Raw genomic sequence first — 99645 nt, forward strand, 5'->3', positions numbered from 1 at the left:
AGCTCTACGGCGAGTTCAGGAACTTCTTCCCGGACAACGCGGTCGAGTACTTCGTCTCGTACTACGACTATTACCAGCCGGAGGCCTACGTCCCCCGCACCGACACCTATATCGAGAAGGATTCCTCGATCAACGAGCAGATCGACCGCATGCGCCACTCGGCGACGCGCGCGCTGCTCGAGCGCGACGACGTCATCATCGTCGCCTCGGTGTCCTGCATCTACGGTATCGGTTCGGTCGAGACCTACACCGCGATGACGTTCGCGCTGAAGAAGGGCGAGCGCATCGACCAGCGCCAGCTCATCGCCGACCTCGTCGCGCTGCAATACAAGCGCACCCAGGCCGATTTCACCCGCGGCACCTTCCGTGTCCGCGGCGACGTCATCGACATCTTCCCGGCGCACTATGAAGACCGCGCCTGGCGCGTGAACCTGTTCGGCGACACCATCGAGACCATCGAGGAGTTCGACCCGCTCACCGGCCACAAGCAGGACGAGCTCGAATTCATCAAGATGTACGCCAATTCGCACTATGTGACGCCGCGCCCGACGCTGGTGCAGGCGATCAAGTCGATCAAGTTCGAGCTGAAGCAGCGGCTCGACCAGCTGCACGACCAGGGGCGCCTGCTCGAGGCGCAGCGGCTGGAGCAGCGTACCACCTTCGACCTCGAGATGATGGAAGCGACCGGAAGCTGCGCCGGCATCGAGAACTATTCGCGCTATCTCACGGGACGCCGTCCCGGCGAGCCGCCGCCGACGCTGTTCGAATACGTCCCCGACAATGCGCTGATCTTCGCTGACGAGAGCCACGTCACCATCCCGCAGATCGGCGCCATGTTCCGCGGCGACTTCCGCCGCAAGGCGACGCTCGCGGAATACGGCTTCCGCCTGCCCTCCTGCATGGACAACCGCCCGCTTCGCTTCGAGGAGTGGGACATGATGCGGCCGCAGACCGTCGCAGTGTCGGCGACGCCCGGCAGCTGGGAGCTGAACGAGAGCGGCGGCGTGTTCGTCGAGCAGGTCATTCGCCCGACGGGCCTGATCGATCCGCCCGTCGACATCCGCCCGGCGCGTACGCAGGTGGACGATCTCGTCGGCGAGGTGCGCGCCACCGCGCAGGCCGGCTATCGCTCGCTGATCACGGTGCTAACGAAGCGCATGGCGGAGGACCTCACCGAATATCTGCACGAGCAGGGCATCCGCGTCCGCTACATGCACTCTGATATCGACACCATCGAGCGCATCGAGATCATCAGGGATCTGCGGCTCGGCGCGTTCGACGCGCTGGTCGGCATCAACCTGCTGCGCGAAGGTCTCGATATTCCCGAGTGCGCCCTGGTCGCGATTCTCGACGCCGACAAGGAAGGCTTTTTGCGCAGCGAGACCTCGCTGATCCAGACCATCGGCCGCGCCGCGCGCAACGTCGACGGCAAGGTGATCCTCTATGCCGACCAGATGACCGGCTCGATGGAGCGCGCCATCGCCGAGACCAACCGCCGCCGCGAGAAGCAGGTCGAGTACAACACCGCCAACGGCATCACGCCGGAGAGCGTGAAGAAGCAGATCGGCGACATCCTCAACTCGGTCTACGAGCGCGACCACGTGCTGGTCGAGGTCGGCGGCCACGACATGACCGACGACGTCATCTCGATCGGCCACAATTTCGAAGCCGTACTCGCCGATCTCGAAACCCGCATGCGCGAGGCCGCCGCCGACCTGAACTTCGAGGAGGCCGCGCGCCTGCGCGACGAAGTCAAGCGCCTGCGCGCGACAGAGCTCGCGGTGGTCGACGACCCCACCGCGAAGCAGCGCACCGTGCAGGGCAAGGCCGGCGCCTATGCCGGAGCGAAGAAGTACGGCGACGCCGCGAACTTGCCGGTGAGCGCCATGAAGAAGAAAACCGTCAGCTCGGCACTGAAGGCGAGCGGCGGCGGCAGCGGCTCGAAGGTGCACAAGCCGCATCTCGACGAAATGCACGGCCCGGAGTCCCTGCCTTACCGCGAAAACCGCGCGCTGCCGTCGAAGCCGTTCGGCAGCACCAGCCGGATCATCCAGCCGACGGACTCAAGGCAGTCCGGGCCGGAGTTCGGACCGGCCCCGAAATCGACGGGCGGAATGCCGGGGCGACGGGGTGGGTGGAAGAAGAGGTAGGCGCAACCGCGCTGGTTGTGGCTATGGATTCTGGGCTCGCTGCTTCGCAGCGCCCCGGAATGACGAGGAGAGATTTGCTCTCCTCCCCCCACGCTCGCCGTCATCACCGACAGCAGCAGCAAGATCGTCAGGAGCTGGAGCGAGGTGACGGCTGGGTGCGCCAGGCCGTGATCTTGTCGGAGAGCGACAGATGGGCCTCGAAGAATTCTGGCTCATAGACGGTCCTGAACAAGGCCGGAAGTCTCCCTGTTGAGACGGGGATGACGTTAGGCGGAATATCCGGGGGGTGATGTGAGATGGGTCAGGCGGTGCGGCCGCGGACTTCGCCTCGCCCCACCTGCGGCAGCGCCATCTCACATGACTCTGGCGGCGCCTGAGCGCGCACCACGTCCTTCGAGACGGCGCTTATGCGCCTCCTGCTCCGCGCGCATTGCGCCATGCGCGCCATGCAACCGGATGGGCGGGAATCCCGCATACCGCAATTCAACCCCCAATTGCACGCCATGAACCAGGCATGGCGCTCGCGCGTCATAATGTCTGCAACGTCCCTGTGACTTTGCGGATTGTCGGTGCGCGACACCATGCGTTGGCGCTGCACGACGCCACGGGCCAGAGGAGGACGGGCAGGATGACGGTCGAGAAGCTGAATCGCCAACGCATCGTGCATCTGCTCGAGGCCTTCGCGCGCGGCGATATCGAGACGGCGCTGTCCTGCTGCACCGACGACGTCGACTTCCTCACCCACGCGCCGGTCGACGTGCTGCCGCACATGGCGCCGCGCCACGGCAAGGCCGAGCTGCGCGAGCTCTGGCAGACGGTCTGGGCGCGCTATTCGGAAATCCGCTACAAGGCGCCGCACATCCTCGCCGAAGGCGAGGCGGTCGCGACCTACATGCACGCCTATTACAGGAAGCGCAGCAACGACCGCATCGTGCAGTTCGACATGGCGGTGTTCTACACCTTCCGCGGCGGGCTGGTGGCGGAGATCCGCGAAATCATCGATTCCTACGACCTGGTGCAGCAGGTGCTGGAGCGGGAGATCGGGCCGCTGATCACGGGGGCGCGGGGGGATTGACGCTTCTCCCCTCGCCTGGAACCCGCATCGGGCTTGCGTACAGACCCGGAAGATTACGGGGTTCTGTTGTAAATCTTACAAATTCCGTTCAATGGTGCATTGCAAAAATGTGAATTGCGTTTTGGCCGAAACGGATTATTTTATTTGTATACAAACGAGTTGAGCCCCGGCACCAGACCGTGCATGGGGTTGTTTTCCGTTTCTTTCGCAAGCCAGCTTCAGGACTGCCCAAAATGACAGAGCACAGCCTCTGGCGTTTCTCGCGCGCGTTGCACCGCGCGATCAACGACCGGCATTTCGAGGACATCGAAGCGCTCATCGACGAGGACGTCGAGTGGGCGCTCTACGGCCCGATCGACATGTTTCCGTTCCTCGGCGCGCGCCAGGGCAAGGAGGCCGTGCTCGACGTCATCCGCCAGCTCGCCGACAATTTCCACGTTCGCCGCTTCGACCGCGAGAGCATCATGCTCGGCGTCGATTCCGCCGCCTCGATGCTGCGCTATTCACTGACCGCACTGGATTCCAACAAGCCGATCAGCTTGCGCGTGGCGCAGTTCGCCCAGTTCAGGGCGGGCAAGCTCGTCAGCATGCGCGTGCTGATCGACACCTTCGATCTGGTCGAGCAGGCACTCGGCCGCGCCATTCACCTGCCGAAGATGACCAGCGTCGGCTAACGCATGATCCGGACCCGAAGGGCCGCGTTAGCGCAAAGTGCGAAGCGGTTTTCCGAAAAGATCATGCGCAAACAACAACCTAAAGCGCGATGATGATCATCGCGCTTTAGGGGGGACGCCAACGGGCCCCGCTTGTCGGGACCGACGACAAGGCTACCGCGACGTCCTGGCCTCCAGCCCCGCCGGATGCCGTCGCATCAAAAGCTCGTCGTCGGGCGCGCGCGGTTCGCGCGGCCCGTTGGTTCGCGTCCCCCGTTGGTTCGCGTCCCCTGGAGAACCGCAACAATTCCGCAACGATGGATCAGCATCCCGTGAGCGGAATGGCGCATGGCTGAACGCCGATGTATATTATCGGCAGGCATGCGCTGGGGTTCGCGGGCAGGACGATGGAATTCTCGACAGGGTTTGGCTGGACCAGGCTGCCGGTGCTGGCGGCCGCATTCATTCTGGGCTCGGTGCTGACGTTACAGGCGCAGATCATTCCACCGGTCGCAGCAGTGCCCGACGAGGAGGCCGAGACCGAGGCCGCCGAGACCCCCGACGTCAACGACCCCGATGTGCTCAAGGGCATCGACGTCGACAAGCTCGACTGGAGCCAGCTCGCGGTCGATGCCGGGACCGGTATCGACCCCATGGCTGCCAAGAAGCGCGCCCAGGCCGCAGCCAGGGACGGCCTGGACTGGTCCTCGAACCCCAACGCAAACGGCTCCTCGGCAGTGACCGTGAAGCAGTCCGTGTTCTCGTTCTGGGATACGCGGATCGGCGCCGACATGACGGTGACGAGCGAGCCGCGGACGATGTCCGAGCTGCTGGCGCAGAAGGCCACCAATGGCGGCAGCCTGCCGCAATCCTCCGGCAGCGCCTGGGCGGCGGCGACCGCGCCGGGCGCGGGCTCGCTCTGGGACAAGACCGCCGTGGAAGCCCGGGTCGATCCCGGCGCCGAGCACAGCAAGATCGGGGCATCGCTGACCAAGTCGGTGCCGCTGTCGGGCGACACGTCGCTGACGCTGCAGAACGGCTACAGCGTCAACCAGCAGGGCACCACCGCAGTCCCCGGCATCGGCGGACACGTCACGCGCAATTACGAGACCGACCAGACCGCCAAGGTCACCCTCACCGACACCGGCACCAGCATCACCGCCGGCCAGACGCTGTCGACCACCGACGACAAATGGCTGCGCAGAATCGGCGCCGAGCAGAAGCTGTTCGACAACGTCACCGTCTCCGGCTCGGTCGGCGAGACCTCGCAAGGCGCGATCAACAAGAGCGTGACGGCAGGGTTCAAGAAGAGCTGGTGACTCTATCGCCTCTCCCCGCAAGCGGGGCGCGGGAGCAGACCGCCGACCTGGCTAGAGCTTCGCGTCGCCGCAACGGCGTTCATACTCTCCTAACCATGCGCCACGGCAAAACCCCTGAATCGTCCCCCCTTGCCGCATCTCGGCCCATTTGCGGCCAAATTCGGACGCCTTGATGGGGCAGCCTCACAGACGTCGTCGTGCGGGGGACACTCGCGCTGCGCTCAACGCGAACAGGGGAACAACGATGAACGCCACCCGTCCCGAAAAGATCGAAGCCACCGAGACCGAAACGGTCGACACCAACCTCGCCGCCGTGACCGAGGTCGAAGCCGGCATCCGCGATTTCGTCCGCAACGACATCGCCTATCTGCGCCGTCCGGCCGCGACCACGACCGACGCGCCGCCGCTCGACCCGAGCGCGGAAGCCACCGTCAACAACGTCAACTCGCTGATCCAGCGCGTCGCCGGCACGTCGCTCGCCGAGATCGAGAACCTGATCTCCGAACTCGAGAGCCTGCGCGACCTGCTCCACGCCGAAGGCCAGCGCGTCCAGCGCGAGATCTCGGGCTACGCCCAGCTCAGCCAGGCCGCGATGAAGTCGACCCGCATGATCGCCGACAACGTCGCGCAGTGGAAGCGCGCCGCCGACGGCCTGCGCAACAGCTGATCGCAAAGCACCGCATCACCGGCCGCCGCGTTCCGGAAGGGGCGCGGCGGTTTTGATTCTGGATGTGACCGGGGCACGCACGCCCTGCACCAGGGGTGTCATCGCCCACCGAGGCGGGCGATCGGTACGCCGAGACAGTGCGAGGATACGAAGAGGCCTCGGCGTAGTGGATGCCGCGCCTTCGCGGGGGGGCATGACAACCGAGGCTTTGAACCCTCCGCCCCGTCCCCGCGACAAACGCCAAGCGCTCGTGGCCGTTTTGGCCGAGCCCTGGGGACACGTCATGGAAAGCATTCGGCCCGACAACACGGACCCTATATCGCTGCAGCCCGCGCCGAATCAGCTCGGCACGATCATGCTGCGCTTTGTCGGATTGCTGGCGGTTGCGATCGCGGTGCTGGCGTTCGTCTACAGCCGCTGACAGAGGGCCGGACGTCGCCCCCTAAAGCGCGATGCGATTCGGATGAAGCGTCATCGCGGTCCGGATTGTCGTTTAGGCAGATCGTTCCTGAAACCGCTGCGCGCTTTTCCGGATCATGCTTCAGAAATCAGCGACCCCTTATTGGGCGGCCTCCACGGTCGAGGCGTCGAGGGTGTAGCCGCCATCGGCATAGCCCTTCACCACCATGCCGGCGACCAGCATCACGGCGAGCGTCGCGGTCGCGAAGATGAATCCAACGAATTTGAGTGCGCCGCGGTCTGCCATGGTCCTCGTCCCCTGTCCTCTGCCAATTCGTTTCAAATAGACAGCGACAGGTTCATAATTAGTTAGCAACTCACTGGTTCCGCCAAACTGCTCGCGGTAACCATGTTGCGCAGGCTTATGGCAGCCGCCCGGAATCGCGTCCATAGCGCGCGGGCAACACTCGCGCACTCATTTGCACGTTCATTCTGGAACGAGTCTAAGCGCTGTACGCACGCGTCGGCACGAACGCGCTGGCGGTGATGGAATAGACTTCCTCGCCGCGCTGGTTGGTGCCGGTGGTCCGGGCCGTCAGAATGCCCCAGCCGGGGCGCGAGGCGGAGGTGCGCTTGTCGACGACGACGTTGACGAAAGCGACGGTGTCGCCGGCGAGCACGGGCCTGATCCAGCGCAGGTCGCGAAAGCCCGGCGACGGGCCCCACACCGCGACCTCCTCGCCGCGCGCTGCGGCTTCCCGCGCCAGACGCCGGCCGTCGGCGACAAGCAGGCTCATGCAGGCCGAGCCGACATGCCAGCCGGAGGCGGCGAGCCCGCCGAACAGCGAGTTCTTGCCTTCCTCCTCGTCGAGGTGAAAACGCTGCGGATCGAACTTTGCGGCGAATGTCTTGATGGCCTCGGCCGTGAACGTATAGTTGCCGATCTCGCGGCGCTGACCGATCGCGATGTCGTCGAAGAACCGCATCAGACCGCTCCCTCGCGCCGCTTGATCAGGATCGGCGAGGTCATCTCGGCGAGGGCCTGCCCTGCCGCGTTGCGCACGGTGCATTTGAACTTGACGATGCCGAGCTCCGGTCGGCTCTTCGAGGTGCGCGCCTCCACGACGTCGACGTCGAGCATGAGATCGTCGCCGGGTCGAAGTGGCGACAGCCAGCGCACCTCATCCACGCCGGGCGAGCCGAGCGATGCGGCGCGGGTGATGAAGCCGTCGGCCATCATCCGCATCATCAGCGAGCACAGGTGCCAGCCCGAGCCGGACAGGCCGCGCAGCATGCTTTTCGCCGCCGCCTCCTCGTCGAGGTGCATCGGCTGCGGATCGAACTCGGCGGCAAAGGCCAATATCTCGTCGCGGGTGACATGGCGCGGGCCGAACGTTCCGAACCGGCCGGGCGGGAAATCTTCGAAGGTCAGGGTCATCTTGGGATTGGTTGGCGGAAATGACAGATTGTGGCCGCACTTTGCGGCAATCTCAACCCGCCGGCCCGCATGGCTCGTGCTACATATGGGGTGTCGGCGTTGGTCCTGAGTCGGATCTACCGACGGCCGAGGCCTGATTTGCCCCTGGGGAGAGCGATGTTTTCATTCAGCGACCTGTTTCAATGGGACCGCTTCATCACGCCGACGATCATCAAGACCTTCTACTGGCTGGTGATCGCGCTGATCTGCCTGTTCGGCCTCTCCGGCATCTTCTCTGGCCTGGCTGCGATGGCGATCAGCCCGTTCGGCGGCTTCCTGGTGCTGCTGTCCTCGATCGCCAGCGTCGTGGTCGGCATCGTGTTCTCGCGCATCGTCGCGGAGCTGATCCTGATCGTCTTCCGCATCAACGAGCATCTCGGCGCGATCCGCGACCAGGGCGGCGGGATACGGTGAGCTTCTCGTGTCCCGGACGCGGCGCGGCATGAAATGACGCGACGCAGAGCCGGGACCCATGCCTCCGCATTTGGGACTCCTGGGCCCCGGCTCTGCAGCGCACCGCAAGCGCGCTGCGCTGCGTCCGGGGCACGAGATCCAAGCTTACGTATTGAACCTGAAATGCATCACGTCGCCGTCGGCGACGACGTATTCCTTGCCTTCGAGGCGGAGCTTGCCGGCATCGCGCGCGCCGGCTTCGCCGCCGAACGCGACGTAGTCCTCATACGCGATGGTCTCGGCACGGATGAAACCCTTCTCGAAGTCGGTATGGATCACGCCGGCCGCGGCCGGCGCCTTGGTGCCGCGATGGATGGTCCAGGCGCGCGCTTCCTTCGGGCCGATGGTGAAGTAGGTGATGAGGTCGAGCAGCGTGTAGCCGGCGCGGATCAGGCGGTCGAGGCCGGCTTCCTCCAGCCCCAGCGTCTCCAGGAACTCCGCCCGCTCCTCGCGGGAAATGGTGGCGATCTCGGATTCGATTTTCGCCGAGATGACGACGGCAACCGCGCCTTCCTTGGCGGCCTGCTCCTGCACGGCCTTCGAGAACGAATTGCCGGTCGCGGCCGAGCCTTCCTCGACGTTGCAGACATAGAGCACGGGCTTGGACGACAGCAGGCCGAGCATGGAGAAGGCGCGCTCCTCCTCGGGCTTGCGCTCGACGAGGCGCGCGGGCTTGCCCTCGCGCAGCAGCACCAGGGTGCGGTTGACGAGATCGAGCTGCTCCTTGGCGTCCTTGTCGTTGCCCTTGGCCTTCTTGGTGAGATTGTCGACGCGCTTCTCGAGGCTGTCGAGATCGGCGAGCATCAGCTCGGTCTCGATGGTCTCGATGTCGGCGAGCGGGGCGATCTTGCCCTCGACATGGGTGATGTCGGAATCTTCAAAGCAGCGCACCACATGCGCGATGGCATCGACCTCGCGGATATTGGCGAGGAACTGGTTGCCGAGGCCTTCGCCCTTGGAGGCGCCGCGCACGAGGCCCGCGATGTCGACGAAGGTCAGCCGCGTCGGAATGATCTGGCCGGACTTGGCGATGACGGCGAGCTTCTCCAGCCGCGGATCGGGCACGGCGACCTCGCCCACATTCGGCTCGATGGTGCAGAACGGATAGTTCGCGGCCTGCGCCGCGGCCGTCTCGGTCAGCGCATTGAACAAGGTCGACTTGCCGACATTGGGCAATCCGACGATCCCGCATTTGAATCCCATGGTATCCTCTATCCGTATTCGTCATGGCCGGGCTTCGTCCCGGCCATCCACGCCTTGACGCGCGGAACGAAGAACGTGGATGCCCGGAACATCTAGCGCGAAGACGCGCTTCTGTCCGGGCATGACGGAGAAAACGGCGACCCTATTCCTTGCCGTTGTCGTCCTTGGTCAAAAATCCCTTCGCCTGCATGGCGAGATGCACCCTGTTGGCGAAGGTCGCATCCGTGCCCTTGGCAAGCAGCGCGGCGTGCTCGGCGACGGCGTCGCAGAGCGTCGCCACCCATTCGTTGTCGGCCTTGGCGAAGTCCGACAGCACGTGGCCGTGCACCAGTTCCTTGACGCCGGGATGACCGATGCCGAGCCGCACCCGGCGATAGTCGTTGCCGATATGCGCCGAGATCGAGCGCAGGCCGTTGTGGCCGGCGATGCCGCCGCCGATCTTCACCCGAACCTTGCCCGGCGGCAGCTCGAGCTCGTCATGGAACACGGTGACGTCGCCTTCGGCGATCTTGAAGAAGCCTGCCGCCTCCTGAACGCTGCGGCCGGACTCGTTCATGTAGGTCGTGGGCTTGAGCAGGATCACGCGCTCAGACCCGAGCGTGCCTTCCGAGGTCTCGCCCTGAAAGCGGCGGCGCCATGGTGCGAAACCATGACGCCGCGCGATCTCGTCGACGGCCATGAAGCCGATATTGTGCCGGTTACGTGCGTATTTCGCGCCGGGATTGCCGAGCCCAACAAAGAGTCGCATGACGCGGCGCGCCCCTCGCTCGGCGCGCGATCAAGGACCGCGCGCCAGCTTTGAGAGATTACTTCTTCTTGTCGCCGCCGGCGGGAGCCTTGGCAGCCGCCGCCGGAGCAGCAGCAGCCGGAGCAGCCGCACCAGCCGCCGGAGCCGCCGCAGCGCCCGGAGCCGCGCCACCGGCAGCCGCCGCAGCCGCGGCCTTCTGCTCTTCGGCGTAGCCGGACGGCGGCACGATGGTGACGAGAGTCGCGTCCTCGCGGGTCAGCGCCTTCACGCCGGCCGGCAGCTTGACGTCCGACAGATGCAGCGAGTGACCGATTTCGAGCGAGCCGACATCGGCCTCGATGTATTGCGGAATGCTCTCGACGCCGCATTCGAGTTCGATCGCGTGGGCGACGATGTTGACGGTGCCGCCGCGCTTCACGCCCGGGGAGGTTTCAGCCTTCACCACGTGCAGGGGAACGCTGATGCGGATGGTGGCGCCTTCGCCGAGCCGCATGAAATCGACATGGATCGGGAAGTCCTTGACCGGATCGAGGTGGTAGTCGCGCGGAATCACGCGGTGCTTCTTGCCCTCGAGGTCGATGTCCACCAGCGTGGTCAGGAACCGGCCGGCGAGGATGCGCTGGCGCAGTTCACGATCTTCGATCGAGATCGTCAGCGGGGGCTGGTTGTTGCCGTAGATCACTCCGGGCACTCTGCCGGCGCGACGCTCAGCCCGGGCGGCCCCCTTGCCGCTCTTCGGACGTGCGGTCGCCTTCAATTCCTTGACGGTCGTCGCCATATCGTTAAGTCCTTGTTTTTGCAAAAGTTAATGGGCCGCAACGCGGCCCATGGCATCATCCGCAGCAAGCCTCCAGGGGTGCGGGGGCCGCGAACGTGGCGGGCTTTTACCCGGAAGATGCGGAAATGACAAGGAGAATGGGCTGGCGGGAAGAGGTACCGGCTGCCGTCATTCCGGGGCGGTCGCACCAGCGACCGAACTAGGGTGGCCAATTGCGCACCTGAGAATCTCGGGATTCCGGGCTCGATGCTGCCGCATCGCCTCGGAATGACGCCGAGGGAAACCTACCCGCCGAGCTTGGCCTCCAGCGCTGCGATGCGGGCCTTCAGCGCCTCGTTCTCCTCGCGCGCGAGGCGCGCCATGTCCTTGACCGCCTCGAACTCCTCGCGCTTGACGAGGTCCATGTCGCGCAGGAATTTTTCCGCCTGGGTGCGCATCACGGTGTCGAACTCGCGCTTGACGCCCTGGGCGGCACCGGCGGCGTCGTTCATCAGGCGGCCGATCTCGTCGAACAACCGGTTGCTGGTCTGGGTCATCTCGGCCTCCGATAAACTTTGCGCGAACTCTCGAAAAGACAATGGCAATCCGCATCGAACGGTTCAAGGGCCGATCGCGGGTATCCTTGTCATGAACCGGTTTCCTTGCAATCGTATTCAACGTGCCTGCATAAGAAGAATCACGCGGCGTCCGCTGCTGGTGCTCCGTCGCCGCAATCTCGTCCAGACATAGAAGGCGCGATGCCCTTTCTGCTGATCGACTTTCCCGCCTTCAAGCCGATCGCGATCGAGATCGGTCCGTTCGCGATCCGCTGGTATGCGCTGGCCTATATCTGCGGCATCGTGTTCGGCTGGCTCTATGCGCGCTCGCTCCTGAAGAACCAGCGCCTGTGGGGCGGACCGGCGCCGATCTCGCTGGTTCAGATCGACGACTTCATCCTGTGGGTCACGCTCGGCATCATCCTCGGCGGCCGCACCGGCTACGTCCTGTTCTACAATCTGCCCTTCTTCATCGATCATCCCGCCGCGATCTTCAAATTGTGGGAAGGCGGCATGTCGTTCCATGGCGGCTTCCTCGGCTGCGTCGTCGCGGTGATGTGGTTCGCCTATCGCAACCGCATCTCGATCCTGTCGCTCGGCGACATCACCACCGCCGTCGCCCCGGTCGGGCTGCTGCTCGGACGAATCGCCAACTTCATCAACGGCGAATTGTGGGGCCGCGCCACGGACGCGAGCCTGCCCTGGGCGATGGTCTTCCCCAACGATCCGACGCAGCTGCCGCGCCATCCGAGCCAGCTTTACGAAGCGGGCATGGAAGGCATCCTGCTGTTCACGGTGCTCGCGATCATGATCCGCTTCGGCGCGCTGAAGCGCCCCGGCATGATCCTCGGCGCCTTCATCCTGATCTACGGCCTGACCCGGATCGCCGGCGAGCATTTCCGCGAGCCGGACGCGCAGCTCGGTTTCCTCTGGGGTGGGTTAACCATGGGCATGCTGTTGTCGATCCCGATGCTTATCGTCGGCGCGTTACTTATTGTATGGGCTGTCAGGCGGGGGGCGCCAAAGCCCCTCCAGGCCATTCGTTAGTTCATTTCGAGAAGACAGCCGTGACCGACTCGCCGCTCCTCAACGAGATCAAGGCGCTGATCAAATCCTCAGGCCCGATGCCGGTCTGGCGGTACATGGAATTGTGCCTGATGCATCCGCGCTACGGCTATTACGTCTCGCGCGATCCGCTCGGGCGCGAGGGCGACTTCACCACCGCCCCCGAGATCAGCCAGATGTTCGGCGAGCTCCTGGGACTGTGGACCGCCTCGGTCTGGAAGCACATGGGCTCGCCGCAATTCTTGCGACTGATCGAGCTCGGCCCCGGCCGCGGCACCATGATGGCGGATGCGCTACGCGCATTGCGCGTGCTGCCGCCGCTCTACCAGGCGCTCAACATCCACCTGGTCGAGGTCAATCCCGTCCTGCGCGAACGGCAGAGTGCGACGCTGGCGAACGTGCGCAACATCGCCTGGCACGACAGCATCGACGACGTACCGGACGGCCCCAGCATCATCCTCGCCAATGAATATTTCGACGTGCTGCCGATCCGCCAGATGGTCAGGCTCGAGAACGGCTGGCACGAGCGTGTGATCGAGATCGACCCCAACGGCAAGCTTCAGTTCGGCGCGGCGCCGGAGCCGACACCGCGCTTCGAGGTGCTGCTGCCGCCTCTGGTGCGCGCGGCGCCCATCGGGGCGGTCTTCGAGTGGCGGCCCGACGGCGAGATCATGAAGCTCGCCACGCGCGTGCGCGACCAGGACGGCGCGGCGCTGATCATCGACTACGGCCATCTGCGCAGCGATGCCGGCGACACCTTCCAGGCCATCGTGCGCCACAGCTTCGCCGATCCCTTGAAAGCCCCGGGCCAGGCCGACGTCACCGCACATGTCGACTTCCAGGCGCTGGCGCGCGCGGCCGAGGATGTCGGCGCCCGCGTGCACGGCCCGGTGACGCAAGGCGACTTCCTCAAGCGCATCGGCATCGACACCCGCGCCGCCGCCTTGATGCAGAAGGCGACACCCGAAGTCGCCACCGACATTTCGGTCGCGCTCAAGCGCCTGACCGATACCGGGCGCGGCGGCATGGGCTCGATGTTCAAGGTGCTCGGCATCTCCGAGCCGCGGCTGACGGGCCTTGCCGGCCTCAGCGATTTCGAACAGGCCGGAGAGACCTCATGACGCTTGCTTCGTCGCTGCTGTCCGCCGTGCCCGGCCTGCGTCATGCCTTCTTCACCCGCGAAGGCGGCGTCTCCGGCGGCATCTATTCCGCGCTGAACGGCGGGCTCGGCTCCCATGACGACCAGGCCCTCGTCGCCGAGAACCGCCGCCGCATGGCCGAGCATGTCGGCGTCGCGCCCGAGCGCTTCCTCAGCCTGCACCAGATCCATTCGCCCGACGTGCTCGTGGCTGATGCGCCGTGGCCGAACGGGCCGCGGCCCAGGGGCGACGCGCTGGTGACCAGGACGCCAGGCATCGCGCTCGGCGTCTCCACTGCCGATTGCGGCCCGGTGCTGTTCGTCGATCCCAATGCGCGCGTGATCGGCGGCGCGCATGCCGGCTGGAAGGGCGCACTCACCGGCGTGCTGGAAGCGACGATCTCGGCAATGGAGGAACTCGGCGCAACGCGCGGCGGCATCATCGCCGCGATCGGCCCCCTGATCCGGCAGGAGAGCTACGAGGTCGGCAACGAGTTCGTGACGCGCTTCATCGAGGCTGACGCCGAGAACGCGATGTTCTTCATCCCGTCCGTGCGCGAGGGCCACGCGATGTTCGATCTCGCCGGCTTCATCCGCAAGCGGCTGGACATGGCGGGCATCCTGATGATCGACGATCTCGGCCTCGACACCTATGCCGACGAACGCTTCTTCAGCTATCGCCGCTCGGTGCATCGCAAGGAGCCCGACTACGGCCGGCACGTTCACGCCATCGCGCTGGAAGGGTGAGATCTCGTGCCCCGGGCGCGGCGCAGCACGCAAGTGATGCGCCGCTGAGCCGGGGCCCATGCCTCTGCGATCTCGATCTCGGCGGCGATCTGGGTCCCGGCTCAGCGCAGCGGCACCATAGCGCGGCGAAGACGCGCGTGAACGCGCTTATGGTGCCCCAGCGCGTCCGGGACACGCACCGTTTTCCCGACCATCGCTTTGAAGGCTGAACGCTGGACGCGTGAACACAACGGCAACCCCGTGTCATTCCGGGGCGATACCCGGAACGTAACACAGCAGCTTGTGGCGCTGCCGCCCTAGACGTTAATCGATTTTAACGATATCGCTGCCCTCCAGAATGAGGGAAGCGTCATCTTTTCTGCGCCGCGCGGGGTCGCGCGTGCTGGCGATCATGCTGCTGGCGGCTGCGACTGCGCTTGGCGGCTGTGCCGGCGGCAACGCGCCGGGCAATTCCTATGCGATGGCGCCGAGCGGTGGCAGCGGCGCCACGGTGGCGTTCGAATCCATCGACGGACCGCCGCCGCAGGTGTTCGACCGCATGGTCGGGGTGCTCGACAGCGAGTCCAAGCTGCGCAGCCTGTCCGTGGTCTCCCGCGAGGGCACGGCCGCCTACCGCGTGCGCAGCTACCTCTCCGCCCAGGTGGTGCGCGGCAAGACGGTGATCGCCTGGGTCTGGGACGTCTACGACGCCAACCAGCAGCGGGCGCTGCGCCTCTCCGGCGAGGAACCGACCTCGGCCAAGGGCGGCCGCGACGCGACACGTGATGCTTGGGCGGCCGCCGACGACCTCGTGTTGCGGAAGATCGCCCAGGCCGGATTCAGCGGACTTTCCAACATGATCAACGGAGCGCCGGATGCACCGGGCGCGGCTCCGGCTTTGCGCGGACCGGCGGTGGCGAGCGTCATCAGGGACGCTCCGCGGTCGGACATGCCAGCCTCGGCCCTCGGCTATACCGAGCAATAACCTCCGCTAAACCACGGCCTCAAGTCGCGGCCAAGCCGTTGACCCGACTCTGGATTTTCAAAGGGAAAACGTAGCATCCCGGGTTGCCATTGCGGCCTCCGGCCTGATATTTCCTCGCCCGTCGTAACCGTGCTTCCAGTGGGTATTTTCTGATGTTGAACGTCGTATCCAGCAAAGCGCGGGAGGAAGCGTCCATGTCGGGCAAGAACGGCTCCATCAAGCTCGTCGCCGGCAACTCCAATCCGGCTCTCGCACAGGCCATCGCGCAAGGGCTCCACATGCCGCTGACCAAGGCGGTGGTGCGGCGCTTCGCCGACATGGAGATCTTCGTCGAGGTCCAGGAGAACATCCGCGGTTCGGATGCCTTCATCATTCAGTCGACCTCGTTTCCGGCGAACGACAATCTGATGGAGCTGCTGATCATCACCGACGCGTTGCGCCGCTCCTCGGCGCGCCGCATCACCGCAGTGATCCCCTATTTCGGCTATGCCAGGCAGGACCGCCGCTCCGGCTCGCGCACGCCGATCTCGGCCAAGCTCGTCGCCAATCTGATCACCCATGCCGGCGTCGACCGCGTCATGACGCTCGACCTGCATGCCGGCCAGATCCAGGGCTTCTTCGACATCCCGACCGACAATCTGTTCGCTGCCCCCCTGATGGTGCGCGACATCCGCGAACGTTTCGACCTCGGCAAGGTGATGGTGGTCTCGCCCGACGTCGGCGGCGTGGCCCGCGCCCGCGGCCTCGCCAAGCGCATCAACACCCCGCTCGCGATCGTCGACAAGCGCCGCGAGCGTCCCGGCGAGTCCGAGGTCATGAACGTGATCGGCGACGTCTCCGGCTACAGCTGCATCCTGGTCGACGACATCGTCGACTCCGGCGGCACGCTGGTGAACGCGGCCGACGCGCTGATCGCCAAGGGCGCCAAAGACGTCTACGCCTACATCACCCATGGCGTGCTCTCCGGAGGCGCGGCCGCCCGCATCACGAACTCCAGGCTGAAGGAGCTCGTGATTACCGACTCGATCCTGCCAACCGAGGCGGTGAGCAAGGCGCCGAACATCCGCACGCTGCCGATCGCCAGCCTGATCTCGGACGCGATCGCACGCACCGCCGCGGAAGAGTCGGTGTCGAGCCTGTTCGACTGACACCGTCATTCCGCGCCGGCGCTTCAGAAGGTCTCTTAGGGTGGGCAAAGGCGCAAAGCGCCGTGCCCACCTTTTCTTTTTGTCGTGAAGGTGGTGGGCACGCTTGCGCTTTGCCCACCCTACGGCAGCGCGCCTATCCCACGATCCCCGCCGCGACCTGGCCGCGCAGACGCTCCAGGCCGTGCAACGTCTCCGCACAGGCTGCCGCGACCTCCACGCCCTTGATGGCAAAATGCTTGCGGAAGAAGTCGTAGTGCACTTCGGTCTCGTGGAATTGCTGCGGCGTCAACACGGCCGAGAACACCGGCACCTCGGTGCGGAGCTGCACGTCCATCAGCGCCTTGATCACGGTGTCGGCGACGAATTCGTGCCGGTAGATGCCGCCGTCGACGACGAGGCCGGCGGCGACGATCGCGGTGTAGCGCCGCGTCTTGGCGAGGACCTGCGCGTGCAGCGGGATCTCGAACGAACCCGGCACCTCGAACACGTCGACATGGGTGAGGTGACGCGCCTCGGCCTCCTTGATGAACGCGATGCGGGCCTCCTCGACCACGTCGCGGTGCCAGCAGGCCTGCACGAAGGCCACCCGCTGCGGCTTGGCAAAACGCGGATGCTCGATTGCCGGCGGGTCCACAGGAACCGGCGGCTGGGTCGTCTGGGACGTTTCGTTTTGGGGATCTTGCAACATCTGATTCATGGCTTTCCTCAGTTAAGGACCAGAATCAGGGCACACGGAACGACAAGCAGCCGCACCTTGCGATGCGTCTGCCACCGACCGTTCTCTTTCATCCGGACTTTAACCGTCGGCTTCGGAGTTGCACCGAATCTGCTGACCCTTCCCTTCGGCAAGATCCTTTTCAGGAAACCTGGGGGAAGGCGCTCGCGGGCTTAGGCCTGTCGGCCCTTACCGCCGGTGGGGACTTTCACCCCGCCCTGAGAACATCGGCCGTCCGGGATGAACGGCCTGACCGGAAATATGCCGCCCTCGCGCAGTCGCGGCAAGCGCGTTCGGCATGGGCAAAGCGCATGGTCCCATGCCGGGGTCGAGGTCCTCCTGGCGCCGGCCCGCGCCGGAACTCACGATTGACGGCGCTCCCAGGGAATCTGATTCCGGTTTGTTCTCCTCGATCCGGAATTGGGACCTCCAACGTTAAGAATTGTGGCGGAGATGAGCTGTGGACGAACGAGTCCTGGCTTGTGGACGGACTCGCGACCCCGTTGCGCAGATTCCGCAAATCACATCACTTGATCCGCGACAGGCCCGCGCTGATCCGAGGGGCTCGCGAGAGCGACCCCAGGGATCGCCGCAGCGACGTTTAGGGAGCGCGCGCCGGGCCCAACCGCGTGCGTATCAAAGACAACAAGAAGGCAAGAGGTCGAGACGGCATGTCCCTGCTCGAAGGCACCATCGATTCCAGAAGCCATCCGCTCGCGGTGGTCGAGGACATCGCTGCCAGCAACAACTGGCCGTTCGAACGCTCCGGCGAAGACGAACTCACGATTGTCTCCAAGGGACAATGGACCGACTACCAGCTCTCCTTCACCTGGATGGGCGAGATCGAGGCGCTGCATCTGGCCTGCGCCTTCGACATGAAGATTCCATTGCCGCGGCGGAGCGAGGTGCAGCGGCTCGTCGCAGCGGTGAACGAGCAGCTGTGGGTCGGCCATTTCGACCTGTGGACCAACACCGGCATGGTGATGCACCGCCAGGCCCTGGTGCTGCCGGGCGGCCTCATCGCCTCGACCGCGCAGTGCGAAGCCATGCTCGCCGGCGCCATCCACGCCTGCGAGCGCTACTTCCCGGCGTTCCAGTTCGTGGTGTGGGCGGGCAAGACCACAGCGCAAGCCATGGACGCGGCAATGTTCGACACGGTGGGCGAGGCGTAGGGGATCGCCTCTCTCCAGCGTCGTCCCGGACGAGCGAAGCGAAGATCCGGGACCCATACCGCGTGATGCCCGTTGTGGCACAACGCTTGTTGCCACCATCTTCATCCACTAGAACCGCTTGTGGTTATGCGACGAGCGCAAGCGCTCGCGCGGGGGTCCCTGCGTTCCCAGGGACGACAGCGAGTTTGTGGCAGCAGCGATGGCGAACAGCACCCTCCAAGACATCACCGGCACCATCCTCCTCGCCGGCGCCGGCAAGATGGGTGGCGCGATGCTGGCGGGATGGCTGGCAGGCGGGCTCGATCCGCGCCGCGTCGCAGTGATCGATCCGCACATTGCGCCCGAGATCTCCGCACTTGCCGCCAAGGGCGTCGTGCTCAATCCCGATGTGAAGACCGCCGGCCCTGTCGAGACGCTGGTCGTCGCGGTGAAGCCGCAGATGTTCCGCGAGGCCGGCGCCAAGCTGAAGGCGTTCGTCTCGGACAGGACCTCGGTGGTCTCGATCATGGCGGGCACCACGATCGCCTCGCTTGCCGAAGTCTGCGGCGGCGCCGTGGTGCGCGCGATGCCGAACACGCCGGCTGCGATCGGCCGCGGCATCACCGTTGCGGTCGCAGCCCAGGACGTCAGCGCCGCCCAGCGTGCCGTGGCCGATGCGCTGCTGCGCGCCACCGGCGCGGTGGAATGGGTCGAGGACGAAGGCCTGATGGACGCGGTCACCGCGGTGTCCGGCTCGGGGCCGGCCTATGTGTTCCTGCTCGCCGAGGAGCTCGCGCGCGCCGGTGTGGAAGCGGGCCTGCCCGAAGCGCTGGCGACGAAGCTCGCCCGCGAGACCGTCGCCGGCTCCGGCGAACTGCTGCACCGGTCGGAGCTTCCCTCGGCCACGCTGCGCCAGAACGTCACCTCGCCCGGCGGCACCACGGCCGCGGCCCTCGGCGTGCTGATGGGCGAGCCCGGCCTGCGCGATCTCATGATCCGCGCGATCGCCGCGGCGACGCAGCGATCGAAGGAGCTGGCGAAGTAACAGGTGCCGTAGAGCGGGCAAAGGCGCAAAGCGCCGTGCCCACCATCTTTACCGAACCGCGAAAGTCGGTGGGCACGCTTCCGCCTTCGCTCCTTGAGCTTCGGCGGACAGGTCGCTTTGTCCACCCTACGGCACCGTGCCAGCACCTAGCCGCTTGTTGAACATCTCGACATTCACAAGCCCGCGCGCATGGCGGCCCTCCCCGAGCTTGCGCGTGCCCTCGAAGGCCTCGACCTCGAAGCGGATGACGCGGCGCTCGACCGCAACCACCTTCGCCGTGGTCCGCACCGTCGCGCCGACCAGCGCCGCGGCCAGATGGCGGATGTCGACCTCGGTCCCTACCGTGACCCAGCCCGGCCGGAGCGCAGCGCGGATCGCATCGCCCGCCGTCATCTCCATCTCCAGGATCATCATCGGGGTCGCATAAACAAACGGCATGCCGGGCACGAAATGCCCGACCGTGCGCTCCGCCGGGACCACCAGCGTGCGCTCGGCGCTCATGCCGATCGTGATGAAATCGCGTGCGTCCATGGTGCTTTCTCGTTATTCCGGGGCGGCGCGTAGCGCCGAACCCGGAATCCAGAAGTTTGCGGCACGAGATCCGGGTTCGCGTTTCGCGCGCCCCGGAATGACGCTAACGCGTCACTTCTTCGCCGCCGCCGCGCGCTCCACGAAGGTCTTGCCACCCTTCATCTTGTGGCGGAGCGGGGCTTCGTTGATCTGGATGACGACGGCATCGGCATCGACGCCGAGATTCTTCACCAGCGCCTGGGTGATGTCGCGCATCATGCCGGCCTTCTGCTCGTCGGTGCGGCCTTCGGCCATGCTGACGGTGATCTCAGGCATCGTTGTCTCCCTGCTGCTCTGCTGCTGTCGTCATGGCCGGGCTTGTCCCGGCCATCCACGTTCTTTTCCATCAAACAAGACGTGGATGCCCGGGACAAGCCCGGGCATGACGACCTGCCGGAATGGCTAACCCCAGCTCACGTCATGGCGGGCCAGGACCTCGCGCACCTTGGCGACGAGATCGGCTTCGCTGCACGAGAACTGCGCCGGCCGGGTCTCGCGCCATTCCTGGTTGGAGGCGATCGCGGCGGCTGCCTTCGCGCCCTCGATCAGGTCCTTGACCTGCACCTCGCCGCGCGCCTTCTCATCCGAGCCCTGGATGATCACGCAAGGTGAATTGCGGCGATCAGCGTACTTCAGCTGGTTGCCCATGTTCTTGGGATTGCCGAGATAGAGCTCGGCGCGGATGCCGGCGGTGCGCAAGCTTGCCACCATCTTCTGGTAGTCGGCGACACGGTCACGGTCGAACACGGTGACGACGACGGGGCCAAATTCGGGCCGCGTGTCGAGCTTGCCGAGCAGCGTCAGCGCGGCCTGGAGCCTGGACACGCCGATCGAGAAACCGGTCGCCGGCACCGGCTCGCCGCGGAAGCGCGAGACGAGGCCGTCGTAGCGCCCGCCGCCGCCAACCGAGCCGAACCGCACCGGGCGGCCCTTCTCGTCCTTGGTGTCGAGCAGGAGCTCCACCTCGTAGACGGGCCCGGTGTAATATTCGAGGCCGCGCACGACGGAGGGATCGATCTTGATGCGATCCGCGCCATAACCCGACGCCGTCACCAGCCTGGCAATCTCTTCCAGTTCGCTGACGCCGGCCTGACCGACTTGGCTCTTGGCAAGGTAAGTTTCCGCCGCAGCAATGGCCTCTTTCCAATCGTCGCGCGGCTTGGTGATGGCGAGAACAACGTCAGCTTCCGCCGCGCTCAGGTTGGCGCCTTTGGTGAAGTCGCCCTTGCCTTCTTCACCGCCGTCCCATCGTCCGGGTCCGAGCAGCTTGCGCACTTCGTCGGCGGAGAACTTGTCGAGCTTGTCAATCGCGCGCAGCACGGTCAGCCTGCGGCCTGCGTTCTCGTCACCGGCGAGCCCGATGGCTTCCAGGACACCGTCGAGCACCTTGCGGTTGTTGACCTTCACGACGTACTGGCCGCGCGCAATGCCGAGCGCCTCCATCGTGTCGGCCGCCATCATGCAGATCTCGGCATCCGCTGCCGGCGTCGCCGAGCCGACCGTATCGGCGTCGAACTGCATGAACTGGCGGAAGCGGCCGGGGCCGGGCTTCTCGTTGCGGAAGACATAGCCGACGCGGTAGCTGCGGTACGGCAAGACCAGGCCGTCGGTACCGTAGCGCTCGCCGACGTAGCGCGCGAGCGGCGCGGTCAGATCGTAGCGCAGGCTGATCCACTGCTCGTCGTCGTCCTGGAACGAGAACACACCCTCATTCGGACGATCCTGGTCGGGCAGGAACTTGCCGAGCGCATCAGTGTATTCCATCGCCGGCGTCTCCACCGGCTCGAAGCCGTAGAGCTCGTAGACGGCACGGATCTTCTCGACCATCTCGCGCGTCGCCCGGATCGCTGAGGGATCGCGATCCTCGAGCCCGCGCGGCAGGCGCGCCTTCAGTTTCTGGGGTTTTTTGGGTTTCTCGGCCATGCGCGGCGTTTACCAGCCGGGGCGCGAGGCGGCAACCGGGTGTTAGAGGGCGACGTCATTCCGGGGCTCGCGAAGCGAGAACCCGGAATCTCGAGATTCTCAGGTGCGCAATTGCGCACCATAGTTCGCCCTCGGGGCGCCCCGGAATGACGGCCAGCCTTACGGAGTCTCCATCCGTGCCCTCAGCGCGTCGGCATCCGCCTTCGGCAGCGATTTCAGCGTCGGCCTGATGGTTTCGCCGCCGACGATCTTGCCGTTGCGCATGAACATCCAGTCCGAGACGTCGGCTTCGCCAAACGAGACTTTGTCGCCGGCGTGCTTGCCCGGTAGATCGCGCGGCTCGTTTGCCAAGAGCCCGGTAAAGGTCCCGTCAGGCTGCTTCTTCACCTCGCCAACCCAGATGTGCTCGCCGCCCTTGCGGGTCGAGAAGCGCACCTTCAAGGCGTGCCCGGTCTCCGACGGCTTCGGCGATGCGTAGGAGGCCCAGAAGGCCGGGAGCGTAGCGCGACCCCGCTCGATAGCCGCATTCATCTCGGGATCGGCGGTCTGCACGGTCACGATGGGCGAGCGGTCTTGCGCGACCACTTCGTGCGTCGGGCCGATGGTCAGGATGCCGAAGACGGAGACGCCGGTGATTGCGGCGAGAACGACCCACTTGATGGGCTGCGAGAGCTTGGTTGCCATGACTACAAGGTCCTGATGTCGCGATGTGTCCTTTGTCGCATGTCGGCAACGGCACGTTCAGTGCGCAATAAACCACGAACATTGCGTGTTTCCCCTCTCCTTGTGAGAGAGGGAAAACTTTCTCACCGCCGGTCAAAACACCTTGCGGATCCAGTTATGTGGATCGTTGGTGCGGCCGTACTGGATGTCGACGAGCTGCTTGCGCAGGCCCATGGCGACAGGGCCGGCGCCGCCGCCCGAGATCTCGAAATCGCCGCTCACCGAGCGCACCTTGCCGATCGGCGAGATCACGGCGGCGGTGCCGCAGGCGAAGGCTTCCTTCAGGCGGCCCGAGGCCGCATCCTTGCGCCACTGGTCGAGCGAGTACGGCTCCTCGCGCACGGTCTTGCCGGCATCGCGGGCGAGCGTGATGATGGAGTCGCGGGTGATGCCGGGCAGAATGGTGCCGAGCGGCGGCGTCGAGAGCGAGCCGTCGTCGAACACGAAGAACACGTTCATGCCGCCGAGCTCCTCGATGTAGCGGCGCTCGACCGAGTCGAGGAAGACGACCTGATCGCAGCCGTGCTGGATCGCTTCGGCCTGGGCGCGCAGGCTCGCGGCATAGTTGCCGCCGCATTTGACGGCGCCGGTGCCGCCGACCGCGGCGCGGGTGTAATTCTCGGACACCCAGATCGAGACCGGCGCAGGCCCGCCCTTGAAGTAGGAGCCGACCGGCGAAGCGATCACCGCAAAAATGTAGTCGGACGACGGCTTGACGCCGAGGAAGTTCTCGCTCGCGATCATGAAGGGGCGCAGGTAAAGGCTGCCCTCGCCGCCCGGAATCCAGGCCCGGTCGATCCGCACGACCTGCTCGACCGCCTCGATGAAGACGTCTTCCGGCAGCTGGGCCATTGCCATGCGGTCGGCCGAGTCCCTGAAGCGCCGCGCATTGGCGTCGGGGCGGAACAGGTTCACCCCGCCGTCGTCGCGCTTGTAGGCCTTGAGCCCCTCGAAGATTTCCTGGGCGTAGTGCAGGACCGCGCCGGCCGGATCGAGCTGGAAGTTGGAGCGCGCCTCGATCCGCGCCTCGTACCAGCCGCCCTTGGCCTGGCTGTAGCGGACGATCGCCATGTGATCGGTGAAGACCCGTCCGAAGCCGGGGTCCACCAGCTTGGCGACGCGGTCCTTCTCAGGGGTTGGATTGGATGCGGGCTGGATGTCGAATTTCATGCTCATGTCCTTGCCTCCCGCTGCCGGTGGCGGCGCTGTTCTGGCGCCCGCCTGCCCGCTTCCGGGGCCCGGCTGGCTTTGATTGGTTTCAGCCGGACCACCGCCAGCCTTTTTACGGCCGGTTTCCGTGGACAGCATGTCGCCGAGGACATGCTTTTGCGGAAGGCGGAAGTCCAGTATGTTTTGCCGAAATGCCGCTCGACAATCGCACGGTAGATCTGATCCGGCCGTCGTCGCCTGTCCGGCTCTCTCCGGCGCCTTGCTCCGATGCTACCCGACGCGAAGCGATCTAAAATTTCGTGCGGGTCGATCGTTTTGTAACATTGAACCCAAGATACGTCAATATGCCTGACATAAATTTCGTGACTTCCTCTCACGACGCCGCCGAGCCCAGGCCGGCCGCAGACGGTGGAGGCAATTTGCGCTGGGATATCATCGAGCTGCTGTTCTTCGCCTACCGCGACTTCGTCGGCGATCCCGACCAGGAGCTGGAGGCGTTCGGCTTCGGCCGGGCCCACCACCGCGTCCTGCATTTCGTCTATCGCTATCCCGGCCTCAAGGTCGCCGACCTCCTCGACGTCCTGCGCATCACCAAGCAGTCGCTTGGCCGCGTGCTCAAGCAGCTGCTGGACGAGGGCTACATCGTGCAGAAGACCGGCGACAATGATCGCCGCCAGCGCCTGCTCTACGCGACGCCGAAGGGCGAGGCGCTGGTGCAGAAGCTCGCCGGACTGCAGACCACGCGGATCAACAGGGCGCTCGCGGAGATGGCTCCGCAGGATGCCGAGACCGTGAAGCGCTTCCTGCGCGCGATGATCGACCGAGACGACCCGGACAAGGTGCTCGAGACGATCTTCGCTTCCGTCAACCACGACAAGGAGTGACCGTGCCGCTCGCTGCCACGCTCGCCCGCCCGCCGGTGCAACCCGCCGACGATGCCCCGCATCTGCTGCTGGTCGACGACGACCGCCGCATCCGCGATCTGCTCTCGCGCTTTCTCGCCAGTGAAGGCTACCGCGTCACCACCGCGGCGAGCGCCGGCGATGCACGCTCGAAACTGCTGGGCCTGCATTTCGACCTCCTGATCCTCGACGTCATGATGCCCGGCGAAACCGGCTTCGATCTCGCCCGCTTCATCCGGACCTCCTCCTCGGTGCCGATCGTGATGCTGACGGCACGCCACGAACCGGAATCCCGCATCGAGGGCTTGCAGATCGGCGCCGACGATTACGTGGCAAAGCCGTTCGAGCCGCGCGAGCTCGCGCTACGCATCAACAACATCCTCAAGCGCGCCGCCCCGCCGCCACAGGTCGCGATCGTGGAGAAAATTGCCTTCGGTCCCTACGTCTACCATCTCGAGCGCGGCGAATTGCGCCAGGGCGAGGAGGTCATCCATCTCACCGACCGCGAGCGCGAGATGCTGCGGATTCTCTCGGAAACACCGGGAGAGACCGTGCCGCGCAGCGCGCTGACCGGCAACGGCAGCGTCAACGAGCGCGCCGTCGACGTGCAGATCAACCGCCTCAGGCGCAAGATCGAGACCGACCCCGCCAATCCGCTATTTCTGCAGGCGGTGCGCGGCATCGGCTACCGGCTGGTGGCCTCGCCTTGAGACCCAAGCAGTGAAGCGCGACCGATGAGCACGATCGATACCGGCCTGACGCTGCTGCGAAGCGCTGCCGGCCGCGTCTCCGCCGCCAATGGCTGGATGGGCAACGCGTTCAAGGGCTGGATGCCGACCGGCCTCTACGCCCGCGCGCTCCTCATCATGATCGTGCCGATGGTGGTGCTGCAATCGGTCGTCGCCTTCGTGTTCATGGAGCGGCACTGGAACACGGTGACGCGCCGTCTGTCGGCTGCGGTGGTGCAGGACATCGCCGCGCTGATCGACGTTTACAAGGGTTATCCGCAGGACAAGGACCGCGACCAGATCCGCCGCATCGCGCAGCAGCGCCTCGGCCTCGTGGTCGATTTCCTGCCCGCCGGCGACATGCCGCCGCCGGGACCAAAACCGTTCTTCTCGCTGCTCGACCAGACGCTGTCGGTGCAGCTCGGCCGCCAGATCGGGCGCTCGTTCTGGATCGACACGGTCGGCCGCTCCAACCTCGTCGAGATCCGCATCCAGCTCGACGACGCCGTGATGCGCGTGTTCGCGCAGCGCAGCGCCGCCTATGCCTCGAACTCGGAGATCTTCCTGTTCTGGATGGTCGGGACGTCCTCGATCCTCTTGATCGTCGCGGTGCTGTTCCTGCGCAACCAGATCAAGCCGATCCTGCGCCTTGCCGATGCCGCCGAGAGCTTCGGCAAGGGCCGCGAGGCGCCGAACTTCCGCCCGAGGGGCGCGCGCGAGGTGCGGCGGGCGGCAGTCGCCTTCCTCGAAATGAAGTCGCGCATCGAGCGCACGATGGAGCAGCGCACCGCGATGCTCGCCGGCGTCAGCCACGATCTGCGCACCATCCTGACCCGCTTCAAGCTCGAGCTGGCGCTGATCGGCGACAGTCCGGAGCTCGAGGGCATGCGCAAGGATGTCGACGAGATGTCGATGATGCTGGAGGATTACCTCGCCTTCGCCCGCGGCGATTCCGGCGAGCAGTCGCAGCCGACCGACATGGCCCAGGCGCTCGAAGAGCTGCGCAGCGATGCCGAACGCCACGGCCACAACGCGACCGTCGCGTTCCACGGCCTGCCCGTGGTGACGGTGAAGCCGGCCTCGTTCAAGCGCTGCCTCGCCAACCTCATCACCAACGCGGCACGCTACGGCAGGAACATCGCGATCACCGGCCAGCGCGATCACCGTTATTTGACCGTCACGGTCGACGACGACGGCCCGGGCATTCCCGCTCACTTGCGCGAAGAAGTGTTCAAGCCATTCCTGCGGCTCGACAACGCCCGCAACCAGGACGAAGGCGGCACCGGCCTCGGCCTTGCCATCGCCCGCGACATCGCCCGTTCGCATGGCGGCGACATCACGCTCGGCGACAGCCCGATGGGGGGATTAAGGGCGAGCGTGCGGATTCCGGTGTAGCTGCTCTTCACCTTCTCCCCTTGTGGGAGAAGGTGGCGCGAAGCGCCGGATGAGGGGTATCTCTCCGCGCGTGCAAGTCTCATTTGAATTCGCGGAGAGAAACCCCTCACCCGTCTCGCCGCTAACGCGGCGAGCCACCCTCTCCCACAAGGGGAGAGGGGAGGAAGACAAACCTACTTCGGCAGCAGCGCCTTCAGCTTGTCCATGTCGCGCACGTTCATCTTGAAGCCGCCGGGCATCACGATGTCGCCGGGCTTCTGGTCCGGCTTGCAGGCGCCCAGCCACTTGGCTTGCAGTGTCATGGTACTATCGCGGCCGGCCGCGCCGGCGACGCCGCCTTGCGCGTGCGAGGTGGTCTTCACCGTGTAGGCCGAGTTGAAATCGCCCGTGATCTCGGCATGCGACGTCGTGCTGACACCCGCGACGTTGCACTCGGAATCGCTGACATAGCCGGTCGCAGTCTTCTTGATCTCCTGCTTGGCGCAGATCTGCTTGGCCATCGGGGAGACGTTGTTGCTCATCTCCTTGTCGACGGTCTCGTCGGTGCAGTGCTGCATGGTCATCTCGGGCATGGGCGAGCCGGTCGTGACCAGCTTCATTTCCCAAAGACCAGCCTTTCGTACCGGCAAATCGTCGGCGCTCGCGGTACCTGCCGACAACACGAGACAAATGGCCGCGCCGAGCAAAGCGAGTTTGCGCGTCATGTGGGAGACTCCCGGCTGAGAGTGCCGACCTTCGACAGCGCCTCAGTACAGCGTGCGGATCGGCTGCTCGGCGGCACCATAGGGCACCCAGCGGCAGGCGAAAGAGATGTAACCGCCGTCATAGCCCTGCACCGCCAGGAATTTGGCGACCTTGCCGTAGCGTGCGCAGTGATCGACCGCGACTTGACGCGCGTCGACCTGGGTCGCCATCGAATAGGCGATGATCCCGCCGGTGTCGTTACCCTTGAACGGCGGCACCGGAAGGATGTCGGCCCGCGCCGACTGGCTCGCCATCAGACCCAGGGCAAGAAGGCCAGCGGCCGCAATGATTCGCATTCCCGTCACTCCAATTGGCTGGCGCCAGTCTACGGTGCCGGGATGGAAGTGAAAAGAACAGAAGCCCGGTTGGCCGCGACGTCCCGGTCAACTCCTGGCCAAGTGTTGCCGCGCTGCACTTGACCTCCCCCGGCCTTCGCGGCACCGTCTGAACTTCGCAAGACTTGAGCTGTCTGGATTGACCATGCGCGCCCCCTCCCCGAAATCGCTTCGCTTTGCCGCCCTGCTCGGCCTCATTTTCGGGGCGCTGTCGCTCGGCGAGGCCAGGGCCGCCAATCCACTCGAGCTGAATTTCTGGCTGAGCGGACCGCGCTACGACGGCGCCGTCGTCGATTGCGACAAGGCCCTGCCGACGATCGCCACCCAGTTCTGGGAAAAAGAGAGCTCGTTCTGGAATTCCTCGTTGAAGATCACCAGCTTCTCCGCCGTTCGCGAGGTCGCCTTCAGGCCCTGGCAGTCCGACAACATTCCGCGCCGCTTTTGCACCGGCGAGGCCATGCTCAATGACGGCAAGGTGCGTAAAGTGCACTTCTCGATCGCCGAGGATGCCGGCTTCGCCGGCTATGGCGATGGCGTCGAATGGTGCGTGGTCGGGCTCGACCGCAACTGGGCCTACAATCCGGCCTGCCGCGCCGCCAAGCCCTGATCCGAAGAGCGTCTGATTCGGGCTGATCAACCCGCAGACGACAGCATCTTCGAATTTTGTTCTTGAAATGTTCTCTTTGCCTGCTAGGCTGCGCGCACAGTTTAGTTGAGGGGCGTTGCCATGTTTCATCCCAGATTGCGTTCGTTGTCCCGTCTGATGATCTCGCTGACCCTCGCCGCCGGGCTGGCAACGCTCGCCGGCGGCGCGAAAGCCCAGGACAAGCGGCAGAACGCGCCGGGCGAGTTCGACTTCTATGTGCTCGCGCTGTCGTGGTCGCCCTCGTTCTGCGAAGAGGCGGCCGAGCGCGGCGGCCGCTCCCAGATCCAGTGCGGCGGACGGCCCTACGCTTTCGTCGTGCATGGGCTGTGGCCGCAATATGAGAACGGCTTCCCGGAATATTGCCAGCGCCCGGCGCCGCGGCTGAACCGCAACATCGTGTCATCGATGCTCGATTTGATGCCGGCGCCGGGCCTGATCTTCAACGAATGGGACAAGCATGGCACCTGCTCCGGGCTTGAGGGCCGCAGCTATTTCGAGACGATCCGGAAAGCGCGCGCCGCGATCAAGATCCCGGCCGACTATCTCGATCTCTCGCAGGCCAAGACCGTGGCGCCGGCGGAAGTCGAGGAGGCCTTCATCAGGGCCAATCCGGGCCTCAGCACTGCCAGCATCTCGGTCACCTGCAACCGGACACGGCTGTCCGAGGTCCGCATCTGCCTCAGCAAGGACCTGCAATTCCGCGCCTGCGACGAGATCGAGCGCCGCGCCTGCCGCCGCGACCAGGTGACGATGCCGCCGATCAGGGGCGGTTGAGGCCGACTGCTCCGATCGTCGTTTCGAGGCGCGCATCGCGCGAACTATGATGCGCAGCGTCGCGCGATGTCGTAACTCTCCGCCATGAACTACCGCCACGCCTTCCACGCCGGCAGCTTCGCCGATGTCATCAAGCACATCGTGCTGGCGCGCATCCTCACTTATCTGCAGGACAAGCCGGCGGCGTTCCGCGTCATCGACACCCATGCCGGCGCCGGCCTCTACGATCTCGACAGCGACGAGGCGCGCCGGGGCGGCGAATGGCTGACCGGCATTGCGCGGCTGCTGCAGGCGCGCCTGTCGAACGAGACCGCGGCGCTGACCAAGCCCTATCTCGACATCGTCCGCGCCTTCAATCCGAAGGGCGAGCTCAAGGCCTATCCGGGCTCGCCGTTGATCGCGCGCGGCCTGCTCAGGCCGCAGGACCGGCTCGTCGCATGCGAGCTCGAGCCGAAGGCGCGGAAAGCGCTGATCGACGTGCTGCGCCGCGACGAGCAGGCCCGCGTGGTCGATCTCGACGGCTGGGTGGCACTGCCGGCCTTCGTGCCGCCGAAGGAGCGGCGCGGCCTCGTGCTGATCGACCCGCCCTTCGAGGCCAAGGACGAGTTCGAGCGGCTCGGCGAAGCCTTCTCGGCGGCTTTCGCGAAATGGCCAACCGGTATCTATGTAATTTGGTACCCGGCCAAGAACCGGCGCGCCACCGACACGCTGGCCCAGACGGTCGTGCGGCTCGCAGCTGCAGCAAAGCCCCCCGGGAAATGCCTGCGCCTCGAATTCAGCGTCGCGCCGCAGGCCGACAGAGCCGCCCTCACTTCCACCGGGCTCTTGATCGTCAATCCGCCCTATACGCTGCACGGCGAGCTCAAGACCATTCTGCCCGAACTGGAAATGCCGCTCGGCCAGGGCGGAGCTGCCAGATTCCGATTGGAGGTGCCCAAGCCTTAAAGCCAAGCCGTAACACTCCGGCATTCTTGGGAAAAATATGCAGGACCGGTAGTCAATCTGCAACGAACCGTATTATGCTGTTTCCGTGACTGGCTTTACGTTCCGCTTCCGCGAATGGTTGCGGCGGAGTGAAGGCCTAAGAAAGATCCGGCCGGACCGATGAGGTCCGTCCAAGGATGGCCAGCTCCCGGGCTCCGTAAGGCCCGGTCATGTCGTGACGTGAGTCTGCGTCGCGGCGGAGGAGCAATGAGGGGGAGTTTCCCGATGGCCATGACGGGAACGGTCAAGTTCTTCAACGGCGAGCGCGGCTACGGCTTCATCAAGCCTGACGACGGCGGTCGCGATGTCTTCGTTCACATCACCGCTGTGGAGCGGGCGGGACTGAAGGACCTTGCCGAAGGACAGCGTATCACTTTCGAAGTCGAACCGGACAAGAAGGGGAAAGGCCCGAAGGCGGTCAACCTGGTGATCCTCGCCTAGCGAGCCTGGCGCAAAAAAATCCCGACCGCGAGCGGCCGGGAGGCTGGTCCGGTATTTTCTTCTTGAGACGTCAGAAGTGATAGTTCACGCCTGCGCGGACAACGCTGGCGCTATAGCCGTTGGACACGCCCGTAATCGCGAACTGACTCGTGGACAGATCGATGTAGAGATATTCGAGCTTGACGCTCCAGTTCGGCGCGAGGCCCACTTCCGCGCCGGCACCGATGGTCCAGCCCGCAGTGGTGTGCGATTCCGTCCAACCGAAGGTCTGCCCACGCAGCTCGCCGAACGCAAGACCGGCGGTGCCGTAGAACAACACGTTGCTGAACGCGTATCCCGCGCGGCCCCGCAGGGTGCCGAACCACGGATTGGAGAATTTCCACGGCGCGAAGGTGTCGTCGGCGCCGGCGGCCTGGATGTCGCCCTCGACACCGAACACCCACGGGCCGTTCTGGAAATTGTAGCCGGCTTGCACACCGCCGACGAAGCCCGACGGCTTCGAGGGGTTGTTGTCCACCGAACCCCATTCATAGCCGATGTTGCCGCCGAGATAGGGACCTGCCCAGCTATAGGCATTGAGCGGCTGGTTGACGGTATAGGGCGCACGTTGCCCATAACTGAGATCGGCGGCTTCTGCCGAAGCCGTCCAGCCGGCCGCAACCAACGCGGCCGCGCCCACAACGAGCCCCTTCATCACTCACTCCAACGCAACTGTCGCAACCTGCGCGATGCCTGCGCCGCCGCGCCGGCCCTGCATGGTTACGGAACCAAGAACTTTTCGCGTAGGATTTATCGAGAGTTTTAAGTTAAAGGGCTGTTAAGTCGGGTTACTGCGCTGTTAACAGACTTAAGGAAGCGTTACCGGGACCTGTGCGTGCGGCAGGGCCGGAACTTCAAATCGACACCCCCAGCGCCTAAATTCGTCCCCATGGTTCACGATTCCACCGACAATCCGGACGACGCACGCGCGCGCAAATCCCGGCGCGGCATGGCACCGGATGGCCCGCCCCAGGAGATCCAACAGGAGACGGCGCCGCCGGACCTCGATCCCGCCAGCGCAAGCGGCGACGACGAGGACGATGCGCGGCTGCCTGATATCCTAGAGGAGAGTGGCGCCGTCGGAGAAGGCCCGCTCGCGACCGGCCACGAGGCGATCGAACGCGCGGTTCGGCTCGCCCCCACCTCGCCCGGCGTCTATCGCATGCTCAATGCGAATTCCGACGTGCTCTATGTCGGCAAGGCCAAGAACGTCAAAAAGCGCCTGTCCAGCTATGCGCGCCAGAGTGCGCCGCTGCCGGCCCGCATCCTGCGCATGATCGCCGCCACCGTCACCGTGGAGATCGTCTCGACCAATACCGAGACCGAGGCGCTGCTGCTCGAGGCGAACCTCATCAAGCAGCTGCGGCCGCGCTTCAACGTGCAGCTGCGCGACGACAAGTCGTTTCCCTATATCCTGATCACCGGCGACCATTGGGCGCCGCAGATCCTGAAACATCGCGGCGCGCAGACCCGGCCCGGGCGCTATTTCGGCCCGTTCGCCTCCGCGGGCGCGGTCAACCGAACCATCACGGCGCTGCAGCGCGCATTCCTGATCCGCTCCTGCACCGATTCCTTCTTCGAGAGCCGCACCCGGCCCTGCCTGCTCTACCAGATCCGCCGCTGCGCCGGCCCCTGCACCCGCGAGATCGATTTTCCCGGCTATACGACGCTCGTGCGCGAGGCGACCGACTTCCTCTCCGGCAAAAGCCATGCAGTGAAGCAGGAGCTCGCCGGGGAGATGGAGAAGGCGGCCAACGAGCTTGAATTCGAGCGCGCCGCGCTCTACCGCGACCGCCTTGCTGCGCTCTCGGCGATCCAGTCGCAGCAGGGCATCAATCCGCGCACGGTGGAAGAAGCCGACGTGTTCGCCATCCACCAGGAGGGGGGCTTCTCCTGCGTCGAAGTGTTCTTCTTCCGCACCGGCCAGAACTGGGGCAACCGCGCCTATTTCCCACGCGCGGAAAAGACCTTTACGCCGGAGGAAGTGCTCGGCTCGTTCCTCGCCCAGTTCTACGACGACAAGCCGCCGCCGAGGAACATCCTGCTGTCGCACGAGATCGAGGAGAGCGAGCTGCTCGCCAATGCGCTGTCGATCAAGGCCGGCCACAAGGTCGAGGTCACGGCGCCCAAGCGCGGCGAGAAGAAGGAACTCGTCACCCACGCGCTGACCAATGCGCGCGAGGCGCTCGGCCGCAAGCTCGCGGACACCGCGACGCAAGGCCGCCTGCTGGACGCCATGGCCGCAACGTTGAACCTGCCTCACCCGCCCAAGCGCATCGAGGTCTACGACAACAGCCACATCCAGGGCACCAATGCGGTCGGCGCCATGATCGTCGCGGGACCCGACGGCTTCGTGAAGAACCAGTACCGCAAGTTCAACATCAAGTCGGAAGGACTGACGCCAGGCGACGATTACGCCATGATGCGCGAAGTGCTGGAGCGCCGTCTCAAGCGCCTGATCAATCCGCCCGAGGAGGGTCCAGCCAAGGCGAAGGACGACGACTTCCCGCAATGGCCCGACCTCGTGATCATCGACGGCGGCCGCGGGCAGCTCAACGCCGTCCGCGAGATCTTTGCAAATCTCGGCCTGACGCAGGTGTCGCTGATGTCGGTCGCCAAGGGACCGGACCGGGATGCCGGCCGCGAGACCCTGTTCATGCCGGAACGCGAGGCCATCAAGCTCGAGCCGCGCGATCCCGTGCTCTATTTCATCCAGCGCCTGCGCGACGAGGCTCACCGCTTCGTCATCGGTTCGCACCGCAAGCTGCGCAAGAAGGACATCCGCGAGGCCGGCTTGCAGGAGATTCCGGGCATCGGCCCGTCCCGCAAACGTGCCTTGCTACATCATTTCGGGACCCTGAAGGAGATCGAGCGGGCCTCGATCGCCGATCTCGGCAAGGTTCCGGGGGTGAGCGCCGAGAGCGCCCGCAGGATTTTCGAGTATTTCCATCCCCAGCCGGGATGAACTAAAGGGGGACCCAAAGGGAGCCTTGGTCATATGGTCGTCGTATCCCGCACCCATCTGGGAAGCGGAACGGTTGACCTTCAGGCCCGAGCGGTATTGGTAGGACGGATGAACATCGCCACGACACGAGGGACGACCAGGCGCGCGATGTCCCTCCCGAACATCCTGACCTATGGCCGGATCGCCGCGATTCCGGTCGTGGTCGGATGCATTTACGCGCAGTCCATCCTGGATCAGCCGCTGTGGCTGCGCTGGGTCGCGGTCGCCATCTTCATTGCGGCTGCGGTCACCGACTACCTCGACGGCTATTACGCGCGGATCTGGAATCAGCAATCGGCATTCGGCCGGATGCTCGATCCCATCGCCGACAAGCTGCTGGTCGCCTCCTGCCTGCTGATGCTCGCCGCCGACGGCATCATCCACGGCTGGTCGCTGTGGGCCGCCATCGTGATCCTGTGCCGCGAGATCCTGGTCTCGGGCCTGCGCGAATATCTCGCTGCGCTCCGCGTCAGCGTGCCCGTGACAAAGCTTGCGAAGTGGAAGACCACGGTCCAGCTGGTTGCGATCGGCTTCCTGCTCGCCGGCCCGGCTGGCGACGAGGTGCTGCCCATCGTCTCGATGATCGGGCTGGCGCTGCTGTGGGCCTCGGCGATCCTCACCATCTACACCGGCTACGATTATTTCCGTGCGGGCATCCATCACCTCATCAAGGAGGACGAGGGATGAAGGTGAAGTATTTCGCCTGGGTGCGCGAGCGCGTCGGCAAGGCCGAGGAGACGATCGAGCCGCCCCCGAACGTGCGCACCGTCGAGGAACTGATCGCCTGGCTGTCCGGCCAGGGCGAGGCTTATGCGTATGCGTTCGAGAAGCCAAAGGTGATCCGCACCGCGATCGACCACGCCCACGTCAAATCAGACGCCGCGATCGCGGGCGCCCGCGAGATCGCGTTCTTCCCGCCGATGACCGGCGGCTAGGCTCATGACCTGCCCCGTCACCATCCGCATCCAGGAGGGCGATTTCGACATCGCGCGCGAGATCGCGCTCCTGACGAACAGCCGCACTGACATCGGCGCGGTCGTGAGCTTCTCCGGCATCTGCCGCGCCGACGAGGACAGCGCCAAGGTCGCCGCGCTGACGCTCGAACATTATCCGGGCATGGCAGAAGAAGAGATCGAGCGCCATGTCGACGAGGCGAGCTCGCGGTGGCCGCTGAACGGCGTCACGGTGATTCACCGCGTCGGCCGCTTCATGCCGGGCCAGAACATCGTGCTGGTGCTGACCGCCTCGCAGCACCGACAGGCCGCGTTCCAGGCGGCCGAGTTCCTGATGGACTATCTCAAGACCAGTGCGCCGTTCTGGAAGAAGGAAGAGAGCGCCACCGGCACGGGCTGGGTCGAGGCCCACGCCCGCGACGACGAAGCCGCCGCGCGCTGGACCAAATCCTGATGGCAAAAGCCTCCAAGAGAATCCCGCGCGGCCGCGCCGCGCCGAAACTTGCGAAAGTCGGACGCGGCGAGCTTCTCACGCTGCTCGACTTCGTCCGCTACGCGGTCAGCCGCTTCGTCGAAGCCAGGCTCGCTTTTGCCCACGGCACCACTGATCCGGTCGCGGAAGCCGCCTTCCTGGTCTGCGAGGCGCTGCATCTCAATCCTGAACAGTTCGAGGTGTTCGCCAATGCCCGCGTCACGGCGGCCGAGAGCAAGATCCTGCTCGACTTGATCCACAAGCGCGTCACCACACGCAAACCGGCCGCCTATCTCGTCAACAAGATCTATATGCGCGGCCTGCCCTTCTATGTCGACGAGCGCGTCATCGTTCCGCGCTCCTTCATCGGCGAGCTCCTGGATTCGCATTTCGGCAGCGAGAGCGAGGCCGGCTCGCTGATCGACGACCCTACGGCGGTCACGCGCGTGCTCGACCTCTGCACGGGATCGGGATGCCTCGCGATCCTCGCCGCGCACCATTTCCCGAACGCCACCATCGATGCCGTCGACATCTCCAAGGGGGCACTTGAAGTCGCCGCGCGCAATGTCGGCGAATACGGGCTCGAGGACCGGATCAACCTCTATCGCGGCGACCTGTTCGCCCCGCTCGGCGACAACAGATACGACCTGATCATCACCAATCCGCCTTACGTCGATGCCGAAGGCATGGCGGCGTTGCCGCCGGAGTGCCGGGCCGAGCCGAAGCTCGCCTTCGACGGCGGCGCCGACGGTCTCGACGTGGTGCGCCGCATCCTGCGCGATGCGCCCGATCACCTGACGCCGGATGGCGGGTTGATCTGCGAGATCGGTCGCGGCCGCGAGCTGGTCGACGAAGCCTTTCCGGAGCTGCCGCTGCTCTGGCTGGACACCGAGGATGCCGAGGGCGAGGTGTTCTGGATCGCAGCCGCCGATCTCGGCTGATTCAGCACGACGGATCCCGCTCCGTCGGAACAAGTCAAATACCGCCACGTTCATCCCCCGAGGAATTTTCTCGCTCTCGGAGGATGTCCGTATGCTCGCTCCATCGGGCGAATTGCTGCGCGCCGGCATGGCGCTCAAGCTCAATCACGTCAAACGCGCCGCCCAATCCTATTTGCGCGACCAGACCGGCCGCGCAACCGGCAGGATGACATCCTACGCGGTGGCCGGCGGACTGTTCGCGGTCGCGGGCCTGTTCGTTGTCGCGGCATTTTTCGTCGGACTGATCGCCCTGTACCGCTGGCTCGCGATCACTTACGGCCAATTCTGGGGTTTTGGTGCCGTCGGCGCAGTGCTGCTGGTGCTGGCTGCGGTCTGCGCCGGGGTGGCCATGGCCGAGATGAGACGCAAGGCCAAGCCGATCGTGCCGCTTGCGAGCCGCCTGCGCGTGGCGGTCGCGACGCCGCGGATCCCACGTGGAACGGTCAAGCAGGCGGTGAAGGAGGTCGCAACGACGATTCCCCTCGTGCCGCTTGCGCCGGGTGAACGTGGTCGTGGCAGCAAGGCTTATGACGGCAAGCCCTATGACGGCAAGGCTTATGACGGTAAGGCTTGGCCGGTCCGCGCCAACCGCCCCGTGCAACTCGGCCTGATGCTCGCAGCCGTCGGCTTGGTCGGGCTGACGGCCGCCCGCCGGCGGCGTCACAGGCACAGTCTGGATGCGTGATGCCGGCGCGGCGCTCCGAGCAGATCGACTCCTGGCTGCTGGTGGCGGCGACGGCCGTCTTCGTGCTGACGGTGGAGCGCTACTTTCAGGATTCGGGCCTGATCCGGTCGGGACCTCCGCAAGACCACCGCAACGGCGAAGCGAATTCGCCGGAGACGCACCCGGCCGGCGCGGCGACGCAGCCCGGCCGGGGCCGCCATGCGAAGAGCCCGTTCACGATCCCCTGGGCGGGTTGGAAGGATATCTTCTGGCGGACCTATCAGCGCATCGACGAGGATCGCCTGCTCGCGACGGCGGGCGGCGTCGTCTTCTTCGGGCTGCTCGCCATCTTCCCCGCAGTCACGGCGCTCGTCTCCTCTTATGGCCTGTTCGCCAATCCGGCGACGATCAGCGCCAACCTCCACACGCTTGCGACCATGCTGCCCGAAGGCTCGTTCCAGATCGTCGAGGACCAGGTTGCGCGCGTGGTGTCGAACGGCACCGCCACGCTGGGTGTCACCTTCCTGTTCGGCCTGCTGCTTGCGATCTGGAGTGCCAATGCCGGTGTCAAGGCGATCTTCGACGCCCTCAACGTCGCCTACGAGGAACGCGAGAAGCGCAGCTTCATCCGGCTGAACATGGTCTCGCTGGCCTTTACCGTCGGCGGCATCGTGGCACTGCTGTTGATGGTGGGGGCCGTCGTCGCCTTCCCGCTTGCGCTCGATCATCTCGGCCTGGCGCCTGAAAGCAAGCTGATCGTGGCGCTGGCGCGATGGCCGCTGCTGTTCCTGATCCTGCTCGTCGCACTCGCCATCCTCTACCGCTTCGCTCCCAGCCGTGACGCGCCGCGCTGGCAATGGCTGAGCCTGGGCGCCGTGACGGCCGCGATCCTCTGGATCGCCGGTTCGGCCCTGCTCTCCTGGTACCTCTCGGAATTCGCCAATTACAACGCGACCTACGGCTCTCTGGGTGCTGCGATCGGCCTGATGATGTGGATGTGGATGTCGGCGATCGTCATCATGTTCGGCGCCGAGCTGAATTCTGAGATCGAGCGGCAGACGCTGCGCGACACGACCACCGGGCGGCCGAAACCGCTCGGCACCCGCGAAGCCGTCTCGGCCGACACGGTCGGCGCCACCGCGCCATTCTGATCGGTGCGGTCAGGCCGGAGCCGGCCCGACCGCATCTTTGGGCCATCAGCGCTTGGTGATCACGGCTTCCAGATATTCGCTGTGCACCACGATCGTGCCGTCGTCGGCGTGGTTGAACTCCCCGAGCAGCGCCAGGAGGTCGCGCTTCAGCGCGGCCTGGCCGCTCTCGTCGAGCGCGGCAAACGCCTTCAGCGTAGGCCCGTAGAAGGTCTTGAAGATATCGAGCCAGTGGTCCGGCGAGCGATAGCGGAACACGAACATGCGCGGCTCGGCGGCAATCTCGGAAGCCTGGCTTCCGAACATCTCTTCCAGCCGCGCAGCCGTGCCCCACAGTGCCGGTGACTTCACCCCCGCCGGCGGCGGCAAATGCCTGCCGATGGTCTTGAACAGCTGGCCGATGAAACCTTCCGGCGTCCAGTTGGCGAGGCCGATTTTGCCGCCGGATCTGCAGACCCGCGCGAGCTCGGAGGCGGCCTTGTCCTGATCCGGTGTGAACATCACGCCGAAGGTCGAGAGCACGACGTCAAAGGTGGCATCGGCAAACGGCAACGCTTCGGCATCCGCCTCGCGGAACTCGACCTTGAGATGTTCGGCCGCCGCGCGCTCCTGCCCGCGCTTGAGCAATGCCGGCACGTAGTCGGTGGACGTCACGTCACACCAGCGCCGCGCCGCGGCCAGCGTCGCATTGCCGTTGCCGGCGGCGACGTCAAGCACCTTGCTGCCGGCGCGCAAGTCGATTGCCTCACAGAGCTGTTCGCCGACGATCTGCAAGGTGGTGCCGACAACGGCATAGTCGCCCGACGACCAGGCGCCGTGCTGGCGCTGCTTGACGGCGGCAAGGTCAGGCTGGGATGTGGGCTGTTTGAGGGCTGCGGATGTCGACATGGGCAAATCTCCTGGGGTTGAAAACGCCGGGACGATACGGCGCATGCGGTCCGCTGGCCTTGAGAGCAGCGTTATTTTGCGCTGAGAACGCCTTGATTTCCGGACGGGAGCCGCGGCGAGCCTGATGCAGGCTGCCGGACAGTCACTATCCCCTCGAATCAACAATGATGTTAGGGTCATGCATTGCTTGGGGGAGCATGAGCCGTGACGGGTTGGAGCGCGACCCGTGTTTTCCCGGTGAAGCAGTCAGCTCTTGAGGCATAACGCGCGGCATGATTCGCATTTCGACGATCTTCATCGCCATCTGCATGGTCCTGGTCGCGGCCTCGCTCGGGCTCGTGCTCTATTCGGTCGCCGGCATCAGCGGAACGGAATCGGCCATCGTCGCGCTGACCGCGCTGACGTTCCTGATCCTCTACAACGCGGTGTCGATGCGGCTGCGCGACCGCAGCGACGTCGGCGGGCAGATCGCCGACCTCTCGCGGGGCACCGCCGACCTCGCCCGACAGGTGGCCGAGTTCGGGCGCCGGCTTGCCGCGATCGAGGGCCGCATCGCCTCGTCCAATTCGGCCAACTCCGACCGCGTCCAGTCGGTGATCGGCGAGATCAACGAACTCGGCGGATTGGTCAGGCAGCTTGCCACCACCGTATCGGCCCATGAGGATCTGCTGGCCGGCCACGCGCCGGCCCCCGCCCCGGTCATGAGGCCCGAGCCGGAGACGCCGATCGATCTGGCTGCCCCCTTCGAGGAGAAGCCGGTCGCCGCTCCCCCGCTGCCCGCGCCGCGACCGGCACCGGCTGTCCAGGCCCAGCCCGCCAACCCGGTTCAGACCGGCAACGGACGCAGCCAGACCCAGTTGCTGGCGACGCTGCGCAATGCAATCGACGAGAACCGCATCGACATATTCCTGCAGCCGATGGTGACGCTGCCGCAGCGCAAGGTGCGGTTCTACGAGGCGGTGACGCGCCTGCGCGACGAGCGCGACCAGCTGATCGTCGCCGAGGAGTTCATCAGCATCGCGGAAGCCTCCGGCCTGATCGGGCGCATCGACAACATGGTGATGCTGCGCTGCGTGCAGGTGCTGCGGCGCCTGATGGTGCGCAACAAGGACGTCGGCGTGTTCTGCAACCTCGCAGCCTCCACGCTCGGCAATTCCACCACCTTCGCGCAATGCCTCGACTTCCTCGAAGCCAACCGGGCGCTGGCGCCCTCCCTGGTGCTGGAGTTCAAGCAGTCGACGTTCCGCAATCTCGGCCCCGCCGAGACCGAGAATCTCGCGGCGCTCGCCCAGCGCGGCTTCCGTTTCTCGATCGACCATGTCACGGATCTGCGCATCGAGCCGCGCGAACTGGCCGATCGCGGGGTACGCTTCATCAAGGTGCCGGCCACGCTGCTGCTCGATCCCAGGCAGGCCTCGACCTCGGACATCCATCCCTCCGATCTCTCCGACCTGCTCGGCCGCTTCGGCATCGACCTGATCGCCGAGCGGATCGAGGGCGAGCGCGCCGTGGTCGACCTGCTCGACTACGATGTGCGCTTCGGACAGGGGTTCCTGTTCGCGCCGCCGCGGCCATTGCGGCCGGAGGGGCCATCTGCTACCGCCGGGGCCCCGCCGAACCAGACGAAAGACATTCAGGGACCTCATGGCTCCGGCACACCCAGCTCAGGCGCGACGTCATCTGCGCCTCCGCCACAACGCATCACCGGCAACGCGGCGCTCGCGCGCCGCATCTGATCGGCCGCGCAGATCATGACTACGCTACATTTTGCCGAAGGCCTGCGCGAGCTCGTGGGCGGTGTGGACGTCGTGCTCAGCGACATCTGGGGCGTGGTCCATAACGGGCTAGAATCCTTCCCCGAAGCCTGCGAGGCGCTGCACACCTATCGCAGCCGCGGCGGTACGGTGATCCTGATCACCAACGCGCCGCGCCCGGCCGACTCCGTACAGCGGCAATTGCGCAAGCTCGGTGTCCCCGATGAGACCTATGACGCGATCGTATCTTCAGGCGACCTGACCAGGCTCTATGTCGCCGAGCATCCCGGCCGCAAGATGTTCTGGCTCGGCCCCGAGCGCGACAACTCGATCTACCGCGGCCTCGATGCGGTGACCGCGCCGCTGGAGGAAGCCGACTACATCGTCTGCACCGGCCTCTATGACGACGAGACCGAGACGGCGGAAGACTATCGCGGCATGATGCTGAAGGCACGCGAGCGCAAGCTGACGCTGGTCTGCGCCAACCCCGACATCGTGGTGGAACGCGGCGACCGGCTGATCTATTGCGCCGGGGCGATCGCGGAGCTCTACCGCGAACTCGGCGGCGAGGTGATCTTCTATGGCAAACCGCACCGGCCGATCTACGAGCGCGCCATGTCACTCGCCGGGGAACGCCAGGGCAACCAGATCGACCGCAAGAAGGTGCTGGCGATCGGGGATTCCGTCCGCACCGACCTGACCGGCGCGCGCGAATTCGGCATCGACTGCCTGTTCGTGACCCGCGGCATCCATGCCGAGGAGTTCGAAGGTCTTGACCAGCTCGACCCGACATCGGTCGTGGAATTGTTCGGCCACCCGCCGAAGGCGCTGATGCGCGAATTGAAGTGGTGACGGCGCGGATGACCGCGCAGGCACTTCGGGCTTAGACCGATTGCCTAAGTGTCCGACGCCGTCATGGCCGGGCTTGACCCTGCCATCCACGTCTCTCTGCGCAAACGTGGATGCCCGGGACGAGCCCGGGCATGACGATTTCAACAAATGAATGTTGTCAGGCGAGGCGCGCTTACGCGCTCGCCATGTCCGGGAAGACCGCCTCGATCTTGGTCTTCAGCGTCGCCGCATTGAACGGCTTGACGATGTAGTTGTTCACGCCGGCCTTCTTGGCCGCGATCACGTTCTCGGTCTTGGATTCTGCCGTGATCATGATGAAGGGCGTGGTGGCGAGGTTCGGATCCGCGCGGACTTCGCGCAGGAGGTCGTAACCCGTCATCGGCTCCATGTTCCAGTCGGAGATCACGAGCCCGTACTTCTTGCCACGCATCTTGTTCAGCGCTGCCGAACCATCGCTGGCATCATCGATGTTCTCGAAGCCAAGCTGCTTCAGCAGATTCCGGATGATACGGATCATGGTGCTGTAGTCATCCACCACCAGAACCGGCATCGACAAATCAACCGCCATCTCGACTCCCCCAACGCAAACCCAGGAATATTAGGATCGGACCTGCCAGGCCGGAGCCCTGCAGTTCCACGCCTCAAGGACTAGCATCAAGGCGTTAAACAGCGCGTTAATTGCGGACATCGCCAAAGGACTGAAATCGTGTTCAATCTCTGCGCTCCCCCGCTTGACTCCCTCAGGCCGGTCGAGCCACGGTCCGGACCGGTCCTGCCCGGTTCGAGAAATTCCCCTGATGGCTCCGCCTTTTACCGTTATCCGCGACACAACGCCGGATTCCGCGATTCCGAGGGGCGCCGTGGTCGCCATGGGCAATTTCGACGGCGTTCATCTTGGCCATCGCGCGGTGATCGCGGCAGCGCTGGAGATGGGCCGGACGCATGGCCGCCCTGCGCTGGCATTGACCTTCGAGCCGCATCCGCGGCGATTTTTCAGCCCCAACACCCCGCAATTCCGCCTGACGGACGAGCGGGCCAAGCTGCGGCTGTTGGCCGGCACCGGGCTGGCCGGCGCCGTGGTCATGACCTTCGACAAGGCGCGTGCCGGAACCAGCGCACAAGATTTCATTCACCATGACCTGATCGGGCGTCTCGGCGTCAGTGGCATCGCGGTCGGCTACGACTTCCATTTCGGCAAGGGACGGGTCGGCTCGCCGAGCCTTCTCGTCAACGAGGCGCCCCGGCTCGGCATCGAGGTCGACGTGCAACCGCATGTCGATATCGACGAGCGGCCCGTCTCCTCCAGCGCGATCCGGATCGCCCTCGCCGAGGGCCAGCTCGACGACGCGACCACCATGCTGGGCGCGCCCTGGTTCATTACCGGCGAGGTCATCCATGGCGAAAAGCGCGGCCGCGACCTCGGCTATCCCACCGCCAACATTCGCCTGGACGCCAATTGCGGGCTCAAGCACGGCATCTACGCGGTGCGGGTCGGCCGCGGTGCCGAGCGGCTCGACGGCGTGGCCAGCTTCGGCCGCCGCCCGACCTTCGACAATGGCGCCCCGCTCCTGGAGATCTTCCTGTTCGACTTCAAGGGCGACCTCTACGGGCAGCTCCTCGACTGCGCCTTCATCGGCTTCATCCGCGAAGAGCTGAAATTCGACAGCCTTGAGGCCCTGATCCGCCAGATGGACGACGATTCCGCCCGCGCCCGCGCCATCCTGGCCGGCGCCCCGGACGCGTTTCCGAGGCTGGGCGTGATCGATTGAGCCCGAAACCGGGCCACCCGAACCTTTGCGCTTCCCTTGGCCCCCTGCTATGGAGAGCCCATGTTTGCGCGGCGCATCATAGGGATTAGCGGCCCGGCTTCCGCCTGAGCCTTTGGCTCGGCGCAAGACCGGGATTTTGTCGTTTCACTCCCGCGATTCCGCATCGCGATCCGTTCCCGCGCCCTTCCGAGCCAGTCAGCCTCATGTCCGAAAAGCCGCAGAAGTCCCAAAAGTCTGAAGCCAAAGACTATTCGAAAACCCTGTTCCTGCCGCAGACCGAATTCCCGATGCGGGCCGGCCTGCCGCAGCGCGAGCCGGAGATCCTCAAGCGCTGGTACGAGATCGGCCTCTACGAGAAGCTGCGCGAGGGCGCGAAGGGCCGCGCCAAGTTCGTGCTGCATGACGGCCCGCCCTACGCAAACGGCAACATCCATATCGGCACTGCGCTGAACAAGATCCTGAAGGATCTCGTCACCAAGAGCCAGCAGATGCTCGGCTTCGATTCCAACTACGTGCCGGGCTGGGACTGCCACGGCCTGCCGATCGAGTGGAAGGTCGAGGAGGAGCACTACCGCAAGAAGGGCAAGCAGAAGCCCGACTTCCGCGACAGTGCCGCAATGATCGATTTCCGGAAGGAGTGCCGCGCCTATGCCACGCACTGGCTCGGCATCCAGCGCGAGGAGTTCAAGCGCCTGGGGGTGATCGGCGACTGGGACCATCCCTACGCCACCATGAGCTATCCCGCCGAAGCGCAGATCGCACGCGAGCTGATGAAGTTCGCCGCCAACGGCACGCTCTATCGCGGCTCCAAGCCGGTGATGTGGAGCGTGGTCGAGAAGACCGCGCTGGCCGAAGCCGAAGTGGAGTACGAGGACCACACCTCCGATACGGTGTGGGTGAAATTCCCGGTGACCTCGCCCGCGCACGGTGCGCTCGCCTCCGCAAGCGTCGTGATCTGGACCACCACGCCCTGGACGCTGCCCGGCAACCGCGCCATCTCGTTCTCGCCGAAGATCGCCTACGGTCTCTACAAGGTGACGGACGCGCCCGCCGACAATTGGGCCAAGACCGGCGACCTCCTCATCCTTGCCGACGCGCTCGCGGAAGAAGTCTTCAAGCAGGCGCGCGTGACGGCATATGAGAAGGTCCGCGAGGTCCCCGGCGACACCATGGACGCGATCGAATGTTCCCATCCGCTGAAGGGCCTTGGCGGCTATGACTTCGTCGTGCCGCTGCTGCCCGGCGACCATGTCACCGACGACACCGGTACCGGCTTCGTGCACACGGCGCCCGGCCATGGCCGGGAGGACTTCGATGTCTGGATGGCGCAGGCGCGCGATCTCGATGCGCGCGGCATCAACACCGCGATCCCCTACACCGTCGACGAGAACGGCGCCTACACCGATCATGCGCCGGGTTTTGCCGGCAAGCGCGTCATCAACGACAAGGGCGAAAAGGGCGATGCCAACGAGGCCGTGATCAAGGCGCTCGTCGACAGAGGCATGCTGCTCGCGCGCGGCCGGCTGAAGCATCAATATCCGCACTCCTGGCGCTCCAAGAAGCCGGTGATCTTCCGCAATACGCCGCAATGGTTCATCGCGATGGACAAGCCGATTGTGGACGCCCCGGGCAAAGCCGGGGCTACGGACATCGCGATGGGCGGCAAGACGAAGAGCGGCGACACGCTGCGCGCCCGCGCGCTGCACGCGATCTCGGTGACGCAATGGGTCCCGCCCTCGGGCGAGAACCGCATCAACGGCATGATCGAGGCGCGGCCGGACTGGGTGATCTCGCGCCAGCGCGCCTGGGGCGTGCCGATCGCCGTGTTCGTGCGCGAGAAGGGCGACGGCTCCGCCGAGATCCTGCACGACGAGGCGGTGAACGCGCGCATCGGCGAGGCCTTCGAGCAGGAAGGCGCCGACGCCTGGTACGCAACCGGCGCGCGCGAGCGATTCCTGGGCGCGCGCGCGAGCGAGGATTGGCAGAAGGTCGACGACATTCTCGACGTCTGGTTCGATTCCGGCTCGACCCACGCCTTCGTGCTCGAAGACCCCGTGCATTTCCCGGGGCTATCAGGCATCAAGCGCAAGGTCGACGGCGGCACCGACACGGTGATGTATCTGGAAGGCTCGGACCAGCACCGCGGCTGGTTCCACTCCTCGCTGCTGGAAAGCTGCGGCACGCGCGGTCGGGCTCCTTACGACATCGTGCTGACCCACGGCTTCACCCAGGCCGAGGACGGCCGCAAGATGTCGAAGTCGCTCGGCAACACCATCGAGCCGCAGGCCGTCATCAAGGAATCCGGCGCCGACATCCTGAGGCTCTGGGTCGCATCCAGCGACTACACTGACGACCAGCGCATCGGCCCCGAGATCCTGAAGAACACGGTCGAGACCTATCGCAAGCTGCGCAACACCGTGCGCTGGATGCTGGGCACGCTGCATCACTACAAGCCGGCCGACGCAGTCGCGCCCGCCGAGATGCCCGAGCTGGAGCGCCTGATGCTGCACGAGCTCGCGGTGCGCGCCGGCGCGATCGGCAAGGCCTATCGGGAGTTCGACTACAAGACCGTGGTCGCGATCCTGTCCGCCTTCCTGAACAGCGAGCTCTCCGCGTTCTACTTCGACATCCGCAAGGACACCCTTTACTGCGATCCGCCCTCTTCGCTGACGCGCAAGGCGGCGCTGACGACCATCGACCTGTTGTGCGCCTCGATCCTGAAATGGCTGGCGCCGATCCTCAGCTTCACCGCGGAGGAAGCCTGGCGCATGTACCGGCCCGACGCCGAGCCGTCCGTGCATCTGGCGCTGTTCCCGACCGACCTGGAAGACCTGCGCGACGACAGGCTCGCCGCAAAATGGGAGACGATCCGCAACGTCCGCCGCGTCGTCACCGGGGCGCTCGAGCTCGAACGCGCCGCCAAGAACATCGGCTCCTCGCTCGAGGCGTCGCCGGTGATCTATGTCGCCGACCGCGACATGCTCATGACGCTGTTCGACACCGATCTCGCCGAGATCTGCATCACCTCGAACTACGAGGTGCGCGAGGGCGAGGCGCCGGCTTCGGCGTTCCGTCTCGATGCCGTGCCCGGCGTTGCGGTCGTGGTGGAGAAGGCGGTCGGCACCAAATGCGCCCGCTCCTGGAAGATTTCGCCGATGGTCGGCGAGGACCCTGAATACCCCGACGTCACCCCGCGCGACGCGAAGGCGCTGCGCGAATGGAAGGCGCTGGGGGTGAGCGTCTGATCGGTCGACCATGACCCCGCTCCGCGCCGGCATCCTCGCGGCAATGGTCACGCTGGTGGCCGACCAGGCCTCGAAGCTCTGGCTCTTGAACGTGTTCGACCTCGCCCGTCGCGGCGCGGTGCGGGTGACGCCATTCTTCGACCTGGTGCTGGCCTGGAACATCGGAATCAGCTTCGGCTGGCTCCAGAACGACAGCCAGGCAGCGCAGCTCGCGCTGATGGCCGTCAAAGGTATCGCGGTGGTCGCGCTGGCGATCTGGATGGCCCGCTCGCACACCATGCTTGCGACGACCGCGCTCGGCCTGATCATCGGCGGCGCCTTCGGTAACGGCATCGACCGCCTGGCCTATGGCGCTGTGGTGGATTTCGCCTTGCTCCACATCGAGATCGCCGGAAAAACCTATAATTGGTATGTGTTTAACCTCGCGGACGTGGCCATCGTTGCTGGGGTGGCGGCGCTATTGTATGATTCCTTCCTGGGGGTACCCGCCGCAAAAGCGCCCTGATCCCGGCCGATACGGACCGGCGGTGGAACCCGGCCTTTGCGAGGATGAGTGCCGCGTGCGCGCGGCAATCTGCCACAATATGGAACAGGTAAAGCAATGCGCAGCGCGATGACCAGCGATTCGATGGTGCGAGACCCCCGGTGGGGGCTCTGGCGGGCATTGAAATTGTCCGCTGTCGCACTTGGCATCGGTCTCGTCATGTCGACCGGCGCGGCCCGCGCCGGTGACGACGACGAGGAAGACGATATGACCTTCGAAGAGAGGCTCATCGACAATCTGATGTCCGGCATCGGCGCCAAGAGCATGGAAAAGAAGGGCATCGAATACCGCGAGCGCTCGCCGCTGGTCGTGCCGCCCAAGCTCGATCTGCCGCCGCCTGCGACCGAAGCCAAGGCTGCGCCGAACTGGCCCAAGGACCCCGAAGAAAAGCGCCGCAAGGAAGCCATCGCCGCGCGCAAGAAGGCCACCAAGGCAACGGAGAACTGGCAGGCCGCCCAGCCGCTGACGCCTGCCGAGATGAAGGCCGGCCAGGTCGCCGCAGCGCCCCGCACGAGCAACGATCCGATTCAGCCGGGCACCAACGGCAACCCCTCGCTGAGCCCCGCCGAGCTCGGTTTCACCGGCGGCCTGTGGAACATGATGAAGGGTGGCAGCAGCTCCGAGTCCAAGGAGTTCACGTCGGAGCCGCCGCGCCAGTCGCTGGTCGAGCCGCCGCCAGGCTACCAGACGCCGTCGCCGAACTACGCCTATGGCGCCGGGCCGGACAAGTCGCGGCGGATGTACTACGACATCATGTCCGGCAAGGACAAGGAACAATAGCGTTCCTGTCCACTGCGACATCCTGACAAATGCGAAGCCGGCGCCGGCGCATCCCTGCGCGCCCGGCGCCGCCGTAAATTGCCTATCAGTAACTTGCCTACGAGATGCGTTCTCTGCTTCGTGACGCGAAGCCTCAGCCGCACGGTGTAGCATGCCGTGCCTCCGAGCCGGACATCCGGGCTCGGCCTTTCAAAAGGATCATGATGTCCTCTTACCGATCGGCTGCCTGCCTCCTTGCCGCGCTGCTTTCGACGAGTGTCCTGTCAGCCGGCACGTCCCTCGCCCAGACCACGGTAACATCGGCTCCGCCCGCCAGCTTCACGCTCAGCAACGGCATGCAGGTCGTGGTGATCCCGGATCACCGCACCCCCGTCGTCACCGAGATGATCTGGTACAAGGTCGGCTCGGCGGACGAGACGCCAGGCAAATCCGGGCTCGCGCACTTCCTCGAGCACCTGATGTTCAAGGGCACCTCGAAGCATCCGGCCGGAGAATTCTCCCAGACCGTGCTTCGCATCGGCGGCAACGAGAACGCCTCGACGTCGGTCGACTACACCAATTACTACCAGCGTGTGCCGAAAGAGCAGTTGCCGACCATGATGGAGTTCGAGGCCGACCGCATGACGGGCCTCGTCCTCAAGGACGAGAACGTGCTGCCCGAGCGCGACGTCGTGCTCGAAGAGTACAACATGCGCGTCGCCAACAATCCGGATGCGCGGCTGAACGAGCAGATCATGGCCGCGCTCTATCTCAACCATCCCTACGGGCGTCCGGTGATCGGCTGGCATCAGGAGATCGAAAAGCTCGATCGCGAGGATGCGCTCGCCTTCTATCGCCGCTTTTATGCGCCGAACAACGCGATCCTGGTGATCGCCGGTGACGTCGACGCCGCCGAAATCCGCCCGCTGGTCGAACGCAATTTCGGCTCCATCCCGGCGCAGCCCGCCATCCCGGCACGCCGCGTCCGTCCGCAGGAGCCGGAGCCCGCCGCACCGCGCACCGTCACGCTGGCCGACCCGCGCGTCGAGCAGCCGAGCATGCGGCGCTATTATCTGGTGCCCTCCGCGACCACGGCGGCAGCCGGCGAGAGCGCGGCCCTCGACGTGCTGGCGCAGCTGATGGGCAGCGGCAGCAATTCCTATCTCTACCGCGCGCTCGTCGTCGATAAGCCGCTCGCGGTGTCCGCCAACGCCAGCTATTCGAGCATCTCGCTCGACCCGACCCAGTTCGCGATCTCGGCCGCGCCGAAACCCGGCGTCAGCTTCGCAGAAGTGGAGCAGGCGGTCGATGGTGTCATTGCCAGCGTTGCGCAGAACCCGATCCGCGCCGAGGATCTGGAACGCGTGAAGACCCAGCTCATCGCCGAGGCGATCTATGCCCAGGACAACCAGGCGGTGCTGGCGCGCTGGTACGGCGGCGCGCTGACCACGGGCCTGTCGATCGAGGACATCAGGAGCTGGCCCGACCGCATCCGCGCCGTCACCGCCGAGCAGGTTCGCGCCGTCGCGCAGAAATGGCTCGAGAAGAAGCGCTCGGTGACGGGCTATCTGATCAAGGACACCGCTACCGCCAAGCGCGAGGAGAAGCGTTCGTGACCTATCCCTTCCTTCGACGCGTTGCATTCTCCCTTGCCGCCGGCGCGACGCTCGCGCTCGCCGCCGTCTCGCCGTCACATGCCGCCGCAAAAATCCAGCGCCTGATCTCGCCCGGCGGCATCGAAGCCTGGTTCGTGCAGGACGCGACTGTGCCGCTGATCGCGATGGAATATTCCTTCGCCGGCGGTTCGTCCCAGGATCCCAAGGACAAGCCGGGCGTCGCCAATCTGGTCGGTGATCTCCTCGACGAAGGCTCCGGCGATCTCGATTCCAAGTCGTTCCATGAACGGCTCGACCGCCGCGCCATCGAGCTCTCGTTCAACGCCACCCGCGATACGTTTCGCGGCAGCCTGCGCATGCTGCGCGACAACAAGGACGAGGCCTTCGACCTGCTCAGGGGCGCGCTGACCTCGCCGCAATTCAACACCGCCGACGTCGAACGTATCCGCTCGCAGGTCATCTCGGGCCTGCGCCGCGAGACCACCAATCCGACCTCGCTGGCGAGCCGCAAGTTCCTGGAAGTCGCCTTTGGCGAGCATCCTTACGGCCGGCAGACCAACGGCAACCTCGACAGCGTGCCGACCATCACGGTCGCCGACATGAGGGATTATGTCGGCCGTGTCCTCGCCAAGGATGGGCTGAAGATCGCGGTCGTCGGCGACGTCGATCCGGCGACCCTGGGCAAGCTGCTCGACCACACATTCGGCAGCCTGCCTGCCAAGGCCAATCTGACGCCGGTCCCCGATGTCGAGGCTGCAAAGCCGCCGCAACGCACCTTCGTGACGCTCGACGTGCCGCAGACCGTGATCACCTTCGGCGGCCCCGGGGTGAAACGCAGCGATCCGAACTTCATGGCGGCCTATGTCGTCAACCACATCCTCGGCGGCGGCGGCCTGTCCTCCCGGCTCTATCGCGAAGTGCGCGAGAAGCGCGGGCTGGCCTATTCGGTGTTCGAATCGCTGCTCTGGATGGAGCATTCGGCGATCTTCATCGGCAACACCGGCACGCGCGCCGACCGCGCCGGCGACACCATCGACGCCATCGAGAAGGAGGTGCGCCGCATGGCCGAGGAGGGCCCGACGCAGAAGGAGCTCGATGAGGCCAAGTCCTACCTCAAGGGCTCGCAGATGCTGGCGCTCGACACCTCCTCCAAGCTGGCACAGGCGCTGCTGCAATATCAGCAGGACAAGCTGCCGATCGACTATATCGAGAAGCGCAACGCCATCGTCGACGCCGTGACGCTGGACGACGCCAAGACGGCCGCCAAGCGGTTGTGGGGCCAGGGGCTGCTGACCGTCGTCGTCGGCCGCGCCCCGCAGGCTGCGGCGCAACCGGCGGCTGCGACGTCGAAGTCGAACTGATCTGTTCTCCACACGCTCCCTGAATGGCCGGGCTCGTCCCGGCCATTTGCGTTTGCGTGAGCACCATTGCCGAACCTGGACGTCCGCGATATGTCCGGACACCACGGATGGTGCCCACATGCTGCGGATATCCCGCGATCTCGTCATCGACGAGGACGACATCGAGATTGGCTTTGTCCGCGCCTCCGGCCCGGGCGGGCAGAACGTCAACAAGGTCGCGACCTCGGCACAGCTGCGCTTCGACACGCGCAAGCTGACCTTGCCGGAGGACGCGGCCCTGCGGCTTGCGCGCCTTGCCGGCCAACGCATGACCAAGGAGGGGGTCATTGTGATCCAGGCGCAGCGCTTCCGCACCCAGGAGCGCAACCGCCAGGATGCCATCGACCGTCTCACGGAGATGCTGCGCGAGGCGATGATCAGGCCGACGCCGAGGCGCGCGACGCGGCCGACCTTCGCCTCCAAGCAGCGCCGGCTCGAGGGCAAGAAGCGCCGCAGTGACGTCAAGGCAGGACGCGGCCGGAGCTTCGACGACTAACTGGCGCGGCCAAAAACTCCGGCCGCGACGCGACCGGAGTTCTGCTGTTGCTCCCGAGGCGCTAGTAACGCTTGGATGGAGCCGCACCACCCGATGTGGAATCGTCGGCCGCCCCTTTCCGCGCAGCGCTGCCCGTGGTGCCGACCGTGCCCCTGGTGCCTTTGGTCGACTTCATGCCCGTCTTCTCACCCGCCGCGTCCGGCTGAGAGCTCATATCTTCGTCGCCGCTGCCCATCGTGCCGCCTTGCATCGGTTTGCTCTGCACGCTGCCGCCCGTCTTGGCAGGTGGCGCGCCCTGCGCGAGCACGGGCGTGGCAATGAGAGCCGATAGAGCGCATGCGATCATCGATGTCTTGACCAACTTCATCCATTTCTCCTGGATTCTTTCGCGAGGAACGGCTCGGCGGCTCCCACGCCGCTCATCTGCGCCGGCCATGTCATCGCGTTGAGAGTTCGAGCGGCGTAATCGTCATGGAAACCGGATGGTGTGGTGATCGTTTAGGGATTTCACGGCGGTTTCGCGGAATTGTGCTCCGCATATAAGGCGCCGCGGAACATCACACGCGCCCCACACATCTCTGCTTGCCGCGAAACAGCCCGCTACTACCACCACGTCTTTGACGCCGACTAGAGTTTGCACACGCTGGATTTGACGTGGATGAGCGAGCTCTTGGCGATACGCACGATCGTGCTGGGATTGTGCACCGCGATGGTGCTGATGGTGCGAGGCGCCGACGCGCAGATGCCGCTGCCGGCGGCAAAGCCGCCGGATGGCGCGACACTGTTCAGGCAGCAATGCGCGGCGTGCCATACCACCAATCTGTCGGATCCGATGCGGCAAGGTCCGCCGCTGGTACGGATCGTGGGCCGCGCTGCCGGCAAGGTCGAAGGCTTTCACTATTCAGACGGTCTCGCCAAAGCTGACTTCACCTGGGACGAGGCCCGGCTGGACGCGTGGCTGGCCAATCCGCAAGCCGTCGTTCCTGGTGTGATCATGGCCTATCGGCAGGCCAGGCCCGAGACACGCGCCGCCATCATCACTTACCTCAAGGAGCTGAACTGAATGGCAAAGCCAGTCCATTCCATGATCCGCGTGCTGGAGGAGGCGCGCTCGCTCGACTTCTACAAGCGTGCCTTCGGCCTGGAGGTCACCGACCATTTGAAGTTCGCGGATTTCGCCCTGATCTATCTGCGTCACCCCTCCTCGCCTTTCGAGGTCGAGCTGACGGTGAACTTCGATCGCAAGGAGCCGTACCAGCTCGGCGACGGCTACGGCCATCTCGCCGTGGTGGTCGAAGACATCGATGCCGAGCATGCCCGCTTCGAACGCGAAAAGCTCGCACCGGGCCCCTTACGCGATTTCAAGCACGACGGCCGAACATTGGCGCGCTTCTTCTTCGTCAGTGATCCCGATGGCTACAAGATCGAAGTGATCCAGCGGGGCGGCCGCTTCAACTGATCAAACCAAAATCAAAATTTACGGAGGACATGCCATGAGAGAAATCGATCGTCGAAGCAAGCATAGCCGCCGCGTCTTTCTCAAGGGCGCGGCAACCGCCGTGCCGGTCGCGGCCGTTGCGACCAGCGTCGGTGTCAGCATCGATGACGCCTGGGCCGAGGAGACGAGCGCGCTCTCGCCCGCGACGATGAAGACGCTGCTGAAGGTCGCGCGCGACATCTATCCGCACGACGTGCTCGGCGACAGCTATTACATCACCGCGGTCAAGCCCTGGGACGGCAAGGCCGCGAAGGATCCCGCCGTCAAATCGCTGATCAGCGACGGCATTGCGCGGCTCGATCAGAACGCGCGCGACCGCCACAAGGTGCCTTATGTCGAAGTGGCCTGGGAAGCCGACCGCGTGGTGCTCCTGAAGGAGATCGAGCAAAGCGACTTTTTCCAGAAGGTGCGCGGCGATCTCGTCGTCTCGCTCTACAACCAGAAAGAGGTATGGCCGCGGTTCGGATATGAGGGCTCCTCCGCCGAGCTCGGCGGCTACATCAACCGCGGCTTTGCCGACATCGACTGGCTGCCGAAGGCTTAGATCGCCACCCCAACGGTTCAGGAGAACGCATATGGCAAAATTCGATCTGAACGACTCCGGCGTCGTGGTGATCGTCGGCTCCGGCGCCGGCGGCGGCACGCTGGGCAACGAGCTCGCGCAGAAAGGCGTCAAGGTCGTCATTCTCGAGGCAGGTCCCCGCATCGAGAACCACGACTTCATCAACGACGAATGGGAGAGCTTCTCCCAGCTCGCCTGGACCGATGCGCGCACCACGTCGGGCACATGGCGCGTCGCCAAGGATTTTTCGGGCCTTCCCGCCTGGATCGTCAAGGCGGTCGGCGGCTCGACCGTACATTGGGCCGGCGCCTCGCTGCGCTTCGACGAGCACGAGTTCAGGGTGAAGAGCACCTACGGCAACATTCCCGGCGCGAACCTGCTGGACTGGCCGGTCACGCTCGCCGAGATGGAGCCATGGTACGCCAAGGCCGAGAACAAGATGGGCGTGACTCGCACCAACGGCATTCCCGGCCTGCCCGGCAACAATAACTTCAAGGTGCTGGAGGCCGGCGCGAGGAAGCTCGGCTACAAGACCGTGCACACCGGCAACATGGCGATCAACAGTCAGCCGCGCGACGGACGGGGCTCGTGCCAGCAGATCGGGTTCTGCTTCCAGGGCTGCAAATCCGGCGCCAAATGGTCGACGCTCTACACCGAGATCCCCAAGGGCGAGGCAACCGGCAATCTCGAGGTCCGTCCCGGCAGCATGGTGGTAAAGATCGAGCATGACGCAAGCGGCAAGGTCACCGGTGTCGTCTACGCCGACGAGCAAGGCGCGATGCAGCGTCAGAGGGCGCGCATCGTTGCGGTAGCCGGCAACTCCATCGAGAGCCCGCGGCTGCTGCTCAACAGCGCCTCGCCCATGTTCCCCGATGGCCTCGCCAACTCCAGCGGTCAGGTCGGCCGCAACTACATGCGTCACATGACCGGCAGCGTCTACGCGGTGTTCGAGAAGTCGGTGCACATGTATCGCGGCACCACCATGGCCGGCATCATCCGCGACGAGGCCGCCAACAACCCCAAGCGCGGCTTCGTCGGCGGCTACGAGATGGAGACGCTGTCGATCGGCTTGCCGTTCATGGCGGCGTTCCTCAACCCCGGCGCCTGGGGACGCTCGTTCACGTCCGCGCTCGACGGCTACCCGCGCATGGCCGGCATGTGGCTGGTCGGCGAGGACATGCCGCAGGAGACCAACCGCATCACGCTCGATCCGGTCGTGAAGGACAAGTTCGGTCAGCCGGTCGCGAGCGTGCATTTCGACGATCATCCCAACGATGTCGCGATGCGCGCGCATGCCTACAAGCAGGGCGCCGCGGTCTACGACGCCGTCGGCGCCACCGTGACCTATCCGACGCCGCCCTATCCGAGCACGCACAATCTCGGCACCAACAGGATGAGTGAGAAGCCCCGGGACGGCGTCGTCAACAAATTCGGGCAGAGCCACGACATCAAGAACCTGTTCGTCTCCGATGGCAGCCAGTTCACCAGCGGCGCGGCCTGCAACCCGACGCTGACCATCGTCGCGCTCGCGATCCGGCAGGCGGACTACATCGCCGGTGCGATGCAGAAGAAGGAGATTTGATCTCACCTGGCATTGCCAGGACGATATTGAGGAGAGATTGCCTGCTCACACGCCAAGGTGTCGTCCCGGCCTGGTGCGCGATTGCGCATCAGGCCGGAGCGACATCGAGAATGCGGGTGTGGCTCTCGCTGTAGGGACTATTCGGCCGCGTCGAGAATGGGCGCAACCATTGCCTTGAACTCCCGGACCGGCGCAACGCTTCGAGATCGATAGATCAGACAGGAGCAGCGCAGCAGCGAGGCGAAATTGTTGACCTCGCCATGATGGTCGAGCACCTCGTTGTAGAGCGTGGTCAGGAACTTGCCGAGGCTCATGCTCTCCTTGGCCGCGATCTCCTCCAGCGTGTCCCAGAACGCCATTTCCAGACGGATCGACGTGCAGTGCCCACCGATCCGCAAAGACCGTGTCTGGGATTCGTAGTCGCGTTGGGGCTGATGCGCGAAGAGATGGCACATGGCGTCCTCCCGTCCTGTTGCCGTTTTTTCACGATGCTACACCGCTGCCCGGCGCCTCACAATCACAACCACGGCCGAAAGCCGGCGCATCGACACCGCGGCACTGTCCCGAACGTCCAATGTCTTCAATGTGATAGGGGGCCTTCTTCCCCAGCCCGTCACGCGGCTGTTGCCCAACGCATGCTTTTGACGCAACACGGCCTAGAATAGACCATCAGCGAATCCAAGACCGAGCCCGATCGAATTCATGCCCGTCCGTCAATTGCCAGAACAGGTCGTCAACCGCATCGCCGCCGGCGAGGTGGTCGAACGTCCGGCGAGCGTGGTCAAGGAGCTGGTCGAGAACGCCATTGATGCCGGCGCGAGCCGGATCGACGTCTTCACCGATGGCGGCGGGCGGCGGCGGATCGGCATTATCGACGACGGCAGCGGCATGACCGCAAAGGACCTCTCGCTCGCGGTCGAGCGCCACGCCACCTCCAAGCTCGACGACGAGGACCTGCTCCAGATCCGCACCCTCGGGTTCCGCGGCGAGGCCCTGCCCTCGATCGGTTCGGTGGCACGGCTGTCCATCACCACGCGACATGCCGGCGAACCGCATGCCTGGGCTCTCACGGTCGAGGGCGGCGAGAAGTCCGAGATCATGCCGGCGGCGCTGGCTCACGGCACCCGCGTCGAGGTTGGCGACCTCTTCTATGCGACGCCGGCGCGACTGAAGTTTTTGAAGACCGACCGCACCGAGGCGGAAGCCATCCGCGAGGTGGTGCGGCGCCTCGCCATGGCCCGGCCCGACATTGCTTTCACGCTCGCGGGCGAGGAGCGCGCGCCGGTGACCTGGTCCGCCGCCCTGCCCGGCGCCGCCGGACGGCTGACCCGGCTCGGCGATATTCTGGGGGCCGAATTCCGCAGCCACGCCATCGAGGTTCATGCCGAGCGCGAAGGTGTGGTCGTCGACGGCTATGCGGCGGCGCCGGCGCTGACCAAGGCCAACGCGCTCGGGCAATATCTCTTCGTCAACGGCCGGCCGGTCCGCGACAAGCTCATTCTCGGCGCTGTGCGCGCGGCCTATTCCGACTACCTGCCGCGCGATCGCCATCCGGTGCTGGCGCTGTTCGTCACGCTCGATCCGCGCGAGGTCGACGCCAACGTGCATCCTGCCAAGACCGAGGTGCGATTCCGCAACGCCGGCCTCGTGCGAGCGCTGATCGTGCACGGGCTGAAGGAAGCCCTCGCGCGCGAGGGCCGGCGCACCGCCGCCAACAGCGGCGAGAGCGCATTGTCCTCGTTCCGGCCTGCCTTCACGCCGCGCCCCGCTAGCTGGGACTGGCGGGCCTCTCCAGCCGCCCCGGTCGCGCCCTGGCCGTCCCTCGAAGGCGCCGCCGCCCCCGCCTTCGCCGAGCGCGTGCAGGCTGCATTCGATGTCGGCGCGCCCAGCGCGGACGTGCGGTTCGAATCGCAGCCAACCGGCGACCTCGTCGATCGCCCGCTCGGCGCAGCGCGCACGCAGATCCACGAGACCTACATCGTCTCGCAGACCCGCGACGGCCTGATCATCGTCGACCAGCACGCCGCGCATGAGCGCATCGTCTACGAGCGGCTGAAGGCCTCGCTGGCTGCCAACGGCGTGCAGCGACAGATCCTCCTGATCCCCGAGATCGTCGAGATGGACGAGGCGACCGTCGAGCGCCTGCTCGAGCGCAGCGAGGAACTAGCCTCGTTCGGCCTCGCCATCGAATCCTTCGGCCCCGGCGCGGTCGCGGTGCGCGAGACGCCGTCGCTGCTCGGCAAGACCAATGCGGGGGGACTCTTGCGCGACCTCTCCGAGCACATGGCCGAATGGGACGAGGCGCTACCGCTGGAGCGCCGCCTGATGCACGTCGCCGCCACCATGGCCTGCCACGGCTCGGTGCGCGCCGGCCGCAGGCTCAGACCGGAGGAAATGAACGCCCTGCTCCGCGAGATGGAGGACACCCCGAACTCCGGCCAGTGCAATCACGGCCGGCCGACCTATGTCGAGCTGAAGCTGAGCGATGTCGAGAAGCTGTTCGGGCGGAGGTAGCCCCGGCCTTGTAGGATGGGTAGAGCGAAGCGAAACCCATCAATTCCACCCACGCGGCGAGACGATGGGTTTCGCTTCCCTCTACCCATCCTACGGCTTCCTTAAGAACACAAACTCCGTATCGTCATAGGCCCGCCGCTCCAATTCCTCGAACCCGTCCGGCGTCACGAACTGCGCGGCCTTCGCCTCCTCCACCACCAGCAGCGCGCCCGGCGTGAGCCAGCCGCCGTCGCGCAGGCTCGCGAGCGCCTTCTCCGCAAATCCCTTGCCATAGGGCGGATCGAGGAACACCAGCGAGAACGGCTCGACCGGATGCGCAGGGCCGAGATCGGTGGCATCGCGGCGATAGACTTTTGTCACCCCGCCGAGGCCCAAAGCCTCGACATTGTTACGCAGCAGAGCGCGCGCCTCCGCGCCGTTGTCGACGAACAGCGTGAACTTGGCGCCGCGCGAGGCCGCCTCGATGCCGAGCGCCCCGGTGCCGGCGAAGAGATCGAGCACGCGCGCGTCCTGGATCGGATCCTCATAGGCGTGCACGAGGATGTTGAACACGGACTCGCGCAACCGATCCGCCGTGGGGCGGATGTCGCGCGAGGACGGTGAGGCCAGATTACGCCCCTTCAAGCGACCGCCGACGACGCGCATCTACATGACTCCGTCATGCCCGGGCTTGTCCCGGGCATCCACGTTCTTCAAGCCGGAATGCAAGCAAGGCGTAGATGGCCGGGTCAAGCCCGGCCATGACGACCTGTGGCGGAGCGTCGGCGTCATCTCGGCCATCGGCCTTACTCGCCGTCCCGCGGCGTCAGGTCGCGCTTGCCGTGATAGCCGCGCTTGGGACGGCGTGGCGGGCCATGGCCGGCCGCGTCCATCTCGTTGCGCTCGCGCGCCTCCTCGCTGCCGGTGCGCTGCACCAGCACACGGCGGCCCTTGCGGTCGTTGATCACGGCGCGCTTGCTGGCGGGCTTGTTCTCGCGGGGCGCATCGTCATCGGCCGCAGACGATTTCTGCGGCACATCGAACTGCGCGCCCGATTTCTCGATCACCTTGTCGCCGAGCTGCTCGCGCAGCACGCGCGAGCGGACCTCCTCGACCTGGCCCTCGGGGACCTCGCCGAGCTGGAACGGACCGTAGGAGACCCGGATCAGCCTGTTCACCTCGAGCCCGAGATGGGCGCAGACATTGCGCACCTCGCGGTTCTTGCCTTCGCGGATTGCGAACACCAGCCAGACATTGGCGCCCTGGTCGCGCTCGAGCGTTGCCTCGATCGGGCCGTACTTGACGCCCTCGATCTCGATGCCGTTCTTGAGCTCGTCGAGCTGCGCCTGGGTGACGTCGCCATGGGCGCGGACGCGGTAGCGGCGCAGCCAGCCGGTGTCGGGCAGCTCGAGCGTGCGCGCGAGCCCGCCGTCATTGGTGAGCAGCAACAGGCCCTCGGTGTTGAAGTCGAGCCGGCCGACGCTGATCAGGCGCGGCAGGCCTTCGGGCAGGTTGTCGAACACGGTCGGACGTCCCTCGGGGTCGTCATGCGTCGTCATCAGGCCGCGTGGCTTGTGATAGAGGAACAGCCGCGTGCGCTCGCGCGGCGGCAACGGCTTGCCGTCGACGGCGACGGCGTCGTTCTGCGTGACATCGAGCGCCGGCGAGTTGATCACGCGGCCGTTGACCGTGACGCGGCCCTGCGTGACCATCTCCTCGGCGTCGCGGCGCGAGGCAAGACCCGCGCGCGCCAGCACCTTTGCGATGCGCTCGCCGGCCTTCTTCGGCTTCGGCGCGTCTTCGCGACGCGGCCGTCCCTCGAAATCGCGATCGCGCTGGCGATAGGCGCCGCGGCCGCCGAAGGCGGGGCGCTTCTCGAAAATCCTGCTCTCATCCTCGTTTTCGCGGCGCGGACGATCGCCGAAACGGCCTTCGCTGCGCGGATGCTCGTGCCAGTCGGAGCGGCCCTCCGAGCGCTCGCGTGGCCGACTGAATTTCGGGCGATCGCCGCCGCGCCCACCGCGCTCGCCCTCGGCATCACGACGAGGCCGATCGAATTTCTGACGATCCTCGCGCGGCCGATCGAACTTGGGGCGATCAGACTTGGGCCGATCAAATTTGGGCCGCTCGCGGAACGGACGATCGCCCGACGCGCGATCGTCGCGCGAACGCGAGAAACGCGGACGGTCCTCGCCGCCTTGCCGGTCGTCGCGCTTCTGCCAGGGCTTCTCCTGGCTGCGGTCACGGCCGCCGAAATCCTTGCGCGGCGGCCGATCGCCGCGGGAAGCCGCGTCGCGCTTCTGCCAGGGCTTTGAATCACTGCGCTCGCCGCGATCGCGCGGGCGGTCGCTGCGATCCGGTGCGCCGCGCGAAAACTTCCGCTCGCCCTCGAACTTGCGCTCCGGACGATCGCCACGCGGCGCGTAGGGCCGCTTGTCGCCGAACTTCTTCTCGCCGGAACGACCGGCCGGACGGGAATCGTCGCGGCCATAGGACGGGCGATCACCGCGCGGCTTGAACGGCCGCTTCTCGCCATCGCGCGAGGTGCGATCGGAAAACGGCCGGTCGCCGCGCGGCTTGAAGCTGCGCTCGCCACGGCCTTCACTGCTGCGATCCTCGCGCTTGACGCGGGGACGGTCGCTGAAACCGCGGCGCGGGGCATCGCCCTCCTCGCGGCGGCGGAACGGACGATCCCCGCGGTCGGCGCGAGGCGGGCGGCTGTCGCGGTCGCCGCGGGGCGGGCGGGGATCGCTCCTGCCCTCAGGGCCGCGCTTGGCGAACTTCTTCTCGGGGCCACGCGGCTTGCCGGACCGGCCCTTCGGCGGGCCTCCCCTTGCCGGGCCTCGCCGGCCGCGGGAATCGTTGTCTTTGTCGCTGTCGCGAGGCATGAATAATCTCACCTAGGGGGTAGCGCGATGAGCATTGTGCGCGCTCGCTGCGAGCCGCATGCTCAGGCAAAATCGGTATCCACTCTTGCTGAAGGCGGAGCTAGTAGCAGGTTTCTGGCGATGATACGAGGCATGAAAGCCCCTTCTTTCATGGATTTGGCGCTTCTGACGGCCGAAAATGCCGGAAAGTCGGGCGAAGTTCCGATCGGATGCGTGGTGGTCCGCAATTGCGAGGTCATCGCCACGGCCGCCAACCGGACGCTGACCGACCACGATCCGACCGCCCATGCCGAGATCATCGCGCTGCGCGAGGCCGCCGCGAAGATCGGCAGCGAGCGCCTGGTCGACTGCGACCTCTACGTGACGCTGGAGCCCTGCACCATGTGTGCGGGCGCGATCTCCTTTGCAAGGATCAGGCGGCTCTATTACGGAGCCGCCGATCCCAAGGGCGGCGCGGTGGAATCCGGCGTGCGCTTCTTTGCCTCGCCGACCTGCCACCACGCGCCGGACGTCTACTCCGGCGTCGGCGAGAGCGAGGCGGCGCGGCTGCTCAAGGAGTTCTTTCGCGAGCGGCGCTAACCCGCGGAGAAGAACTCGCGCAGCGCGTTCGCGGTCGCGTCCGGATTCTCCTCGGTCAGGAAGTGCCCGGAATCGACCGGCATGCCGTCCAAATTGGTCGCCCATTGCTTCCACGTGTCCAGCGGCGTCGCGGCGGCCTGGGCGATGCCGGCATTGCCCCACAACGCCAGCATCGGGATTGTGATCTTCTTGCCGGCCTCGAAATCGGCCTTGTCGAGGTCGTAGTCGAAATAGGCGCCGGCGCGGTAGTCCTCGCACATCGCATGCACCCGGGCGGGATCGCGGAACGGGGCGAGGTAGTGTTCGAGCGCGCGCGGGTCGATGGCGTCCAGCGTCTTCGACTTGGTCTGGCTCGCCATCTTGAAGCGCAGGAAGAACTCGCCATTGCTCGAAATCAGCGTCTCCGGCAGCGGATAAGGCTGCGCCAGGAAGGTCCAGTGATAGATCTTCAGGGCATAGGCGCGGTTCATCCGCTCCCAGTAATTATAGGTCGGCAGGATATCGAGCACGGCCAGACGCGACAGCCGGCCGGGATGATCGAGCGCGAGGCGGTAGGAAACGCGGCCGCCGCGGTCGTGGCCGGCGAGCGCGAAGTGCACATGGCCGAGACGCTCCATCGCCTCGACCATGGCTTTCGCCATGGCGCGCTTGCTGTAGGGCATGTGCAGCGCATCGCTCGCGGGCATGTCCGACCAGCCGTAGCCCGGCAGATCGGCGATGATCAGGGTGAAATGGTCGGCAAGCTCGGGCGCCACCTGGTGCCACATCACGTGCGTCTCGGAGAAGCCGTGCAGGAGCAGCAGCGGCGGGCCCTTGCCGCCGACGCGGGCGAAGATGCGGCCGAAGGAGGTATCGATCCATTCGGCGGCAAAGCCCGGATAGAGGTCGGCGAGGTCGGACATCTTTCTGCATCCTTGTCTGGTCAGTCCCGGAGCCGCCCCGACACAACAAAAATGTCGAAAACAACCCCATGCACAGTAGCGGTATTATTTACGGGGCCGCTAACCCCAACAGCTGATTGCACATTCTGGAATGCTGATGTGGCGGCGCGGTGGCACAAACGTCGAGATTCCGGATCGGCGCGTTTGCGCGCCGTCCGGAATGACGAGCTAGTTTTTGGCCTTCTCCGCTTCCACCGCCTGCCAGCCGATGTCGCGGCGGCAGAAGCCCTCGGGCCAATCGATGCGGTCAACGGCCTGATAAGCGCGCTTCTGCGCCTCGGTCACGGTCTTGCCAAGCGCGCAGACATTGAGCACGCGGCCGCCATTGGCGAGGATGGCGCCGTCCTTCGCGATCGTGCCGGCGTGGAAGATCTCGACCGCCTCGACCTTGGCGGCCTCCTCCAACCCCTCGATGCGCGTGCCCTTCTGGTAGTCGCCGGGATAGCCCTTGGCGGCCATCACCACGGTGAGCGCGGAGTCCGGATGCCAGCGCAGGTCAAAGTGCTTCAACTCCCCGTCGCAGGCGGCGAGCAGCGCCGGCACGATGTCGCTCATCATGCGCAGCATCAGGACCTGGCACTCGGGATCGCCGAAGCGCACGTTGAACTCGAACAGTTTTGGGCCCTGCGTCGTCAGCATGATGCCGGCATAGAGAATGCCGCGGAACGGCGTGCCGCGCTGCTTCATGCCTGATACCGTCGGCAGGATGATCTTCGCCATGATCGCGTCGTGGACCTGAGGCGTCACCAGCGGCGTCGGCGAATAGGCGCCCATGCCGCCGGTGTTCGGGCCGACGTCGTGGTCGAACACGCGCTTGTGGTCCTGCGCCGAAGCGAGCGGAATCGCGGTCTCGCCGTCGCACAGCGCGAAGAAGCTGATCTCGCGGCCGGGCAGAAACTCCTCGATCACGACCTCGGCGCCGGCCTCGCCAAAGGCGCCCTCGAACATCATGGCGATGGCGTCCTCGGCCTCGCGCACCGTCTTGGCGACCACGACGCCCTTGCCGGCGGCAAGCCCGTCGGCCTTCACCACGATCGGCGCGCCCTGGCTCTGGACATAGGCGCGCGCGTCATCGGCGTTGGTGAATCGCTCATAGGCACCGGTCGGAATGCCGAATTCGGTGCAGAGCGCCTTGGTGAACCCCTTGGAGCTTTCGAGCTGGGCCGCGACCTTGCTCGGCCCGAACGCCTTGATGCCGGCAGCGGTGAGATCATCGACGATGCCGGCCGCCAGCGGCGTTTCCGGCCCGACCACCACGAGCGCGACCTTGTTCGTCTTGCAAAAATCGATCACCGCGGCGTGGTCGGCGACATCAAGCGCGACGCATTCCGCCTCCTTCGCGATGCCGGCATTGCCGGGCGCGCACCAGAACTTGGTCACGAGGGGGGAGGCTGCGATCTTCCACGCCAGGGCATGTTCGCGGCCGCCGGAACCGAGCAGGAGAATGTGCATCGAGGGCTCAGGAATTGAGGGTTTTGCTGGGCGGAGGTCGCATGAATCGGGTTGGGGCTCAAGGGGGATCGCCCTGAACTCTCCGCCATTCCCGGGCGCGGCGAAGCCCTTCTTCCTTCTCCCCTTGTGGGATGCGCCACGCCGGGAAAAGGTCCATGAGCTCAATGACAGACGCCGCCAATGCCGGCCTAGTATCGGGAAACGGCTTTTTCGGGTGCTTCCAAGCGTCGCTTTCGGCGCGGTCGGCGCACGGCCATGCTGCTGGGATTGAGCTAAAGATAGGCCTGCAGCATCGGGCGCTGCGGCTAAGCGCAAGCCGCCCCCATCTGCGATACGCGCGCAGCGCTCTTCTAGGCTTCGCCGTCCGTCTCGCTTTCCTCAAGCGCGATCTTCATAAACTCGTTGGGATTGAACGTAACCTTATCTTTGGCGGGCACGAGGTGTTTTGTATCTAGCTCCAATCGGTGCACGCTCGTCCTGGGCAAGGCCAGCCTCGCCTGATGCGCTCGAGTTGAGCAATTTGGAAGCTGGGGATATGTCCCTTGCGGTTCTGCCAGAGCGAGCGAGCAGCGATAATCTCACCCTCACAACGCACGGGGCCGTTACGTCATGGCGTGGGCACGACCTGAACACTCGAAACGTCGCGTCAATGATGCCGGTGCATTGGTGGCGACCTGGGATTTGGGGTCCGAAAGTGACTTTTCGAAGTATCTTGAAGCTCTGGACATTGTGAACAACTGGCGCTCGGCCCACAACTTCCCTCTGAACACCTTCCACGTCGGCTTGAGGAGGAGAGGAAGACAAATCGATAGCGGGATAATCACAGCACAACGCATCAAACGTCTGTCCTCGATTGAGCACAAGCTGGATCGCTTCCCGACGATGACGCTTTCGCAGATGCAGGATATCGGGGGATGTCGCGCTATCATGAGATCGAGCAAGGCTGTGAGGCAGCTTTGCGAAGCTTATGCTTCCAGCGATCTAAAGCACACGCTGGCAGTGAACGACGATTATGTCGCTTCGCCGAAGCCCTCTGGTTATCGGGGCGTTCATCTCGTTTATAAATACTTCTCGGATCGCAAGGCCGACTACAACACGCTAAAGATCGAAATCCAGATTCGATCTCAGTTGCAGCACGCGTGGGCGACGGCAGTCGAGACCGTCGGCACGCTCCAGCAGCAGGCGCTCAAGTCCAGCCAAGGTGAGAAAGATTGGCTGCGATTCTTTGCGTTGGCCAGCAGCGCCTTTGCATTGCGGGAAGGCACGCCGCCTGTTCCGGGAACGCCGAGCGCCTATCGTGAGCTCGTCCGCGAAATGCGCGATTATGTGCGTCGGCTCGATTTAGCGAAGCGGTTGCAGGCCTACGGGCACGCGATGAAGCTATTGTCGAGCCCGCGGCACAACAGAGGAGACGATCACTACTTCCTTCTAGAGATGAATCCAGCCTTGATGTCCGTCCAGGTCACCACCTTCAAGTTCGCCGAATCGACATTGGCAAATCAAAAATATCTGGAAGTTGAACGCAAGCTGAAGGACGTCCCAGGCGCGGAGGCCGTGCTTGTCTCAGTCGATTCTCTGGACGCGGTTCGGAAGGCCTATCCGAATTATTTTCTTGATACGCAGGTGTTCGTGCGGCTTATTCAAGAGGCGACCAAAACGCTAACGCCGCCGCCGCGTCCCTCAAGGAGGCCCCCCGACACAAGGCAGCTCGATTTGTTCAAGTAGTAGCGCTACCCTGTCCCACTGTCACGCTTCCAGCTCCAGTCGGTGCTGAGCCGGTACCTTTCCTCCTTGGGCAGTGTTAGCCTTGCTTGAAGCTCGTCCGGCTCAACTCTGCGCTTGGCCCAACTGGCAAAGCTCTTCCGCTCGCAGTCGCCTTTTTCCTGCGCGAGCCAAAAGTAGTTCAAGATTTCTGGATCGGCATCCTGCCATTTGACGGACCAATCGGTCGCTGCGGTCACTTGGCGGATGCGCTGCGACTTGCCACCAATGTAGAATTACGGTGACAGTGCACATAACTCTCAGAGCACCGGTTGAAGTTTTGTGCACTGTCACCGCAATCCCCTTGCGAAACCCATCGCACTTGTTGCGTGATAAGATCGCGTCATGACCGTGTACCGCCGCAACTTCGCTCCGGGTGGGTGTTTCTTCTTCACCGTCAATCTGGCGGAGCGGAGGCTCGCGTTGCTGACGGATCATGTCGAGGCGTTTCGCGAAACGCATCAGCGTCATCCATTCACGATCGATGCCATCGTGGTTCTGCCTGACCACCTTCACACCGTGTGGACGTTGCCGAACGGTGATGCCGATTTTGCAATGCGCTGGCAGTTGATCAAATCCGCCTTTTCGCGCGGTCTGGCGCGCAACGAGAGGATATCCCAAAGCCGTTCGGCCAAAGGTGAACGGGGCATCTGGCAACGCAGATATTGGGAGCATACCATTCGCGACGACGTCGATTTCGCGCGGCATGTCGACTATGTTCATATCAATCCGGCCAAGCACCGCCTCGTCAACCGAGTGCGTGACTGGGGGCCCTCCTCGTTTCATCGCCACGTCAGGCTCGGCAATGACCCGGCCGCTTGGGCCGGCGATCAGTCGGATGACGGCCGCGATGACGGTGAACGGGGATAGGGAGGCGATGGGTTCCGCGAGGGGCTCAACCCATTCTACGGGTTCCAGGCGCTCCGGCGGCTCTGACGGAGAACTCGTTGCAAGAAGAGAATAACATGCGCCTTGTCCCTTATCGGCCCATGATGCCGTGCCGTTTTGAACGGCGATGTGCTAGGTTTCCTGCAAGCATCGAGGACTGGGGACCACATTGAGTGATTCAGGAAAATGGGTCAGCCAAGGTCAGGAACGCCTGGCCGACTTCATTCGCCACAACCAACCTGCAATCATCAAGGAATGGACAGACTTCGCGCGGACCCGTTCGCCGGCCAGCGACGGGATGTCGAAGCTTGCTCTCGAAGACCATATTGCCGACATTCTCAAGTTCATCGCCGAGGACCTGGAGTCGCCGCAAACCGCGCGCGAGCGAGTGGACAAGTCGCACGGTTTGACCGTCGAAGACGGACCCTTTAGCCAAAGCGCGGCGGAAATTCATTCCGCACTTCGCCTCGCCGATGGTTTCGACATCGACCAGATGGTTTCGGAATATCGGGCACTACGTGCAAGCGTCGTGAAGCAATGGGTGGCCAAGCAGGAAAGCCTTGCCAGCACAGATGTTGAGGACCTTACGCGGTTCAACGAAGCAATCGACCAGGCCGTGACGGAGTCGGTGGCGCATTACACCAAGACCATCAACAACTCGCGGAACCTGTTCCTCGGAGTCCTTGGGCACGACCTGCGTAACCCCATAGGCGCTGCTTCCATGGCCGCGCGGTGGATGGCACGATCGGGAACATCTGATCCGAAGCAGGCAAAAGTGGTGGCTGAGATGGTCCTGACGACGGACAGGGCCACGCGCATCCTTGATGACCTGCTGGATCTCACACGCTCGTCTTTCGGCACTGGTATCCCCGTCGAAAAAGCCAAAATGGACATGGCGAGGCTCTGTCACCAAATCGCTGATGAGTTGCGGGGCATCAACGCAGGCCAGATTATCGAAGTCACCCATCAAGGTGACCCGACGGGCCTTTGGGACGCGGCACGAATGGGACAGGTGCTCTCCAACCTGATGGGCAACGCGATTCAATACAGCGAGGCATCGGGTGCGGTCACCGTCGCGATATCCGGACTAGACCCCGAGGGGGTCGTCGTGACCGTGCATAACTTCGGCCCCCCAATTCCTCCCGAGAACCAGAAGATCATTTTTCAGTCTTGGATGCGCGGCCAGGAGGTTAAGGTCTCCGCCGAGCATGGGACACACCTCGGGCTGGGGCTCTACATTGCGAGACTGATCGTCGAAGCCCATGGCGGCGAGATCGATGTCACTTCGGACCAGAAGTCCGGCACGACATTCACGCTTCGGCTTCCGCGCTCGTGATCCTTTGGTCCGCGCATCGTTAACTCGTTGAGCGCTCTTTTCCATCGAGAATGCTTCGGGGTTTGTCGCGTTGTCAGAATGCGGGCGCAGCCTGCAGCCGCCGAGCTCGACCCCAGTCGATTGCGTTGAATGGACCCGAGCCCGTTGCATGGGTTGAGCCCTGGCGAAACCGATCACTCGAAGCGTCCTGGCCGCCGGGGCGCCCTCCGCGATTCGTCGTCACTTACAATCGGATGACGGCCGCGATTACGGTGAACGGGATAGAGAGGCGATGGGTTTCGCAAGGGCTCAACCCATTATACGAGCTGCAACGACGGAGGTGCATTCCCTTTCCCGCGTGCGGGAGAGGGCTGGGGAGAGGGTGTTTCCGCAATGGGAGAGCCACCTAGAGGAGAAAGCCCTCACCCGCGCCTTGCGCGACCTCTCCCGCACGCGGGAGAGGTTGCACCGAGCCCGCAGCAAAGGGGTCTACCGCTTCACCCTTTTTGTTTCTCTTCTGCACTTTTTCCGTCCGAGCTTTTGGCGCGCTCTTCGAAACGATCAGGCCCCTTCGCTAGATCGTGTCCCATCTTGCTCTCGTTTTTCGCTTCATCCCTCGAAGTCGCTTCACGCAAGCCTTCAGCGGCCTGTTCACCCGCCTTTGATGATTTTCGTTCGTCATCCATTGGTGGCTCCTTCCTCATAAAGACGCCTCCCAGGAAGCTCGCTGGTCTATCCCGGATTGGACGTATCAACGTTCCAATCAGATCGCCTGGACATTGTTCCCGGTCCCGTTGAGGCTCCGAGTCCGAACCGCGGCACATACCAGCCGAACAGGCAAGGCCGACATCGACGCGCTAAGCACGCTTCGACGCGCCCAACAGCGCTCGAAATGTCTGCCTTGGTTCAAGGCAATTACGGTGACAGTGCACAAAATTCCAAAGTCTGAGCACTAATTGCTCCCGACTAGTGCACTGGACTGCGCCGTCACCGTAACCTGATGCCGCCGGGCAGCGCGTCGAAGGCGGCCATGATCTTCGGACGCAGCGGCTGGTGGATGATGCCATCGAGCTCGGCCAGGCGCTTGCCGGCGATCGACTTTTCGCCGTGCGAGCAATCGGCTACACGGGAATTGCATTTTCCCCCGTGTGCTCGCGAAGCGCTGATCCAACAAGGCCTAGGGATGACTGAAAAGCCGCAGCCGGGCGCTCCCGCCCTCGAAAAAGGGCTGGACCTTCTGGAGGCGCTGGCAGGCGCCTCACGCGGCCTGAGCCAGAAGCAGCTCGCCGAACGCGTCGCGCGCTCCGTCAGCGAGATCTTCCGGATGCTGGTGGCGCTGGAGCGCCGCGGCTATGTCGCGCGCGACCCGGCGACCGGCGAATACACCTTGACGCTGAAGCTGTTCCGGATCGCCTCGCAATTCCCGCCGACCGAGCGGCTGCTGAAGGCGGCGCTGCCGGTGATGGAGCAGCTGGCCTCGCGCGTGCAATTGTCCTGTCACCTCACGGTGCTGCACGGCGAGCAGTTCATGGTGATTGCCCGGATCGAGCCGGAATGGCTGATGGGCTGGTCGGTCAAGGTCGGCGCGGTGTTTCCGCTCACCCAGCAATACGCATCGGCGAAGGTGCTGGCGGCCTTCCAGCTCGAGGGCCGGCGCGAAGAGCTTGCGCAGGTCATCGCGACCAATGACCGGATCAGCACCAAGAAGGCGCTTGCGGCGCTCGACCGCATTTCAGCGGAGGGAGGAAACTTTTCCAATGACGACGGCTATACGCGCATCCTTGCCTATAGCTGCCCGATCATCGAAGCTTCCGGCCGTGCCGTGGCCGCCATGACCGTCCCGCTGGTGAGGCAGGATCAAATCCCCGCAACGGAGGCCAGCACCATCGCCGCCGAGCTGCGCAGCGCGGCCAGGATCGTCTCCGAGAAGATCGGCGGCGTTTCCTAAAGCGTGGTGAGATCAGGTTTGATCGCTGCAACATAAGTGCACTCCCTCTCCCGCTTCCGGGAGAGGGCGGGGGAGAGGGTGTTTCCGCAATGGGACACTCCCCTAGAGGAGGAAGCCCTCACCCGCGCCGGAGCCTGTCATCGGGCGCGCCTTCGGCGCGACCCGTTGGGCGCGACCTCTCCCGCACGCGGGAGAGGTTGCACCGAGCCCGCAGAAACGGGTCTGCTGCTTTCACCCTTTTTGTTTCTCTTCTACGCTTTTTCCATCGGAGCTTTTCGAGCGCTCTTCGAAACGATCAGACCCCTTGGCCAGATCGTGCCCCATCTTGCTCTCGTTCTTCGCTTCTTCCTTGGACGTCGCTTCACGCAAGCCTTCAGCGGCCTGTTCCCCCGCCTTTGATGATTTTCGTTCGTCATCCATTGGTGGCTCCTCCCTGATAAAGACGCCTCCCAGGAAGCTCGCTGGTTGATCCCGGATTGGACGTACCAACGTTCCAATCAGATCACCTGGACATTGTTCCCGGTCCCGTCGAGGCTCTTAGCCGCGGCACATACCAGCCGAACAGGCGAGGCTGACATCGATGCGCTGAGCACGCTTCGACGCGGGCCAACAGCGCTCGAAATGTCTGCCTTGGGTCAGGGCCGGCGTCGCCGGATTAGGCGACAAGATCAGCTAGGGCCAGACGGCGACATCACCAGCCCAGTTTGATATGAAAGAAGCGGCGAACAGACCGCCCCGAAAAGGTGTGCCCCGATGAGTTGGAATGAGACAGAGATTTTAACAGCTCGCCGCGGCATTGTTGACGCCTGCCAACGCATGTTGGTTGGGAAACTTTCGTACATCGAGGGAGCCCGGATAGTTCTATCTTTCCAGAGGGAAGCGAAGTTAGCTGACTTGGATGACGATCTGTTGCCGTTCACAGGTATCTTTTCCGAAACGGACGCTCTGCCAATCGGGGAGCAACAAAGATCCCTTTGGCAACCGGCTGCGCTTGCAGCACTTCAAGCTGAAATGGATCAGAAGGAAGCTTGGTCCAAAGTTGTCGGCGAAGCGGCTTGCCGCAGATTGATCGAGCGCTTTGTACATCCAATCTGAGTGAGCCGGGAGTCGAGAACTGAAATCTGCCTTAGGCCAAACGCCGACAATGAGGCTCGGTCAGCCAGTACAACCGCGTCGGAATGTCTGCATTAGGTCACAAGCGAAAGCTGCTGGTAAGCGGCGTCTGGGCAGCAAACCTTGACCAATCACTGAAGGCGTCGCCTGCTGATTTCCAATCAGCGCGCCAACACCGGATTCACGCCAATTTGGCACCCGCTTTGAATCCGGCGCAAATCGTGCGCACAACGTTGCGGGCCATCCTCTCGCTGGGGAGATTGGCCGCGACGGCGGTTGCCACGTGGACGGGGTGGACAAACACGGTCACCGCGTCCCGCACGACACCGGCAGCGGCCTCGATATCATCTACTCTAATTTCACCGCGCTTTTTTGCATCAGCCAGGATGCGGCCGACCAGAGACGTCATCGCCTTCGAGTACGCCGCTATGATCTCCGGCCGCTCCTCCACGATCCGGCGGTACAGGCCGTAAACCTCTGCGTCGGCGGTAAACCGTTCGCGCTTGCGGGCGTGCAACGCCATCACCATCCCCTCCAGGCGCTCTGCGAAGGATCCTCGCGCCTCGACGAATTTTCTCGCCATCTCTTCCTCGTCGCGCATCATTTCAACGACGAGGGCGTCGAAGATGTCTGCCTTGGAGCGAAAGTGGCGATAGATCGTGGTGTGCGACGTGCCAAGCGCACGCGCGATGTCGACCACGTTCGTCTTTGCCTCACCATGCCGACGGACCTGGGCTCGAGCGGTTTCGAGAATCTGCTCTCGGAACGAATTGTCGTCGGAAGAGGGACTTGAGGGCATATCGACCTGCGTTTCCTGGCAAAAAGTACAGCAAAGTCGCCCTCTTCGCAAATCCGAACAAAATATGAATTATGTTCGTTGACTTTTGAACGGGCGCGCGACATGATCGGGCTCTATTCAGCGCGAGAGGCTCGCCATGACTGATCCCCTGAAGCCGTCCGAACAGGCCCGAATTGCGCTCGTGACCGGCGGCTCCGGCTTTGTCGGCGGCCGCTTGATCTCGCACCTTCTCACCCAGGGCTGGCAGGTGCGGGCGCTCGCCCGAAGCGCAGAGAGCGAGGCGCAAGTCAAAGCGTTCGGAGCGACGCCAGTTCGGGGCGCGCTCGACAACGAGCAGGCGCTGCGAAAGGCGATGCAAGGCTGCGAAATCGTGTTTCACGCTGCTGCGCACTTCAAGCTTTGGGGCAAGCGAGAGCTTTTCGATCGGACCAACGTCGAGGGCACGCGTGTCGTCGTGAACGCGGCGGCGGCGTCGGCCAGCGTGCGCCGCGTGGTTGCGGTCAGCGCAGCGGCGGTGGTCATGGGTGATCCCGAGCCGATGTTGAATGCCGACGAGAGCCTTCCGTTACAAGTCCGCGCCTTCTCGCCCTACGCCTCATCGAAAGCTGAAGGCGAATGCGTCTTGCTGGCCGCCAACGGCGTCCGCCCGGGCCTGGAGACGATCGCGCTGCGGCCGCCCTTTATCTGGGGAGGCAAAATGCCGACCCTCGATCACATGGTGGAGACGGTAAAGGCTGGCCGGTGGCAATGGGTCGCTGGAGGCACGCAGGCCATGTCGAGCTGTCATGTCGACAACTTGTGCACCGCGCTGATACTCGCAGCAGATCGGGGTCGCGGCGGCCAGGCGTATTTCGTCGCAGATGCCGAGCAGAGCACCCTCAAGAGCTTCATCTCGTCGCTGCTTGCCACCCGCGGGGTAAGCCCGCCAGACAAGTCCGTCCCGTTCGCAATGGCCTGGACCATGGCCGGCCTCATGGGAGCGGTGTGGCGCATCCTGCGCCTCAGCGGCGAGCCGCCAATCACGCGCCAGATGCTACGCCTTATCGGCAAGCCATTCACAATCAGCACCCGCAAGGCGCAGGCCGAGTTGGGCTACGCGCCGCAAATCACAATGAAGGAGGGACTTGCCGCGATGCGGCAGCCCGAAGCCAGCCTCGCCAGTTTGGCTGACCATCGCGGAGACCGGCGCGCAATCGCTGTCTCCTGACGGCAAAGTCATGTCTTCTCGCCGCACCTTCATTGGAGCTTTTGCTGCTCTTGCAGCCGGAGGCCGACATCGTTTCAATGAGTACACGCCCTAGGCCAGCGTCATCCCGCCGTCCACGACCCAGGCGGCACCATTCACGTGCGCAGCCTCGTCGGAGGCGAGAAACGCAACGACGTTCGCGACATCCTGCGGCCGCCCATGCGCGGTTGCAACGTTTCGGCGCAACGCAATGGCGCTGTCACGCGCCTGGCCTTCCAGTTCCCGGATCATGCGCGACTCGACCGGTCCGGGCAGAACGGCGTTGACCCTGATCCTCGTCCCGGCGACATCGAGCGCCGCCGTACGTGTCAGTCCGAGCACTGCGTGCTTCGAGGCGACATAGCCGGCGAGCCCCGCACGCCCCCGGATTGCAGACGTCGATGCGGTGTTGATGATCGCGCCCGTTCCACGCTGCATCATTCTCGTGATCACGTGCTTGAGGCCGAGAAACACCCCCTTCACGTTCACCTGTAGCAATTGATCGAATGTTTCGTCGGGGTATTCGTGAAGAGGCGCGACGACACCCTCGATGCCCGCGTTGTTGGCAAAGATGCCGATCGGCCCCAGGCGCGTTTCGGCCGCCTCGACGAAGGCGATCGTATCCTGCGCGAGCGAGACATCCGCACGGATGGCGAGCGCCCTTGCCCCGCCCTCCTCGACCAGCTGCGCAGTGGCGCGTGCGGCCGCCTCGTCGCGATCGACGATCGCGACCGCATCGCTCATCCGCGCCAGCCTCAGCGCAATGGCGCGTCCGATATCGCCCCCGCCGCCGGTGACGAGCGCGACCGGCGGCCGGTCACTCCCGGTCACGACTTCAGGAACTCGCAGCCGCCATCTGCCAGAGGCCGCCACGCCTCTGACGGCGCAATGGTCTTGACCAGCTTGTAATAGTCCCAGGGATATTTGGAATCTCCGGGGGTCTTCACCTCGAACAGATACATGTTGTGCAGCTTGCGACCGTCGGCGCGCACGCTGCCCTTGCCGAACAGCGGATCATCGGTCGGCAGCTTCTTCATCTGTTCGACGACCGCCTTGCCGTCGCTGGAGGCGCCGAGCGCGTCGACGGCCTTGAGGTAGTGCAGGGTCGTGGCGTAGGCGCCCGCATGCAGCGCAGTCGGATAGCGGCCGTTGTTGCGCGGGGCGAAGCGCCGGGTCCAGGCGCGGGTATCTTCGTTCAGGTCCCAGTAGAAGGATTCGGTGAACTGCAGGCCCTGCGCGATCTTCAAGCCGAGCGAATGCACGTCGCTGAGATACAGCACCGTCGCAACGACGCGCTGGCCACCTTGCGGAATGCCGAATTCGACCGCCTGCTTGATGGAGTTGATGGTGTCGCCGCCGGCATTGATCAATGCGATGATTTCCGCCTTCGAAGACTGGGCCTGCAACAGGAAGGAGGAGAAGTCCTGCGTGTTGATCGGTGTGCGGACCCCGCCCAGAACCTTGCCGCCGGATTTCTGCACGACGTTCTTGATGTCGCCTTCCATGGCATGGCCGAAGGCGTAGTCGGCAGTGAGCAGGAACCAGCTCTTGCCACCGCTCTCGACGACAGCGCGCGCGACACCCGACGAGAGCGCGTAGGTATCGTAGGTCCAGTGCACGAGATTGGGCGAGCAGGACTTGCCGGTCAGGTCCGACGAAGAGGCGCCGGAGACCAGCAGAGTCTTGTTGTTCTGCTGCACGACGTTGCGGACCGCGAGTGCGACGGCCGAATTCGGCGCATCGACGATCACGTCGACACTCTGCCGATCGATCCACTCGCGCGCGATGTTGGCGCCGAGATCGGCCTTGTTCATGTGGTCGCCGCTGATGATCTCGATCGGCCGGGTCATCTTCGGACCGGACGCCTGGAAATCCTCGACCGCCATTTTCGCCGCCAGCAGCGAGCCCGGACCGGTGACATCGGCATAGAGGCTGGACATGTCCGTCAGCACGCCGATGCGAAGCGGCTTTGCCTCCTGCGCCCGCGCCCCGAGTCCCGTCATGCCCAAAGCAAATCCGCCGGCGCCGGCCAGCAGCCGGCGGCGGCTCACCCGAAATCGTCCTTCCATGTCGAATCCCTCCTTCGCCTCGCGCGTGTTTCTTCCCGGTATTCGCCGCCCGCACGTACATCGCGCGCAGGCTGATCTTGTGGTCAGGGAATGAGCCGCTCGATGAGCCGCCGGTCCTCGACCTCGAATCCGCCGCCATAGACCTCCGACACCATGAAATGCGCGCCGAGGATTTCCGGCTCGAGTTCGGCAATCGGATCGTACTCGCTGGCGTGCAGCGTCATCGCGGCACGGCCCGGCAGCGGCTTGGAGTATTTCAACGGCGTGCGGCGATAGGCGATGTCCGCATAGGCGATGCCGAGGCGCTCAGGATGCGGCAAACGACGCACATGGATTTCGCCGGCCGGCAGTTCGTCGCCATCGACGATGCGGACGACGGGTGCTGATGCATCCGGCGTGAAGGCGAAATCGGCCAGTGGAATTCCGCGGCGCCGGACCCACCCGGTGATCGAGCCGTCCGGATGCTCGTCGAAGGCGTAATGGGCGTCCTTCTTGGTGTAGCCGAACACCTCGCGCCCGGCACAGATCCCCATGGGATCGCTGCAATACATGAAGATATGCGTCTCGGTGAACAGCCCCTTGTACCGGACAGGCACGGAGATCATCAGATCGAACATCTCGCCCGCGTGCACGGCCAGGGAGTGGCCGGGCGAACGCATGAAGCGGAAGGCGACGCGATCGCTGGCGATCTCGAACGGCGTGTCGGCCAGCAGTGCCGCGACCTTGCCCGGCGCGACACGGGTCATGATCTCGACGGTCCGCAAGGTGCAGCCCCACTCCACCGGGTAGGCCGGTGAATAGGGCGGATTGACCCCGCTATCCGGCTTGAGCCGGTACTGCGCAAACATGCGCCGACTGGGATCGTTGGGATCGGCCACGGTCATCGGGTCCGCTTCCTCCTCTTAATTCATATATGATTTGTTACTTTCATATATGAAATATAGGGCGAGTCAAGCAGCCCTCGGCGGGAGCGGTTCCACGGCTCGCCGAATCGATTGGCGCTGGCTTGCGAAAATCCTTAACGTCGGGCTCGACCCCAACATGCCGAATCGTTCGCCGATGCCGCCCGCGGAACCACTGCTCAACGCGCCCGAATTCACCGTCTCCGAGCTCTCGCTGTCCCTGAAACGGACGGTCGAGGACGCCTTTGGCCATGTCCGGGTCCGCGGCGAGATCTCGGGCTTTCGCGGCGCCCATTCCTCCGGCCACTGCTATTTCGCGCTCAAGGACGAGAGCGCGAAGATCGAGGCGGTGATCTGGAAGGGCGTGCACGGCCGCATGCGCTTCAAGCCCCAGGAGGGGCTGGAGGTGATCGCCACCGGCAAGCTCACGACCTATCCGGGCTCCTCGAAATACCAGATCGTGATCGAGGCGCTGGAGCCCGCGGGCATCGGCGCGCTGATGGCGCTGATGGAGGAGCGCAAGAAGAAGCTCGCCGCCGAAGGGCTGTTCGACGAGGGGCGCAAGCAGCTGCTGCCCTGGCTGCCGGAGGTGATCGGCGTCGTAACCTCGCCGACCGGCGCCGTGATCCGCGACATCCTGCACCGGCTGGAGGACCGCTTCCCCCGCCGCGTGCTGGTGTGGCCGGTCAAGGTGCAGGGCGACGGCTCGGCCGAGCAGGTCGCGGCCGCGATCCGCGGCTTCAACGCGATCCCTGCGGGCGGCAGGATTCCGCGGCCCGACGTGCTGATCGTCGCACGCGGCGGCGGCTCGCTGGAGGATCTCTGGTCATTCAACGAGGAGATCGTGGTGCGCGCGGCGGCAGAAAGCATGATCCCGCTGATCTCCGCGGTCGGGCACGAGACCGACATCACGCTGATCGATTTCGTCGCCGACAAGCGCGCGCCGACCCCGACGGCGGCGGCCGAGATGGCGGTGCCGGTGCGCGGCGAATTGTTCGTCGAGGTCGCCGATCTCGGACGCCGCACCCGCGCCTATTGGCAGCGCGCCCAGGAGAACCGCCGCAGCGAGTTGCGCGCCGCCGCGCGCGCGCTGCCGGCGGCCGGCGATCTGCTCGCGATCCCGCGGCAGCGGCTGGATTCGGCAGGCAGCGCCCTGCCCCGCTGCCTCAAGGCCAACACGCATGCGCATTTCCGCAGGTTCACCACCGCCAGTTCAAAGCTGACGCTGCGGGTGCTGCACGGCCAGATCTCGCAGGCCGATCACCGCCTCACCGTGTGCGGCGAGCGGCTCGGCCTCTCCGCGCGCTCGCTGCTGCGGCAGCGGCGCGACCGCTTTGCCGGGCTGGAGGTGCGACTGCGCGCCTCGAAGCTCTCCAACGCGCAGGCGCAGCGCAACGCGATTGCGCGCCAGCGCGAGCGCACGCATCGTCTCGCCGAACGCGCGCAACGCGCGCTGGCGACGCTGCTGCACCGGCTCGACACCCGGGTCGAGAACAGCGGAAAGCTGCTTTCCGCGCTGTCCTACCGCAGCGTGCTCGCGCGCGGCTTTGCGCTGGTGCGCGATGAGGCCGGCCACCCCCTGCATGCGGCGGACGCGATCGGTCCCGGCGCACGCGTCGAGATCGAGTTTGCAGATGGCCGCGTCGGCGCGACCGCGGATGCAGATCGCCCGGCGCCCGCGGCAAAGCGCACGGCAGCGCAAGCCAAGCCGGCCACGCAGGACGCCAAGCCCGCTCCGAAGCGCGTGGCCAAGCCGGTGGATCAGGGCAGTCTGTTCTGAGGCGCGAGGACGGCGCTCCACCCTCGCTGTCATTCCCCGCGTTGTGCGCAAATGCGCACTGGAGCGGGGAATCCAGTACGCCGCGGCCTCTCAGTGAATCACAGCCATCTCGGCGTACTGGATCGCCCGGTCAAGCCGTGCGATGACACCGAGTATGGCGCGCCAGAGTGCCGAGCACTCGTCATTACGAAGACGGCGCGTCCTACCGGCAGGACAGTCCCGCGTCGATCGTGGTCCAGAAGCCGCAATGTTCCGGCGCCAGCATTGGCGCGCCGGCGCGGGCTTCGAACAGGAAGATCGCCACGGTGAAGACGATCAGGGCGGAGGCGAAGAGGACGATGCGGTTGCGCATGTGAGACCCGTTTAACCGCCATCGTGGTCGAATGATGGCACGGTCACAGCTGAAACCGGCGCAGCATGGGGCCGTAGATTCCCGGTCGGCCATACTCCGTGCAGGGCGGTGGTCGATGCGGGGCTGCCCGCCCAATTTGTTCCTCGGGCGGCCCCGCTTGGGGATTGTAGCCCGCATGAGCGAAGCGATATGCGGGGACAGTCTTCCCGGATGTCGCTTCGCTCATCCGGGCTACTGGAGCTTCATCACCGCTCACCGCGCCAGCCATCGCGCGACGTCGTTCTGAGATTCCGCACGCGCCTCGGCGTCCATGCCGAAATGGCCGCGCTCGGGCGCGCCGGCCTCGCTGCTGCCGGCAGCTGCGTGCAGCGGCATGTTGGCGCGATCGAAATCGTGATCGGCGCCGGGATAGACCACGATGCGCGCGAGCGCGCTGCGGCCGCGCGCGCCGTCCACCATCTGGCGGCAGGCCGGCGGCGACGACACGTCGTCGTCGGCGCCGATCAGCACCAGCGTCGGTACCCGCGTGCTCCACCCCAAACCCGCCGAGATCCGGCAATCCGGATAGAACGCGATCGCGGCGCGAAAATCCGGACCGAGATCGCGCGCTGCGCTCTGCGGGCGCACGGCCCAGAGCAGCGCGCTCGCGCCATTGGCCCAGCCGATCAGGCTGACGCGGTCGTGCGCCACCCAGGCCTGCTTCATCAGCCAGGCGCGTGAGGCCGCGATATCGGCGACGCGCTCGCGCCGCGCCTTGAGATGCATCTCCCTGACGCGGCATTGCGGCCCGAGCTCGCGCGAGCCGTAGCTGTCAGGCAGCAGCACGGCATTGCCAGCCCTGAGCAGGCGCTCGGCCCAGTCTCGATAGCGCGGCAACACGGGATCGGAATGGCCGCCGAGGCCGTCGCAGCCATGCAGCGCAATCACGGTCGGAAACGGGCCTGCGCCCTCGGGCTTGTAGAGCTGCGCATGGAGGACCCCGGACGCGAGCGGAATGTCGACCGCCTGCGGCGCCGGTGCGGCATGCGCGGCCGATACCAGCAGCGCCAGGAACAGGGCGGTCAGTCGAAAGTGCATCGGACTCTGCCGGACAAGATGCCGGAACCAGCGATCCTTCGCTCGAGGCCTTATCACGCAGAAACGGCGGTAAAACATCACGAACCGGTGGGTTTGACGGGCGGACAAGCCACCCTATCTATGCTACATCCAAGCCAACACATCGTGCCCTCCAGGGTTTTCTGGGAGGGGCCTTCCACGGAGACTTTCGACCGTGCTCAACAAGTTCGGCCCCTCGGGCCATGGCGAAGCGCAGGTGCAGTATCTCGACGGCGATTTCCGCGTGATCTCGCCGGGGACCTTCGTGCGCTGCGCGATCACCGACACGCGGATTCCGCTCGACGAGTTGAAGTACTGGAGCGTGGATCTGCAGGAGGCCTACGCCACACCCGTCGCGGTGCTGCAGCGGCATTTCCCCGGCGCGCTCAAGCCGCAGCCGTAAGGCCCGTGGCGCGCGGCTATCGCTGCTCCGTGCCATCCGACGAGCCTGCGCAGGTCTTGATGAAATCCTTCCGGGCCTCTGCGACGATTTTCTGATCGATCGCCTGCTTCAGACAATCGACCCGCGCCTGCGCCATGCAGAGCTGCAGCTGGTCGCGCCTGTCCTGTCCCTTCAGGCTTTGCGTCGTAGCCAGGCACGTGACCCGCTTGGTGGCGGGAACCGGCACCGCGCTGGGAGCAGCGGACGGCGTGGTTTGCGCAGCAAACACAGGCGCAATGATCAGACACACAAGGCTGGCGGCGACAGTCGCGGACGGCAATTTCATCGCATTCTCCCGATCGTCCGAACCGATAGAAGTCTTGCGATGAATGCCGCCTGAATGACCTGCAGGACCGACAACACGCAGACGCAGCGGCGCACGTGGTGCAGCTTATGGCGAAGCACGGGGATGAGTGCTTCGCGTCCCGACGATGTTCGCGTGCCTGATCCGGCGGTCTCGCAGCCGTGATCTCCGTGCCGCTCCGAGTTGCATCGAACAGTTGCGTGCACTCCGCGGCGAGTCATTTCGCGCTGTGGTTGGATTCTTCGTTGCCGTTCGGCGCCCTTGAGTTGTTTGACGAAGTCTTGGCGAAACAGATCGCTGCTAAAGTGCATGTTAGGTAATCAGCGCTGTTCCTTTTCGCACAGACGATCAGATCAATTAAACAGCCATCGAGCTTCGGAATTTGCACAGTTTGTGAACGGGCTCATACCGAAGAGCCATCTGACAGGCTACGATCATGGCGAAAATTCGCGGTGGAATATCTGTAGATTGAAAGTCAAACGATGGGGGTGATCATGCCCGCCATACTGGACCTGCTCTATCGTGAATATTGCCGCGCCCGTCTCGCCGAGATGCGCAAGCAGCTTCTGATCGCCGCTGAACGCTCTGAAACTCGCGAAGCGGATCATCATCCTGCGAAGCAGGACGACGATGAGAGAACGGACGCACGCCGCAAGACCGGTCAGGGCATGCCGAACTGAAGCGGCCGCAAGACCGGCGATCACTCCCGCGTAGCAGTGACCAAGCAATTGGCAACAGTTTGGGAGACAGCAATGAATACACCCGAATGCTACACTGTCATCGTGGCCTGCATGTCGTGCGTGACCATCGTCGCATTAATGGCCGTCGGGGCGTGGTGAGCAGGCTCCCTCGCCTCGTTGCAGACATGGTTCTGGCTTCGACATGAGCACAGCCGCCGCGTCGTTCGGCTGCGGCGGCTGCGCGTCAGATCCGGATATCAGCTTCCAGGCGGGGTATACGAAGAACGCAGCTTCGCCGCGTTCTGACGGACCTGCTTGATCTCGTCCTGCGTGAACAACCGGACCAGTTTCACGTCCTGCAGGGTGCCCGCCGTGACGGTCAGGCCGGAAATGGCCGGAGCCGCACTGGGATCAGGCACATCGAAAATGACCAGGACGCCAGGGCCGTCGGCCGCAACGCTGTACATTGAAATCAGCTTTCCACCGGCCGCTTCAATGAGCTTCCTGGCGGCCTCCTGGCGATTGGTTGCCGGGTTTTCCAAGATGGCGTTGAGAGCGCGTGGTGTGTATTGGCCGGTGAGGCAAAAATGCATGGCATGTTCTCCTCTGCTTTTGGCAATGACTCTCCCTGCCGCTCCGAACTGGTCGTTGCGGCCGTCGCATCTGAAATAATAAGATCGCGCCCGCCGTGGGCATAAACGCCGTCTATGATTGCCGGGAGTTCGGCACGTCCTGGTGACGGCTCTCGTGAAAGGCTACATCAACTGCCAAGAGCGCGGAAGAGAATTCGTCACCCGCGACACGTCGCTGCATGAGCTATGGCAGAGACGCTTGCCTAGTGCACGAGATCACCGCGCGCTGAACCGCCGCTCGCGCGCCCTGTAGAGATGATCGCTGATCAATTGCCTCAGCTTTGCCGGCTCGTCGAACTCGAGCTCAACGGCGAATGGCACGATGCCGTCGGGCACGTCCGCGCGGCCGCGCAGGCGTGCAAGGTCTTTCTCTGTCGTCACCAGCGTGAGCTGCTCGCGCCGCGCGTCCGCTGCGAGCGCTGCGATCTCGTCCTGCGAAAACGCGTGGTGGTCGGCGAAGGCGCGCGTGCGCGCGACCGCGATGCCGCTGGCGTGCAGAGTGCGAAAGAAGCGCTCGGGGTCGCCGATGCCGGCGAACGCGAAGACCCGCTTGCCGGTCAGCTGCGCGAGCGAGGCCGCAACCGGCTTCAGGCGTGCGCGCAGCTCCGGCTTGTCGCGCTTGGCAAGCTCGGCCGCGACATCGTTGGCGGCACGGCCATCGCCGATCAGCACCAGCGCGTCGGTGCGCGCGAGCTGGGCCTGCAGCGGCGCGCGCAAGGGACCTGCGGGAAACACCTGGCCGTTGCCGAGGCCGCGCTCGCTGTCGATCACGATCAGCGACGCGTCCTTCAGAAGGCGCGGGTTCTGGAAACCGTCATCCATCACGATCACGGTGGCGCCCTGCGATTTCGCCAGCGCGACGCCGTCGAGCCGGTCGCGCGCGACTGCGACCGGGACGTCGCGTGCCATCATCAGGGGCTCGTCGCCGACGTCGGCCGCGGTATGACGGGCGCGGTCGACCATCACCGGGCCCTTCAGGTGCCCGCCATAGCCGCGGCTGAGCACGACCGGCGTCTCGCCGAGCTCGCGAAGCAGCTTCGTGAGCGCCAGCACGGTCGGCGTCTTGCCGGCGCCGCCGACATGGTAGTTGCCGACGCAGATCACGGGAATGCCGGCGTCCACGCCGTCGCGCTGCATGCGCCATGCGGTGACGGCGCCGTAGAGCGCACCCAGCGGAAAGAGGACATGCGATAGCGGGGAATGTGGCCGGTACCAGAAGGCCGGCTCACGCATTCGCGGCCCCCATCTCGATGCGCAACTGCAGCAGATACGGCTCGAGCGCGGTCATGGTGCGATCGAGCGCACCGCCGAGCTGCTCGACCACGCCTGAGCCTGCGCGTTGCATCTTGTCGCGCACCATCGGCTCGGCCAGGAGCAGGCCGAGCTGCTTGACCAGCGCCTCCTGCGTATCGGCCTGGCGCGCCCCGCCGCTGCCGTCGAGCGCTTCATAGACGTCGGCGAAGTTGAAGACGTGCGGACCGTGGACGATCGCCGCGCCGAGCTTGATCGCCTCGATCGGATTCTGGCCGCCATGGTGGATCAGCGATCCGCCCATGAACACGATCGGCGAGAGACGATAGAACAGGCCGAGCTCACCCATGGTGTCGGCAACATAAACGTCGGTCGTGGCCGTCGGCAGCTCCTCGCGCGAGCGCAAGCCGGGCTTCAGGCCGGAGGACGTAACCAGGCCCGCGATTGCGGAGCCGCGATCCGGGTGCCGCGGCACGATCACGGTGAGAAGCTGCGGGAAGAAACCGGAGAGGCTGCGATGCGCCGCGATCAGCATCTCGTCCTCGCCCGGATGAGTCGAGGCCGCCACGATGATCGGACGCCCGCGCGTCATCGCCATCAGCCGTTCGAGCTTTGCGGCATCGGCCGGCGGCGCCGGCACGTCCAGCTTCAGATTGCCCGTGGTGACGACGTCGCGGCCACCGAGCGCGGAAAAGCGCTCGGCATCAGTCTTCGACTGCGCAAGACAAATGTCGAACCGCGACAGCAGCGCCGAGATGGTGCCGCGCATGCGCCGCCAGCGCGGGAAGGAACGCGGCGACATCCGCCCGTTGATCAGCACCATCGGCACCCGGCGCGCCGCGCCGGCGAGGATCAGGTTCGGCCACAGGTCGGATTCGATGAACAGCGCCAGTGACGGCTTCCAGTGATCAAGGAAGCGCGCGACATAGCGCGGAGAGTCGTACGGTACGTACTGATGGATGACGTCAGGCGGAAAGCGCTTTGCCACCACCGCCGCCGAGGTGACGGTGCCCGAGGTGAGCAGGATGCGCAGATTGAGATCGCGCAGGCGCCCAATCAGCGCCGCCGCGGCCAGCACTTCGCCGACGCTGGCGCCGTGGATCCAGACCAGCGGGCCATGCGGCCGCACGTCGCGGGACAGCCCCCGCCGCTCGCCGACGCGGGCGGGATCCTCCTTACCCTGCTTCAGCCGCCGCTTGATCAGTGCAGGCGCGAGCGGCACCAGGCCGGAGGCCAGGCGCCGATACATCCGCAGCGTGATCGGCAGCGCAATGGGCAGCGACTTAGGCATCTTCCGGTCCCGGACGGCCGAGTTGGGCGTAGGCGCGGCGGGTCGCTTCGTTCAACGTGTCTTCCAGCTCCTGCCGCAACGCTTCCATCGTGGCGGCATCGGCATCCGGAGGAACGTGGATTTCCTTGATGCCGACCAGTGCGCCCCGCCCGAACGGCAAATTGATGGTGGTGCGGTCCCAGTTCTTGAGCCGGACGAAGCGGCCGGTCGCCATCGCGAAAGGCATGATCGGCCGTCCCGATTCCCGTGCCAGCATGATAATGCCGAGCCCCGCCACGCGCGAGCGCTTGGGGACATCGGCGGTCAACGCGACATTACAACCGGCCTGAAGCGTCCGCACCATTTCCTTGAAGGCGCCCACACCCCCCTTGCGGTGGAACGCCCCGCCATGGTCGCCGGAGCCGCGGATGGTACCGATGCCGAGCCGTTCGGCCGCGATCGCATTGAACTCGCCGTCGCGATGGCGGGAGATCAGGACCTTGGCCCGATAGGAGGCCTTGTCCTGATTCTTGATGAAGGGCGTGAGGAAATGCTGGCCGTGCCAGAACGCGAAGATCGCGGGGAGCTGCGGCTCGACGCGTTCATAGACGTCCGGGGGATCGAACGTGAATTTGTTGGTCCGCCAGACCAGACGCAGATACTCGGCCGCCAGGACCCCGACGGCACGCTGAAACCAGCTGCTTCGCAGCGTATTGCGAAGCAGTCTTTTCAACGCGCCGGTTCTTGATTCGGGTCGAGCAGCCGGTGGAGATGGACGATGAAATAGCGCATCTGTGCGTTGTCGACCGTGCTCTGCGCCTTGGCCCGCCAGGCGGCGTGGGCGGCGGCATAGTTCGGATAGAGGCCGACGATGTCGACGTCATCCAGATTCTTGAAGATGTTGTGCTCGAGATCGACGAGCTCGCCGCCGATGACGAGGTGGAGCAGTTGTTGCGGGGCACTATCTGGCATGAGTTCTGTTCCTAACGGGCTGCCCGGCAAAGCAGTGTCCGACAAGCACGACGAAGCGCTTCAGGCCAAGGGACGGTTGCGAAAATGCGCGACAATGCCCGCATGACGATCGCGTCCCGCTGCCACCAGCACTCCGTGCGCCACTTCCCGGCGGTTATAGAGGATGGGTTCTCCGGAGAGGTCACTCATCCTACCATCCGCTTCCTGCACGATCAAATCGGCCGCCGCAAGGTCCCAATCATGGCTGTTGCCCCCCGCAAAAGCCGCATCCAGCGCGCCATGGGCCACCCGGCACAGCCGCAGCGCCAGCGAGCCGATTCGCCGATGCAGCTTGATCTCGCCGAGTGACGGCTTCAGCCGCTCGACCAGGGGCTTCGGGCCGGCGACGCGGGCGAAGTCGAGCTCGGATCCGGACGTCGCCCGCACCGGCTTGTCATTGAGCGTCGTGCCCTGGCCGCGCACCGCGAAGAAGAACTCGTCGCTCGCTGGTGCAAACACCGCGGCGAGCACCGGCGAAGCGTCCTCCACCAGCGCCACGCTGACGCACCACTCGTCATGACCGCCCAGATAGTTGCGCGTGCCGTCGATGGGATCGACGATCCATGTCAGCCGCCGCGAGAGCCGTGCCGCATCGTCGGCGCTCTCCTCCGACAGCCAGCCATAGTCGGGTGTCGCAGCACGCAGGCGCGCTTCGAGCAGATCGTTGACCGCGATGTCGGCCTCCGACACCGGGGAGGACGCGCCCTTGGTCCACTTTCTCAGCTCGGTGCGAAACATCGACTGCGCGAGCGCGCCCGCTTCCCGCACCGTGTCCTTCAGCAGCGCCGCGTCGCGGGCCAGAATGGTTTCGTCGAGAACAGGCGTCATCGGGTCAACCGGGCCGCATGCGAGGACCACCTCTCCCCATCGGGGAGAGGTCGATTTGCGCAGCAAACCGGGTGAGGGGGCGCAGGTCCCACGAGAGAGAGTAACCCCTCACCCGGATCGCATCTTGCGATGCGATCCGACCTCTCCCTACGGGAGAGGTGAGCCAACTCGCCTCTGCTCGATCAGCGTCCGCCAAGCGTCAAACCCTCGATGCGCACCGTCGGCGCATTGATGCCGTAGCGGAACTCGAGATTGTTCGCGGGCTGCATCGACTTGAAGATCTCGAACAGGTGCCCGGCGATCGTGACTTCGCTGACGGGATAGGTGATCTCGCCATTCTCGATCCAGAAACCGGAGGCGCCGCGGCTGTAATCGCCAGTGACGCCGTTGACGCCGGAGCCGATCAAATCGGTGACATAGAACCCTTGCTTGATATCGGAGATCAATTCGGCCGGCGTCGGCGTGCCGGCCTCGAGATGCAGATTGTACGGCCCGGGCGAGGGAGAGGAGGAAACGCCGCGATGGGCATGGCCGGTCGTGGTGAGGCCGAGCTCGCGCGCGGTGGCGCAATCGAGCAGCCAGGTCGTCAGCACGCCCTCGTCGACCAGCGCGATCCTCTTCACCGCGACGCCTTCGGCATCGAAGGTCTGCGAGCGCAGGCCGCGCTTGCGCAAGGGATCGTCGATGATACGGATGTTGTTCGCAAACAGCTGCTGGCCGAGCTTGTCCTTCAGGAAGCTGGTCTTGCGCGCGATCGAGGCGCCGTTGATGGCGCCGACGAGGTGGCCGACCAGGGAGCCGGCAACGCGCGGATCGAACACGACCGGCACCTTGCAGGTCTCGACCTTGCGCGGATTGTGGCGCGCCACGGTGCGCTCGCCGGCGGAACGGCCGACCGTCTCCGGCGACAACAGATCGGCGCCGTGCGGCGCCGAGGTGAAGTCGTAGTCGCGCTCCATGCCGGTGCCTTCGCCGGATATGGCGGTGGCGGAAATGCCCTGGCTGGAGCGCAGGTAGGAGCCATGGAAGCCGGTCGAGGTCACGAGCACCATGCCGCCGATGCCGGCGGAAGCCGAGGCGCCGCCGGACTTGGTCACACCCTTCACGCCGAGCGCCGCAGCTTCGGCGGCGAGCGCGCGGCGCTCGAGCTCGGCGGTCGCCGGCACATCGGGATCGAGCAGGTCGAGATCGGGGAAATCGCGCGCGAGCAGCGCGGGATCGGCGAGGCCGACATATTTGTCGTCGGGCGCAACACGCGCCATCGCGACCGCACGCTCGGCGAGCTTGGTCACGGCATCGCCGCTGACGTCGTTGGTCGAGACCACTGCCTGGCGCTGGCCGACCAGCACGCGCAGGCCGACATCGTCGCCCTCGGACCGCTCGGACTCCTCGACACGGCCGTCGCGGACCTCGACGCCCTGCGAGACGCCGCGCACCGCGACCGCATCGGCCGCATCCGCGCCGGCACGCCTGGCCGCCTCGACCAGCCGCTGCGCCAGATCGGAGAGCGCGGACTGATCGAACAGGTCGCGATTGGCCTGCGACGATGTTTGGGTCGAAAGCGTCGAGCTTGGTGAAGAGTTCACGAACGAAATCCTGTTGGGGCGGGGTTCGGGGCCGGAACTCACAGATGTGCCCTGATAGCGCGGACTTCAAGCATTTTCAGCCCGCCAAAAGCTCAGATTCGCAACTTCGGCGCAACGTCTCGTCAATCATGCGCGCCAAGGTCTTGTCAATCATGAGTAGCGGTGACGGTGGGTTAACCAGGCTTTTTAAGCGGTTTCGGAAAGGCACGCGCTAAGGTCCTCGCATCGACCGGGAACATAATCCCGGCGGGGAGAACTAAAGCCGTGAGGCGTCAAACAGCAACATGCGGGATCGCTCCCGCCGGGTCGAGCCGCTCCTTGCGGCTCGACCCCCTTTCCCTTCCGGTCCGCTTCGATGCGCATGACCCGCGCGCCGACGGACATGTCAGGCAGATCGAGCTTCATCGCGAGCGTGTCGTGCTGCGCCGTGCCGTCCGCGGCATGCAGATGGCGATCAACGTGCGCGTTGCCGACTTCACCGGCGTCGCCTTGCGCGGCAATGACGAAGCGCAGACGCTCGTCCTCGTGCATCGCGATCCCTCGCTGTCCATTCCGCTGCTGGTCGGCGCCGATGCCGACGAGATCGCGCAAGCCTGGGCGATCTGGAGCGAGCTCTTCGCGCTGCCGCAGCTCGACGAAGGCGCCCGCAAGCCAGCGCCGCGCCGTCGCCGCGCCAACGCGATCCGCGCCCGCCGCCCGAAATTCCTGATGCGCCGGCGCACCGGCATGGCGCGCGAGCTCCCGGTTCATCGGGAAGAACGCGAGATCATCGCAAGGGATTGAGCGGCAATCACGGTGCCGCAGGGTGGGCAAAGCGAAGCGTGCCCACCTTTTTCATCAATCATTGAGAGATGGTGGGCACGGCGCAAGTGCGCCTTTGCCCACCGTACGACAGCTACGCTGCCCGCATCACCGCATCGACCAGCAATCCCGCAAACAGCAACAGCCCCGCATCCCTGTTCGACTTGAACAGGCGCAGGCACAGCGCACCGTCGTCGATCCGCAGGCGTGCGATCTGCCATGCGAGATGCGCGGCGAAGGCCACGAGCCCGAGCCAGGCCGGCCAGCGCACATCGGCGGAGGCCAGCGCGATGCCGATCAACATCACCGCGAGCCCGTAGAACAGGATCAGCGCCTGGTGCGTGTGCGCGCCGAACAGGCGCGCGGTCGACTTGATGCCGATCAGCGCGTCGTCCTCGGCGTCCTGATGCGCATAGATCGTGTCATAGCCGATCACCCAGGAGATCGCGCCGGCATAGAGCACGAGTGCGGTGACGTCGATGTGTCCGAACGTGACGGCAAATCCCATCAAGGCGCCCCATGAGAAGGCAAGCCCGAGCACGATCTGCGGCCACCAGGTGATGCGCTTCATGAAGGGATAGATCGCGACGATCAGAAGCGAGGCGATGCCGGTCGCGATCGCGAAGCGGTTGAACTGCAGCAGCACCAGGAGGCCGATCAGCGCCTGCGCGACCATGAAGGCCAGCGCCTGCTTCGTGGTCACCTGCCCTGACGGCAACGGCCGCGAGCGCGTGCGCTCGACCTTGTCGTCGAGATCGCGGTCGGTGATGTCATTCCACGTGCAGCCCGCCCCGCGCATCACGAAGGCGCCGATGAAGAACAGCACGATGGTAAGCGGCACGCCGCGGACGTCATGCGCCATGCCGGCGGCGAGCGCCGCCGACCACCAGCATGGCATCAGGAGAAGCCAGGAGCCGATCGGACGGTCGAAGCGGGACAGGCGCAGGTAAGGCCGCGCCCAATGCGGCGCGAGCGTATCGACCCAGTTGCCGGTAGAATCGGCAACGCGGGCGGATGTCTCGCTCATCGGGTCAGGACGTTGCCGTTGAGCGTATCGAAGGTGCTGCCGCCCTTCTTGCCGGCATTGACCTCGGGCGCCGAGCCCGAACCCAGCACCTCGCTCAGGGACGGGCCGGCCGGACGCGCCTGTTGCTGCTGCATCTGCAGCGCGACGTTGCAGACCTTCGCCGCCATCGCCTCTGTGTTCTTGTGACCGTCCTTCATCTGCGCGCCGACCTGCGGCGGGATTCCGCATTTGGCGGCGTGGGCCTCGATGTACTTGATCATCTTGGTCTCGGACTGGCTGAAATTGCGAATCAGCTTGCAGGCCTCGTCCGGCGGCGCGTGACGGTCGCTCGCCGCCTTGATCAGCTTGCCGCGCTTCTCGGCTTCTTCGCGCAGGGGCATGAACGCTTTCATACAGTCCTCGCCGGGACCGGCTTGCGTCGGCGGAGCCGCGCTGAAGGCGCCGGCACCGCCGACCGGGGCGGCGCCGTTCACGGGGAAGGACGATTGCGGCGTCGTGCCGACGGAGGCGACGGGCGCCGCGCCGTTCACGGGCGGAAAGGGGGAACTGGTGGCAGCCTGGCCGGGCAGCGGCGCCGGGAAGGCGCTTTGCGCATGAGCGCCCGCGGCACCCATGGCGACCATGGCGGCAGTGATCGGAACCATCAGACGACGGATCATGAAGGCAGTCTCTCCGGCAGGAGCTTACGGGGGCGGCGTCTTCCCAATTGAAGCGCGACCAGCATGTTCGCTTTTCTACGATTCCCGCCGGCCCTTAACAACCCGTGGAATAGGGCAAGAGCGCGGCGCTGGGACGCACCAATTCGGCGATATTTACCCCCAAAACTACTGGTTTCGGTTAAGAACGGCGGCAAATCGGACCTCTGACGATGCCCTCTCACGATTTTCGCGCTCCCCGCCTGTTCGTCGATGCCGCCCTCGTCCAGGACGCCAGGGTGCCGCTCGACCGCGACCAGAGCAACTATCTCGGCAACGTGCTGCGGCTTGCCGCCGGGGCCGAAGTCCTGGCCTTCAATGGCCGCGACGGCGAGTGGCAGGCGGCCATCGAAGGCCGCAAGCGGCCGGACGGCCTCGTGATCCTCCAGCAGACCCGGCCCCAGGACCGGCTACCCGACCTCACTTACGTCTTCGCGCCGCTCAAGCATGCCCGGCTGGATTACATGGTGCAGAAGGCGATCGAGATGGGCGCCGCGGCCCTACAGCCGGTCCTGACAAGATTTACCCAGGCCTCCCGGGTCAATACCGAACGAATGCGCGCCAATGTGGTCGAGGCGGCCGAGCAATGCGGCATCCTCAGCATCGCCACCGTTGCCGAGCCGGTGCCGCTGGAGCGTTTCTTGAGCCAGCGCACCGCGGGCCGCCTGCTGATCTTCTGCGATGAGGCGGCGGAGGTCCAGGACCCCGTTCAGAGCCTGCAAAACACCCGTGAGGCCGGCGGAGGTATTGACGTGCTGATCGGCCCCGAAGGCGGCTTCGCCGAGGAGGAACGGGCACTGCTGCTGCGGCAGCCCAAGATCCTGCGGCTGGCCCTCGGCCCGCGGATCATGCGAGCCGACACCGCCGCGGTGGCGGCCCTTGCGCTGGTGCAGGCGGTGCTGGGCGACTGGGGCGGTGGACGCGGTTAGATCGTTTCCCGCATCGCGCGGCGCAGGGTCTCGGACGGCAGCTCCCCGAAGGCCGCCCTGTAACTCGCCGCGAACTCGCTCAGATGCCAGAAGCCGTGCGCAATTGCGCAGGCCTTCACACTGCGCTGCCCGGGACCGATGCGCAGTTGCTTGCGCACCGACCAGAGCCGCAGGACCCGGCTGTAGCGATGCGGGCTCATGCCGCAAATGGCTTGCGTCGCGCTCTGGAGAGTTCGGACGGACACGCCCACCTGCGCGGCCAGTTCGGGCGTCCTGGGCCAGACCGTCAGGTCTTGTCGGATCAATCTTTCCATGTCCGCGACGATCCGCCGATAGCCATCCGTGGCGGACGACGCAGGTCCGCCGCTCGCGCTGGTGCGCAGCGCAGCGTCCATCGTGCTGAGCAGGGACTGCTCGACGGCGGTCAGCGACATCGGCTCGTTCAGGAAGTCCGGATCATGTGCCGCGATTTCCAGCGTGACGGAGATCAGGCGGCGCAGCGAGGCAAGAACGTCCGACGGCGGGTTCACCAGGCAATAGCCGTCACCCAGTTGCGCCCAGGGTTCGCGCTGCGGCGGACTGAGATACACGACAGCCATCAGCCGGCCCTCCGGCTCATAGACCAGGCAATCGGAGCTGCCCGTCAGAACGACGATGGAACGGCCCATTGATTGCCCGTTGATGCGGGCCGAGGTCACCTGATCCATCGGCACCACGACGGCGGCGGCATCCGTCAATTGATAGCCGCGAACGATCCTCGGGAAGGTCTTCACCAGAGAGAGGGTCAGGGTCGGCAGGCTCAGCCGAGCCCGCATGATTGCCGTCGCCCCGACCGACAACGGCATGCTGGATGCGCCGGCATATCTCTCGGTCTCGCCGAAATGGTCGATGTCATATGCCCTGAGCTCGAGGGCCGACGATGGCTTGAGCTCCTGGAAGGACATCAAGCGGTCCGTCGCCAGCTCTCGCGCTCCGTCGCGTGCAGTATCGAGATGGCCTTGATCCATATCGTGTCGCTTACTTTGCCTTCTTTGCGGACGTCGCGCCCCTGGAGGCGCGCAGATCATCCGGCCCGCTGATGCCGGCACGCCTGAGATCGCGAAGCAGCTTCGTGAGCAACAGCATGTTCGTCTTCTGCAGTTCGTGGTTGTTTCCAAACCTGAATGCGTTCTGCTCGGTCACGATGAGTCCGGCCTTTGTCTCGGCGAGAATCTTCCGCCTCTTCAGTCCTGTCACACGACGGCGAACCGTCTCCAATGGCAGGCTGAGGAAGCGGGAGAGTGCGGCACGAGAGACTCCCTGCTTGATCACATCCGGCTCGACGGCATGAATGCTGGAAAATTTCTCGTCCAACGCCGGATCGTTCATCACGTGGATGACATTGGCGTTCAGGACCGCATGAATGATCAGAAGGTCCAGCGGATCGAATTCGTCGTAGTGCCGGAACAACTCGCTCATCGAGAACAGCATATAGGCTAGCGTGTGCCGCGAGACCGTCCGGATGATATCTGAAGCATTGCGCATGAATCGAAAACCAACATTCATCTTGTAAACGATGGTTATGGCGAACGGATCATCGGCCATACTCAAAATGAGTATGCGACGACTTGCCAGCCGTCCGTAGTTTCTCATTGTGACGCCGGCCTGCTGCTGCATCTGGACATCGTTGTCGACGAGACCTTCGACGTGCCTGCCGGACCCTGGCCGCCAAGACTTCATTGCGCGAGCGCGCATCCAACAGTTTCGACGATGCCGGCGCCGTCCAGGTGGCGATCGCGATGGAAGACATGGCAATGAATGACGACCTTGTGCCCGAGGCGGGACCATGCGAGCCGCTGCGACTCATCACGGCGTTTCTCCGCCTCACGGACCCCCGCAGAAGGGGAAGGGTCCTCGACCTGGCGGAGCAACTCGCGGAAGCAGCGGGATCCGCGACGCCAGGGGCGACCTTTGCCGTGACCGAGGCATCATTCGTGGAATCAGCCCCAGGCCCCGGCCCAACCGAATGAAGCCGAACACCCTCGTTCGGCGCGTCCCGCGACGAAACGTGATCCATCGGAATTCGGTATCAAATTACCTAATCGATGCCACTTTCTACACCCTGCCGACGGGGCCGGCGTCGCTCCAAACTCGTTAAGCGATTGATCCTTTGGAGGTCGAAACCGCTTTCGGGCCATGCTAAGGGCTGCGCCAACTCCCATTCCTTCCTTGCCCTGCCCGGTTCCACCGGGCCGATGGACCCTGAGATGACCGCGACTGCCACCTCAAATGCTGCCGGCTCCGCCTGGGCGGATACGCTGCTCTTGTCGTTCGCGCAGGCCGGTTACATCAGGGCTGAGCCCGCCATCCTGCAACCGGCCGAGCCGTTCCTGGATCTCTCCGGCGAGGACATCCGCAAGAGCCTGTACCTCACCACGGACCTTTCCGGCGAGGAGCTCTGCCTGCGCCCGGACCTGACGATTCCCGTCGCGCGCGACTATCTCGCCTCGACCCGCGCCGGCCAGCCGGCCGGGTTCAGCTATCTCGGCCCGGTGTTTCGTTACCGTAGCGGCCAGGCCAGTGAATTCCTTCAAGCCGGCATCGAATCGTTCGGCCGCCAGGACCGCGCCGCGGCCGATGCCGAGATGTTGGCCCTGGCGCTGGAGGCGACCGCCGCCTTCGGCGTCCGCGATGTCGAGATCCGCACCGGCGACGTCGCGCTGTTCAATGCCCTGCTGGATGCACTCAACCTCTATCCGGTCTGGCGCCGCCGCCTGGTCAAGGATTTCAACCGCAAGATCAGCCTGGAGCAGGATCTGGAGCGGCTGGCAGCCGCCAGCACCGCGACGCGCAGCGAATACGAGGGCGTCCTGGCCGCCCTCGCCGGCTCCGACCGCAAGGCGGCACTCGCCTTCGTGACCGATCTGATGTCGATCGCCGGCACCACCAATGTCGGCGGGCGCACCACGGCCGAGATCGCCGATCGCTTCCTCGAGCAATCGACGCTGAAGGGCGGCGCGCTGCCGCGCGAGGCGATCGCCGTGCTCAAGCGCTTCCTGTCGATATCAGGCAATCCCGACGACGCCATCGCCGAGCTGCGCGCACTCACGACCGACGCGAAGCTCGATCTCGCCCCGGCGATCGATCAGTTCGAGAGCCGCGTCGGCTTCATGGCGGCGCGCGGCATCGAGGTGAAGCAGACGCGCTTTTCGACCGCGTTCGGACGCGGCCTCGACTATTACACCGGCTTCGAATTCGAGCTGCATCACCGGGGCAACGGCGCCGAGCCGCTGGTCGCCGGCGGCCGCTATGATGGACTGATGACCCAGCTGGGCTCGGCTGAACCTATTCCCGCGGTCGGCTTCTCGGTCTGGGTGGATGCGCTGACGAAGATCGGCCGCAAGGTGGGAGCTTAAGTCATGAGCGCGCCATTCGTTCTGGCCGTTCCCTCCAAGGGCCGCCTTCAGGAGAATACCGAGGCCTTCTTCGCCCGCGCCGGACTCAAGCTGTCGAAGGCCGGCGGTGCCCGCGACTACCGCGGCACGATCGCAGGTCTCGACAATGTCGAGGTCGCCTATCTCTCGGCGAGCGAGATCGCCTCGCAACTCGCCCGCGGCTTTGCGCATCTCGGCGTCACCGGCGAGGACCTTGTGCGCGAGAACATCGCCGATGCCGACAAGCGCGTGTCGCTGATCGAAGGGCTCGGCTTCGGCTATGCCGACGTCGTCGTCGCGGTGCCGCAGGCCTGGATCGACGTCCGCACCATGGCGGACCTCGACGATGTCACCACCGGCTTCCGCGAGCAGCATCACATGCGGATGCGGGTCGCGACCAAGTTCGTCAACCTCACCCGCGGCTTCTTCCAGGCCCACGGCATCACCGATTACCGCATCGTCGAAAGCGCAGGCGCGACCGAAGGCGCGCCGGCGGCCGGCAGCGCCGAGCTGATCGTCGACATCACCACCACGGGCGCAACGCTCGCCGCCAACGGCTTGCGGGTGCTCGACGACGGTACAATCCTGCGCAGCCAGGCCAATCTGGTGGCATCCAAAGGGGCCGACTGGTCGCCGCAGGCGCGAGAGACGGCGCGTGTCATCCTCGATCACATCGCAGCGCGGGCGCGGGCCAACAAGTACCGCGAAGTCCGCACCCGCTTCCGGCAATGCGACGCTGCCCTGCTCGGCGAGGCCCATAGCCGGTACGGAGTCGAGGCGCCGTTCGGCGGTCCGACTTCGTCAGGCATGCTGACGCTGCACTGCCCGCCGGGTCAGCTCTATGCGCTGGCGAGCTTCCTGCGCGAGCATGGCGCCGAGACCGTCTCGGTGGTCTCGCTGGACTACGTGTTCGATCGGGAGAACCCGCTGTTCGCCAAGCTCGAGGCGTTCCTCGGGCAGTGAGCCTCGGGTTCGTTCAGGATAGCGACAGCAAGCGGCAGCTACCATATGCTGTTGAGAACATCTAAACGCCTCTGGAACCTTGATCGATGACGCTGGGCTCTGACGTATCAGGCATGACGACCACCGCAGCGAGCGCCGCCGCGAAGGGGCTGTCGATAGTCGTCCCCGTCTACAACGAGGCGGCGGGGCTCGCTGCCCTGCATCAGCGCATCTGCGATCTCGCAAAGACGCTGCGGCAGCGCTATCGGCTGACTTGCGAGGTGGTCTACGTCGACGACGGCAGCAAGGACGCGACGCTGTCGATCGCGCGGTCGCTGCCGGCCGACGCGATCGACGTCCAGGTGGTGTCGCTGTCGCGCAATTTCGGCAAGGAGGCCGCGCTGATGGCGGGCCTCGACCATGCCCGGCTCGGCGCCGTCCTGTTCATGGACGGGGACGGCCAGCATCCGCCGGCGCTGATCGAACAGCTGGTGCGGCACTGGATCGATGACGGCTATGACGTCGTCTACACCGCCAAGGCGCATCGCGACAACGAGCCCTTCTTGCGCCGGGTCGCGGTGCACGGCTTCTACGCGCTGATCAATTGGGGCGCACGCCAGAAGATTCCCGAGGACGCCGGCGACTTCCGCCTGCTCTCGCCGCGCGCGGTCACCGCGCTCAGGCAGCTGCCGGAACGCAACCGTTTCTTCAAAGGCCTCGCCAGCTGGATCGGCTTTCGCCAGATCCGCGTCGACTACGAGCCTGCGGCGCGCGCCCATGGCGTCACCACCTTCAACGCCGCAAGCCTGCTCGGCCTCTCGATCGAGGGCCTGACCTCGTTCTCGGTGGCACCGCTGCGCTTCGCCAGCCTGCTCGGCGTCATCCTCGCCGGAGGTGCCTTCCTGTTCGGGCTGTCGATCCTCTGGGAGGTGTTCACGACCGGCAAGCAGGTGCCCGGCTATCCCTCGCTCGTGATCGGCCTGATGACGATTGGCGGCGTGCAGCTCATCATGATCGGCATCGTCGGCGAATATATCGGCAAGATCCTGTCCGAGCTGAAGGCGCGCCCGATTTACTTCGTCGCCGAGCACAGCGAGAAGCACTTCGAGGCCGGCAAGGCCGAGGACCCTTCAAGCCAGGACGCCCCGAACAGGACGGCGGCCGAATGAGGGCGGCCGCGAGCCCGCGGCGAATCTGGCTCTGCGCCGACGATTACGGCATCAGCCCGGCCGTCAACCGCGCCATTCGCGACCTGATCGAACGCCGCCGTCTCAACGCCACCTCGGTGATGATGGTGGGTCCGGCGATCGCGCGCAGCGAGATCGAGGCGCTTCAGTCCGCAGCAAAGACGAGCCCGCGCTGCACGATCGGATTGCACGTGACGCTGTCGGCGCCGTTCCGGCCGCTCACCATGCATTTCCGACCGCTCGACGGCGACATGTTCATGCCGTTTCCGAAGCTGCTGCGCGCGGGCGTTCTGCGGCGGCTCGACCGGGAATTCTTCCGCAACGAAGTCAAGGCGCAGCTGGCAGCCTTCATGAAAGCGTTCGGGCGCGCCCCCGACTTCGTCGACGGCCACCAGCATGTGCAGCTCTACCCGCAGGTGCGCGACGGCTTCGTCGATGCGGTCGTTGAGACTGCGCCGGGCGCCTGGGTGCGTCAGGGCGGCCGCGATCTGCCGCTCAGGCAACGGCTGGCCTCACCAAAAGCCATGGTGCTCGACAGTCTCAGCGCGCAATTCCGCCGCCGCGCCGGCAGCGCCGGCCTCAGCTTCAACCCCGGCTTCGCCGGCGCCTATGATTTTACGCGCGACGCCGATTTCGGCGCGCTGATGCGGCAGTTCCTGGAAGGCCTTCCCGACGGCGGCCTCGTGATGTGCCATCCCGGCTTCGTCGATGACGTCCTCGCCCGCCTCGACCCGATGACCGATGTCCGCGAGCGCGAGCACGCTTATCTCGCCAGCGACGCCTTTGCGCGCCTGCTGACGGACAGCAACGTGACACTGGGATGAACCCGGCGAAACGTGGGCCAGGAGGCAGCTTGTCGCATACGGAAATTTAATCCGGCCGGCACTGTTGGGGCCACAATGGAACCCTACATCTCCTGCGCGCTTGATTTTGCGCAAAGGAGACAGATCATGACGCCGCAGGAACGCCAGCTCGTCGACGACCTTTTTGACCGGCTTTCAAAGCTGGAAAATGCACCGCGCGATCCCGATGCGACCGCCGCGATCTCCGACGGTCTGCGCAAGGCGCCCGGCGCCGTCTATGCGCTGGTGCAGACCACGCTGTTGCAGGACGAAGCGCTGAAGCGCGCTCATAACCGCATCCAGGAGCTTGAGGCCGCCCAAGCGCCCGAGCCGGCCCAGTCCGGCGGCTTCCTCGACACCATGCGCGACTCGCTGTTCGGCGGCAGCCCCTCGCGTGGCTCGGTTCCGAACGTGCCGCCGCGTGAGCAGCGACCGGTCTGGAACACCGGCCAGGCGACGCAGCAGACGCAGCCAGGCTACGGCCAGCCGCCTTATGGACAGGCTTACGGCCAAGGGCCGGTGCAAGGGCCGGGACAAGGTTATGGTGCCCCGCCCGTGGGCGGTGGCGGCGGCGGCTCGTTCCTCGGCACGGCGGCGGCGGCCGCGGCCGGCGTCGTCGGCGGCTCGCTGCTGCTCTCCAGCATCCGCGGCATGATGGGTGGCTCGCATCAGCAGGCTTTCGGCGATACCAACGCCGCGGGCGACCGCAGCCCCTGGGGCGGCGGCGACCAGTCGGGCGGATCGCTGTCGCGCGATGCCGGCCTCAACGACATCGGCTCGAACCAGGATTCCCGCCAGGGCTTCGTCGACCAGGCCTCGAACGATCGGGACAACAACGATCAGAACTACGACGACAATCGCGACGACAACATGGACATGGCCGACGACAGCGATTTCGGCGGCGACGACGACGGCGGCAGCGACTACGCGTAAGGGCTGCTGTGTAACGCCCCAAGCAAAGCGGCCGCCTACGGGGCGGCCGTTTATATTTTCAACTATCGCGCAGGTATCTTCCCTTCTCCCCTTGTGGGAGAAGGTGGCGCGAAGCGCCGGATGAGGGGTTGTCTCCGCGAATTGGCTTCTATCGAGTATGCGGAGAGATACCCCTCACCCGTCTCGCCGCTCCGCGGCGAGCCACCCTCTCCCGCAAGGGGAGAGGGGAAGAAGAGATCACATCACCACGACCTTGGTGCCGACATTGACGCGGCCGTACAGGTCGATGACATCCTCGTTGCGCATGCGGATGCAACCGGAGGAGACGTTGGTACCGATGGTCCAGGGCTCGTTGGAGCCGTGAATGCGGTAGAGCGTCGAGCCGAGATACATCGCGCGGGCACCAAGAGGATTTTCCGGACCGCCTTCCATGTGCCGGGGCAGATCGGGACGGCGCGCGAGCATTTCCGCCGGCGGCGTCCAGTCTGGCCATTCGCGCTTGGCGGTGATCGATTTCACGCCGGACCAGGTGAAGCCGGGCCGGCCGACGCCGATGCCGTAGCGCATCGCCCTGCCGTTGCCCTCGACGAGATAGAGGAACTTGTTCGGCGTATCGACAACGATCGTGCCGGGACTTTCCTTGCCGTTATAGTCAACGAGCTGTTTCTCGAATCTCGGATCGAACGGACGCTGCCGAGGATCGATCGCCTCCTGCTGGAGAGCTGCGCCTTGCATCTGCGGCTCGCCCATCGGCGGCAGACGGCGCTGATCGTAGTAGGCCGGCTGCTGCTGATAAACCGGCTGCTGTGGCGCGTAAGCCGGACCGCGGCCGGGACCGTCGCCGAACAGGAACTCGATGAAGCCGCCCCCCAGGTTCGAATTGGAAGCGACGCGCACCGGCGCCGGAGGCACCTGCGGCGCGTAGAGCACTGCGGGCGGATCGTTCGGCACGCTGTTGTCGAAGGCGCCGGCGCCGCTGGTGCCGGCCATGAAGGTGCAAGCGCTGCCGAGCAGCGCGACAGACATTTTCTTGAACATCGACGTACTCTGTACTGTTTCGTCTAGATCACATGCGTCGCGGAAGCTGCCTGGCTGATCGGCGCCGCGACGTGGTCAATAAAGAGCAAAAGCCGTTTCGTTTGGTAAACGCATCGGCCGTTTGGATTCACCACGTCGCGAGTGGCGACGCAATTCGGCGATCAGCGTTTATTTTCCATGAACGCCGCGCGTCCATGGTTAATCGCTTCTTCGCGCAACGTCGCCCGCGGCCGACTGGCAGTTCCCGCTGTGAACTTCGTGTTAAATCGCTTGTGCCTACAAAGACGCGTGAATGAGGTGGGGGGAGTTTCCTGATGGCTGTTCACCGCAAACGTTTTCGTGTCGAGGATATCGTCGGTGGCGAGATGCCCATTCCAGATGTAGTTGAAGAGGCCCCCCCGATGCATAACGAAATCATGGCCGAGTTGCGCGCGATCCGCGCACAGATGGCGAAGGGCGCCGCCCCGCTGTCCGGCAGCGCAGCCATGGCGGCGATCGACGCCTCGACGGCCCACGAGCTGGCCGAAGCGCGCACCATGCTCGATACCTACCGGGCACAGATCGAGCAGTGCGAGAAGCTGAAGGTCGAGCTCGACCTCATCCACGATGCCATCGATCGCACCAAGCGCGAGATCGCGACGCTGCACGGCAAGAGCTTCGACGGCGGCGAGATGGCCAAGGTCAATGGCGAGCTCGGCGCGGTGGTCGGTGGCACCGAGCAGGCGACCCAGCAGATCCTCGAAGCCGCTGAATCGATCGACCAGGCCGCCAGCGCAATGTCCAAGGTGGACTCGGCCGATCAGCAGAAGCGGCTGGCCGACGACATCCAGGAACGCGTCATCTCGATCTTCGAGGCCTGCAACTTCCAGGACCTGACCGGCCAGCGCATCAGCAAGGTCATGACCACGATGAAGTTCATCGAGCAGCACATCAATGCGATGATGGACATCTGGGGCGGCGTCGACGCCATCAAGGCCCATGTGCCCGCGCATGTCGACAACCGCAGCGACGACGAGAAGCTCCTCAACGGCCCGAAGCTCGCCGGCGACGTCGGCCATGCCTCGCAGGACGACATCGACGCGCTGTTCGACTGAGCGGACAAGACCGACAGAAAATAAAACGCCGGCCCAGGGCCGGCGTTTTTTTGATTTCTATCGCCTAACAAGAGACTGCCCCTTCTCCCCTTGTGGGAGAAGGTGGCGCGAAGCGCCGGATGAGGGGTATCTCTCCGCGCATTCCAATG

The 99645-nt window shown here is 65.0% G+C and carries 105 protein-coding genes, 1 pseudogene and 1 riboswitch (1 of these 107 only partly in view); of the genes and pseudogenes, 60 read left to right on the forward strand and 46 right to left on the reverse strand.

From position 1 onward, the window contains the following. The 6 genes from uvrB to AC1RQP_RS25805 form a co-directional block, all read left to right on the forward strand. Positions 1-2150, forward strand: partial view of an excinuclease ABC subunit UvrB gene (gene uvrB / locus AC1RQP_RS25780; RefSeq protein WP_239621239.1) — the 3' portion only. 814 nt of this gene lie to the left of the window's left edge; the window shows 2150 of its 2964 coding nt (coding positions 815-2964); its start codon lies beyond the left edge, outside the window; its stop codon occupies positions 2148-2150. A 628-nt stretch (positions 2151-2778) separates the two neighbouring features. Next, complete coding sequence (locus AC1RQP_RS25785; RefSeq protein ID WP_492939131.1) at positions 2779-3225, forward strand: nuclear transport factor 2 family protein; 447 nt, start codon at positions 2779-2781, stop codon at positions 3223-3225. A 233-nt stretch (positions 3226-3458) separates the two neighbouring features. Further along, positions 3459-3899, forward strand: a complete 441-nt coding sequence (locus tag AC1RQP_RS25790; RefSeq protein WP_061877450.1) for a nuclear transport factor 2 family protein — start codon at positions 3459-3461, stop codon at positions 3897-3899. A gap of 386 nt (positions 3900-4285) precedes the next feature. Continuing rightward, on the forward strand, positions 4286-5197 hold the full coding sequence (locus AC1RQP_RS25795; protein ID WP_492939133.1) for a hypothetical protein: 912 nt from the start codon (positions 4286-4288) through the stop codon (positions 5195-5197). A gap of 244 nt (positions 5198-5441) precedes the next feature. Further along, a complete protein-coding gene (locus AC1RQP_RS25800; protein ID WP_028176660.1) occupies positions 5442-5864 on the forward strand; it encodes a hypothetical protein in 423 nt (140 codons plus the stop codon). A gap of 283 nt (positions 5865-6147) precedes the next feature. Then, positions 6148-6285: a hypothetical protein gene (locus tag AC1RQP_RS25805; protein ID WP_239621235.1), complete on the forward strand. Its 138-nt coding sequence runs from the start codon at positions 6148-6150 to the stop codon at positions 6283-6285. A gap of 138 nt (positions 6286-6423) precedes the next feature. On the opposite strand, the gene AC1RQP_RS25810 is transcribed toward AC1RQP_RS25805, so the two are convergent. The 3 genes from AC1RQP_RS25810 to AC1RQP_RS25820 all read right to left on the reverse strand — a co-directional run bounded on the left by AC1RQP_RS25810 (position 6424) and on the right by AC1RQP_RS25820 (position 7701). Further along, complete coding sequence (locus AC1RQP_RS25810) at positions 6424-6570, reverse strand: hypothetical protein (RefSeq protein ID WP_492939136.1); 147 nt, start codon at positions 6568-6570, stop codon at positions 6424-6426. Between the two features lie 196 nt (positions 6571-6766). Next, positions 6767-7249, reverse strand: coding sequence for a MaoC family dehydratase (locus tag AC1RQP_RS25815; RefSeq protein WP_492939138.1), 483 nt, complete (start codon positions 7247-7249; stop codon positions 6767-6769). Next, positions 7249-7701, reverse strand: coding sequence for a MaoC family dehydratase (locus AC1RQP_RS25820; RefSeq protein WP_492939140.1), 453 nt, complete (start codon positions 7699-7701; stop codon positions 7249-7251). The genes AC1RQP_RS25815 and AC1RQP_RS25820 overlap by 1 nt, the downstream gene beginning before the upstream one ends. A gap of 156 nt (positions 7702-7857) precedes the next feature. Here AC1RQP_RS25820 and AC1RQP_RS25825 point away from each other — a divergent pair, with 156 nt between their 5' ends. Beyond that, positions 7858-8154 carry a DUF4282 domain-containing protein gene (locus AC1RQP_RS25825; RefSeq protein ID WP_028176656.1) on the forward strand — a complete coding sequence of 99 codons (297 nt, stop codon included), beginning with the start codon at positions 7858-7860 and terminating at the stop codon, positions 8152-8154. Positions 8155-8298: 144 nt separating this feature from the next. Here the strand turns inward: AC1RQP_RS25825 and ychF are convergent, their stop codons facing one another. The 4 genes from ychF to AC1RQP_RS25845 form a co-directional block, all read right to left on the reverse strand. After that, positions 8299-9396: a redox-regulated ATPase YchF gene (ychF, locus tag AC1RQP_RS25830; RefSeq protein WP_492939143.1), complete on the reverse strand. Its 1098-nt coding sequence runs from the start codon at positions 9394-9396 to the stop codon at positions 8299-8301. A 142-nt stretch (positions 9397-9538) separates the two neighbouring features. Further along, on the reverse strand, positions 9539-10144 hold the full coding sequence (pth, locus tag AC1RQP_RS25835; protein WP_319338992.1) for an aminoacyl-tRNA hydrolase: 606 nt from the start codon (positions 10142-10144) through the stop codon (positions 9539-9541). Between the two features lie 58 nt (positions 10145-10202). Then, positions 10203-10922: a 50S ribosomal protein L25/general stress protein Ctc gene (locus AC1RQP_RS25840; protein WP_239621214.1), complete on the reverse strand. Its 720-nt coding sequence runs from the start codon at positions 10920-10922 to the stop codon at positions 10203-10205. 284 nt (positions 10923-11206) lie between these two features. Continuing rightward, positions 11207-11458, reverse strand: coding sequence for an accessory factor UbiK family protein (locus tag AC1RQP_RS25845; protein WP_194391531.1), 252 nt, complete (start codon positions 11456-11458; stop codon positions 11207-11209). Positions 11459-11659: 201 nt separating this feature from the next. On the opposite strand from AC1RQP_RS25845, the gene lgt reads away from it, so the two are divergent. The 5 genes from lgt to AC1RQP_RS25870 all read left to right on the forward strand — a co-directional run bounded on the left by lgt (position 11660) and on the right by AC1RQP_RS25870 (position 16520). Further along, positions 11660-12505, forward strand: coding sequence for a prolipoprotein diacylglyceryl transferase (gene lgt, locus AC1RQP_RS25850; protein WP_492939145.1), 846 nt, complete (start codon positions 11660-11662; stop codon positions 12503-12505). Positions 12506-12525: 20 nt separating this feature from the next. Beyond that, the gene (locus AC1RQP_RS25855) at positions 12526-13644 is read left to right on the forward strand and encodes a class I SAM-dependent methyltransferase (protein WP_239621209.1); all 1119 of its coding nucleotides are present in this window, start codon (positions 12526-12528) and stop codon (positions 13642-13644) included. Then, positions 13641-14408: a peptidoglycan editing factor PgeF gene (gene pgeF, locus AC1RQP_RS25860; RefSeq protein ID WP_492939147.1), complete on the forward strand. Its 768-nt coding sequence runs from the start codon at positions 13641-13643 to the stop codon at positions 14406-14408. The genes AC1RQP_RS25855 and pgeF overlap by 4 nt, the downstream gene beginning before the upstream one ends. A gap of 337 nt (positions 14409-14745) precedes the next feature. Beyond that, positions 14746-15372, forward strand: a complete 627-nt coding sequence (locus AC1RQP_RS25865) for a hypothetical protein (protein ID WP_492939149.1) — start codon at positions 14746-14748, stop codon at positions 15370-15372. Between the two features lie 194 nt (positions 15373-15566). Continuing rightward, a complete protein-coding gene (locus tag AC1RQP_RS25870; protein WP_028176647.1) occupies positions 15567-16520 on the forward strand; it encodes a ribose-phosphate pyrophosphokinase in 954 nt (317 codons plus the stop codon). 133 nt (positions 16521-16653) lie between these two features. Here AC1RQP_RS25870 and AC1RQP_RS25875 read toward each other — a convergent pair whose 3' ends face one another. After that, complete coding sequence (locus tag AC1RQP_RS25875; protein WP_492939151.1) at positions 16654-17217, reverse strand: 6,7-dimethyl-8-ribityllumazine synthase; 564 nt, start codon at positions 17215-17217, stop codon at positions 16654-16656. 76 nt (positions 17218-17293) lie between these two features. Further along, positions 17294-17465, reverse strand: a riboswitch (FMN riboswitch). Between the two features lie 441 nt (positions 17466-17906). Here AC1RQP_RS25875 and AC1RQP_RS25880 point away from each other — a divergent pair. Next, positions 17907-18407 carry a type III secretion system chaperone family protein gene (locus AC1RQP_RS25880; RefSeq protein ID WP_028176645.1) on the forward strand — a complete coding sequence of 167 codons (501 nt, stop codon included), beginning with the start codon at positions 17907-17909 and terminating at the stop codon, positions 18405-18407. Positions 18408-18606: 199 nt separating this feature from the next. Further along, positions 18607-19431, forward strand: coding sequence for a pyrroline-5-carboxylate reductase (proC, locus tag AC1RQP_RS25885; RefSeq protein WP_492939153.1), 825 nt, complete (start codon positions 18607-18609; stop codon positions 19429-19431). Between the two features lie 126 nt (positions 19432-19557). Here proC and AC1RQP_RS25890 read toward each other — a convergent pair whose 3' ends face one another. From AC1RQP_RS25890 to AC1RQP_RS25910, 5 genes are all read right to left on the reverse strand, one after another. After that, the gene (locus AC1RQP_RS25890; RefSeq protein ID WP_492939155.1) at positions 19558-19962 is read right to left on the reverse strand and encodes a thioesterase family protein; all 405 of its coding nucleotides are present in this window, start codon (positions 19960-19962) and stop codon (positions 19558-19560) included. A 111-nt stretch (positions 19963-20073) separates the two neighbouring features. Beyond that, the gene (locus tag AC1RQP_RS25895) at positions 20074-20277 is read right to left on the reverse strand and encodes a tautomerase family protein (RefSeq protein ID WP_008144861.1); all 204 of its coding nucleotides are present in this window, start codon (positions 20275-20277) and stop codon (positions 20074-20076) included. Between the two features lie 126 nt (positions 20278-20403). Continuing rightward, positions 20404-21924, reverse strand: a complete 1521-nt coding sequence (hisS, locus tag AC1RQP_RS25900; RefSeq protein ID WP_492939157.1) for a histidine--tRNA ligase — start codon at positions 21922-21924, stop codon at positions 20404-20406. Between the two features lie 159 nt (positions 21925-22083). Continuing rightward, the gene (locus AC1RQP_RS25905) at positions 22084-22608 is read right to left on the reverse strand and encodes a YegJ family protein (RefSeq protein ID WP_492939159.1); all 525 of its coding nucleotides are present in this window, start codon (positions 22606-22608) and stop codon (positions 22084-22086) included. A 132-nt stretch (positions 22609-22740) separates the two neighbouring features. Further along, positions 22741-23823 (reverse strand): branched-chain amino acid aminotransferase, encoded by a 1083-nt coding sequence (locus tag AC1RQP_RS25910; RefSeq protein WP_492939161.1) that lies wholly within the window; start codon positions 23821-23823, stop codon positions 22741-22743. A gap of 338 nt (positions 23824-24161) precedes the next feature. On the opposite strand from AC1RQP_RS25910, the gene AC1RQP_RS25915 reads away from it, so the two are divergent. Genes AC1RQP_RS25915 through AC1RQP_RS25925 form a run of 3 tightly spaced genes read left to right on the forward strand, consistent with a single transcriptional unit; the run spans position 24162 to position 26842 of the window. Then, positions 24162-24701 (forward strand): MarR family winged helix-turn-helix transcriptional regulator, encoded by a 540-nt coding sequence (locus AC1RQP_RS25915; RefSeq protein ID WP_239621181.1) that lies wholly within the window; start codon positions 24162-24164, stop codon positions 24699-24701. Further along, positions 24698-25429 (forward strand): response regulator, encoded by a 732-nt coding sequence (locus tag AC1RQP_RS25920; RefSeq protein WP_035674584.1) that lies wholly within the window; start codon positions 24698-24700, stop codon positions 25427-25429. The genes AC1RQP_RS25915 and AC1RQP_RS25920 overlap by 4 nt, the downstream gene beginning before the upstream one ends. A gap of 24 nt (positions 25430-25453) precedes the next feature. Continuing rightward, the gene (locus AC1RQP_RS25925) at positions 25454-26842 is read left to right on the forward strand and encodes an ATP-binding protein (protein ID WP_239621179.1); all 1389 of its coding nucleotides are present in this window, start codon (positions 25454-25456) and stop codon (positions 26840-26842) included. Positions 26843-27015: 173 nt separating this feature from the next. Here AC1RQP_RS25925 and AC1RQP_RS25930 read toward each other — a convergent pair whose 3' ends face one another. Together AC1RQP_RS25930 and AC1RQP_RS25935 are read right to left on the reverse strand one after the other, a co-directional pair. After that, entirely contained in the window at positions 27016-27546 is a 531-nt protein-coding gene (locus AC1RQP_RS25930; RefSeq protein WP_492939164.1) for a DUF3617 domain-containing protein, read from the reverse strand. 42 nt (positions 27547-27588) lie between these two features. Further along, on the reverse strand, positions 27589-27882 hold the full coding sequence (locus tag AC1RQP_RS25935) for a hypothetical protein (RefSeq protein WP_239621175.1): 294 nt from the start codon (positions 27880-27882) through the stop codon (positions 27589-27591). Positions 27883-28066: 184 nt separating this feature from the next. On the opposite strand from AC1RQP_RS25935, the gene AC1RQP_RS25940 reads away from it, so the two are divergent. The 4 genes from AC1RQP_RS25940 (at position 28067) to AC1RQP_RS25955 (ending at position 30766) form a co-directional block, all read left to right on the forward strand. Continuing rightward, positions 28067-28528 (forward strand): hypothetical protein, encoded by a 462-nt coding sequence (locus AC1RQP_RS25940; protein WP_492939166.1) that lies wholly within the window; start codon positions 28067-28069, stop codon positions 28526-28528. A gap of 120 nt (positions 28529-28648) precedes the next feature. Beyond that, positions 28649-29341, forward strand: coding sequence for a ribonuclease T2 family protein (locus AC1RQP_RS25945; RefSeq protein ID WP_492939168.1), 693 nt, complete (start codon positions 28649-28651; stop codon positions 29339-29341). Between the two features lie 84 nt (positions 29342-29425). After that, entirely contained in the window at positions 29426-30286 is an 861-nt protein-coding gene (locus tag AC1RQP_RS25950) for a 23S rRNA (adenine(2030)-N(6))-methyltransferase RlmJ (protein ID WP_239621169.1), read from the forward strand. 264 nt (positions 30287-30550) lie between these two features. Then, on the forward strand, positions 30551-30766 hold the full coding sequence (locus AC1RQP_RS25955; RefSeq protein WP_028176631.1) for a cold-shock protein: 216 nt from the start codon (positions 30551-30553) through the stop codon (positions 30764-30766). Positions 30767-30836: 70 nt separating this feature from the next. Here the strand turns inward: AC1RQP_RS25955 and AC1RQP_RS25960 are convergent, their stop codons facing one another. Beyond that, positions 30837-31460, reverse strand: coding sequence for an outer membrane protein (locus tag AC1RQP_RS25960; protein ID WP_061877423.1), 624 nt, complete (start codon positions 31458-31460; stop codon positions 30837-30839). A gap of 234 nt (positions 31461-31694) precedes the next feature. On the opposite strand from AC1RQP_RS25960, the gene uvrC reads away from it, so the two are divergent. The 7 genes from uvrC to AC1RQP_RS25995 all read left to right on the forward strand — a co-directional run bounded on the left by uvrC (position 31695) and on the right by AC1RQP_RS25995 (position 38029). After that, positions 31695-33770, forward strand: coding sequence for an excinuclease ABC subunit UvrC (gene uvrC / locus AC1RQP_RS25965; RefSeq protein ID WP_492939171.1), 2076 nt, complete (start codon positions 31695-31697; stop codon positions 33768-33770). Positions 33771-33878: 108 nt separating this feature from the next. Further along, positions 33879-34496, forward strand: coding sequence for a CDP-diacylglycerol--glycerol-3-phosphate 3-phosphatidyltransferase (gene pgsA / locus AC1RQP_RS25970; RefSeq protein WP_028176628.1), 618 nt, complete (start codon positions 33879-33881; stop codon positions 34494-34496). Then, positions 34493-34744: a molybdopterin converting factor subunit 1 gene (gene moaD, locus AC1RQP_RS25975; RefSeq protein ID WP_028176627.1), complete on the forward strand. Its 252-nt coding sequence runs from the start codon at positions 34493-34495 to the stop codon at positions 34742-34744. The genes pgsA and moaD overlap by 4 nt, the downstream gene beginning before the upstream one ends. Positions 34745-34748: 4 nt before the next feature. Next, positions 34749-35216: a molybdenum cofactor biosynthesis protein MoaE gene (locus tag AC1RQP_RS25980; protein ID WP_492939174.1), complete on the forward strand. Its 468-nt coding sequence runs from the start codon at positions 34749-34751 to the stop codon at positions 35214-35216. Then, positions 35216-36175 carry a 50S ribosomal protein L3 N(5)-glutamine methyltransferase gene (prmB, locus tag AC1RQP_RS25985; protein WP_492939176.1) on the forward strand — a complete coding sequence of 320 codons (960 nt, stop codon included), beginning with the start codon at positions 35216-35218 and terminating at the stop codon, positions 36173-36175. The genes AC1RQP_RS25980 and prmB overlap by 1 nt, the downstream gene beginning before the upstream one ends. 91 nt (positions 36176-36266) lie before the next feature. Continuing rightward, entirely contained in the window at positions 36267-36899 is a 633-nt protein-coding gene (locus AC1RQP_RS25990) for a phage holin family protein (protein WP_492939178.1), read from the forward strand. Next, positions 36899-38029, forward strand: coding sequence for a YihY/virulence factor BrkB family protein (locus tag AC1RQP_RS25995; protein WP_492939180.1), 1131 nt, complete (start codon positions 36899-36901; stop codon positions 38027-38029). Before AC1RQP_RS25990 ends, AC1RQP_RS25995 begins: the two co-directional genes overlap by 1 nt. 45 nt (positions 38030-38074) lie before the next feature. Here AC1RQP_RS25995 and AC1RQP_RS26000 read toward each other — a convergent pair whose 3' ends face one another. Beyond that, complete coding sequence (locus AC1RQP_RS26000) at positions 38075-38914, reverse strand: class I SAM-dependent methyltransferase (protein ID WP_492939182.1); 840 nt, start codon at positions 38912-38914, stop codon at positions 38075-38077. Positions 38915-39186: 272 nt separating this feature from the next. On the opposite strand from AC1RQP_RS26000, the gene AC1RQP_RS26005 reads away from it, so the two are divergent. Continuing rightward, the gene (locus AC1RQP_RS26005; protein ID WP_492939184.1) at positions 39187-40650 is read left to right on the forward strand and encodes an EAL domain-containing protein; all 1464 of its coding nucleotides are present in this window, start codon (positions 39187-39189) and stop codon (positions 40648-40650) included. A 15-nt stretch (positions 40651-40665) separates the two neighbouring features. Beyond that, entirely contained in the window at positions 40666-41520 is an 855-nt protein-coding gene (locus tag AC1RQP_RS26010; RefSeq protein ID WP_492939186.1) for a TIGR01459 family HAD-type hydrolase, read from the forward strand. A 172-nt stretch (positions 41521-41692) separates the two neighbouring features. Here AC1RQP_RS26010 and AC1RQP_RS26015 read toward each other — a convergent pair whose 3' ends face one another. Further along, positions 41693-42088 carry a response regulator gene (locus AC1RQP_RS26015; protein ID WP_008567674.1) on the reverse strand — a complete coding sequence of 132 codons (396 nt, stop codon included), beginning with the start codon at positions 42086-42088 and terminating at the stop codon, positions 41693-41695. A 229-nt stretch (positions 42089-42317) separates the two neighbouring features. On the opposite strand from AC1RQP_RS26015, the gene AC1RQP_RS26020 reads away from it, so the two are divergent. The 7 genes from AC1RQP_RS26020 to arfB all read left to right on the forward strand — a co-directional run bounded on the left by AC1RQP_RS26020 (position 42318) and on the right by arfB (position 51349). After that, a complete protein-coding gene (locus AC1RQP_RS26020; RefSeq protein ID WP_492939188.1) occupies positions 42318-43289 on the forward strand; it encodes a bifunctional riboflavin kinase/FAD synthetase in 972 nt (323 codons plus the stop codon). Between the two features lie 203 nt (positions 43290-43492). Beyond that, a complete protein-coding gene (gene ileS, locus AC1RQP_RS26025) occupies positions 43493-46534 on the forward strand; it encodes an isoleucine--tRNA ligase (protein WP_492939190.1) in 3042 nt (1013 codons plus the stop codon). Positions 46535-46544: 10 nt separating this feature from the next. Next, positions 46545-47039, forward strand: coding sequence for a signal peptidase II (gene lspA, locus AC1RQP_RS26030; protein ID WP_492939192.1), 495 nt, complete (start codon positions 46545-46547; stop codon positions 47037-47039). Between the two features lie 96 nt (positions 47040-47135). After that, entirely contained in the window at positions 47136-47858 is a 723-nt protein-coding gene (locus AC1RQP_RS26035; protein ID WP_492939194.1) for a hypothetical protein, read from the forward strand. 200 nt (positions 47859-48058) lie between these two features. Then, the gene (locus AC1RQP_RS26040) at positions 48059-49453 is read left to right on the forward strand and encodes a M16 family metallopeptidase (protein WP_492939196.1); all 1395 of its coding nucleotides are present in this window, start codon (positions 48059-48061) and stop codon (positions 49451-49453) included. Then, positions 49450-50814, forward strand: a complete 1365-nt coding sequence (locus AC1RQP_RS26045; protein ID WP_492939198.1) for a M16 family metallopeptidase — start codon at positions 49450-49452, stop codon at positions 50812-50814. The genes AC1RQP_RS26040 and AC1RQP_RS26045 overlap by 4 nt, the downstream gene beginning before the upstream one ends. Before the next feature lie 118 nt (positions 50815-50932). Further along, a complete protein-coding gene (gene arfB / locus AC1RQP_RS26050) occupies positions 50933-51349 on the forward strand; it encodes an alternative ribosome rescue aminoacyl-tRNA hydrolase ArfB (protein WP_492939200.1) in 417 nt (138 codons plus the stop codon). Positions 51350-51410: 61 nt separating this feature from the next. On the opposite strand, the gene AC1RQP_RS26055 is transcribed toward arfB, so the two are convergent. Further along, positions 51411-51716 carry a hypothetical protein gene (locus AC1RQP_RS26055; RefSeq protein WP_492939202.1) on the reverse strand — a complete coding sequence of 102 codons (306 nt, stop codon included), beginning with the start codon at positions 51714-51716 and terminating at the stop codon, positions 51411-51413. A 309-nt stretch (positions 51717-52025) separates the two neighbouring features. Here AC1RQP_RS26055 and AC1RQP_RS26060 point away from each other — a divergent pair, with 309 nt between their 5' ends. From AC1RQP_RS26060 to AC1RQP_RS26075, 4 genes are read left to right on the forward strand one after another with little or no spacing between them, the layout of a single operon-like run. Beyond that, positions 52026-52412, forward strand: coding sequence for a c-type cytochrome (locus AC1RQP_RS26060; protein ID WP_492939277.1), 387 nt, complete (start codon positions 52026-52028; stop codon positions 52410-52412). Beyond that, the gene (locus AC1RQP_RS26065) at positions 52413-52808 is read left to right on the forward strand and encodes a VOC family protein (protein WP_061877409.1); all 396 of its coding nucleotides are present in this window, start codon (positions 52413-52415) and stop codon (positions 52806-52808) included. A gap of 34 nt (positions 52809-52842) precedes the next feature. Beyond that, complete coding sequence (locus AC1RQP_RS26070; protein ID WP_239621136.1) at positions 52843-53391, forward strand: gluconate 2-dehydrogenase subunit 3 family protein; 549 nt, start codon at positions 52843-52845, stop codon at positions 53389-53391. A gap of 31 nt (positions 53392-53422) precedes the next feature. After that, positions 53423-54991 (forward strand): GMC family oxidoreductase, encoded by a 1569-nt coding sequence (locus AC1RQP_RS26075; RefSeq protein ID WP_492939204.1) that lies wholly within the window; start codon positions 53423-53425, stop codon positions 54989-54991. Between the two features lie 137 nt (positions 54992-55128). Here the strand turns inward: AC1RQP_RS26075 and AC1RQP_RS26080 are convergent, their stop codons facing one another. Further along, entirely contained in the window at positions 55129-55446 is a 318-nt protein-coding gene (locus tag AC1RQP_RS26080) for a ribbon-helix-helix domain-containing protein (RefSeq protein ID WP_492939206.1), read from the reverse strand. A gap of 247 nt (positions 55447-55693) precedes the next feature. Between AC1RQP_RS26080 and mutL the strand changes: the two genes are divergently transcribed. Beyond that, a complete protein-coding gene (gene mutL / locus AC1RQP_RS26085) occupies positions 55694-57505 on the forward strand; it encodes a DNA mismatch repair endonuclease MutL (RefSeq protein ID WP_492939208.1) in 1812 nt (603 codons plus the stop codon). A gap of 90 nt (positions 57506-57595) precedes the next feature. On the opposite strand, the gene rsmD is transcribed toward mutL, so the two are convergent. Next, entirely contained in the window at positions 57596-58150 is a 555-nt protein-coding gene (gene rsmD / locus AC1RQP_RS26090; RefSeq protein ID WP_492939210.1) for a 16S rRNA (guanine(966)-N(2))-methyltransferase RsmD, read from the reverse strand. A gap of 140 nt (positions 58151-58290) precedes the next feature. Next, positions 58291-60372, reverse strand: a complete 2082-nt coding sequence (locus tag AC1RQP_RS26095; protein WP_492939212.1) for a pseudouridine synthase — start codon at positions 60370-60372, stop codon at positions 58291-58293. 120 nt (positions 60373-60492) lie between these two features. Here AC1RQP_RS26095 and AC1RQP_RS26100 point away from each other — a divergent pair, with 120 nt between their 5' ends. Next, the gene (locus AC1RQP_RS26100) at positions 60493-60951 is read left to right on the forward strand and encodes a nucleoside deaminase (RefSeq protein ID WP_492939279.1); all 459 of its coding nucleotides are present in this window, start codon (positions 60493-60495) and stop codon (positions 60949-60951) included. Here the strand turns inward: AC1RQP_RS26100 and AC1RQP_RS26105 are convergent. Then, entirely contained in the window at positions 60948-61853 is a 906-nt protein-coding gene (locus tag AC1RQP_RS26105; protein ID WP_492939214.1) for an alpha/beta fold hydrolase, read from the reverse strand. The two genes, AC1RQP_RS26100 and AC1RQP_RS26105, sit on opposite strands and share 4 nt — an antisense overlap. 207 nt (positions 61854-62060) lie before the next feature. Next, complete coding sequence (purD, locus tag AC1RQP_RS26110) at positions 62061-63344, reverse strand: phosphoribosylamine--glycine ligase (protein WP_492939216.1); 1284 nt, start codon at positions 63342-63344, stop codon at positions 62061-62063. A gap of 609 nt (positions 63345-63953) precedes the next feature. Here purD and AC1RQP_RS26115 point away from each other — a divergent pair. The 3 genes from AC1RQP_RS26115 to AC1RQP_RS26125 all read left to right on the forward strand — a co-directional run bounded on the left by AC1RQP_RS26115 (position 63954) and on the right by AC1RQP_RS26125 (position 67329). Continuing rightward, a complete protein-coding gene (locus tag AC1RQP_RS26115) occupies positions 63954-65069 on the forward strand; it encodes a RelA/SpoT domain-containing protein (protein WP_239621124.1) in 1116 nt (371 codons plus the stop codon). A 381-nt stretch (positions 65070-65450) separates the two neighbouring features. Then, on the forward strand, positions 65451-65975 hold the full coding sequence (locus AC1RQP_RS26120; protein ID WP_239621122.1) for an REP-associated tyrosine transposase: 525 nt from the start codon (positions 65451-65453) through the stop codon (positions 65973-65975). A gap of 187 nt (positions 65976-66162) precedes the next feature. Then, complete coding sequence (locus AC1RQP_RS26125) at positions 66163-67329, forward strand: sensor histidine kinase (protein ID WP_239621121.1); 1167 nt, start codon at positions 66163-66165, stop codon at positions 67327-67329. Positions 67330-67805: 476 nt separating this feature from the next. On the opposite strand, the gene AC1RQP_RS26130 is transcribed toward AC1RQP_RS26125, so the two are convergent. Together AC1RQP_RS26130 and AC1RQP_RS26135 are read right to left on the reverse strand one after the other, a co-directional pair. Further along, positions 67806-67994 (reverse strand): hypothetical protein, encoded by a 189-nt coding sequence (locus tag AC1RQP_RS26130; RefSeq protein WP_239621119.1) that lies wholly within the window; start codon positions 67992-67994, stop codon positions 67806-67808. Between the two features lie 307 nt (positions 67995-68301). Next, positions 68302-68388: pseudogene (locus tag AC1RQP_RS26135) on the reverse strand (transcriptional regulator); the annotation flags it as partial. A gap of 103 nt (positions 68389-68491) precedes the next feature. Here AC1RQP_RS26135 and AC1RQP_RS26140 point away from each other — a divergent pair. After that, a complete protein-coding gene (locus AC1RQP_RS26140) occupies positions 68492-69256 on the forward strand; it encodes an IclR family transcriptional regulator (protein WP_492939219.1) in 765 nt (254 codons plus the stop codon). Between the two features lie 231 nt (positions 69257-69487). Here AC1RQP_RS26140 and AC1RQP_RS26145 read toward each other — a convergent pair whose 3' ends face one another. Then, positions 69488-69676: a hypothetical protein gene (locus AC1RQP_RS26145; protein ID WP_492939221.1), complete on the reverse strand. Its 189-nt coding sequence runs from the start codon at positions 69674-69676 to the stop codon at positions 69488-69490. Between the two features lie 333 nt (positions 69677-70009). Here AC1RQP_RS26145 and AC1RQP_RS26150 point away from each other — a divergent pair, with 333 nt between their 5' ends. Then, entirely contained in the window at positions 70010-70351 is a 342-nt protein-coding gene (locus AC1RQP_RS26150; protein ID WP_492939223.1) for a hypothetical protein, read from the forward strand. A gap of 199 nt (positions 70352-70550) precedes the next feature. Here the strand turns inward: AC1RQP_RS26150 and AC1RQP_RS26155 are convergent, their stop codons facing one another. Continuing rightward, positions 70551-71168: a TetR/AcrR family transcriptional regulator gene (locus tag AC1RQP_RS26155; protein ID WP_492939225.1), complete on the reverse strand. Its 618-nt coding sequence runs from the start codon at positions 71166-71168 to the stop codon at positions 70551-70553. A 136-nt stretch (positions 71169-71304) separates the two neighbouring features. On the opposite strand from AC1RQP_RS26155, the gene AC1RQP_RS26160 reads away from it, so the two are divergent. After that, positions 71305-72375: an NAD-dependent epimerase/dehydratase family protein gene (locus AC1RQP_RS26160; protein ID WP_492939227.1), complete on the forward strand. Its 1071-nt coding sequence runs from the start codon at positions 71305-71307 to the stop codon at positions 72373-72375. Positions 72376-72465: 90 nt separating this feature from the next. On the opposite strand, the gene AC1RQP_RS26165 is transcribed toward AC1RQP_RS26160, so the two are convergent. From AC1RQP_RS26165 to AC1RQP_RS26175, 3 genes are all read right to left on the reverse strand, one after another. Continuing rightward, positions 72466-73266, reverse strand: a complete 801-nt coding sequence (locus AC1RQP_RS26165; protein ID WP_492939229.1) for an SDR family NAD(P)-dependent oxidoreductase — start codon at positions 73264-73266, stop codon at positions 72466-72468. Beyond that, positions 73221-74396: an ABC transporter substrate-binding protein gene (locus tag AC1RQP_RS26170; protein ID WP_492939281.1), complete on the reverse strand. Its 1176-nt coding sequence runs from the start codon at positions 74394-74396 to the stop codon at positions 73221-73223. Before AC1RQP_RS26170 ends, AC1RQP_RS26165 begins: the two co-directional genes overlap by 46 nt. A gap of 149 nt (positions 74397-74545) precedes the next feature. Then, positions 74546-75346, reverse strand: a complete 801-nt coding sequence (locus AC1RQP_RS26175) for an acetoacetate decarboxylase family protein (RefSeq protein ID WP_197488637.1) — start codon at positions 75344-75346, stop codon at positions 74546-74548. A gap of 175 nt (positions 75347-75521) precedes the next feature. Here AC1RQP_RS26175 and xseA point away from each other — a divergent pair, with 175 nt between their 5' ends. After that, a complete protein-coding gene (xseA, locus tag AC1RQP_RS26180) occupies positions 75522-77144 on the forward strand; it encodes an exodeoxyribonuclease VII large subunit (RefSeq protein ID WP_492939283.1) in 1623 nt (540 codons plus the stop codon). A gap of 202 nt (positions 77145-77346) precedes the next feature. On the opposite strand, the gene AC1RQP_RS26185 is transcribed toward xseA, so the two are convergent. Together AC1RQP_RS26185 and AC1RQP_RS26190 are read right to left on the reverse strand one after the other, a co-directional pair. Continuing rightward, on the reverse strand, positions 77347-77496 hold the full coding sequence (locus AC1RQP_RS26185) for a hypothetical protein (protein WP_162832052.1): 150 nt from the start codon (positions 77494-77496) through the stop codon (positions 77347-77349). Between the two features lie 252 nt (positions 77497-77748). Beyond that, complete coding sequence (locus AC1RQP_RS26190) at positions 77749-78573, reverse strand: dienelactone hydrolase family protein (RefSeq protein WP_492939231.1); 825 nt, start codon at positions 78571-78573, stop codon at positions 77749-77751. 193 nt (positions 78574-78766) lie between these two features. Here AC1RQP_RS26190 and AC1RQP_RS26195 point away from each other — a divergent pair, with 193 nt between their 5' ends. Continuing rightward, positions 78767-78994 (forward strand): DUF2093 domain-containing protein, encoded by a 228-nt coding sequence (locus AC1RQP_RS26195; protein WP_028181257.1) that lies wholly within the window; start codon positions 78767-78769, stop codon positions 78992-78994. Between the two features lie 16 nt (positions 78995-79010). On the opposite strand, the gene AC1RQP_RS26200 is transcribed toward AC1RQP_RS26195, so the two are convergent. Further along, positions 79011-79319 carry a hypothetical protein gene (locus AC1RQP_RS26200; protein WP_492939233.1) on the reverse strand — a complete coding sequence of 103 codons (309 nt, stop codon included), beginning with the start codon at positions 79317-79319 and terminating at the stop codon, positions 79011-79013. A gap of 500 nt (positions 79320-79819) precedes the next feature. On the opposite strand from AC1RQP_RS26200, the gene AC1RQP_RS26205 reads away from it, so the two are divergent. Continuing rightward, positions 79820-80017, forward strand: coding sequence for a hypothetical protein (locus tag AC1RQP_RS26205; RefSeq protein WP_492939235.1), 198 nt, complete (start codon positions 79820-79822; stop codon positions 80015-80017). A 257-nt stretch (positions 80018-80274) separates the two neighbouring features. Here AC1RQP_RS26205 and AC1RQP_RS26210 read toward each other — a convergent pair whose 3' ends face one another. The 7 genes from AC1RQP_RS26210 to AC1RQP_RS26240 form a co-directional block, all read right to left on the reverse strand. Next, a complete protein-coding gene (locus AC1RQP_RS26210; RefSeq protein WP_028181254.1) occupies positions 80275-80610 on the reverse strand; it encodes a GYD domain-containing protein in 336 nt (111 codons plus the stop codon). A 255-nt stretch (positions 80611-80865) separates the two neighbouring features. Beyond that, complete coding sequence (gene lpxK, locus AC1RQP_RS26215; protein ID WP_492939237.1) at positions 80866-81882, reverse strand: tetraacyldisaccharide 4'-kinase; 1017 nt, start codon at positions 81880-81882, stop codon at positions 80866-80868. Beyond that, a complete protein-coding gene (locus tag AC1RQP_RS26220; RefSeq protein WP_492939239.1) occupies positions 81875-83191 on the reverse strand; it encodes a 3-deoxy-D-manno-octulosonic acid transferase in 1317 nt (438 codons plus the stop codon). Before AC1RQP_RS26220 ends, lpxK begins: the two co-directional genes overlap by 8 nt. Continuing rightward, the gene (locus AC1RQP_RS26225; RefSeq protein ID WP_492939241.1) at positions 83184-83903 is read right to left on the reverse strand and encodes a lysophospholipid acyltransferase family protein; all 720 of its coding nucleotides are present in this window, start codon (positions 83901-83903) and stop codon (positions 83184-83186) included. The genes AC1RQP_RS26220 and AC1RQP_RS26225 overlap by 8 nt, the downstream gene beginning before the upstream one ends. Beyond that, entirely contained in the window at positions 83900-84142 is a 243-nt protein-coding gene (locus tag AC1RQP_RS26230; protein WP_028179575.1) for a DUF4170 domain-containing protein, read from the reverse strand. The genes AC1RQP_RS26225 and AC1RQP_RS26230 overlap by 4 nt, the downstream gene beginning before the upstream one ends. A gap of 60 nt (positions 84143-84202) precedes the next feature. Continuing rightward, positions 84203-85009 (reverse strand): 3'(2'),5'-bisphosphate nucleotidase CysQ, encoded by an 807-nt coding sequence (locus tag AC1RQP_RS26235; RefSeq protein ID WP_131869148.1) that lies wholly within the window; start codon positions 85007-85009, stop codon positions 84203-84205. Between the two features lie 182 nt (positions 85010-85191). Then, on the reverse strand, positions 85192-86595 hold the full coding sequence (locus tag AC1RQP_RS26240) for a TldD/PmbA family protein (protein WP_492939243.1): 1404 nt from the start codon (positions 86593-86595) through the stop codon (positions 85192-85194). Positions 86596-86859: 264 nt separating this feature from the next. Here AC1RQP_RS26240 and AC1RQP_RS26245 point away from each other — a divergent pair, with 264 nt between their 5' ends. Beyond that, positions 86860-87378 (forward strand): DUF6101 family protein, encoded by a 519-nt coding sequence (locus AC1RQP_RS26245; RefSeq protein ID WP_239621093.1) that lies wholly within the window; start codon positions 86860-86862, stop codon positions 87376-87378. A gap of 112 nt (positions 87379-87490) precedes the next feature. On the opposite strand, the gene ubiA is transcribed toward AC1RQP_RS26245, so the two are convergent. After that, positions 87491-88423 (reverse strand): 4-hydroxybenzoate octaprenyltransferase, encoded by a 933-nt coding sequence (gene ubiA / locus AC1RQP_RS26250; RefSeq protein WP_492939245.1) that lies wholly within the window; start codon positions 88421-88423, stop codon positions 87491-87493. After that, complete coding sequence (locus AC1RQP_RS26255) at positions 88420-89082, reverse strand: hypothetical protein (RefSeq protein ID WP_239621090.1); 663 nt, start codon at positions 89080-89082, stop codon at positions 88420-88422. The genes ubiA and AC1RQP_RS26255 overlap by 4 nt, the downstream gene beginning before the upstream one ends. A gap of 209 nt (positions 89083-89291) precedes the next feature. On the opposite strand from AC1RQP_RS26255, the gene AC1RQP_RS26260 reads away from it, so the two are divergent. After that, positions 89292-90047 carry a 16S rRNA (uracil(1498)-N(3))-methyltransferase gene (locus AC1RQP_RS26260; RefSeq protein ID WP_492939247.1) on the forward strand — a complete coding sequence of 252 codons (756 nt, stop codon included), beginning with the start codon at positions 89292-89294 and terminating at the stop codon, positions 90045-90047. Here AC1RQP_RS26260 and AC1RQP_RS26265 read toward each other — a convergent pair. Further along, positions 90044-90991 (reverse strand): helix-turn-helix domain-containing protein, encoded by a 948-nt coding sequence (locus AC1RQP_RS26265; RefSeq protein WP_492939249.1) that lies wholly within the window; start codon positions 90989-90991, stop codon positions 90044-90046. The genes AC1RQP_RS26260 and AC1RQP_RS26265 overlap by 4 nt on opposite strands. Before the next feature lie 73 nt (positions 90992-91064). Further along, positions 91065-91703, reverse strand: a complete 639-nt coding sequence (locus AC1RQP_RS26270; RefSeq protein ID WP_492939251.1) for a hypothetical protein — start codon at positions 91701-91703, stop codon at positions 91065-91067. Between the two features lie 590 nt (positions 91704-92293). Here AC1RQP_RS26270 and AC1RQP_RS26275 point away from each other — a divergent pair. The 5 genes from AC1RQP_RS26275 (at position 92294) to AC1RQP_RS26295 (ending at position 97364) form a co-directional block, all read left to right on the forward strand. Then, positions 92294-93442, forward strand: a complete 1149-nt coding sequence (locus tag AC1RQP_RS26275) for an ATP phosphoribosyltransferase regulatory subunit (protein ID WP_239621077.1) — start codon at positions 92294-92296, stop codon at positions 93440-93442. 3 nt (positions 93443-93445) lie between these two features. Next, positions 93446-94423, forward strand: coding sequence for an ATP phosphoribosyltransferase (gene hisG / locus AC1RQP_RS26280; RefSeq protein ID WP_028179564.1), 978 nt, complete (start codon positions 93446-93448; stop codon positions 94421-94423). A gap of 86 nt (positions 94424-94509) precedes the next feature. Continuing rightward, positions 94510-95571: a glycosyltransferase family 2 protein gene (locus tag AC1RQP_RS26285; protein WP_239621075.1), complete on the forward strand. Its 1062-nt coding sequence runs from the start codon at positions 94510-94512 to the stop codon at positions 95569-95571. Then, positions 95568-96413 (forward strand): ChbG/HpnK family deacetylase, encoded by an 846-nt coding sequence (locus AC1RQP_RS26290; protein WP_492939254.1) that lies wholly within the window; start codon positions 95568-95570, stop codon positions 96411-96413. Before AC1RQP_RS26285 ends, AC1RQP_RS26290 begins: the two co-directional genes overlap by 4 nt. Before the next feature lie 126 nt (positions 96414-96539). After that, positions 96540-97364, forward strand: a complete 825-nt coding sequence (locus tag AC1RQP_RS26295; RefSeq protein WP_492939256.1) for a DUF2076 domain-containing protein — start codon at positions 96540-96542, stop codon at positions 97362-97364. A 237-nt stretch (positions 97365-97601) separates the two neighbouring features. On the opposite strand, the gene AC1RQP_RS26300 is transcribed toward AC1RQP_RS26295, so the two are convergent. Continuing rightward, positions 97602-98402, reverse strand: coding sequence for a L,D-transpeptidase (locus AC1RQP_RS26300; RefSeq protein WP_492939258.1), 801 nt, complete (start codon positions 98400-98402; stop codon positions 97602-97604). Between the two features lie 314 nt (positions 98403-98716). Here AC1RQP_RS26300 and AC1RQP_RS26305 point away from each other — a divergent pair, with 314 nt between their 5' ends. Continuing rightward, the gene (locus tag AC1RQP_RS26305; RefSeq protein WP_239621068.1) at positions 98717-99496 is read left to right on the forward strand and encodes a protein phosphatase CheZ; all 780 of its coding nucleotides are present in this window, start codon (positions 98717-98719) and stop codon (positions 99494-99496) included. Positions 99497-99645 lie beyond the last annotated feature (149 nt).

Source organism: Bradyrhizobium sp. GW821-FHT13H06, assembly GCF_058803975.1.

Coding starts and splice junctions, on each gene's coding strand:
- AC1RQP_RS25785 (WP_492939131.1), top strand. CDS start 2,779: ATGACGGTCGAGAAGCTGAATCGCCAACGCATCGTGCATCTGCTCGAG.
- AC1RQP_RS25790 (WP_061877450.1), top strand. CDS start 3,459: ATGACAGAGCACAGCCTCTGGCGTTTCTCGCGCGCGTTGCACCGCGCG.
- AC1RQP_RS25795 (WP_492939133.1), top strand. CDS start 4,286: ATGGAATTCTCGACAGGGTTTGGCTGGACCAGGCTGCCGGTGCTGGCG.
- AC1RQP_RS25800 (WP_028176660.1), top strand. CDS start 5,442: ATGAACGCCACCCGTCCCGAAAAGATCGAAGCCACCGAGACCGAAACG.
- AC1RQP_RS25805 (WP_239621235.1), top strand. CDS start 6,148: ATGGAAAGCATTCGGCCCGACAACACGGACCCTATATCGCTGCAGCCC.
- AC1RQP_RS25810 (WP_492939136.1), bottom strand. CDS start 6,570: ATGGCAGACCGCGGCGCACTCAAATTCGTTGGATTCATCTTCGCGACC.
- AC1RQP_RS25815 (WP_492939138.1), bottom strand. CDS start 7,249: ATGCGGTTCTTCGACGACATCGCGATCGGTCAGCGCCGCGAGATCGGC.
- AC1RQP_RS25820 (WP_492939140.1), bottom strand. CDS start 7,701: ATGACCCTGACCTTCGAAGATTTCCCGCCCGGCCGGTTCGGAACGTTC.
- AC1RQP_RS25825 (WP_028176656.1), top strand. CDS start 7,858: ATGTTTTCATTCAGCGACCTGTTTCAATGGGACCGCTTCATCACGCCG.
- ychF (WP_492939143.1), bottom strand. CDS start 9,396: ATGGGATTCAAATGCGGGATCGTCGGATTGCCCAATGTCGGCAAGTCG.
- pth (WP_319338992.1), bottom strand. CDS start 10,144: ATGCGACTCTTTGTTGGGCTCGGCAATCCCGGCGCGAAATACGCACGT.
- AC1RQP_RS25840 (WP_239621214.1), bottom strand. CDS start 10,922: ATGGCGACGACCGTCAAGGAATTGAAGGCGACCGCACGTCCGAAGAGC.
- AC1RQP_RS25845 (WP_194391531.1), bottom strand. CDS start 11,458: ATGACCCAGACCAGCAACCGGTTGTTCGACGAGATCGGCCGCCTGATG.
- lgt (WP_492939145.1), top strand. CDS start 11,660: ATGCCCTTTCTGCTGATCGACTTTCCCGCCTTCAAGCCGATCGCGATC.
- pgeF (WP_492939147.1), top strand. CDS start 13,641: ATGACGCTTGCTTCGTCGCTGCTGTCCGCCGTGCCCGGCCTGCGTCAT.
- AC1RQP_RS25865 (WP_492939149.1), top strand. CDS start 14,746: ATGAGGGAAGCGTCATCTTTTCTGCGCCGCGCGGGGTCGCGCGTGCTG.
- AC1RQP_RS25870 (WP_028176647.1), top strand. CDS start 15,567: ATGTCGGGCAAGAACGGCTCCATCAAGCTCGTCGCCGGCAACTCCAAT.
- AC1RQP_RS25875 (WP_492939151.1), bottom strand. CDS start 17,217: ATGAATCAGATGTTGCAAGATCCCCAAAACGAAACGTCCCAGACGACC.
- AC1RQP_RS25880 (WP_028176645.1), top strand. CDS start 17,907: ATGTCCCTGCTCGAAGGCACCATCGATTCCAGAAGCCATCCGCTCGCG.
- proC (WP_492939153.1), top strand. CDS start 18,607: ATGGCGAACAGCACCCTCCAAGACATCACCGGCACCATCCTCCTCGCC.
- AC1RQP_RS25890 (WP_492939155.1), bottom strand. CDS start 19,962: ATGGACGCACGCGATTTCATCACGATCGGCATGAGCGCCGAGCGCACG.
- AC1RQP_RS25895 (WP_008144861.1), bottom strand. CDS start 20,277: ATGCCTGAGATCACCGTCAGCATGGCCGAAGGCCGCACCGACGAGCAG.
- hisS (WP_492939157.1), bottom strand. CDS start 21,924: ATGGCCGAGAAACCCAAAAAACCCCAGAAACTGAAGGCGCGCCTGCCG.
- AC1RQP_RS25905 (WP_492939159.1), bottom strand. CDS start 22,608: ATGGCAACCAAGCTCTCGCAGCCCATCAAGTGGGTCGTTCTCGCCGCA.
- AC1RQP_RS25910 (WP_492939161.1), bottom strand. CDS start 23,823: ATGAGCATGAAATTCGACATCCAGCCCGCATCCAATCCAACCCCTGAG.
- AC1RQP_RS25915 (WP_239621181.1), top strand. CDS start 24,162: ATGCCTGACATAAATTTCGTGACTTCCTCTCACGACGCCGCCGAGCCC.
- AC1RQP_RS25925 (WP_239621179.1), top strand. CDS start 25,454: ATGAGCACGATCGATACCGGCCTGACGCTGCTGCGAAGCGCTGCCGGC.
- AC1RQP_RS25930 (WP_492939164.1), bottom strand. CDS start 27,546: ATGACGCGCAAACTCGCTTTGCTCGGCGCGGCCATTTGTCTCGTGTTG.
- AC1RQP_RS25935 (WP_239621175.1), bottom strand. CDS start 27,882: ATGCGAATCATTGCGGCCGCTGGCCTTCTTGCCCTGGGTCTGATGGCG.
- AC1RQP_RS25940 (WP_492939166.1), top strand. CDS start 28,067: ATGCGCGCCCCCTCCCCGAAATCGCTTCGCTTTGCCGCCCTGCTCGGC.
- AC1RQP_RS25945 (WP_492939168.1), top strand. CDS start 28,649: ATGTTTCATCCCAGATTGCGTTCGTTGTCCCGTCTGATGATCTCGCTG.
- AC1RQP_RS25950 (WP_239621169.1), top strand. CDS start 29,426: ATGAACTACCGCCACGCCTTCCACGCCGGCAGCTTCGCCGATGTCATC.
- AC1RQP_RS25955 (WP_028176631.1), top strand. CDS start 30,551: ATGGCCATGACGGGAACGGTCAAGTTCTTCAACGGCGAGCGCGGCTAC.
- AC1RQP_RS25960 (WP_061877423.1), bottom strand. CDS start 31,460: ATGAAGGGGCTCGTTGTGGGCGCGGCCGCGTTGGTTGCGGCCGGCTGG.
- uvrC (WP_492939171.1), top strand. CDS start 31,695: ATGGTTCACGATTCCACCGACAATCCGGACGACGCACGCGCGCGCAAA.
- pgsA (WP_028176628.1), top strand. CDS start 33,879: ATGAACATCGCCACGACACGAGGGACGACCAGGCGCGCGATGTCCCTC.
- moaD (WP_028176627.1), top strand. CDS start 34,493: ATGAAGGTGAAGTATTTCGCCTGGGTGCGCGAGCGCGTCGGCAAGGCC.
- AC1RQP_RS25980 (WP_492939174.1), top strand. CDS start 34,749: ATGACCTGCCCCGTCACCATCCGCATCCAGGAGGGCGATTTCGACATC.
- prmB (WP_492939176.1), top strand. CDS start 35,216: ATGGCAAAAGCCTCCAAGAGAATCCCGCGCGGCCGCGCCGCGCCGAAA.
- AC1RQP_RS25990 (WP_492939178.1), top strand. CDS start 36,267: ATGCTCGCTCCATCGGGCGAATTGCTGCGCGCCGGCATGGCGCTCAAG.
- AC1RQP_RS25995 (WP_492939180.1), top strand. CDS start 36,899: ATGCCGGCGCGGCGCTCCGAGCAGATCGACTCCTGGCTGCTGGTGGCG.
- AC1RQP_RS26000 (WP_492939182.1), bottom strand. CDS start 38,914: ATGTCGACATCCGCAGCCCTCAAACAGCCCACATCCCAGCCTGACCTT.
- AC1RQP_RS26005 (WP_492939184.1), top strand. CDS start 39,187: ATGATTCGCATTTCGACGATCTTCATCGCCATCTGCATGGTCCTGGTC.
- AC1RQP_RS26010 (WP_492939186.1), top strand. CDS start 40,666: ATGACTACGCTACATTTTGCCGAAGGCCTGCGCGAGCTCGTGGGCGGT.
- AC1RQP_RS26015 (WP_008567674.1), bottom strand. CDS start 42,088: ATGGCGGTTGATTTGTCGATGCCGGTTCTGGTGGTGGATGACTACAGC.
- AC1RQP_RS26020 (WP_492939188.1), top strand. CDS start 42,318: ATGGCTCCGCCTTTTACCGTTATCCGCGACACAACGCCGGATTCCGCG.
- ileS (WP_492939190.1), top strand. CDS start 43,493: ATGTCCGAAAAGCCGCAGAAGTCCCAAAAGTCTGAAGCCAAAGACTAT.
- lspA (WP_492939192.1), top strand. CDS start 46,545: ATGACCCCGCTCCGCGCCGGCATCCTCGCGGCAATGGTCACGCTGGTG.
- AC1RQP_RS26035 (WP_492939194.1), top strand. CDS start 47,136: ATGCGCAGCGCGATGACCAGCGATTCGATGGTGCGAGACCCCCGGTGG.
- AC1RQP_RS26040 (WP_492939196.1), top strand. CDS start 48,059: ATGATGTCCTCTTACCGATCGGCTGCCTGCCTCCTTGCCGCGCTGCTT.
- arfB (WP_492939200.1), top strand. CDS start 50,933: ATGCTGCGGATATCCCGCGATCTCGTCATCGACGAGGACGACATCGAG.
- AC1RQP_RS26055 (WP_492939202.1), bottom strand. CDS start 51,716: ATGAAGTTGGTCAAGACATCGATGATCGCATGCGCTCTATCGGCTCTC.
- AC1RQP_RS26065 (WP_061877409.1), top strand. CDS start 52,413: ATGGCAAAGCCAGTCCATTCCATGATCCGCGTGCTGGAGGAGGCGCGC.
- AC1RQP_RS26070 (WP_239621136.1), top strand. CDS start 52,843: ATGAGAGAAATCGATCGTCGAAGCAAGCATAGCCGCCGCGTCTTTCTC.
- AC1RQP_RS26075 (WP_492939204.1), top strand. CDS start 53,423: ATGGCAAAATTCGATCTGAACGACTCCGGCGTCGTGGTGATCGTCGGC.
- AC1RQP_RS26080 (WP_492939206.1), bottom strand. CDS start 55,446: ATGTGCCATCTCTTCGCGCATCAGCCCCAACGCGACTACGAATCCCAG.
- mutL (WP_492939208.1), top strand. CDS start 55,694: ATGCCCGTCCGTCAATTGCCAGAACAGGTCGTCAACCGCATCGCCGCC.
- rsmD (WP_492939210.1), bottom strand. CDS start 58,150: ATGCGCGTCGTCGGCGGTCGCTTGAAGGGGCGTAATCTGGCCTCACCG.
- AC1RQP_RS26095 (WP_492939212.1), bottom strand. CDS start 60,372: ATGCCTCGCGACAGCGACAAAGACAACGATTCCCGCGGCCGGCGAGGC.
- AC1RQP_RS26100 (WP_492939279.1), top strand. CDS start 60,493: ATGATACGAGGCATGAAAGCCCCTTCTTTCATGGATTTGGCGCTTCTG.
- AC1RQP_RS26105 (WP_492939214.1), bottom strand. CDS start 61,853: ATGTCCGACCTCGCCGACCTCTATCCGGGCTTTGCCGCCGAATGGATC.
- purD (WP_492939216.1), bottom strand. CDS start 63,344: ATGCACATTCTCCTGCTCGGTTCCGGCGGCCGCGAACATGCCCTGGCG.
- AC1RQP_RS26115 (WP_239621124.1), top strand. CDS start 63,954: ATGGCGTGGGCACGACCTGAACACTCGAAACGTCGCGTCAATGATGCC.
- AC1RQP_RS26120 (WP_239621122.1), top strand. CDS start 65,451: ATGACCGTGTACCGCCGCAACTTCGCTCCGGGTGGGTGTTTCTTCTTC.
- AC1RQP_RS26130 (WP_239621119.1), bottom strand. CDS start 67,994: ATGGATGACGAACGAAAATCATCAAAGGCGGGTGAACAGGCCGCTGAA.
- AC1RQP_RS26140 (WP_492939219.1), top strand. CDS start 68,492: ATGACTGAAAAGCCGCAGCCGGGCGCTCCCGCCCTCGAAAAAGGGCTG.
- AC1RQP_RS26145 (WP_492939221.1), bottom strand. CDS start 69,676: ATGGATGACGAACGAAAATCATCAAAGGCGGGGGAACAGGCCGCTGAA.
- AC1RQP_RS26150 (WP_492939223.1), top strand. CDS start 70,010: ATGAGTTGGAATGAGACAGAGATTTTAACAGCTCGCCGCGGCATTGTT.
- AC1RQP_RS26155 (WP_492939225.1), bottom strand. CDS start 71,168: ATGCCCTCAAGTCCCTCTTCCGACGACAATTCGTTCCGAGAGCAGATT.
- AC1RQP_RS26160 (WP_492939227.1), top strand. CDS start 71,305: ATGACTGATCCCCTGAAGCCGTCCGAACAGGCCCGAATTGCGCTCGTG.
- AC1RQP_RS26170 (WP_492939281.1), bottom strand. CDS start 74,396: ATGACGGGACTCGGGGCGCGGGCGCAGGAGGCAAAGCCGCTTCGCATC.
- AC1RQP_RS26175 (WP_197488637.1), bottom strand. CDS start 75,346: ATGACCGTGGCCGATCCCAACGATCCCAGTCGGCGCATGTTTGCGCAG.
- xseA (WP_492939283.1), top strand. CDS start 75,522: ATGCCGCCCGCGGAACCACTGCTCAACGCGCCCGAATTCACCGTCTCC.
- AC1RQP_RS26185 (WP_162832052.1), bottom strand. CDS start 77,496: ATGCGCAACCGCATCGTCCTCTTCGCCTCCGCCCTGATCGTCTTCACC.
- AC1RQP_RS26190 (WP_492939231.1), bottom strand. CDS start 78,573: ATGCACTTTCGACTGACCGCCCTGTTCCTGGCGCTGCTGGTATCGGCC.
- AC1RQP_RS26200 (WP_492939233.1), bottom strand. CDS start 79,319: ATGAAATTGCCGTCCGCGACTGTCGCCGCCAGCCTTGTGTGTCTGATC.
- AC1RQP_RS26205 (WP_492939235.1), top strand. CDS start 79,820: ATGGGGGTGATCATGCCCGCCATACTGGACCTGCTCTATCGTGAATAT.
- AC1RQP_RS26210 (WP_028181254.1), bottom strand. CDS start 80,610: ATGCATTTTTGCCTCACCGGCCAATACACACCACGCGCTCTCAACGCC.
- lpxK (WP_492939237.1), bottom strand. CDS start 81,882: ATGCGTGAGCCGGCCTTCTGGTACCGGCCACATTCCCCGCTATCGCAT.
- AC1RQP_RS26220 (WP_492939239.1), bottom strand. CDS start 83,191: ATGCCTAAGTCGCTGCCCATTGCGCTGCCGATCACGCTGCGGATGTAT.
- AC1RQP_RS26230 (WP_028179575.1), bottom strand. CDS start 84,142: ATGCCAGATAGTGCCCCGCAACAACTGCTCCACCTCGTCATCGGCGGC.
- AC1RQP_RS26235 (WP_131869148.1), bottom strand. CDS start 85,009: ATGACGCCTGTTCTCGACGAAACCATTCTGGCCCGCGACGCGGCGCTG.
- ubiA (WP_492939245.1), bottom strand. CDS start 88,423: ATGAGCGAGACATCCGCCCGCGTTGCCGATTCTACCGGCAACTGGGTC.
- AC1RQP_RS26255 (WP_239621090.1), bottom strand. CDS start 89,082: ATGATCCGTCGTCTGATGGTTCCGATCACTGCCGCCATGGTCGCCATG.
- AC1RQP_RS26260 (WP_492939247.1), top strand. CDS start 89,292: ATGCCCTCTCACGATTTTCGCGCTCCCCGCCTGTTCGTCGATGCCGCC.
- AC1RQP_RS26265 (WP_492939249.1), bottom strand. CDS start 90,991: ATGTCCTTCCAGGAGCTCAAGCCATCGTCGGCCCTCGAGCTCAGGGCA.
- AC1RQP_RS26270 (WP_492939251.1), bottom strand. CDS start 91,703: ATGCAGCAGCAGGCCGGCGTCACAATGAGAAACTACGGACGGCTGGCA.
- AC1RQP_RS26275 (WP_239621077.1), top strand. CDS start 92,294: ATGACCGCGACTGCCACCTCAAATGCTGCCGGCTCCGCCTGGGCGGAT.
- hisG (WP_028179564.1), top strand. CDS start 93,446: ATGAGCGCGCCATTCGTTCTGGCCGTTCCCTCCAAGGGCCGCCTTCAG.
- AC1RQP_RS26285 (WP_239621075.1), top strand. CDS start 94,510: ATGACGCTGGGCTCTGACGTATCAGGCATGACGACCACCGCAGCGAGC.
- AC1RQP_RS26290 (WP_492939254.1), top strand. CDS start 95,568: ATGAGGGCGGCCGCGAGCCCGCGGCGAATCTGGCTCTGCGCCGACGAT.
- AC1RQP_RS26295 (WP_492939256.1), top strand. CDS start 96,540: ATGACGCCGCAGGAACGCCAGCTCGTCGACGACCTTTTTGACCGGCTT.
- AC1RQP_RS26300 (WP_492939258.1), bottom strand. CDS start 98,402: ATGTTCAAGAAAATGTCTGTCGCGCTGCTCGGCAGCGCTTGCACCTTC.
- AC1RQP_RS26305 (WP_239621068.1), top strand. CDS start 98,717: ATGGCTGTTCACCGCAAACGTTTTCGTGTCGAGGATATCGTCGGTGGC.